Genomic DNA, 106,817 nt, shown 5'->3' with positions numbered 1-106,817 from the left:
GAAGTAGCGCGGGTCGATCTCCACGTAGTCGTGCCAGTCCAGGCCCACGTAGCCGAAGGCCGCCTCCACGAAGTCCCGCACGCTGTGGGTCTCGCCGGTGGCCACCACGTAGTCGTCGGGCTCGTCCTGCTGGAGCATGAGCCACATGGCCTCCACGTAATCCCCGGCATAGCCCCAGTCGCGCATGGCGTCCATGTTGCCCAGGTAGAGCTTCTTTTGCAGGCCCTTTTTGATGCGGGCCACCGCCCGGGAGATCTTGCGGGTCACGAAGGTCTCGCCCCGCTTGGGCGACTCGTGGTTGAACAGGATGCCGTTGGAAGCGTGGAAGCCGTAGGACTCGCGGTAGTTGATGGTCATCCAGTAGGCGAAGACCTTGCCCACCGAGTAGGGGCTGCGCGGGTGGAAGGGCGTCTCTTCGTTTTGCACCGCGTTTTCGGTGAGCCCGAACATCTCGCTGGAGCTGGCCTGATAGTAGCGCGCGTCGATATTCAGCTGGCGCATGCCCTCCAAGAGCCTGAGCGCGCCCATGGCCACGGTGTCGCAGGTGTACTCGGGCACGTCGAAGCTCACCTTGACGTGGCTCTGGGCGCCCAGATTGTATACCTCGGTGGGCTGCACTTTCATCAGTATCTGGTTGATGCTCGAGGCGTCGGTCAAATCGCCGTAGACCAGGCGCAGATGGGCGCCCTCGGCCTGGGGCGGCTGATACAGATGATCGATGCGGCCGGTATTGAAGGAGCTGGAGCGGCGGATAATGCCCCAGACCTCGTAGCCCTTTGACAGCAGTAGCTCGGCCAGGTAGGCCCCGTCCTGACCGGTGATGCCGGTCACCAGTGCGCGTTTGTCCATGATTCCTCTCGCCTAGGATGATCGTGGCCCCGCTGGAGCCGTGGACCTTCATTCTAGGGCATGACTCCCCGCCTGGCAACGCTGAACGGCCATAAGGGCTTGATGTGGGCAGCGAATGCGGCGCGCGGCTCAAACAATATCGGTGCGGAGATTGATGCCGTAGTCTTTAATCCGCTTCCACACCGTAACCCGGCTCACGCCCAGGACGCGGGCGGCCTGGGACTGGTTGCCCCCGCACTGGCGCAGCACCTCCACCAGGCGCGAGCGCTCCAGGGCCGGACGGCCCCGGCGGCCCGGCGCGGCGGGCTCGGACCCGGCGATGCGCGGGGGCAGGTGCTCGGCCCCGATCAGCCCGCCGGGGCAGAGCACGAAGGCGAACTCCAGGGCGTTGATCAGTTCGCGCACGTTGCCCGGCCAGGAGTAGGCCAACAGCCGCTCCATGGCCTTGGGGGTGAGGCCGGTGATAGGCTTGCCGCCCTTGAGGGCGATGCGCCGGATCACCTGGGTGGCGATGAGGGGGATGTCCTCCAGGCGGCGGCGCAGGGGCGGCACGGCCAGGGGCACCACGTTGATGCGGTAGAACAGGTCCTCGCGGAACTCGCCGGCCCCGATGAGCCCCTCCAGGTCCTGGTTGGTGGCGGTGATGATGCGCACGTCCACCTCGATGGGCTGGTGGTCGCCCACCCGCTCCACCTCGCGGTTCTCCAGCACGCGCAGGAGCTTCACCTGCGTGGCCAGGGGCACGTCGCCGATCTCGTCCAAAAAGATGTCGCCCCCGTGGGCCGCCTCGAAGCGCCCCACCCGGGTGCGCTCGGCCCCGGTGAAGGCGCCGCGCACGTGGCCGAAGAGCTCGCTCTCCAAAAGGCTCTGGTTCAGGGCCGCGCAGTTCACCTTGATGAAGGGCCGGTCGCGGCGGGGGCCCAGCTGGTGGATGGCCCGAGCCACCAGCTCCTTGCCGGTGCCGCTCTCGCCCTGGATGAGTACCGGGGCCTCGCTGGCGGCCACGTTTTCCACCAGGTCCAACAGGCGCTGCATGGGCTCGGAGCGGCCCAGGATGCCATAGCGGCCGTCGGGCTGGCCCTCCAGGCTGCGCCGGAGGTCGGTGAGCTCCTGCTCCTTCTTGGCCAGCTCGCTCACGTCGATGAGCGTCTCCACCGCGCCGATGACTTCGCCCACCTGATCCTTGAGCACCGAGGCCCGCTTGATCACCTGCACCCGGCTGCCGTCCTTGTGGGTGATGGTGCAGCGCTTGGCCCTCACCTCGCCGTCCAAGAATAGCTGACACCAGTCCGCGCCCGAGCCGGTGCCCACGATGTTGCAGCCGGTGCAGCCCAACATGCGGCAGCTCCGGCCCAGCATCTCACTCTGCCCGTAGCCGGTCAGATCCTCGGCGGCGGGGTTCACCGCCATGATGAAGCCGCGGTCGTCCACCACCAGCAGGCCGTCCTGCATGGTGTCCATCACCGTTTTCCAATGACTGGTCAGATCCATCTTAGCCGCCGCATGTTAACTGCCGGGGGTTAAACAATACCTTAACGCTTAACAGGTGCGCCGCGAAACCACCCGGAGTATTGCCCCGCCAAAACAATGTGTTAGCAGACCAAGCCCTTCGCGGCCCCTGGGCCCCAAAAACAATCTCCAGGTTTATTAAGCAAAGGCCCTGCCAACTTGCCGCCGGGCGGGGGCAACGAGTGTAAAACCCACTGCTCCCTTGGACTTAAACAGCCTCCCTTGCAAGCAACGCAAATAGCGCCTGTTTTCCAAACCCCACCGGGCATATGCCGTATAACCTTAACACCTGTAACTTAAATTAACATATTGCGCGTTCGTGAAGACTTTACAGGCGGGGGTTCATTGGGGCAACCGATTGAATTAAAATGAATATAGAGGAGCCGTCCATAGTGGCACAAGTGTTGCTCTTTAATTGAGGCACAAACCAGAAAGCCGGCGCCCGCCCATGCAGGGGCGCGCGCTGCGGATAAACAGGCCCGAGGCGGGAAGGTTCCGCCCGGCCGCGACCGGTTTGATTTATCAACGGAGGATATTAATGCGAAAGGCGATTATTAAGGCCACCGGCCTGCTGGGCCTGGCCCTGGCCGCCCTGGCGGTCATGGGCCTGAGCGCCCCGCCGGCCTCGGCCAAGGTCATTGCGGCCAAAAAGTGCCTTAAATGCCACGGCGAGCTCAAGGAGATGCCCAACGTGGTGGCCGGCGACTTCCAGAGCCGTTCCAACAAGGCCAAGTCCATCTCGGTCATGGTGGCCCCGGGCAAGAACGTCATCCTCAAGTTCACCCCCCAGACCACGGTAACCAACGTCCCCAGCATCAAGAAGCTCAAGAAGCCCATTCCGGTGCAGGTGAGCTACGTGAAGCAGGGCTCGGACCTGGTGGCCACGGCCATCGTGGCCAAGCCCAAGATCAAGGTGCCCGACAAGCAGATCATCGGGGTGAAGGAACTGGCCGCGCTGGTGGCCAAAGGCCCCAAGAAGGGCGGCTACACCCTGGTCGACTCGCGCCCGCCCATCCGCTACAACGAGGGCCACATCCCCGGCGCGGTCATGATGCCCTTCCCCAAGATGCCCGAGATGATGGGCAAGCTGCCCAAGGACAAGAACGCCCTGGTCATCTTCTATTGCCAAGGCTTCAGATGAGTGCTCTCTCCCATGGCCGCCAGGTTGGCGGAAAAGAAGGGCTACACCAACGTCAAGGTCTTCCACGCCGGGCTCCCCGCCTGGAAAAAGGCGGGCCTGCCGGTGGTGGCCACCAGTGATTTCGTGAAGAAGCGTTTGGGCTACATCGTGGTCATCGACACCCGTGGGGTCGAGGCCGCCAAGAAGGGTCACATCCAGGGCGCGGTGGCCATCCCCGCGAACCGGGTCATCGCCGAGCGCGAGCAGTTCCCCCTGGACCGCAAGGCCTACATCGTCCTGTATTCCGACGACACCAACATGGCCGAGCTGGGCAAGCTGGCCAAGGAGATCGGCTCCTGGGGCTACGGCAACGTGGCCATCCTGCAGGGCGGGTTCAAGGGCTGGCAAAAGGCCGGCGGGCCCACCCAGCGCGACATGGTGAGCACCAAGATCTTCTATCTCCCCCGCCCCCATCCGGGCGAGATCACCGGCGACGAGTTCATGAACATCGTGCGCAACAAGCCCAAGGGCAAGTTGATCCTGGACGTGCGCACCAAGGCCGAGGCCGCCAGCGGCATGTTGCCCGGCGCGGTGAACATCCCGGTGGACGAGCTGAGCGCGCGGGTGGGCGAGCTGCCCAAGGACAAGGAGATCGTCACCCATTGCCGCACCGGCCTGCGCGCGGAGATGGGCTACAACATCCTGCGCAACGCGGGCTACAACGCCCGGTTCCTCAACGACAAGGTGACCATCCTGCAACAGCAGGTGTTCTGCTGCTACAAGTAGCCTCTCACCCGGCTAGACGCGCGGCGGCCCTCCGGGGCCGCCGCTTTTTTTATTCCAGCTTGTCCAACACGCTGTAGCTCCGGATGAGCTTGCGCTCTCGGAGGAGTTCGGCCTCGTGGCGGGCGTCGGACTTTTTCTGGTAGGGACCCAGCATCACCCGCACCCAGTCGCCCCGCTTGGGCACGGTGCGCCACTCCATCCACACCGCCTGGTTCAGCCGCCGCCAGCGCTTCATCTCCTTGCTGGCCAGCTCCGGCGAACGGAAGGAGCCCACCAGGATGTAGTAGCCCGGGATGGCCGGGACCGGGGCGGGCAGCTTTTCGCGGACGGCCGGAGCCGGAGCCGGGGCTTCGGGCGCGGGGCGGGGCTTGCGCAAAACGGCGGTCACCGCCGGGCCCTGCCGGGCCGGGGCCGGGGCGGCGGCGAGCGGAAGGGGCTTGGGCCGGTCCGGAGGGGCGGCAGTGGGGGCGGCGGCTTCGGCCGGGGCCAGGGGCTCGTCCTCCTCCTGGTCCTCGGGGCTGGCGGTCTCCATGGCCTCCAGCTGGCCGAAGAGCAGCACGTCCTCGCCCACCGGCTCCAAACGGCCTTGGTACTCCTCGCTGTCCCACAGGGGCGGAGGCGGCCCATCGTCGTCCTGGGTAGCGGCCTGCTCCTGAGCCGGGGCCTGCTCCTGGGCCGGAGGCTGCTCCTGGGCCGGAGGCTGCTCTTGGCCGGGCTGGGCCTGCTCCCGCGCGGCCGGGGGCTGTTCAGGTTCCGGGGGCGCGGGAGCAGCGGCCTCGGGCCGTCCTTCCTCGGGGCCTACGGTTTGCTCCGGGGGCGCTGGCGGCGGGGCGGCTTCCGGGGCCGGGGCCGCGGATGGCGGCGGCGCGGTCCAGAGGGGCGTCAGGGGCTCGCTCAGGAGCGGCTCGGCCGGGGCCACGGCGGGCGCGGCGGCCTCCGGGGTCTTGGCTGGGGCGGGGGCCGGCGTGGCGGAGCGCCAGGTGCGCAGCAGGGGCTCCTGGCCCGGCGGGGCGCTGGGCGCGCCCAGGGGGTTGGGGGCCGGGGCCGGGAGGGCCGCCTTGGGCGCGGGCGCGGGGGCCGGGATTTTGAAGGGAGGCAGGCCGCCCTTGCGCCCGGCCAGGCGGGCCACCGCCTCGGGGGGAAGCTCCAAAAGGGCCTCGGCCAGGTCCTGGCGGTTGCCCTCCTGGCGCACCCCCAAATGGTTGGCCCGGTAGAGGCTCACCACCGCGTCGCCGTAATCTCCCCGCGCCTTTTGGATGCGCCCCAGGGTGTCCCAGAAGTGGCCGTTGTCCGGCTCCATCTTGAGCGCCTGGCCCATAAGCTCCATGGCCAGGTCCAGGTTTTCCTTCTCGTGCAGCAGGGCCCAGGCCAGGTTGTGCATGAGCAGGGGGCTGGCCGGGGCCAGCTCCAGGGCCTTGCGGTAGTCGGCCACCGCCTCCTGGCCGCGCCCCAGGCGGATGAGCAGGGTGGCGCGGCCGTTGAGCAGGGAGGGGCTTTCCGGCGATATGGCCAGGGCCTTGTCCAGGGCCTCCAGGGCGGCCTGGTCCTCGCCCTGGGCGCCCAGGCATTCGGACAGGGCCTGCCACACCGTGGCCGAGTCGGGGTGCAGCTCCAGGTGCTTCTTGAGCGCCGCCGCCGCCTCGGCGTATTTCTTCTGGGCGAACAGCTCCTTGCCTTCGCGCCAGTAGCGGTCCGTGGTGCGCATGGCCAGGGCCTGGCCCTGGGCGTAGTCAAAGGGCGGCGACACCTGGCCCACGCTCAGGCGATCCACCTGGGTCAGCAGCTCGGGGTCCAGCTCGGCCGGGGCCATGCAGGTGGCGTTGAGCCGCGAGGCGCCCTTGAGCCCTTCCTCGGACACCGCCTTGGCCGCCGGGGGGAAACGCTCGCCCCGGGCCACGCGGTCTTGCACCTCGCCGATGCGCGAGGGGTCGCGGGTCCAGAAAAGGTAGAGGCACACCGGCTCGGGCTGGGGGGCCTGGGCCACGGCCTCGGACGCGGCGGATTGGGCGGAGGCGGCGGGCTCCTCCACCGGCGCGGCCTTTTTGCCGCCGCAGCCCGCCGCCAGCAGCGCGGACAGGAGCATCAACAGGAGCGGTCCCGCCAGGTACTTGGGCATGAGCGTCTCTCCCGGAGGCATGGGGACAAGCGTCGTTTGATTATGCCATAAATGCCCGCCCTGCCCCAGACGGGGAAGCCCCCTCCGGCGGGACGCGGCCCCTGGGCTCTAAAAAAAATTCGCCCTTCCGGTCACAACCGCCGCTCCCCGCACTCTATATAATCAGAGGGGAGAAACGCCATGGCCCGAGCCAGAACGCCATCCATCGATCAACGGGAGCTCACTCGCATCGCAATGTGGTTGTGGAACCGCGACGCCCGCTGGCAACCTTGGCCGCCCCTGCGGGTGCTGTCCGGCGGCCGCGCCGCCTCCGGGCGGAAGCGGTCCGGGCCGGGCCGCGCCATGATCCTGGCCGGCATCCCCCGCTGGCGGGAGCTGGGCACCGAGGCCTGGCTGGCCGAGGAGCGCCGGCGCCATGCCTGCCCCCACTGCGGCGCCCAAGCCATGCGGGGAGCCACCCGCTGCGCCCAGTGTAGGCAGGAGCTGCCCGCCCCGGCAGGAGCCTGATCCCCAAGCGGTTGAGGACAAGCGCCTCCCGGTTGTGCCATAAATATATAGATGTGGCACCCAAGACGGAGGCGCTCCATGCACCGACCCGCCCGCCTGTTGATGGTGGCCGTTCTGCTCTTGCTGGCGGCGCTGCTCGCCTGCGCCCCGGCCTATGCCCCTCCCCCGCCCGGGGAACGGCCCGACCTGACCCCCGGCTCGGCCCTGTGGGACACCCCGGCCACCGCCGCCAGCCGCGCCTCGGGCGGCCTGACCCTGGAGCGCCCCTATCCCCGCGAGGGCAGGGCCTGGGTCTTCACCGGCAAGGCCCCGGCCGCCCTGGCCAGCAAGCCCCTGGCCCTCAAGCCCGGGAAGCGCTACGGCCTCAGCCTGTGGCTCAGGCGGCAGAGCTTCGTAAACGACCACTACCTTTGGCTGAACTTCCTGGGCCGGGAGCACCGCCTGGACGCGCACTGCGTGGTGGGCGGCTGGCAGAAGATCACGGTTACCGGCATCGCCCCGCCCGGCGGCCAAGGCAGCATCGTCATCCGCAACCACAGCGACAGCCGCCTGCTTTTGTCCCAGGCAGTGCTGGAGCCCCTGCCCCCGGCCCCGGCCCTTGCGCCCGCCCGGCCCCTGGCCAAGCCCGGCGCCTTCCCGGTGGGGGCCTATCTGAACCGGCAATCCCAACTGGCCCCGGCCAAGGCCTGCGGCCTGGACACCGTGGTGCTGGGGTCTTCCCTGGCCCAGCTTCCCGCCCTGCTGACCGAGGCCCGCGCCCTGGGTCTGGGGGTCATCCTCATCGTGCCGCCGGGCGGCACGGCCCTGGACAAGAAGATAAGCCTGCTGCGCGGCCTGGACCCAACCCTTTTGCCCGTGGCCTTCTATCCACAGGATGAGCCCGAGATCAGGTCCTTCCCGCTGAGCCGCCTGCTGGCCGCCCGCAAGGCGCTGGCCAAGGCCTTCCCCGCTATCCCGGTGGTCACGGCCCTGGTGCGGCCCGAGGCGGTGGCGCAGTACGCCCCGGCGTACGACGCGGTGTTCATGGACCAGTACCCCGTGCCCACCCAACCCCTGAACTGGCTGGCCGACAGCATCACCCAGGCGAGGGGCCTGGTGCGGCCCGGAGGACAGGTGTGGGGGGTGGTGCAGGCCTTCGGCGGCGGCGCCGAGGCCCCCAACGGCTGGAGCCGCCCTCCCCGTCCCGAGGAGATGAACGCCCTGGCCGCCTCGGCCCTCACCGCCGGGGCCGATGGCCTGCTGTTCTACAACTGGCGCCTGGGCGCGGCCGACCCCACCCTGGGCCCGGCCATCTGCCGCCTGGCCGGGCGGCTCCGGCGGCTGGGCCCCTGGCTGCCCCTGATCCCCGGCCTGCCCCCGGGCATGACCCTGAAGCATCTGGGCCGGGTGCGCTCCGACCCCGGCGGCGGCCCGGCGGTGCGCGCCGGATGGGGCCGCTGCTCCCGGGGGACCCTGATTCTGCTGGTCAACACCACCCCCCACACGGCCGAGGTGGCCCTGGGGCCGGTGGACGGACCGGCCCGCCGGCTCTGGCATAGCGGCGGGCTGGCTCCGGCCGGAGGCCAGCTCCGGGCCATGCTCCCCCCACGCGAGGCGCGGGCCTGGTTGCTGCCGGAAAATGGCAAGGATTAGCCCCGGCACGGGCCTGGTTTCCCGCCGGACGCATAGCCGGCGGCAATGCATCCCGTGCCTTTTCCCCGAAAAACCCCAATTCGCGGTTACTATTATATTCTTGTTAAACGCAACCATTAGAGCCTATAGTGGGGTGAGAGTTGTCAGTAAAATGCGCAGCTTATTGGCCGTGTCTCCCCGGAGCGGCGGCCAAGAAATAAAGCCGTTGCATTGAACGAAAGGCTTTGCGGCTCAGTGTTTCGCCAAACCTAACGCCCGACTAAATCCCTAGCCGAAAAGTGCCTTCGCTCTAAAGCATATGCATTAGCTCACAGGGAAAACAAACATGGGCCACATCCGGAAATGCCCCACCGGAATATCCGGTTTGGATGAAGTGTTACGAGGCGGTTTTCCCGCCGGCAAAACCACCCTGGCCATCGGAGGCCCCGGCTGCGGCAAGACCATCTTGGCCGCGAGGTTTTTGGGTCATGGCGCGGTGGACCACGATGAGCCAGGCGTCTTCGTATCCTTTGAAGAAACCAAAGAAGACCTGACCGGCAACCTCTCCGGACTCAGACTGGGACTCAACCGGGCCCTGGGCGAAAACAAGCTGAGCATAGAGCACGTACCCATTGCCGGATCGCGTATCACCCAGGCGGGCGATTACACCCTGGACGGTTTTTTGGCGATGTTGGAGAGGTGGCTTTCCGATATCAAGGCCAAGCGCCTGGTCCTGGACAACCTCAATTCTCTTCTGGCGCAATACAAGAATTCTCAAAACCTCCGTTACGAGCTCGCCCGGGTTATCGCGTGGACAAAGCAACAGGGCATCACCACGGTCATAACCAGCGAACTGCATGACATGTCCCACCACCGGTTCACCATGGAGGAGTTCGCCACCGACTGCGTGATCCTGCTGGACCACCGGGTGCAAGGCCAGGTGTCCAAACGCCGGATGCGGGTGGTCAAGTGCCGCGGCTCGGCGCACAGCGCGGACGAGTTCCCCTTCCTCATCAGCCCGGACGGCCTTTCCGTACTGCCCATAACCTCGATCAGCCTCGACTTCCCTTCCTCCAACGAGTTCGTCTCCACCGGGGTCGCGGGGCTGGACCAGATGCTCGACGGCAAGGGCTTCTACCGGGGGAGCACGGTGATGATCTCGGGCGTGGCCGGGACCGGCAAGTCCACCCTGGCCGCCCGCATAGCCGAAAAAACCTGCGCGGCAGGCGGCCGCTGCCTGTACCTGCCCTTCGAGGAAGCCAGCAGCCAGATCGTGCGCAACATGGCTTCGGTGGGCATCGACCTGGGCCGTTGGATTGAAAACGGCTCCTTGCTCACGGAGCCCATGCGCCCCACCAACTTCGGCCTCGAGGAGCATCTGCTCCGGATTCACCGCCTGGTGGACGAGTTCAAGCCCGACACCGTGGTCATGGACCCCATAACCAGCTTCCTGCCCATCGGCAGCGAGTGGGATATCCGCTCCATGCTCACCAGGCTCATCGACTTCTTCAAGATGCAGGGTATCAATACCCTGATGACCTGCCTCGTCCCGGGAGAGTACAGCCCCGAACAATCCATGACCGAGGTCTCTTCCATCGTGGACACCTGGGTGGTGATCAACTATCACCGCCAATCCGGCGAGCGCAAAAGATACATTTACGTGCACAAGGCCAGGGGGATAGCGCACTCTCAAGGGGTCTGGGAGCTCCTGCTTTCGGGCAAGGGCCCGGAGGTGAAACCCGCGAAGTTGGAGTTTGGCGGAGCAATATGACCCGACAAGCCAGCCCTTACCAAGGGAGCTCCTCGCCGGAGTGGCAATTCACCCTCTACACCGCGGGAGCCAACGAGATCGCGCAGAAGGCGGAAAACGTCCTGCGCAGGCTATGCGAGCACTACGTGCCGGGCCGCTACAACATAACCATCGTCGACATTTTGGCAAAGCCGGCGCCCCCCATCCCGGCCGACCTCCTGGCCATCCCCGCCGTGGTGCGCAACTCCCCCGCCCCCGAAAGGCGGGTCATCGGCGATCTTTCCGAAGCCGCCAAGGCTGCAAACGGCCTGGGGCTAACCGACGAACTGCCGCTAGAGCCCATCTAGCCCACGCCCGCATTCCCCCAACAAGGCTTTTGTTTTGAGCGACTCGCAAAAGACCAAAGCGGAACTTATCAGCGCGTTGAACACGCTGCGCGGGAAACTAGCCGCCTTGGCGGGCAAAGAGCTCGAGTATCAGCTGAGCCTCGAGAGTATGCTCGGGGTAATCCACGACAGCGCCGACGGCATCCTGGTGCTCGACCCCGAGGGGACCGTCCTGCTGGCCAACCCGGCCGCCGAGGAGATACTCCAGCGCAGGGGCGAGGAGCTGGTGGGCAAGCGGTTCGGGGTGCCGGTTCACGGCCAGGACCACCCCATAGAGATCGACATGCTCACCCCGGACGGCCTCACCGTCCCGGTGGAGCTTTGGTCCCGCAATACCTTGTGGGAAGGCAGACCGGCCTTCCGCGCCTCGCTCAGGGACCTGAGCGAGAGGCGGGCGGCGGAAAAGGCCTTGCGCCAAAGCGAGGCCGCCCTGATAGAGGCCCAGGGGCTGGCCCGGGTGGGCTCCTGGCACTACGACGTGGCCAACGACACCGCCTTCTGGTCGGCGGAGATGTACCGCATCTTCGACCGCGACCCGGAACGGGAGCCTCCCTCCTGGGCGGATCACGCGGAGCACATTCATCCCGACGACTGGGAGCGCATCGACCGGATCGTGCAGGCGGCGGCGGAGCAGGGGCGCCCCTACCGCGAGGAGTTCCGCATCAGGCGGCGGGACGGGTCCATCACCTGGGCCGAGACCATCGGCCGCCCCCAAAAGGACCAGCACGGCGTCGTAACCAAAGTCAGCGGCACGGTCCAGGACATCAGCGAACGCAAACAGGCCGAGAAGGCCTTGGCCGAGAGCGAGCGGAAATACCGCCTGCTCTACACCAGCATCCGCGACGCCATCCTGGTGGCCGACACCGAGCGCAAGATCATCGACTGCAACCCCGAGTTCTCCGCCGCCTTCGGCTACAGCCTGGAGGAGATCAAGGGGAAGAAAACTTCGGTGGTTTATGACAGCGAGGCGGAGTTCGCCCGCATGGGCCGGGAGATGAAAAACCACCCCGGCCAGCCCTTTGTCATTACCGTAACCTACCGGCGCAAGAACGGAGAAGCCTTCCCCGGCGAGACCGGGGTTTATCACCTGACCAACGAAGCCGGCCAGGCGGAAGGCTTCATCGGGGTGATCCGCGACGTATCGGAAAAAACGGCGGCCGAGCAGGCGCTGCGCAACAGCCTGGAATCCTTGCAGCAGGCCGAGGAGATCGCCAACCTGGGCTATTTCGAGCGCAACTGGCAAACCGGCGAGGGCTATTGGTCCGAGGGATTCTTCCGGCTCCTGGGCATCGGCGGCGTAGGGGGCGCCTTTACTCACCAGGAATTTATGCATTTTTTGCATCCCGAGGATCTGGAGCGGGTGCGCGAGCATATCCAGACCACCATCGCCCAGCACCTGCCCATGAACGTCGAGTTCCGCATCGTCCGGCAAGACGGCGCGGTCCTGCACATAAGAGGCATCGGCCGCAACTTCTACTCCGAGAGCGGAGCGCCCCTGCTCACCAGGGGAACCTTCCAGGACATCACCGCCCCAAAGCAGGCCCAGGAAGCGCTGCTGAGCGAGCGCAACCGCTCCCAAAAGTATCTGGACACCGCCGGGGTGATCCTGCTGGCCCTGGACCCCGAGGGCCGCATCGAAATGATCAACCGGCGGGGCGCCGAGCTGCTGGGCCTCCCGGCGGAGGAGCTGGCGGGCCGCAACTGGATCGACAATTTCATCCCCGGGGAAATGCGCCCCCAGGTGCGGCAAATCCACCAAGACATTTGCACCGGAAAGTTGCAACAGCACATGCACGCGGAGTCGCCGGTGCTTACGGCCTCCGGCGAACGGCGCGAGGTGCGCTGGTTCAACACCGTGCTCAAGGACTCCCAGGGCAACATAACCGGCACCCTCAGCTCGGGCGAGGACTTCACGGAGAGGAAGGCGGCCCAAGAGGCCGTCAACCGGCTGGCCGCCATCGTGGAGTCCTCTCAGGACGCCATCATCGGCGTGGACCTGGAGGGCATCGTCACTTCCTGGAACCGGGCGGCCCAGCAGATCTACGGATACAGCGCCGAGGAGATCTTCGGCCAACAGATAAGGGTGCTGGTGCCCGAGGACCGGATGGACGAGATGCGCCAGGAGGTCCGCCGGGTGCGGCAAGGCAAATCCACCCGGGTCCATGAGACGGTCCGCCGTTGCAAGGACGGGAGCCTGGTGGACGTTTCCCTCTCGGTCTCGCCGGTGTTCGACGGCCAGGGCGAGGTTACCGGCGCTTCGATCATCGCCCATTCAATTGCCAGCATGATCAAGGACCGGGAGGAGCGGGAAAAGCTCGAGTCGCAGCTGCGCCAGTCCCAAAAAATGGAGGCCATCGGCACCCTGGCCGGGGGCATCGCCCACGATTTCAACAACATCCTGGCGGCGATCATGGGCTACAGCGAGCTGGCCCTGACCGAATTGCAGCAAGGCACCGAAACCGCCCAATACGTGCAAACCGTGATCGAGGCGGCCAAGCGGGCCAAGGACCTCACCTACCAGATACTGTCCTTCAGCCGGCAGAGCGAGCACAAAAAAGTCCTCATGAACCTGAAGCCTCTGGCCAAGGAAGTGATCAAGATGCTCCGGGCCACCCTGCCCGCCACCATCGAAATCAGGCAAAGCCTGGCCGCGGGCGACAGCAAGATACTGGCCGACCCGGTGCAGATCCATCAGATATTGATGAACCTGTGCACCAACGCCGCCCATGCCATGGCCGAGACCGGCGGGGTCTTGGGGGTGGACCTGGGGCTGGTCGAAATAGAGGAAGCGGACGCCAGCGGGTACATGGACATCGTGCCGGGCAAGTATCAACGCCTGAGCGTCAGCGACACCGGCGTGGGCATGAACAAGGAGGTGATGGAGCGCATCTTCGAGCCCTTCTTCACCACCAAGGAAGTCGGCAAGGGCACGGGCATGGGGCTCTCGGTGGCCCACGGCATCGTGAGCGAATACGGGGGCACCATCAGGGTCTACAGCGAGCCGGGGGAGGGCTCCACCTTCCATGTCTACCTGCCGCTGGAGGTTCAGGGCCACCAGGCGGACCAAGACCGGGAGCCGCCGGAAGCACTGCGCGGCGATGAGCGCGTAATCCTGGTCGACGACGAGGCGCCCCTGGTGGATATCGGCCAAACCGCCCTGACCCGCCTGGGCTACCGGGTGTGGGGCTTCACCTCTCCCGAGAAGGCCCTGGAGGCCTTCCGGGAGGCTCCCCATGAGTACGACCTGCTGATGACCGACTACACCATGCCCGGGATGACCGGGGCCGAGTTGGCCCAGGAGTTCAAGAAGATCAGACCCGAAATGCCCATCGTCATGTGCACCGGTTTTTCCGAGCGCCTCACCTCGGCCACCTCCCAGGAGGCCGGCGTGTCCCACCTGGCCATGAAACCTCTCATGCCCAAGGAGATGGGCCGCATAATCAGGGAAGTCCTGAGTAAGGACTGAACCGGGCCGCTTCGCTTCGATTAGGCAAATCCTTTTTCAGGTCCCCGTGGTTTGCATCGCGGGCAGGGAGCCCGGCCTCCCCGCCCGGACGGAGGCTTGCGCCGGGCCGCGCCCCCGGCAACCCCAAGGCCCGAAACTTGACACCAAACCACCAGAATGATATGTGTACTAAAGTTTTGTGATCTAAACAATTTTCGGCTGACGCCCATGCCGGGCGCCCCGAAACGCGGACGGGACCGGAATGCAGAGATGGCCATCGACGAACACATCTTGCGCTCCATCCGCCGCATAATCCGGGCCACCGACCTGCACAGCCGCCGCCTGGCCAGCGAGCACCGTCTGACCACGCCGCAGCTGTTGTGTCTGCGCCTGTTGGCCCAGGAAGGCCCACACACTCCCGGGGCCCTGGCCAAGGAGATGTTCCTGAGCCAGGCCACCATCACCGGAGTGCTGGACCGGCTGGAAAAACGCAGCCTGGTGGAGAGGCGGCGCGACCAAAGCGACCGCCGCAAGGTGAGCATCCATCTGACCCCCGGCGGCCGCGAGGCCGTGGGCCACGCGCCCCGCTCCCTGCACGAGCGCTTCGCCTCCCGTCTGGAGTCCCTGGGCCCGGCCGAGTTGGACGAGATCGACCGGGTGCTCTGCAAGGTGGTGGACATGATGGAGGCTGGGGAGGTGAATGCCGCCCCGGTCATTGCCGCCGATAAGGATCTGGGTGCGCCCCATGCCGCGCCCCCGGCCAAAGCAAACAAATAAACGGACTGAACCCGCGCACCTGATCATGCTGTTGCAAACATTCCCATACTCGCTATGCGCGACTAGCCGCCCGGGGGACAAGGTTTTCTGCGGCTGCCACTCCTGGCGTCACACCTGGCTCTGCCGCACCTATCTGATCAACGACTGATCTGAACACCCGCTCCCATGCGGCCCGCCCCGATCGGACCGCGGCTCGTATTTTTAATTCCCAGAGCAGGTGCCGGGCGCCTTTCAACCCATATTGCAAGGGGAGCCATGACCGAGAAAATCAGAGTCGAAGGGCTGTACAAGATCTTCGGGCCCAACCCCAAAGAGGGGCTGCGCTTATGCCGCGAGGGCCTCAGCAAAGAGGAAATTTTCGACCAGACCGGCCTCACCGTGGGCGTGCAGGACGCCAGTTTCAGCATCAACGAAGGCGAAATATTCGTGATCATGGGCCTGTCCGGCTCGGGCAAGTCCACCATCGTGCGCATGTTCAACCGGCTCATCGACCCCAGCGCCGGCCGGGTCATCGCCGACGGGGCGGACGTGACCGCCATGCGCCAGGAAGAGCTGGTGCATTTCCGCCTGCACAACATGTCCATGGTCTTCCAGTCCTTCGCCCTCATGCCCCATATGAGCGTGCTGGACAACGCCGCCTTCGGCCTGGAGCTGGCCGGAGTGGCCAAGGACCAGCGCCGCGCCCGGGCCAAGGAGGCCCTGGCCCAGGTGGGCCTGGCGGGGTGGGAGGACTCCTACCCCAAACAGCTGAGCGGCGGGATGCAGCAGCGGGTGGGCCTGGCCCGGGGCCTGGCCGTGGACCCGGCCATCCTGCTCATGGACGAGGCCTTCAGCGCCCTGGACCCCCTGATCCGCACCGAGATGCAGGACGAGCTGTTGAAGCTCCAGGAGAAGGACCAGCGCACCATCGTGTTCATCAGCCACGACCTTGACGAGGCGTTCCGTATCGGGGACCGCATCGCTATAATGGAAGGCGGCAAGGTGATCCAGGTGGGCTCGCCCGAGGAGATTTTGCAGCACCCGGCCAACGACTACGTGCGGGCCTTCTTCCGGGGCGTGGACCCCACCAACGTCATCTCGGTGGGAGACATCGTGCGCGACTCCTACCCCACCATCATCGTGACCAAGAAGGGCAGCCTGCGCGCCAGCCACGAGTACCTGAGCCAGCAGGAGCGCGATTTCGGCTACGTGCTCAACTCCGACCGCAAGTACCTGGGCACCGTGTCCACCGAATCCCTGGCCCGGGCCATCGAAAAGGGCAGCCCGGACGCTCCCCTGGAGCAGGCCTTCCTCAAGGATGCCGAGCCGGTGCTGATGGACGCCACCATGCAGGACGTGCTGCCCCTGGTGGCCTCCCATGAGTGGCCGGTGCCGGTGGTGGACGAAAACCACAAGTACAAGGGCGTGGTAACCAAGTACCGCTTCCTCAAGACCCTGCACCGCTCCGAGCAAGCGGCGGCCTGATAAAAGGAGGCGATCAAGATGTTTCAAGAAGCCGTAATACCCCTGGACGCCTGGGTCTCCCAGTTCGTGGACTGGCTGGTAAACAATTTCCGGGACTTCTTCCAGACCATCAAATGGCCTGTGGAGCAGGTTCTGCTGGGCTTCGACCAGGGTCTCAACGCCATACCCCCCTGGGTGGTGATAATCGTCCTGGCCCTGGTGGCCTGGCGTTTCTCGGGCCTGTGGCTGGCCGTGTTCACCGCAGCCAGCATGGTGTTCATCGGCCTGCTGGGCCTCTGGGCCGACACCATGACCACCCTGGCCATGGTGGTGTCCTCGGTCATCTTCTGCGCCGCGGTGGGTTTACCCCTGGGCATCCTGGCCGCGCGCAGCGACCGCTTCGACTCCTACCTCAGGCCCGTGCTGGACGCCATGCAGACCACCCCGGCCTTCGTCTACCTGGTGCCCATCGTCATGCTCTTTTCGGTGGGCAACGTGGCCGGCGTGTTGGCCACCATCATCTTCTCCCTGCCGCCCATCATCCGCCTGACCAACCTGGGCATCCGCCAGGTTCCCCGGGAGCTGGTGGAGGCGGGCCAGGCCTTTGGCGGCACCCGCTGGCAGATTCTGCGCAAGGTGCAGATCCCCATCGCCCTGCCCACCATCCTGGCCGGGCTCAACCAGACCATCATGATGTCGCTGTCCATGGTGGTGATCGCCGCGCTCATCGGGGCCGGCGGCCTGGGCGCTCCGGTGATCCTGGGGCTGAACACCCTGGACATCGGCCAGGCGGTCATCGGCGGCATCGGCATCGTTTTCATGGCCATGGTCCTGGACCGCATCACCCAATCCATGGCAAAAAAGGATCAACCCTAGAAACCAAAGACCGCAACGGCTCAACCGGACCGGCCGCCGGGCGCTTCGACACCGGGCGGCGAACCCACGAGGAGGAAAAATGCGATTCAGCAGAATGCTCTTGTTTGTGATCTTGGCTCTTTGCCTGCTGGCCCCCACGGCGGCCTCGGCCGCGGACCTGCCCGGCAAGGGCGTGACCGTGAAGCCGGCCCGCGCCACCTGGAACACCGGCTTCTTCCAGGAGGCCCTGGTGCGCCGGGCCCTGACCGAGCTGGGCTATGACATGAAAAAGCCCAAGGACCTGGCCAACCCCATTTTCTACAAGTCCGTCTCCCTGGGCGACGTGGACTACTGGACCAACGGCTGGTTCCCCATGCATGACCCCCAGATGCCCAAGGACTGGCAGAAGACCGTGGCCAAGGTGGGCTACGTGGTCAAGGCCGGCGGCTTGCAGGGCTACCTGGTTTCCAAGAAGGCAGCCGAGAAATTCAACATCAAGTCCCTGGACGACTTCAAGCGCCCCGAGGTGATCAAGGCCTTTGACGCCAACGGCGACGGCAAGGCCGACCTGACCGCCTGTCCTCCGGGCTGGGGCTGCGAAAAAGCCATCCGCTTCCACCTGGACACCTACAAGCTCAGGAAGTACATCAAGCCCATCAAGGCTGCCTACGCCGCGGGCATGGCCGCCGCCATGGGCCGCTACAAGAACGGCAAGCCCATCTTCTTCTATACCTGGACCCCCAACTGGACCGTGCACCTGCTCAAGCCTGGCGAGGACGTGGTCTGGATCAACGTGCCCAAGATCGTGCCCAGCAAGACCCAGGAGGCCTTCAAGGACCGCATGACCGCCACGGGCATCAAGGGCGCGGTCAGCGATCCCATCAAGCTGGGCTTCGTGGTCAGCGACATCCGCATAGTGGCCAACAAGAAGTTCCTGGCGGCCAACCCGGCGGCGGCAAAGTTCTTTGAGGTCTTCACCCTGCCCCTGAGCGACATCAACGCCCAGAACACCAGGATGAACAATGGCCAGAAGGCCCCAAAGGACATCGAGCGCCACGTGGACGAGTGGATCGCCAAAAACAAGGACAAGTGGAACAGCTGGCTGAGCGCGGCCCGTAAGGCGGCCAAGTAGGCGGCTGGCTCCACCCCCAAGACAACGGCGCATGGCTAGACCCGGCCCCGCAAGTGCGGGGCCGGGCACGCGCCCCGACCCAAAACCAAACCGGAAAGGAGAAATCCCTTCATCATGCGAAAATTGATAATCCCGCTTTGCCTCCTGCTGAGCCTGGCCTTGATGGCCGGGCCCGCCCTGGCGGCTTCGGTGTCCGACGAGGACGTGAAGATGCTGATCCAGGAGGTGAAGTCCTTGAAGGCCAAGGTGGCCGAGCTGGAGCAAAAGCTTCAGAAAAGCGATGCCAAGCAAAACAAGCTGGAAAAGTCGGTGAATGTGGCCGCCCAAAAGGTGACCGAGGCCGGCAAGAACGAGCCCAAGATCAAGGTGGGCGGCGCGCTCAGGTTCAATTACCGCAACTCCAGCTTCAACAACACCCAGAAGGCCAAGGTCGGCGACGGACTGTTCGATATCTTCCGTCTGGACGTCAATGGCGAGTACAACGACCTGCTCATCAGCGCGCAGTATCGCTGGTACTCCTACATGAACGTCATCCACCACGGCTGGGTGGGCTACAACTTCTCCGAGGCCAGCCAGGGCCAGTTGGGCGTCACCCAGGTGCCCATCGGTCTGCTGCCCTACGCCAGCCACAACTACTGGTTCGGCGTGCCCTACTACGTGGGCCTGGCCGACGACTACGACATGGGCCTCAAGTGGCTCTACAAGCCGGGCAACTGGGACCTGCAATTGGGTTTCTTCAAGAACGGCGAGTGGGGCAACGCGGGCAAGCTGGAGCGCTACTCCTTTGACGTGGTCACCGTGGGCGACCAGCAGAACGAGGAGACCAACACGGTCAACGCGCGCCTGGCCTACACCTTCACGCCCTGGAAGAACTCCAGCATCGAGGTGGGCGTCAGCGGTATGTTCGGCCAGCTCTACAACAACACCAGCGACGGCTTCGGCACCCGCTGGGCCGCCGGTCCTCACGTGCGGGCCAAGTTCGGCAACTTCGGCGTCGAGGCCGAGGCTCTGCGCTACGCCTTCAACCCGGACAACCCCGCCGGCGTGAGCGACGACACGGTGCTTCTGGGCGCCTTCGCCTCGTCCTACCAGATCGCCAGCGAGGCCACCGTGCTGGTGGGCAACCTGAGCTACGACGTTCCGGTCGCCTGGGGCCCGGTCACCGGCCTCCAGTTCTACAACGACTTCAGCGTGAGCATGAAGGAAAAGAGCGGCTGGGAAGACTCCTACATCAACACCCTTGGCTGCCTGATCTCCTCGGGCCCGATCTACACCTACGTGGACCTGGTCATGGGCAAGAACATGGTGTGGCTGGGCGGCTCCAGCAACGCCTTGGCCGAGGGCGACCCCGATGCGGATTGGACCGCGATGTTCAACATCAACGTGGGCTACTACTTCTAGCAGCCGCCACCCGCAAAAGCGACACGGCCGGGGCCTTGGGGCCCCGGCCTTCTTTTTGGCGGCCCGCCGGAGCCTGTGCGGCCCAAGCCCCTAAACCAAGCGGCCGCTCAAGCCGCGCCGTAGGACCGGTCGGCTTCCACCAGATAGGAGATGAAGGCCTGGGCGGCCGGGGAGAGAGTGGCCCCGCTCTTGACCGCCACCCCGCCCTGGGAAGACAAGCGGTTTCCCTTGACCTTCAGCTCGCGCAAGGCGCCGCTCTCGAACTCCTCGCGCAGCACGTAGCCGGTGGTCAGGCCGATGGCGTTGCTGTGAGCCACCACCCGCTTGGTGATGAAAAAGTTCTCGCACTCGATGGGCGGCCGGGCCACGGTCATCCCATGGGAGGCCTTTTGCACCACCAGCAGTTCATCCAGGAACGCGGTTATCCTCTGGGGCAGTTGCACGGTGGCAAAGGGAAAGGCGGCCAGCTCGGCCAGCTCCACCGGGGCCCGCGCCAGCAAGGGATGGTCCGGCCGGCAAAAGAAAACCCCCGACTGGGTGCTCAGGGGAATAGTCCTCAGCTCCTCGTAGCTGCTCAGGACGCTGATCTCGCCCACGTAGAGTTCCATGCCGCCGGCCAGGAACTTTTGGGACAATCCGGCCCATCCCCCGGTGCTTATGCGCACCTTTACCCGGGGGTGGTCGGCCACGAAGCGCCCCACCGCCGGGCCGGCCAGGCTGGCCACGTACACCGGCCCGAAGCCCACCCGCAAGGTGCCATTTTCCAGGCCGCTCATCATGCGGATTTCCTGCTCGGCTTCGTCCAATTGCCCAATAATTTTGGAAGCCTTGCCGAGATAGGCCTCCCCGTGGGGAGTGGGGGCCACCTCCGGCCGGCTGCGGTCGAACAGGGGCACCCCCAGCTCGCTCTCCAGCTTTAGGATGGCCCGCGACAAGGCGGATTGGGAGATGCCCAGGCTGCGGGCGGCCGCGGTGAAACTGCGGTGCTCGTTGAGGGCCAGGGCGTAAGTAATGGCTTTCAAACTAGTCATGCAAAAATTACATCCATATGAGGATTTTTATGCATTATTAAACGGCCACTTGCTACAACACAACGGTTAAATTGACTTTTCCCGATATATCGCCGCTTGGCCCTTTTTAGGCCCTGTTGTTTCGCGAAGCGATCCGCCCCTAAACTGTATCAATAGACTAGGGACTCGCGGGGGGAATGCCCGGCCGGAACGGTGCGCGGGGTTCGCGCGCCAGGCCAGGCGGCTTCGATGATTTGCCGCAAAACCGCCAGGACACATACGGAGGTCAAAAAACCATGCGCATATTCACTAAGCATCTTCATCTATGGCTGGCCGTTTTGGCCTTGGCCCTGGTCATGGCCGCGGCGCCGGCTTTGGCCGCCGGCCAGAAACCCAACATCCTGCTCATCGTCTCCGACGACACCGGCTACGGCGACCTGGGCGTATACGGCGGCGGCGAGGGGCGGGGCATGCCCACTCCCAACCTGGACCGCATGGCCGACCAGGGCATGACCTTCTTCTCCTTCTACGCCCAGCCCAGCTGCACCCCGGGCCGCGCGGCCATGCAGACCGGCCGCATCCCCAACCGCAGCGGCATGACCACCGTGGCCTTCCAGGGCCAGGGCGGCGGCCTGCCCGCGGCGGAGTGGACTCTGGCCTCGGTGCTCAAAAAGGCCGGCTACCAGACCTACTTCACCGGCAAGTGGCACCTGGGCGAATCGGACTACGCCCTGCCCAACGCCCAGGGCTACGATGAGATGAAGTACTGCTTCCTTTATCACCTAAACGCCTACACCTATGCCGACCCCAACTGGTTCCCGGACATGGACCCCAAGCTCAGGAAGATGTTCGCCAAGGTGACCAAGGGCTCGCTCTCGGGCAAGGCCGGCGAAAAGGCCAAGCAGGACTGGAAGGTCAACGGCGAGTACGTCAACACCCCGGAAAAGGGCGTGGTGGGCATCCCCTTCCTGGACGACTACGTGGAAAAGGCCGGGATCGAGTTTTTGGAAAAGGCGGCCAAGTCGGGTAAGCCCTTCTTCATCAACGTGAACTTCATGAAGGTGCACCAGCCCAACCTGCCCGCACCCCAGTTCAAGCACAAGTCGCTGTCCAAGACCAAGTACGCCGACTCCATCGTGGAGTTGGACGCCCACATCGGCGCGCTGCTGAACAAGCTCAAGGCCCTGGGCCTGGACAAGAACACCCTGGTCTTCTGGACCACGGACAACGGCGCCTGGCAGGACGTGTATCCCGACGCGGGCTACACCCCCTTCCGGGGCACCAAGGGCACCGTGCGCGAGGGCGGCAACCGGGTTCCGGCCATCGCGCTGATGCCCGGCAAGATCAAGGCCGGGGTGCGCAACTACGACATCCTGGGCGGCCTGGACTTCATGGCCACCTTTGCCAGCATCGCGGGTATCGAGCTGCCCAAGAAGGACCGCGAAGGCCAGCCCATCTACTTCGACAGCTACGACATGACCCCGGTGCTCTTCGGCACCGGCAAGAGCAAGCGCACCAACTGGTTCTACTTCACCGAAGACGAGCTGAGCCCCGGCGCGGTGCGCGCGGGCCACTACAAGGCCGTGTTCAACCTGCGCGGCGACGACGGGCAGCCCACCGGCGGCCTGGCCGTGGACACCAACCTGGGCTGGAAGGGCGCCAAAAAGTACGTGGCCACCGTGCCCCAGGTCTTCGACCTGTGGCAGGACCCCCAGGAGCGATACGACCTCTTCATGACCAACTGGACCGAACGCACCTGGACCATGGTCACCTTCAACGAAGTCGTCACTCAGCTTATGAAGACCTACGTCAAGTATCCGCCTCGCAAGCTGCAAAGCGAGACTTACACAGGGCCCATAACCATCAGCAAGTACCAGCGCTACAAGTGGGTCCGCGATGCGCTGCGCAAGGAAGGCATCAGCCTGCCCATGCCCACGGGCAACTAAGCGGCTAGCCGCAGTCAAAGAAAACCGTAAGAGCGCCCCCCTTCGCGGGGGCGCTCTTATTAATGTCCAACGCGGTTACGGCCGGATGCCAGGCCGCAAAAAGTAGGTAAACGCATATGAGACGCTCCGCAATGATCCTGCTGGTCCTGGCTTGCGCCTGGCTGATCCCTCCCGCCGTTTTCGCCGACGAAACCGGCGCCGTGCATCCCGGCCTGGACGCCACCACTCAGGCCAACAACCCCCTGGCCAAGATGACCGCCGTGAACTTTCAGACCTATTACATGGGGCGGATGACCGGGACCAGCGAGAATGCCAACCAGTTCTGGCTGCGTGTGGCCAAGCCCTTCGAGGTGCTCAAGACCGACTGGATCATGCGGGCCTCCCTGCCGTTGAACACCTACCCCTCCCAGGACGGAGGGCACGACACCGGCCTGGGCGACTTCAACTTCCTGGCCGCCTATCTGTTCGACACCGGCAACCCGGCGATCAGCTTCGGCATCGGGCCCCAGCTCACCGCCCCCACCGCCACCCAGGACGATCTGGGCTCGGAGAAGTGGTCGGGCGGCTTCGCCAACGTGCTGTTCAACGCCAGCTCGCACCTCTTCCAGTACGGCTATTTGCTCACCTGGCAGGCCAGCTTCGCGGGCAACGACGACCAGCAGAACGTGAACAGCGCCGCGTTCCAACCCTTCGCTTTCTTGCAGCTCGGCGACGGGGTCTACCTGCGCGCCGCCCCCATCTGGGCCTATGACCTGGAAGACGGCGGCTACAGCGTGCCCCTGGGAGTGGGCGTGGGCAAGGTCATCAAGATGGGCAAGACGGTTTTCAATCTATTCGTGGAGCCTCAGGTCTCGGTGCTCGACCGGGGAGACGGTTGGGCCGACTGGCAGATTTACGCCGGTATCAACATGCAGTTCATAGAGTAGGGAACGCGCCGCTTCCCGCCCGAGGCATAAACACCCCCGCGAGATATTGGGGCCGGCCGCCTGGCCGGTCCCAATCATTTTTTGGGCTGAACAGCGCCCGGCGGACAAAACTGGCCTAACTGTCCGACCTTGGCTGGAGTTCGCGCTCAGCCGGCGATGCCGTACTTCTTCATCTTCCGGTAGAGCACGGTGCGGTCTATGCCCAGGAGGCGGGCGGTCAGGGCCTTGTTATTGTCGGTGGAGGCCAGGGCTTCGGTGATAACCTTCTTTTCGGTCTGCCTGACCAATGCCTTGAGGTCCCAATGGTCTTCCACCACCGGCAGATGCTGCTGCCTGCGCAGATACAGGGGCAGGCTGTCGGCCTTTATGTGCTCACCCTTCATCAGCGATAGGGCCCTTTCCAGCACGTTGTGCAACTCACGCACGTTTCCCGGCCAATCGTAGGCCGTGAGTATGGCCGCCGCCTCTTCGGCCAGGGTGTAGCGCACCTGGCCGAAATCCTGGGCTATCTGTTCCAGCAGGTGGCGCGCAATGGGCAGGATGTCATCCCTGCGTTCCCGCAGGGGGCTTAAACGGATGGGCACCACGTTGAGGCGGAAGAACAGGTCCTTGCGAAAGGAGCCCTCGTTCATCATGTTTTCCAGGTTGCGGTTGGTGGCGGCCATGATGCGGCACTGGGTGCGCATGGGTTTTACCCCGCCCACCCGCTCGTAGACCTTTTCCTCCAAAATCTGCAGAAGCTTGGGCTGCATCTCCAGGGGCATCTCGCCTATCTCGTCCAAAAACAAGGTGCCCGCCCCGGCCAGCTCGAACTTGCCCGGCTTGCCCTGCGACAGGGCCCCGGTGAAGGCGCCCTTGGCGTAGCCGAAAAGCTCGGACTCAAAAAGATCGTGGGGTATGGCCGCGCAGTTGATGCGCACAAAGGGATGCAGCCGCCGATGGCTGGCATTGTGAATGGCCTGGGCGAAGATCTCCTTGCCGGTCCCGGATTCCCCGGTGATCAGCACGGGCAGGCTATGGCCTCCGGCCTGCTCGGCTTCCGCGCGGAGGCGGCTCATGCTTTGGCTGGTCCCCTTGATGCTTTGCAGGGTGTAGCGGGCCCTCCGCAGGGCGGTCAGCTCCTCTTCATAAAGCCGCACCCGCGACTCCATGAGCTCCAAGGTCTTGGCCAGGGCGTGGATCTCCCTCAGGTCCTTGAACATGATCTGCCCGAAGACGGCCATGACCTGGCCGTTCTTCTTGATGGGGATGCGCTGCACCACCAGGTCCTTTTCCTTGATGCGCTGGATCAGCATGCTTTCGGGCTTGCCGGTCTGGGCCACGATATGCATGCGGGTGTTGTCTATGACCTCGGTGACCTGGCGGCCGATCAGGTCGCTGGGGTCCACCTCCATGAAATCGGCGTAGGGCCGGTTGAAGCGGATTATCTTCCCTTCGGGGTCGGTCACCAGGGCGCCGTTTTCAATATGTTCGAAAACCAGGTCCGACAGCTCCAGCTTCTCCTCCAGCTCGGCAATGCGTTTGCGAAAGGCCTGGTTTTCCCTCAACAGGTCGAATTCGTTCTCGTTGTAACTGTAAACCGGCTGGTGCATGACCCGACTCTCCCGGAAGTGATGCGAAACAGCCACATGTGGCTAAACGGCAACAGTATCCTATGCCGGGCAAAGCCCCTGAATCAAGCTCAGGTTTTCCGGTTTGTTTTCGTTTTAAAAATTAAAGACTTTGACGCTAAGGCCCAGGGTGGGAATTAATCCTTTTCACCAGGTGAACGTAAAAAAGGCTTGGTTGGCGGCATGCGCCAATGTGTAGCAATAAGCCACACGTTGTCATGGCTTGCTTTGCGGCCATCAAATGGCTCGCGTCGTATCTCATTGAGTTAACAGTTAAAATCCAAATCAAATTATCAGGCCCGTTTGCTGCGGAGCTGGCACGTCACTTGCTCATATCACTCGGCAAGCCTTTGCATACCCATACCGGCATGAACCATGCCGCGCGAACACTCTGCCCAAGAGGTGCACTTGATGGCCGCCGAGACCTGGAAAGATTACGTCAGAAACAAGGGACACAAACCAAAACCGCTAAAAGGTCTGAGAGTCTTGGAGGTCTGCACCATAGTCTTCGGCCCTTCCGGGCCCAGCTGGCTGGCCGAGATGGGAGCCGAGGCCATCAAGGTGGAGATTCCCCCCTTGGGAGACCTGGAACGCGACCTCAGTTGTTCGGGCTACCGCTTCAAGGAGCAGAGCCCGCTTTTTTTGCATGACAACGTGAACAAGTATTACCTGGGGCTGGACCTGCACAAGCCCGAAGGCCAGGAGGTGTTTCGCCAGCTGGCCGCCAAGGCGGACATAATCGAGAACAACTTGCGCCCCGGGGTGATGGAACGCTTCAACGTCGACTACCGCAAGATAAAGGAGATCAACCCCGGGCTCATCTATATAGAGAAGAACGGCTTCGGGCAGTGGGGCACCTACGCCGAGGAGAACCGCCCCTCCAACGACGGCGCCTCCCAGGCCTTCTCCGGCCTCGCCTGGATGTCCTCCTTCCCCGGTCAGACGCCGGTGAAGCAGATGAGCTACCTTTGCGACATGTACGGCGCTTTGATGGCCGAGGTGGCGGTGCTCAGCGCCCTGCACCACCGCGACCGCACCGGCAAGGGCCAATACATAGAGATATCCCAGACCGAAAGCATCATGCGCACCATGTCCTGGGTCTGGCCCTATATGGACCTCACCGGCCAGTGCCCCCCGCCGGCCGGCAACCGGGACGTCTCCATCTGCCCGGCCGACACCTTCCGTTGCGCCGATGGCGGCTTGCTGGCCCTGGCCGCCGCCGCGCCCCAGGAGTTCGTTGGCCTTTGCCGGGCCATGGGCCGCGAGGAGCTGGCCGAGGACCCCCGCTTCGCCGAGCACCTGGAGCGCCTGAAGGATGAAAACGCCACCGAGCTGCTGGCCATCATCGCCCAGTGGGCGGCGGAGCTGACCCCCGAGGAAATAGAAAGCTTGGCCCGGCAACATGGCTTCGCCGCCTCCCGGGTGCGCGACGCCCGCCAAGTGGTGGAAGACGAGCACTGCCGCGCCCGGGGCTTCATGACCCAGGTGGACGACGCCCTGTACGGCCAATACCTGGATCACGAGTTCCCGGTGATGATGTCCAAGACTCCGCCTCAGAAAAAATGGGCCGCGCGGCCGGTGGGCTTTGACAACGAATTCCTCCTGAAAAGCATCCTCGATAAAAGCGAGCAAGAGATAGAGGGGCTCTACGAAAAGGGCGCCCTGGGCAAATGGGCCGACCGCCCCGGCAGACGGCCGCCACCGGACTGGGACGGCGAGGCCGGACTGATAATGCGCAAGCGATGAACCAAACCGGGACGGGACAACCAAGAGGGAACAGATGAACACGGCAAGACCGAAATGGGCCGAGTGGGCCGACTGGATCCGCCAAGAGGACGACCCCGCCGCCGCCGGGCCCAAGCCCGAGGCTCTGGACGACCTGGTGGTGTTGGACCTGAGCAACAACAGCTATGCCGGAGCCTACTGCTCCTCCATGCTGGCCGAGTTCGGGGCCGAGGTGATAAGGGTCGAGCCGCCGGGTGGCGACTTCTTGCGCACCTGCACCCCTTACGGCATGCGCCACCAGGGGGAGGGCCTCAACTATCTCACCGAGGGGCGCAACAAATACCACATCACCCTGGACCTGGAGCAAACCCGCGGCCGCGAGCTGCTGCGCGGGCTGGCCGCCCAGGCGGACGTGCTCATCGAGACCTACGCTCCCGGCGTAATGGACGCCTGGGGACTGGGCTACGAGGACCTGGAGCAGGCCAACCCCGGCCTCATCTTCGCCTCCATCACCTCGCAAGGCCAGTTCGGGCCCCTGAGCGATCAGCCCAGCCCGGACTACGACAACGTGGCCCAGGCCCGTTCGGGCATCCAGTACGCCACCGGGGCGGTGCCTCCCCCCGGCCAGCCCCTGGACGAGTGCCCCTGGGCGGTGTCCACCAAGGCCAGCCCCTGGATCGCCTGGTGCACCGCGGGCACCTTCATGGCCACCGGCATCCTGGCCGCCCTGCATTGGCGCATGGCCAGCGGCCGGGGCCAGGCCCTGGACGTATCCACCACCGAGGCCTACATGCGCCTGGACGACTACTCCCACATCTGGTTCCAGGGCGGGGGCCACATAACCGAACGGCTGGGCGGCCTGGACAACGCCCTGTGGCTGTATTGCTTCGCCCCCACCAGCGACGGGGGGGTGTTCCTGGGCGGTCTGCGCCTGGAGATGTGGCAGGCCTTCTGCGACCTCATGGGCAAGTGGGACGAGTGGGAGGTGGGCTCCTGGCAATCCCTTTCGCCCTTTTTGAACCGCGAGTCCCAGCTCAAATACTTTCCTGAGGTGGCCGCGTTCACCGCGCGCCACACCAGCGAAGAGCTGGTGAGGATGTCGGTGGAATACGGCCGGAGCGGCCGCCTGGCCCCGATCACCCCGGTGATCGCCCCGATCATCTCGCCGCAAGAGGCCATGGCCGATCCCAACTGGAATCAGCGGGGCATATTCACCCCCACCGAAGACCCGCTCTTCGGGCGGGTGGTGGCGGCCCAGGCCCAGCACAAGATGACCGAGACCCCCATCAGGACCAAATGGGTCTGCCGGCCGGCCGGCTATGACAACGAGTTCGTTTTTCAAAAGTACATGGGCCTGGGGCCGGCCGGCCTGCATGGGCTCAGAGAAGCCGGGGTGGTGTAATAGCCGCGGAGGACAGAGGGGCGATTCCCCGGCGCCCACGGGTTTTATGGCATAGGAAGCAGTAAGTGACGATAAATCCTAAGGAGGGAAGATTATGAAACCGATCAAGGCCATCATGGCCGGCGCCCTGATAGCGGCCCTGACCCTGGGCGGCGCCCTGGCCGCCAGCGCGGCCACCCACAAGCTGACCCTGGCCTATCTGCCGGTCAAGGGAACCACCTATGTGGAATACACCGAGCTGTTCGCCAAGAAGGTCAAGGAGGCCACGGGCGGCCAGGTCCAGATCATCCTCAACGATTCCCTGGTCAAGGGCACTCAGCTCGCGCAGTCGGTCCGCGACGACCGGGTCCAGCTGTCGACCATTCTGGGTGGTTACTACTCGGCCACCAACCCCGAGTTCGGCCTCTCCCAGCTGCCCGGGCTCATGGACAACCTGGATGAATTCCAGAAGGTCTTCTACGGCTTTTGGCGGGCGGACCTGGACAAGATGCTGGCCAAGCACTACAACAGCAAGGCCTTGATGTGGGGCCTGTTCTGCCCCCAGAACCTCATCTCCATCAAGCCGGTCAAGACTCTGGCCGACTTCAAGGGCAAGAAGATCAGGGTGCACAACATCGAGACCGCGACCCTGGTGGCGGCTATCGGCGCCAAGCCCACTCCCATGCCCGCCTCCGAGGTGCTACCCGCCCTGCAGCGCGGCATCATCGACGGCGTGTTCACCTCCTCCTGCTGGGCCTATGGCCAAGCCTTCTACACCGTGGCCAAGAACGTTTCCCTTTGGCCCATCTCGACCATCCTGCCTTTCCCCATCGTGATCAACAACGACGAGTGGAACAAACTGCCTGCCGACCTGCAAAAGAAGATCGCGGCGGTGGGGCAGAAGCTGGAGCAGGATGCCTTTGCCAACTACGCCGGCATCATTAAAAACTTCCCCAAGAAGTGGACCAGCAAGGGCGTGGAGTATTACGTGGCGCCCCAGGACCAGGTGAAGATGCTGTTCCAGGCCAAAAACATCAAGCCGGTTTACCAGGCCTTTTTCAAGCGCGCCTCCAAGGCCGGCTTTGACGGCAAGGCGTTCGTGGAAAAGGCCCTCAAGCTTTTGAACAAGAAGTTGGACTACTAATCCCCCCGCCCGGACCCGGCGCCTTTGCCGGCCTCCCCTCACCTGCGCCGGCAGGGCCCGGGCTCCGGGCAGCCCTTGATACCAGAGGTGCCGCCAATGGCGGTGAGGCAAGCCGGGCTCGGCGGCCATGACCTGCCGCAACCGGGGGAGCCGTGGGGCGAAGGCGGAACGGGAAGACTCAATCCCAAAAGAACCATGCATCAGAATCAGGAATAACCGCGTGCAAAACAAAAGCTGGTTGGAAAAAGCCATAGACGGCCTGTCGCTGGGCACAGGATGGATCTGCGGCGCCGGCACCCTGCTCATGGTGTTGATCATCAGTTACGAGGTGGTCTCCAGGTACCTGTTCAACGAGCCCACTTCCTGGGTTTCGGAGTACTCGCTGTATCTGTTCGTGGGCACGGCTTTTTTGGCGGCCGGCTACGCCCAGCGCCAGGACGCCCACATCCGGGTGGAGATCCTGGTCAACAACCTCGGCGATGCCTCGCGGCAATGGCTGTTGCAAACCTCGGCCTGGGTGAGCGTGGTTTTTCTGATCGTCGCCGCCTGGCAAATGATCCTGTTCACCTACTCCGAGTATGTGGGCGGGGCCAAGGCCTGGGGCTTGCTGGTCACGCCCCTCTGGATTCCCGAGACCGCGGTGGCCCTGGGGCTCACGGTTTATGCCCTGGCCGCCCTGGGCGAGGCCCGGGGCCTCAGCCCGGCTTTGGAGCGCTGGCGCGAAACGGCCGGCCTGTTATTGCTGGCCGCCCTGGCGCCCCTTTTGTTTCACCTGGGCCTGAAGCCGCCCAGCGTGGCGGGCACGCCGCTTGATTGGGGCACCCTCGGCGTGGTGATCGCGGTGCTGGCGACCGCCCTGCTTTGGAACGGTCCCAAAGTCGCCTTGACCACGGCGCTGTTGGTTCTCGGGGGCGGGTTGGTGTTTTACTGGTCCCGCGACCTGTCCGTCCTTGCCCAGGGCGGGGTGATGGCCGCCTACCTGCTGCTGTTGATGGCCATGGGGGTGCGCATCGCCATCTCCCTGGGCATGGTGGGCGCCCTGGGGGTGCTGTTTCTGCTGCCGGTCCCACAGTTGCAGGTGATCGCCGAGAGGGCCTGGACCAACGTCAACTCTTTCGCCTTCACCGCGGTGCCCATGTTCATTCTGATGGGGGCCTTCCTGTTGCGCAGCGGCGTGACCAGCGACTTGTTCGGGGTCATGCTCAAATGGCTCGGCCGCTTCCCCGGCGGCATCGCCCACGCCACGGTGGGCGCCTGCGGCATCTTCGCGGCGGTCTCCGGCTCCAGCCTGGCCACCGCCGCCACCATGGGCATGACCGCCTGCCCCGAAATGACCGAGCGGGGCTACAGCCCCCGCCTTACTTATGGGGTGGTGGCCGCGGGCGGCACCCTGGGCATCCTGATTCCGCCCTCCATAGCCATGATCATTTACGGCTCTTTGGTGGGCCAGCCCATCAGCGCCCTGTTCATCGCGGGCATCGTGCCCGGCCTGTTGCTCATGGCCTCGTTCATGGGCGTGGTCCTGGTATGGTCCATCATCCGGCCCCAGGCCGCGCCCCGGGGCGTTTATTACAGCTGGGGAGAGAAGTTCAGGGCCCTGAAGGGCGTTCTCCCCTTCGTGGTTCTCATCGTGGGGGTGCTGGGCTCGCTATACCTGGGAGTGGCCACCCCCACCGAGGCCGGGGCCATCGGGGCGCTCATCGCCGGCGGGCTGTGCCTGATCAAGAAAAAGATGACCTTCCAGGTCCTGCTGGACTCGGTGATGGAGACCATCAAGGTCACCTCCTTCCTGATCATCATCGTGGCCTTTGCCTCGGTGATGGGTTACGCCTTTGATTACATCCGGCTCCCCCGCATCCTGGTGGAGGTTATCCAAGGGGCCGCCCTGGCCCCCGGCATGGTGATAGCCGTGCTGGTCGTCGTCTACATCATCCTGGGCATGTTCATCGACCCGGTCTCCATGATGCTCATGACCCTGCCCATTTCCTTCCCCATCGTGACCGCCCTGGGCCTGCATCCCATCTGGTTCGGGGTGGTGTTGGTCATGATGATCGAGATCGGGTTGATCACACCGCCGGTGGGGGTGATCCTGTTCATCCTCAAAGGCATGAGCGGCGACACCTCGCTCAAGGAGATCGTCTACGGGGTGCTGCCCTTTGTGGGGGTGTTTTTAGCCAACATAATGTTGTTCTACCTCCTGCCCCAGATCATCATGTGGCTGCCCAACCAGATGAGCAGCCTGCAATGAAAACTTGCCCATTAACATCAAGACGCGCAGGGAGCGAGGTATGCCCGAGATAAACGTCGGCGAGACTTCCTTGTATTACGAGATACACGGCGAGGGAAAGCCCCTGGTCATGATCAGGGGGCTGGGGAGCAACGCGGACCACTGGTACAGCCAGATGCCCGCCCTGGCCACCAAATACCGGGTGATCACCTTCGACAACCGAGGCATCGCCCGCTCCCCGGACCCCGGCGGCGAGTTCACCGTGGCCATGATGGCCAAGGACACCCTGGAGCTGTTGGACGCCCTGTCCCTGGAGAAGCCCCATGTCATGGGCCTGTCCATGGGCGGCATGATCGCCCAGGAGCTGGCCATCAACCACCCCGAGCGGGTCGACGGTCTTGTTTTGGCCTGCACCCACCCGGGCAGCGACCGCCAGGTGCGGGCCAGCGCCGAGGTGGAGGAGCTCTTCCTGGCGATGGTCTACGAGGCCAGCCCGGAGGCCAAGATCGCCGCGGCTCCGACTCTGTTCGACCCCGAAAACCTGGCCCAGCGTCCGGAGCTGGCCCAGGAATACGCCCAAGTGTCCCTACGGCATCCCGCCGGAGCCAAGATCCTCACCAAGCAGTGGATCGCGGTGTTGGGCCACGACACCCATGACCGCCTCGGCCAGATCAAGTCTCCCACCCTGGTGCTCACCGGCGACGCCGACGTGCTGATTCCGCCGGGCAACTCGGAGATCCTGGCTCAACGCATCCCAGGCGCCAAACTGGCGGTGGTGCCGGGCGGCGGCCACCAGATCCTGGTGGAGCAGGCCGAGGCGTGCAACCAAATCATTCTGGACTTCCTGGCGGGCCTCGATGGCTAGGACAAGCTCCGGCGCCCCGGGCCGCCAGACGGTGGCATGGCATTAGGTGGACATGACGCATAAGGCACCCAAGCGGCCAAAGGCCGAAGGCTCCCCGCCGGGCGGCGGAGAGCGGCCCCGCGGCAACAAGGTGGTCCCCCTGGAGACCGCCCTGGCCGCGGTGCGAGACGGGGCCACCCTGGCCACGGGCGGCTTTGTGGGCACCGGCTTTCCCGAGGGCCTGGCCGTGGGCCTGGAGCAGCGTTTCCTGCAACGGGGCCACCCCCAAGGCCTGACCCTGGTCTACGCCGCCGGCCAGGGCGACGGCATGGGCAGGGGGCTGAATCACTTCGGGCACCCCGGCATGGTGGCCAAGGTCATCGGCGGCCACTGGGGGCTGGCCCCGGCCCTGCAAAAGTTGGCCATCGCCAACCGCATCCAGGCCTACAACCTGCCCCAGGGGGTCATCTCCCATCTCTTCCGCGACATCGCCGCCCACAAGCCGCGCACCATAACCCGCGTGGGCCTGGACACCTTTGTGGACCCCCGCCACGAAGGGGGCAAGGTAAACCAGGCCACCAGCGGGGACTTGGTGGAGCTGGTGCACTTCGACGGCCAGGAGTATCTCGCCTACCGCACCTTCCCCATCCACGCGGCCCTGCTGCGCGGCACCACGGCGGACACCAAGGGCAACGTCACGGTGGAAAGGGAGGCCCTGTCCCTGGAGTCGCAGGCCATCGCCATGGCCGCCAAGAATTCGGGGGGCGTGGTCATCGTGCAGGTGGAGAGAGTGGCCCGGGAAGGGACCCTGCGGGCCAAGGACGTCAAGATTCCCGGCATCCTGGTCGACTACGTGGTGGTGAGCCGGCCCGAGCATCATTGGCAAACCTTCGGCGAGCCCTACAACCCGGCCCTGAGCGGCGAAATACGCATGCCCATGACCTCCTTGCCGCCCATGGAGATGGGCCCGCGCAAGATTATCGCGCGGCGGGCGGCCCGGGAACTGGAGCCGGGCATGGTGGTGAACCTGGGCATCGGCATGCCCGAGGGGGTGGCGGTGGTGGCCCATGAGATGGGCATCCTGGAAGAGCTCACCTTGACCACCGAGCCCGGGGTGATCGGCGGCCTGCCCGTGGGCGGGCTCAGCTTCGGGGCGGGGATCAACACCGAGGCCATAATCTCCCAGCCCAGCCAGTTCGACTATTATGACGGCGGCGGCTTGGACCTGGCTTTTCTGGGCATGGCCCAGGTAGACCGGCAGGGCAATGTGAACGTCAGCAAGTTCGGCTCCCGCTTGGCGGGAGCGGGGGGCTTCATCAACATAAGCCAGAACGCCGGCAAGGTAGTATTCATGGGCACCTTCAACGCCTGCGGGCTCCTGGTGGCGGCAAACAACGACTGCCTGTGCATATCCCAGGAAGGAACCCAGGCCAAGTTCATCCGCCAGGTGGAGCAGGTGACCTTCAGCGGCGCGCGCGCCGCCTCCCTGGGCCGCCAGGTGATCTACGTGACTGAGCGCTGCGTGTTCCGGCTGACCCCGGAAGGATTATTGCTCACCGAGGTGGCCCCGGGCCTGGACCTGGAAGAGCACATCCTGAGCAAAATGGAATTCGCGCCCCTGGTGGCCCCGGACCTGCGGCCAATGGACCCCATGCTCTTCGCGGACTAAAAAAGCTTTTCCCCAAGACAGCCCCGAAAATCCGGCACGGCCGGTCAGGCGGACAGGAAGCTCCCGATGGCTCGGCTCCGGCCCGCATGGGGCTGGATGATTATATAGAAGTGATCGAGCCCTTCCAGGCCCTCGCGGCGGGCCTGGGGCAGGCTGCGCGGCAAACTCTGCATGGCGTCCCTGGGGAGCACCAGCTGGTCCGGGGCGCGGAGCATTTGGGGTTGGGTCATCTCAGGCGTCCTTGGGGGGCGGCATGACCATGGCCTCGCCGCTGAGCACTTCCTGGCCTTCCTGGTTGAGGCAGGTGGTCGCCACCCGGATGCGGTTTTTCTCGGGCCACATCTCCAAGACCTCGAGGCGCACGGTGATGTCGTCGCCTATGAACACCGGGCGCTGGAAGCGCACCGACTGGGACATGTAGATGGTGCCCGAGCCGGGGAACTGGGTGCCGAACACCCCGGAGATGAACCCGGCGGTGAGCATGCCCTGGGCCACCCGGCGGCCGAAGATGCTTTTGGCCGCGGCCTCGTCGTCAAAGTGGATGGGGTTGTCGTCGCCGGTGGCCTCGGCAAAGGCGGCGATGCGCTTTTCATCCACGGTCAAGGTGGTCTCGTAGATCTGGCCCACGCTCAGGCGGTCGATGCTGTTGACTTGGCTCATGGCTGCATACCTTTCTGGTTATCTCAGACACCCCATTGTAGCGCGGCCGCCGCGCAGGTGAAACCTGTGCCGGCCGCGGCCAGGGCCACCACTCCTCCCTGGGGCGGCAGTCCTTGGCGGCGGGCCAGGGCGCTTTGGGCCGCCGCCGGGAGCCGCTCCTCAAAGGACTTCTCCAGAGGGAAGCTAAACAGCCTGTGTTTTGTATCGGATAAATTTGATAGTAGAAATCGTGATATTCAGGCTCAGGGCCTGCGCCTCTAGTTGGCTCGCCTTAAAGAACTATTGCAGGAATTCGGACATAGGGGCAACTTTCACTCCCTCGGCGGTCAGTTTCCCGCGGATGGACTTAACCAACTCCAGGGCGGTGGGCGTGTCGCCGTGCACGCAAAGGGTCTGCGCTTCCAGGTCGATCACGCTGCCGTCGGTAGTGACCATCTTTTGCTCCGTGGCCACCCGGTAGGCCCTCTCGGCGACCTCGGCCGGGTCCGTGACCACCGCGCCGGGCTCCCCCCTAAGGGTGAGGGTGCCTTGGGGAGTGTAGGCCCGGTCGGGAAAGGCCTCGAAGGCCACCTTGAGCCCCACTTGCTTGGCCACCTGTCGCATCACCTCGCCCCTGGCACCGGCAAAGGCCACATAGATGAGCCCGGGATTGTAATCGTAGACCGCCTGGGCGATGACCCTGGCCTGATCCTCCCGATCCAGGCAATCGAGGTAGAGCTTGCCGTGGGGCTTCACGTGGCTGAGGGCGATGCCGTGCAGGCGGCAAAATGCGTCCAGAGCACCCACTTGGTAAACAACGTAGTCGCGCAGCTCCGCAGGTGAGCATTCCATGTGCCGCCGGCCGAATCCCAGCAGGTCCGGATAGCCGGGGTGGGCGCCCACGCTTACGCCGTGTTCGGCCGCCATGGCCACGGTCTTGTTCATTACCACCGGGTCTCCGGCGTGCCAGCCGCAGGCGATGTTAGCCGAGGTGATGTGCTCCATCACCTGCTGGTCATAACCCATGCTGTAGGGCCCGAAGCTTTCGCCCATGTCGCAGTTGAGGTCTATCACGCTCATTTACATTGCCTCACTTGATTGGCGGAAGCCAGGCATCCAAGGCGAGCCACCTTTGGCGCTCGGCCTGGTGCGCCTGGTCCAATTCCACGGCTTGGAAGCTTATCTCGAACCCGGGCGGCGCTTGGCCCACCTTGTCGATGTCGGCGGATATGATGCAAGCGATCTTGGTGTAACCGCCGGTGGTGCCGCGCTCCCTGAGCAGCAGCACCGGGCGCCCCTGGCCCGGCACCTGGACCGCGCCCAAGGGCGTGGCCTCGCTCACCACGATAGGCCCGTCGGAGTGCTCTATACGCGGCCCGTCGAGGCGGTAGCCCATGCGGTTGGACTCGGTGGTCACCTTAAAAGTGGAGCTTAGAAAAGTCGCGATGCCCTGGCTGGTGAAGCGCTCCTCTTGCGGGCCGATTACGACCCTGAGCACCCGGGGGCCGTCCAGGGGCAGCAGCAAATCGGCGGGCACATCAGAGGTCGCCCGGACGCTTTCAGGGTCGGAAAGGCATTGCAGCAGATCGTCCTTTTGCAGGGATCGCCCCGCGGGGCCTCCGAAACCGGCATAGATGTAGGTGGAGCGGCTGCCCAGGACCAGGGGGGTGTCCATACCGCCCGGGACCGCCAGATAGGCCCGCATGCCGTTGCGCCGGGGACCGAACTTCAACACCTGCCCCGCTGCGGCGCGGTAGGCCCGCCCCGGCGCGAGGGGCTCGCCGCCCAGCCGGGCCGAAAGGTCGGCGCCGGCCAGAGCGAAGCTTCCGTCCCGCTGGAAGCGCAGCCTGGGGCCCACCAGGGTCATCTCCAGGGCGGCGGCGTTGTCCGGGTTACCCAACAGGCGGTTGGCCTGCACCAGGGAGTAGCAGTCCATGCCTCCGGCCTCGGCAATGCCCAGGCTCTGATATCCCGGCCTGCCCAAGTCTTGCACCGAGCTTTGGGCGCCGGGTTGCAAAACCCTTATGAAGGCAACGCCCTCAGTCATGGCCGAGGATCTCCACCCCGTCGTAAAGCTTTACGGCCCGCGCCTCTATGTCCCGATACTCGGCCAGGTCCACGGCGGCGAACCGCACCCGGTCCCCCGGTTTGAACAGGGTCAGGTCCGAATGCTCGAGCTGGAAAAGCTGCACCGGGGTGCTGCCCACTATGCGCATGCCCCCCGGGGTGGCCCGGGGGTAAATCACGGTTTGCCCCACGCTGATGGCCACCGCCCCCTTGGGGGTGTGGGTGCGCGGCGACTGCATCAGGGGCACGTGCAGCTGCTCCTGCAAAGGCCCGATGAAAGGGCAGCCGGGGGTGAAGCCGAGCTGAAACACGAAGTAGGCTTCTTGGGTGTGCAGGCTGATCACTTCCCGCGGGCTGAGTCCGGTGTAGTCGCAGATATATTCCATGTCCGGCGCATAGGGCCCCTGGTAGCAAACCGGTATGCGCAGCAGCCTTCCCGCGTTTTCCTCATCCTTGCGGCTCATGGCCGTCTCGGCCATCTCCTCCAGGCGCGACTTCAGCTCCTGGAAAGCGACGGCGTCGGGATCGTAGAGCACGGTCAAGGAGGCGTAGGTGGGCACCATCTCCCGCAGGCCGGGGATGGATTGGGACTCGAGCATACCGCTCAAGGCCCGCACCGGGCGGTTGACCTCCAGGCTGCGCTCGTCCCCAAAGGTTATGCGCAAGGCACGGTCCCCGGACGGCTTTAATTGAGGCTTCGGGAAAAGCATGCTCTATCGATTAACCCAGCACCTCGTTGATGGCCTCTTTAATGGCAACGGCCACCTGGGTGATTTGTTCCCGGTCCATGATAAAAGGCGGCGACACCACCAAGGCGTCCCCATCCACGCCGGCCAAACCTACCGCCTTATACACGAGGATGCCACGCTCGAAAAGATGCTGCCACAGGCGCTCGGTCACCTTTTCGCTCCGGGCAAAGGGCCGCAAAGTCTGTTTGTCGGCCACCAGCTCCACGCCCCAGAGCATGCCGACTCCCCTCACGCTGGCCACGAAAGGCGAGTCGAGCAAGTGCCGGCTAAGCTGCTCCCCCAAAAAAGGCTCCATGGCCCCGGCCCGCTCGACAAGTTTTTCCTTCTCCAGAATGCGCACCGCGGCCAAGCCGGCGGCGCAGCCCACCGGGTGGTGGCTGTAGGTGCCGCCGTGGTTGAAGGCGCCCAGGCCTTGCTCCACCGCCGCGTAATGCTCCTGGCTCACCGCCACGGCGGACAAGGCCAAATGACCGCCGGTGAGCCCCTTGCCCAGGGTCATCATGTCCGGGGTCACCCCATAGCGGCAACCGGCGAACCAGTCGCCCGTGCGCCCCATGCCGGTCATGACCTCGTCGAAGATCAAAAGCACCCCGTATCGGCTGCAGATATCACGCACCATCTCCAGGTAGCCTTCCGGAGGAGGCCACCCGGCCAGGGTGGCGCCGCTCACCGGCTCGATAAGAAAGGCCGAGACCACCTTGGGGCCCAGGTTCTGGATGGTCTCATCCAGGGCCAAGGCGCAGCGCAGCCCGCAGGAGGGGTGCTCCAAACCGTAGGAGCAGCGCAGGCAATAGGGCGGCGGTATGTGCACCGCGTCGTGAATCATAGGCATGTAGGCCGTGCGGAAGGCCGGGCGGCCGGCCGCGGCCAAGGCGCCCATGGTCAGGCCGTGGTAGGAGCGCCAGCGGGAGATCAGCACGGTCCTGTCGTGCTCCCCCCGGGCCTGGTGGATCTGCCGGGCCAGCTTTATGGCGGTCTCGTTGGCCTCCGAACCGGAGGTCATGAAGTAGAAGCGATTCAAATCGCCGGGGGTATGGGCGGACAGAGCCGTGGCCAAATCCTCCACCGGCACGCTGGTGAACATGGTGGGATGGGCGTAGGAAAGCTTGCCCATTTGCTCGGCCACCGCCCGGACTATCTCTTCCCTGGCATGGCCCAGGTTGACCACCACCGCGCCCCCCGAGGCGTCGAGATAGCGCTTGCCGTCCGCGTCGAAAAGCCAAACCCCCTCGCCGGAAACCGCCATGGGCAACGGCTCGCCCAGGCGGCGGGGAAACACCGAACTGCTGGTCCCGGACATGATTACTCCCTCGGCCGGACCCCGTCTCCCGGGGCCGGGACATCGAACAGCCTAGTCTTCGGCCAAATACACTTTGCGCACCAGCTCGCTCTGGGCCATCTCCCGGGCGGTGCCCGAGGCCACGATGTGCCCGGATTCCAGCAGGTGGCAGGTGTCGGCCACTTCCAGGGCCAGCTTGGCCTCCTGCTCCACCATCAAAAGGGTCACCCCCCACTCCTGGTTGATGCGCAACAGAGTGTCGTAGATGTCGCGCACCACCATGGGGGCCAGGCCCATGGATATCTCGTCGGAAAGGATCAGCCTGGGCCGGGACATCAGGGCGCGCCCCACGGCCAGCATCTGCTGCTCGCCCCCGCTCATGGTGCCGGCCAGCTGCTTGCGCCGCTCGGCCAAACGGGGAAAAAGCTCGTACACCTCGCGCAGCAGCTCGTTTTTCTGGGCCTGGTCGCCCAGGGCGGTGGCCCCCAGCTCCAGGTTCTCCCACACCGTCATCTTGGGGAAGACCAGGCGGCCTTCGGGTATCTGGGCGATGCCCAGGCCCACCACCCGGTGGGCGGGCACCTGGTCGATCCTCTGGCCCTGGAACCAAACCTCTCCCGCGCGGATGGGCAACAGCCCGCTGATCACGTTGACCGTGGAGCTCTTGCCGGCCCCGTTGGCCCCCAGGAGGGAGACGCGCTGCCCCGCCTCCAGGGTCAGGCTGACTTCGTGCAGGGCCACCGCCGGGCCATAGCCCGCCACGACCTGTTTCAACTCCAGCAAGGCCAAGCTTATTCCCCTAGATAGGATTTGATGACTTCGGGGTTCTTTTGTATCTCCGACGGGGCGCCCTCGGCGATCTTGTTGCCGAAGCTCAAGACCATCATGCGGCCGCAGTGATGCATCATGGCCCGCATGTTGTGCTCGATGATGAAGATGGTCATGCCCTGGCGGTTTAGCGCCGCGATATGGCCCATCACCTGGTCCACCTCCGCGGCCACCAGCCCGGTGAGGGGCTCGTCCAGGACCAGCACCTTGGGCCGAGGCGCGATGGCGATGCCGATGGCCACCACCTTTTGCAGGCCATAAGGCAGGTTGGCCGCCTTTTCCTCGGCCTGCCCGCTCAGATCCAGGGTCTCCATCACCTCCTGGGCCCGCGCCTCTATGTCCCGATCCTTGGCCCGGGCCCCCGCGGTGCGCATTATGGATTCCAAAAGGCCCACCCCGGCCAGTTCGCGCACCCCCATCATGATGTTCTGGCGCACCGTGAGGTCGAAGAACAGAGTGGAGTGCTGGAAGGTGCGGCTGAGGCCCATCTTGATGATGCGGTCCGGCCTGAGGCCGGTTATGAGTTGGCCGTCGAAGGTGATCTGTCCCCGGCTGGGGCGGTACATGCCGCTGATCAGGTTGACCATCACCGACTTGCCGGCGCCGTTGGGCCCGATGAGCCCAAAGAACTCGCCGGTCTCCACCGCGAAGCTCACCTCGGTCAGGGCCTCCAACCCGCCGAAGTTCTTGCCCACCTCGCTCACCCGCAGGATTTCCCTATCGTCCATGACCGGCCTCCCCCTCCTTGTTGCCGCGGCTCAACCGGGCGCGGATAACCGCGGGCAGGGAGATCATGCCGCCGGGCAACATGGTGATGAAGAAGATGATGATCAGGCCGTAGATCACCATGCGCCAGTAGCCCACCGCGAACAGGTACTCGTTCAGGCCCGTGAGGATCACCGCCCCCACGATGGGCCCGGCGATGCTGCCCATGCCTCCAATGAGGTTGAACATGATGATGTCCAGCGAGGTGAAGAAGGTGAAGGTCTCGGGCGAGATGGCCGTGAGGTAGCTGGCCAGGATGCCCCCGCCGATGCCGGTGATGAAGCAGCCCAGCACGAAGACCATGACCTTGTACTTGCGCACGTAGAGCCCGCAGAAGGTGACCAGTTCGTCGTTGAGCCCGATGGACTTGTTGATCAGCCCGATCTTGGAACCGGCCACCCGCCAGACCAGCCAGAGCACCGCGAAGCCGTATAGGAGGGCGATGTAGTAATAGCCGGTCCAGGACTCGCTGAACAGGGAAACGCCCTCCGGGCCGGGGATGTCGATGATGCCCATGGCCCCGCCGAAGGGATGCTCGAAGGAGGTGAGCACCGGGTGCAGCATCTCGGCGAAGGACCAGGTGACCAGCAAAAAGAAGATTCGCTTGAGGTGCACGATGAGGTAGCCCAGCATCAGGGCGAACAGCGCGGCCACCGCCGCCCCGGCCAGATAGCCCAGCCACACCACGCTGATCAGCTCGTACTTGGCCACCAGGATGCCGGTGGTGTAGGCCCCGATGGTGATGAAGCCGCCCTGGCCCAGGCTGAGTTCACCGGCCTGGAGCATCAGCCACAGGCACAGGCCGAAGCCCACGTTGAGCAGGATGCGGATGCCGATGTGGGCGCTGAGCTCCCACATCTCCGGCGCGGCCAGCTTGAACAGGGGCGGCAACAGGGCCAGGACGGCCATGACCGCCAGCCCCGCGATATAGGGGATCAGCTTCTTATTCATCGCCCATGATCCCGGCCGGTTTGAAGATGAGGATGAGGATCACCAGGCCGAATCCCATGAAGTGGCTGGCCTGGTGCCCCAGGAGGCTGCCTCCGAAAGAGTCGATGAACCCCAGGATGTAGGCCGCGATCACCGAGCCGGTGACGCTGCCCAGGCCGCCCAGGATGATGATGATGAAGGCCTTGAGCATGGGGGTGGAGCCGCAGGAGGGGTCCACCGAGTACAGGGTGCTCACCAGCCCGCCGGCCAGGGCGGCCAGGGTAACTCCCAGGGCGAAGCCCTTGGCCGCGGCCCGATCGGCGTTGATGCCCATCAGCTCGGCGGCGCGGGGGTTCTGCTCCACCGCCCTGAGCTGGCGGCCCAGGGTGGTGCGGCCCACCAGGTAGTAGACTCCCACCATGATGGCGATGGCGATGATGCCCACCCACATCTTGTTGGCCGGCAACACCGCCCCGCCCGGGAAACGGATCAGGCCGGTTATGGGGAAGCTCACCGCTTTCTGCTCGGTGCCGAACACCTGCCAGCCCAGGCCCTCCATGAGCATCCACACGCCCACGGTGGCCATGTAGCCGGCCAGCCAGATGTGGCGGATGTTGCGGAAGATGGATCGCTCGAACGCCGCCCCGATAAAAGGAAAGACCAGCACCAGGGAAAACAGGGAGACGAAATAGGGCAGGCCCAAAACCTCGGTGGCGTAATAGGTGGCCATGGCGCCCAGCATGAAGAACACGCCGTGGGCCATGTTCACCTGGTGCATGATGCCGTAGATCAGGGTGAGCCCCGAGGCCACCAACATATAGATGGAACCCAGCACCAGCCCGGTGACCACCATCTGCATGAACATCTGTGTCGTCACGGTGTCAACCGATTTCCCTTGGGGTCTTTGAGCAAGGCCGGCCGGCGCACCGGGCTTGGGGGCGCCGGCCGGCCGTTGGGGTTAGATGGCGCGCGGCCTTACTGCCAGATCACCGGCTTGCCGTCCTTGAGCTCGGTCAGGGGCAGCGGGGAGGTGTACTGGTTGTTGATGCCGTAGCCGGGCAGCAGGGGGTTGTCCTTGCCGATCAGCTTGAGGTCGCCCAACAGGCTCTTGATCTCCAGGTCGCGCATGACCGCCACGATCTTGTCCGGGTCCAGGCTCTGGGCCTTTTGCACTGCGGCCGACATGTGCATGAAGGCCATGTAGCTCTCCCAGCTGTTGGCCCCGGGGTCCTGGTCGTAGAGCTTGCGGTACTTAGCCCAGTAGTCCTTGAAGGCCTGGGTGGGAAGCTGGTCCGGCGGCCACAGGCGCAGCATGATCACGCCTTCCACGTTCTTCTTGCCGCCGATCTTGACCAGGGGGCCCACCTTGGGAGCGCCGGTGAGGTTGGTGAAGGTGCCCTTGTAGCCAAGCTCCCGGGCCTGCTTGATCAAAAGGGCCAGGCCCGCCGCGGGCCAGGCGCCGCCCTCGATATGGTCGGGATTCTTTGCCAGTATCCGGGTAAGCGCCGGGGAGAAGTCGCCGGTGTCGATGGGCACGAACTCCTCGGCCACCAGGATGTCACTCATGTTGTTGACCTTGAGCGCGTTCTTCAGGGTCTTGGCGTCGCTGTGCCCCAGAACGTTGTCGGCGGTGAGCAGCACCAGCCTTTTGACGCCGAGCTTCTTGTAAATCTTGATGCCCTCGATGGCCATGGTCAGGTCGGCCGAAGGCATGGTGCGGAACAGGTACTTGTTCTTGGCGTTGGTGAAGTCGGCCCCGCCGGCAATGGCGGCGATGGTGATTATTTTGTTCTTGTTGATCAGGGGAATTTGCGGCTTGGTCACCGCCCCGCCCAGGGTGCACATGAACTTGGCCCCTTGGGCCACGCCCCGTTTCAGGCAGGAAATCGCGTCAGCGGGAATGTAGCGGTTGTCGCACTGGATCTTTTCCCACATGTAGGTGGTGTCGCCGATCTTGATGCCACCGGCCTTGTTCACCGCTTCCACCGCCAGGCCCACGCCGCGGTCCTGGGAAAAGCCCCAAGAGGCGGCCTTGCCCGAGAAGGGGTTGTTGGAGAGGATCTTCAGGGTTTTGGTCTCGGCCAGGCCGGTCCCGGTCAAGGCAGGGGAAACCACCAGCAAACCGGCCAGGGCCATAAGGCCCAGCAGCCCGAGGGTCTTCGCCAAGGGTTTAATGGATACACACATTGCAATGCCTCCTTATTTTGCTATTTATCCTCTAGAGCCTTACCGGCAAAGTTCGGCAAAAGACCCGGTGTTCTCCGGCTGGTGCCTGGTGATGGCCCCACGAGGCCGCAAGGGGCGGATTTCCCCGGCCTCTTCGCTTGGGCAGGCGCAATTTCGCCTATAAAACGACAGCTATGGGGCGAATGGGCGAACCGGTGCCGCCCCTTATCTTCAGAGGTAGAGCGATAAACAAGAAATCGGCCGCCTTGTCGGCCGCCAGTTCCTCCAGGTTGAGCACTTCCATGATGTGTATTCCGTTTTCCACCAGCAGGATGCCGTGAACCGGTAATCCCGGCGAAGGCGTCTTTTCAAGCGCCGAAGTGTCGCTGCCTACAAACTTGACTCCCTTGTCGGCCAACCAGCGCGCTCCGCTTTCCACCAGGCCCGGAGCGCCGTGTTCATGACCGATGTATTTTTGCGGGTCGGAAAAGTGTTGTATCCATCCGGTGCGGATGAGCACGGCATCGCCGGGGCCCAACTCGGCCCCGCAGGCCCGGGAGGCGCCTTCAAGGGCCGGGGGGTCGATGGGGTAGCCGCTTTCCAGGCAATCCACTCCCAGGTGCCCCGCGATATCCAGCAGGTGACCCTTGCAGAAGATAGGGTCCACCTCCTCTATGCCGCCTTTTTTAAGGCCCTCATAACCCTGGAAGGGGGTGATGTCCCCCACCCCGTGCACTTGACGGTTCACGCTGATGTGGCCCAGGGCGTCGATGTGGGTGCCTGTGTGCCCGCCAGTGGAAAAGACGCAATTGGCGGCGGTCAGGCCCTCGTCCCCGTATGGCAGGTCCCCGTGAAGCCGGCCCAGCGAAAAGGTGAAAGGCGGATGGGTGGGAAAATGAGGCATGCCCACGAAATAGTCCATGCCTAGGTCGTAAACTTTGGCCTTTTGGGCCAAGGCGGCCAGCTCCTCGGGATTCAAGCCTCGTCCCCCATTTGAAGACGATCATGCCAAGAGAGCGAGTTGTGCTCGGTGGCCCTTACGTGAGCCTCCATGGCCTTGGCGGCCGCCTCGCCGTCGTTTTCAGCCAGCTTTTCGATTACCAGGGCGTGCTCCACATCCACCTCCGGCAACCGGCCGGGACGGGTCATGGCGCGAACCCCCATCCAATCGATGAGGTCGCGCACGTTCTCCAAGGCCACGACCATGTAGCTGTTGTTGGCCAGGGAGGCCATGTAGGAATGGTATATGCGGTCGTTTTTGATGTAGCCGACATGATCGTCGGCCTCGGTGGCCGCCACGCAAGCGTTGTGTATCTCCCACAGCCGCTCTATCTGGGAGGGGGTGATGTGCCCGGCCACTTTGCGCATTACCGCAACTTCCAGCACCAGGCGGAAATCGTAGAGATCCTTGATCTCATCGATGGAGAGAGACCTGATTACGATCCCCTTGCGCGGCACCAAGTTGACAAAGCCGCGCAGGGCAAGGTCCAGCAAGGCTTCGTGAACCGGGGTCTTGGACATGCCCAGTTGTTTGGCCAGGGAATGTTCGCTGTAGGTGTGGCCGGCCTTGAGCGTGTTGCTCATGATCCCTTCCTTGATGGCGTCGAAAGCCATCTCTCTTAGGGAAGGCGGCACCTTTACGGCGGATAGCGAGTTTTCCTTGTGGCGGTTCATAACTGACCAACTGAGATATCAGATATAATATCTCTGAATAACATCTTCACAAATTTACTGTCAACAGGAAACTTTTTATTCAACGAGCAGACTTATGTCGCGCAGGCGGTGGTTCTGGGCATTTGTCGCGTCTGCAACTTGGCCAACATGCTTAATTTAATCGCAAAAACCCACGACCCATTGAGCGGGCCGGCCGCCGGTTTTCCACCTTGAACACCGAATCGGGCGGGTGAACGCAATTCATGCCGGCACCAAAGGGCCAGGTATACAGCGACGCTGTGGATGCCATGCGAGAATGGCAACGGGCCGGCCTGCTCCTGTATATCTACTCTTCGGGCTCGGCGGAGGCGCGGAAGCTGCGGTTCGCCCACAGCGAACACGGCGACCTCTTTGGCTTGTTCTCCGGCTATTTTGATCTGGCGGTCGGTGGGAAAGAAGATGCCGGCATGCAAAGCGTGGGGATGGTGCGGCAAGGTCACTTGCCTACCGAAGTGCCTTACAAATTAGCCCGGGATTTTAGCTTTATTGACCGCACCATCTCCCAAAATCGCCTAAGTCGTCCCGGCCTATACACGGGGTAGGGTGCGGACCGTTCACGCCTTTCAGCGGCGTTTTTCGCCTGTCTGGTGGGGTTGAGTTCAGGTTTTTGTAGCTATGGATTTTTACTTGGCCGGCCCAACACAAGCCGGACCGACCAAGGCTAAATCCAAAACAAGATATGGCGACGAGCTCGGCGGCCACCTTGAAAGAAACCCGCCTAGCTGGCCTTTTGGGCCTGGCCCATGCCGCTGACCACCTGCGCGTCGTTGTTTTTCACGTTGAGCCAGCCGTGGTACAGGATCAGCTCGGGATGCGAGTCCAGGCTGGCGAAGTCGCGCACCGTCACGCCCCGCGCCCCGGCCGCCGCCGCGTCGTACACCCGGAAATCGCGCATGTGCTCGCCCTGGTCCGAGTGCTTCTGCACCTGCTTGAGCTTCCAGACCCAGTCCGGGTCCTCGCGGAACTTGACCACCAGGTCGCGGCCCACCGAGGCGTTAATGTCCCGGGGCCTTTCACCCTTGGGCTGGGCGGTCTGGGCCGCGCCCTCCTGCTTGCCTTCGCGCTTGAACAGCTTGCCGAACATCTTGATTCCTCCTGCTGGTTGCGGGGCCCTTCTGCCCCGGCCAGGTGATTAGCAAGAATGGTGCAAAACCGTAACTAGCCGTAATTACAGACCCTGAACTAAAGCGCCGCCAAAAAGCGGAAACCCGGTTTCCCCCTCAGCCCGCCTCTGGCCGCGCCAAGAGCGGGCTGCGGGATAATTTTTTATTAATTACAGCGAGTTAACCCGTTGAAACGCGGCTTCCTCCTGGGCCGGTGCCCCGACGGGCGCGTCGTGCTGGCGCAGACCCCGGGTCAGCCAGCCGTTCTTGTGGGGGGTGAGGATGGCCCATAGGCTGATCCAGGTAAGGCCCACCATCCAGAACAGGGCGTAGGGGAAGGCCCACAGGAAGTTGCTGTTGCGCTGGCGGATCACGTAGACCAGGGCGGGCAGGGAGCCGCCGATGGCCGCGCCCAGGAGCAGGTTCACCCCCATGACCCAGGGGCTGACCAGGATCACCCCCAGGGAGCCCAGCTTGAGCCACTCTCCGGCGGTCATGCGGAACAGGAAGATGAGCAGGTTCACCCGCGCGCCCAGGGCCGGGGTCTTGCGGAAGCGCCGGAAGATGAAGCCGGTCATCACCAGGGTTTCGCGCAGGTTGCTGCGCGCCCAGCGCAAAAACATGCGGCACAGGCCCTTGTAGCGCAGGGGCACCTTGGTCAACACCTCGGCCTTGCGGGCGAAAAGCACGTGATAGCCGTTCTTGAGCACGATGTTGGTCAGGGCGCGGTCCTCGCCGATGTTGGCCGGGCGGCCGAAGAACTGCTGGTTGAGCCAGCCCTCCAGATGGGGCCGCACCGCCTCCTCGCGGTAGGCCGAGAGGGCCCCGGGAGTGGTGATAACCGTGTTGATGCGGCTCTGGGCCGCGCGGATGAAGTCGAAGCTGAAAACGAAGCTCACCTCCATCATGCGCGGGATGATGCCTTCGCTCAGGTTGAGCACCCGCACGTTGCCCGCCACCGCGCCGCACACCGGGTCCTTGGCGATGGGGGTCACCAAGTGCCTGAGGGTGTCGGGCAGCACCTCGGAGTCGCTGTCCACCGTGACCAGCACGCTGCCCCGCGCCCGCTGGAAGCCCTGGTACAGGGCGTGGCGTTTGCCCCGGTTCTGGGGGCTCTTGATCAGCTCCACCAGCCCGCCCAGCTCCTGGCCGGCGGCCTGCATCCACTGCCAGGTGTCGTCCTGGGAGCCGTCGTCCACCGCGATGAGGTGCATCTTTTCCCTGGGGTAGTCGCTGGCCGCCAGGCTCCTGAGAGTGGCCAGCACCTGCTCTCCTTCGTTGTAGGCCGGCACCACCACGGTTATTTCGGGCAGCTCATGGTCCGCGCAGGGCTGGTGGTCCCGGTAGGTGAGGGCCAGGTAAATGCGCCACACCAGGGCGAATAGGGCGATGAGCAGGGAGAGGCGGGCCAGGCTGAGCCAGGGGGAGTCCTCCAGTTGGTGGCTTAGCATCTCCAGCTCGTCCAGAAAATCGTCGCCCATGAGCCAGGCGCCCACGCCCAGGGCGATCAGCGCGCCCAGGGTGGCCAGCTTGCCCAGCCCGGAGATTTTGCCGTTCAGAAAGCGCAGCAATTTAGTTATGACCGCGAAAAAGGTGACCATGAATCGATCCTGTGGTGTTGTTAAAGGGCCAAAAAGGCGGGCGCCCAGGCCCGCGCAGCCATGCCCTCACACAAGCAATCCCAGTGCCATCGCGTAAGGTGCTGATCCGACTCACAAACGGCGCAAGGCTTTTTCGCGGGGGAACCGGCGGTTCCCTGGCGGGGGCATGGTTTTACAGTGGGAAAAACGCCTTCCCGGCGCTACAATCCGCACTAAGAAGCCTGTATCCCTCAAGGGGTGGGAAATGAAATCATTGCTGGTGGCCACACCGGAGACCACGGTCAAGGCCAGCCTGCGCAAGGCCCTCAAGCACGGGGAACGGCTGGAAGACGCCGCCTCGGCCCAGGCCTGTCTGGACCTGCTGGGCCGCCGCCGTTTCGACCTAGCCCTGGTGGATATCGGCTTCATCACCTCCCTGCTTCCCGAGGGTGAGGAGCCCGACTACGCCGCGGCCCTGGAACGCTTCCGCCGCTCCGGGGGGCCTCCCCTCATCGTGCTCACCCCGCCGGAACGCATCCGCCAGACCGTGTCCGTGGTCAAGGCCGGGGCGGACAACTACCTCACCTACCCGGTGGACCCCCACGAGGTGGAGCTGGTCATGGCCGGGCTGGCCGACCGCAAGCGCATCGAGCAAGAGCTGGAGTATCTGCGCGAGAGCTTCTGGCGGGGCGAGGCCCAGGGCCTGGTGCGCACCCGCTCCCCGCTCATGCGCGAGGTCTACGAAAAGCTGGAGATGGTGGCCCCCACCCGAGCCACGGTGCTGATCACCGGCGAAACCGGCACGGGCAAGAGCATGCTGGCCCGGCTGATCCACATGCACTCCTCGCGCTCGGGCGGGCCCTTCGTGGCGGTGCACTGCGGCTCCATGCCCGACACCCTGGTGGAAAGCGAGCTCTTCGGCCACGAAAAGGGCTCCTTTACCGGGGCCGAGCGCCGCAAGCTGGGCAAGTTCCAGATCGCGGACAAGGGCACCATTTTCCTGGATGAGGTGGGCACCATCTCGCCCTCGGCCCAGATCAAGCTTTTGCAGGTATTGCAGGAAGGCTCCTTCTGCCGGGTGGGCGGGGAGTCGGACATCTCGGTGGACGTGCGGGTGGTGGCGGCCAGCAACGTGGACCTGGCCAAGAAGATCAGCGAGGGCGGCTTCCGCGACGACCTCTATTACCGGCTCAACGTCTTTGCCATCGAGCTGCCCCCCCTGCGGGCCCGCCGCGAGGACCTGCCCCTGCTGGTCAGCACTCCCCTGGAGCGGCTCAACCGCAACTACGGCAAAAACATCAGCGGGTTGGACGAGCAGGTTATGCAGGCGCTGGCCGCCTACGCCTGGCCGGGCAACATCCGCGAGCTGGAAAACCTCCTGGAGCGGGCCTACATCCTGGAGCGGGGCCGCCGCTTGTCCCCGGCCAGCTTCCCGGCCGACCTCATGGCCCTGGAGCACCCCGGCGAGGACTCCGAGCCCGGCGAAGGCCAGAGCCTGGCCGAGGCGCGCCGCCGGGCGGTGGAAGAGGTGGAGAGCCGCTATCTACGAGGCCTGTTGGCCGCCAAAAATGGCCGGATGGATCAGGCCGCCGCCCAGGCAGGCATCACCACCCGCCAGCTACGGAACCTGCTCACCAAGTACAGCCTCTCGGCCCGCGATTTCAAGTAGGCTTCCTCCAAGGGAAATTCTAGTTCCCCTTTGTTTTTTCCTGTCGGGCCCTACCGCTTAAATCCCCGCAAAAACAGACAGTTGCAATATGGCACATTGATTGCTCTTCCCCGGGCGAGACCTCGCTGCGTGGGAAAGGACACAAGGTGGGCGCCAAAGCCGCAATCCAAAAGATCACGGGGCTGGTCATCCCGGTGGAGTGGGACGACAAGGGCAAGGCGAAGGCCGTGGCCATCGCCGCCTTTGACGAGGCCACCTACCGGGTGGCGCCCGGCGGCCGGGGAGAGGAACTCCTGGGCCGCCTGAAGCGCGAGGTTACGGTCTGGGGCCGGGTGGAGTGCCTGGCTGAAGCAAAAACCATTTTGATCGAGAGGTTTGAGATGAGCAAAAGCAGCAAAGGCAAGATCACGGGCCTGGCCCTGGCGACGATGGTGAGCATGGCTCTGTGCGCCGCTCCGTTGGCCATGGCCGCCGAGCAGGCGGCTCCGGCCGCTCCCGCCGTGACCAAGGCGGCTCCGGCCAAGGCGGCCCCGGCCGCGAAGGCCAAGGGCATGAAGGCCGTGAAGGTCAACCCCAAGGTGCGCGTCCTGCAGGACGCCCTGAACGCCAACGGCGCCAAGCTGAAGGTGGACGGCGTATGGGGCAAAAAAACCAAGATGGCCTTGAAGCATTTCCAGAAGGCCAAGGGCCTGAAGGTCACCGGCAAGGTGGACAAGGCTACCAAGGCCGCCCTGGGCCTCAAGTAATCAAGGGAAACTCCCCGTCCGGGCCCTGCCCGGGCGGGGGGCCCGGCAAGACCAGCGCACCCGCTTGATAAACAGACATTTTTTGATCTCGACGAGGGTGACAGATGAAAAGCAGCGAAAACAGCGCCCACGCCCTGGAGCCTCCCCACCAAGGCTGGCCTGAAACCGGCCAGATCCCGCGGGCGATTCCGGCTATCGAGCCTTTTGCCCCGGACAAGGCCATCGTTTCCACGGGACGAAGCGCCGCGGCCTTCCGCCGCCGCCACTTCCCCGGCCTGCCCACCAGTCTTTGGAACGACTGGCACTGGCAGGTGCGCAACCGGGTCACCAGCCTGGCGGGCCTGTCCCGCTATCTGAAGCTGGCCCCGGCCGAGGAGCGGGCCTTCGCGACCTGCCCCGGCAAGCTGCCCCTGGGCATCACGCCCTATTATCTGTCCCTCATGGACCCGGTTGACCCGGCCGATCCCCTGCGCCGCACCATGGTGCCCACCTGGTTCGAGGCAGTGACCGGCCCCGGCGAGAGCTCCGACCCCCTGGGCGAGGACCACGACATGGCCGCCCCGGGTCTGGTGCACCGCTATCCCGACCGGGTGCTGTTTCTCTCCACCGGCTTTTGCGCGGCCTACTGCCGCTACTGCACCCGTTCGCGCATGGTGGGCCTGGTGGGCCATCAGAGCCACGGGCCGGTGCACAGCCGCGAGGCCATGGAACGGGCCATCGCCTATATCGAGGCCACGCCCTCGGTGCGCGACGTGCTCATTTCCGGCGGCGACCCGCTGACCATGGCCGACGACCGGCTGGAGTGGCTCTTGGGCCGCCTCAGGCGCATACCCCACGTGGAGGTGCTGCGCCTGGGCACCAAGACCCCGGCGGTGTTGCCCCAGCGCATAACCGCCGAGCTGGTGAAAAAGCTCAAACGCTATCACCCGCTGTTCATGAGCCTGCACTTCACCCACCCGGCGGAGCTGACCCCGGAGACGGCGCGGGCCTGCGCCCGTTTGGCCGACGCGGGCATCCCCCTGGGCAGCCAGACGGTGCTCCTGGCCGGGGTGAACGACTCGGTGGAGACCATGCGCAAGCTGATGCAGGGCCTTTTGAAGATGCGGGTGCGCCCCTACTATTTGTATCAGTGCGACCCCATCGTGGGCTCGTCCCACTTCCGCACCCCGGTGAGCAAGGGCCTGGAGATTATCAAGGGCCTTCGGGGCCACACCAGCGGCTATGCGGTGCCCACCTTTGTCATCGACGCCCCGGGCGGCGGCGGCAAGGTGGCCCTGTACCCCGAGGCAGTGGTGGGCAAAAACGGCAACGACCTGGTGTTGAAAAACTACGCGGGCGGGACCTACACCTATCCCGACTGCGGCGGCGACCTGGGCCCGGCGGCCTGCTGAAGGCGGCCAGGAAAGGAATAGGGCCATGCGCATTGGCCTTACCTACGATCTGCGCGCGGAATACCTGGAGCGCGGCTACAGCGAGGAGCAGGTGGCCGAGTTCGACAGCCCCCGCACCATCGAGGGCATCGAGCAGGCCCTGGCCTCGCTGGGCCATGACCCGGTGCGCATCGGCTCCCTGCCCTCGCTGGTGGCGAGCCTGTCTCAGGGCGAGCGCTGGGATCTGGTGTTCAACATCGCCGAGGGCCTGGGGCGCTACGGCCGCGAGGCCCTGGTGCCGGCCCTGCTGGAATACTACGGCCTGCCCTACACCTTCTCCGACCCCATGACCCTGAGCCTCACCCTGCACAAGGGCATGGCCAAGCGGGTGGTGCGCGACCTGGGCCTGGCCACGCCGGACTTCGCGGTGGTGGCCGAGCCCTCTCAGGCCGCGTCGGTCAACCTGGGCTGGCCCCTGTTCGCCAAGCCGGTGGCCGAGGGCACCGGGCGCGGGGTGGAGGCGGCCTCCAAGGTGACCGGCCGCGAGCAGCTCGCGGCGGTATGCGCCGAGCTCATCGCCCGCTACGGCCAGCCGGTATTGGTGGAGAGCTTCTTGCCCGGCCGGGAGTTCACGGTGGGCATCGTGGGCACCGGCCCCAAGGCGCGGATCATAGGGGTGATGGAGGTTCTCTTGCGCTCCGGGGCCGACGCGGAGGTCTATTCCTATCGCAACAAGGAAGAGTGCGAGAGCCTGGTGAGCTACCGCCGGGTGAAGGGCGCCATCGCCGGGGAGGCCGGCGAGCTGGCCCTGGCCTCTTGGCGCGGCCTGGAGTGCCGCGACGCCGGGCGGGTGGATCTGCGCTGCGACGCGGCGGGCAAGCCCTCCTTCCTGGAGGTGAACCCCCTGGCCGGGCTGCACCCCGAGCACTCGGACCTGCCCATCCTCTGCGGCCTGGTGGAGATGCCCTACGTGAAGCTCATCGAGCGCATCGTGGCCTCGGCCCTGGAGCGGCGGCTCATGGCGAGCCCCTGTCCGGCCCCGGGCCTGTACTGAGGCCAAAGCCGTGCGCGTGGCGGTTCTGCATGATGCGGTGGAAGCCGGGGCGCGGCCGGACCAGGAGGACAACCTGGTCCAGGCCCGCGAGGCGGCGGCCTGCCTCAAGGCCCTGGGCCATCTGCCCGAGCTGAGCGCCTGGGGCGGCTCGCCCGCCGAGAGCCTAGCGCGCCTGGCCGCCCTGCGCCCGGGTGCGGTGTTCAACCTGGTGGAGGAGCCCCTGGGCCGGGCCAGCCGCATCGCCTCGGTGCCCTATTTGCTTTCCAAGCGGGGCCTGAGCTTCACCGGGGCCGGAGGACGGGCCATGCTCCTCACCTCCCACAAGCTCCTGGCCAAGCGGGTCTTGCGCCGCGCGGGCCTGCCCACCCCGGCCTGGCGCAGCATCCGCGGCGAGGGCCGGGGCACGGCCAGCGGGCCCTGGCTCATCAAGTCGGTGTGGGAGCACGGTTCCCTGGGCATCGACCAAAGCTCCTTGGTGCGCCGGGGGGAGGCCCTGGCCAACGCCCTGGCCGCCAAGGCGGCCGAGCTGGGCGGCCCGGTGTTCGCCGAATCCTACGTGGAGGGCCGCGAGTTCAACCTGGCCCTGTTGGCCGGTCCCCGGGGTCCGCGCCTGCTGCCCCCGGCGGAGATCGTGTTCGACGGCTTCGCGGCCAACCAGCTCAAGGTGGTGGGTTACCGCGCCAAGTGGGAGGCGGGGTCTTTCGAGTATCACCACACCCCCCGCCGCTACGACTTCGGCCCGGACGACCAGTGGCTGCTCAGCGAGCTGGGCCGCCTGGCCAAGGCCTGCTGGTCCCTGTTCGGCCTGCGCGGCTGGGCCCGGGTGGACTTCCGGGTGGACCGCTTGGGCCGACCCTGGATTTTGGAAGTGAACGCCAATCCCTGTCTGGCCTCGGACGCGGGCTTCATGGCCGCGGCGGCCCAGGCGGGCATGGAGCAAAAGGCGGTGGTGGCGGCCATCCTGGACGATGCCCACCGCAAGTGAGTGTAAGCGAGTATGCAAGCGACCGCGCAAACCGGCGAGCTCTGGCGCGAGGAAGTTCTTCCCGGCGACTCCGAGATGGTGGAGCGCATAACCAGGGACAGCGGATTCTTCCGCCCCGACGAGGTGGCCGTGGCCGCCGAGCTGGCCAGCGAGCGCCTGGCCAGGGGCCTGGCCAGCGGCTACCATTTCATCTTCGCGCCCTCGGGCGCGGAGCTGGCGGGCTATGCCTGTTACGGGCCCATCGCCTGCACCACCGCCTCCTGGGATTTGTTTTGGATCGTGGTGGACAATGAGCGCCGGGGCGCGGGCCTGGGCAGCGCCTTGCTGGAGCTGGCCGAGCAACGCGCCGTGGGCATGGGCGGGGAGCGCATGTACGTGGAGACCTCCTCGCGGCCCCATTACCGCCCCACCCGCCATTTCTACCAGGCGCGGGGCTACGCCCCCCAGGCGGTGCTGGCCGATTTCTACGCCCCGGGCGACGACAAGGTGATTTACGTAAAAACGCTCACCCGGGGCTGGTACGGCCAGGACGGGCGCGAAGCCTACCGGGTCTAGAGGGGCCTGCGGGACGGCAGATTGGCAAGCCGGCGGCGACTTATTTAACGATACGTCACGGCAATATTGCCGTTTAAGTTAAGCTTTCGCAAAAAATTTGTAGGCAGACGCCTGTATAGTTATTTTCCGGCAACTTGTTGAGGTTTTTTGGATTATCGTGAATGTGAGAAAAGGACGGCTAGACGCCAAGGTAGGCAGCAGTTTGGGGTGATTCTGCCGCCCTGCCTGGCTTAGCAAGGATGCGCCTTTCCGGGTGGGCACCCGGAGGCTAAGGGCGCATCTGCATAAACTCATTTGTGGAGAACTGGTCAAATGAAAAAGTTGCTTATCATGGCTATGGCGGCCGTGATGGCGTTGGCGGTGGCGGTCCCGGCCCTGGCGGACGTGTCGCCCTCGACCTACACCTTCCAGATGGCCGCTCGTATGCTGACCGACATCGGCTGGCAGCAGAAAAGCGAAGAGCTCACCACCAACGGCTCCGACGCGGTGGGCTCCTGGTTCCTGAACATGCCTGGTCACAGCTACCTGCAGGCCCGCTTCTACAGCGTGGACAAAAACGTGGGTGGCCGTATCGAGCTCGGCCTTAAGAGCCTGCAGCCCGAAGCCAGCGTCAGCCTGCGTTATGCCTACGCCTATTGGCGTGTGGGCAACTGCCGTATCCTGGCTGGTCAGACCGACAACTGGTTCGGTTCCTTGGCCTACCACGTGCGTCAGTACGTCGGCCTGAACGAGAACGCTCACCTGTTGATGTTCGGCTGGGGCTTCCTGTGGCCTCACCGCGTGCCTCAGGTGCAGTTCACCTATAACACCGCCAAGTGGGGCGTCCAGTTCGCGCTGGAAGAGCCGCGCCAGAAGACCAACTACTTCGGCACCGGCACCGACAGCAGCTTCATGTTCCCCCGCGCCAGCGTGACCTTGATGTTCAAGTTCGGCGGCTTCATGGCTCACCCGGGCTTCAACTTCGTGAACCACAAGTATGAGTCCGGCAGCACCGGCGCCTTTGACGACAGCTACAACACCTGGGCCTTCGTGCTCCCGATCAAGTACACTGTCGGCGCCTTCACCCTAAAGTTCCAGGGCCACTACGGCGTGAACTTCGCGACTGAGTATCCCTTCTACCCCGTCGCCCTTACCCAGCCTTACCGCAACGGCATCACCACCGGCGGTATCGACGACACCACCATCTACGGTGGTATCCTGGCCGGCGAGTACAAGATCGGCAAGATCATGATCACCGGTGGCGTGGGCTACGAGAACTTCTCCAACGACGCCTGGTCCGGCAAGAACGGCTTCTCCAAGGACGAGAACGTCCGCATGGGCGCCTTCATCGCCGTGCCTTACCAGTTCACCAAGAACTTCGGTGTCCACCCCGAGTTCTCGTACTTCAACTACGGCGACAGCCCCCAGACCGGCAACGGCCAGGGCAACGAGTGGCTGCTGGGCGTGCAGTTCCGCTTCGTCTTCTAAGACAAGCTTAACCGCATAAATCACCCCGCAGGGGCCCGGCGCAGGCCGGGCCCCTTTTAACTCTTAGATGACATCAGGGCAGCATTAATAAACGGATCGTGCCGATGGCTTGGTCGTGGGGCCCTGAAACCGCGCCGCGTGCTTACCCAATGCTTACCCCATCAAAAAAGCGGCCACGGCCATTAGCCGTAACCGCCTAATATTCTTGGAGCCGGCGGGCGGATTCGAACCGTCGACCTGCTGATTACGAATCAGCTGCTCTACCCCTGAGCTACGCCGGCGTGGGAGGTATCTTACAAGGGCCCGGGCCGAAATGCGACCCGGGCCCTGGGCTGTTTTGGGTCGGGAGCCCTTTTTTCTTACGTACCCATGGTCCAGGAGTTGAGGTAGCGCTCCTGCTCCTCGGTGAGCTCGTCGATGTCCACGTTGAGCGCGGCCAGCTTGAGCTGGGCCACCTCGGCGTCGATGAACTCGGGCACCGGGTAGACCGTCTTTTCCAGGTCCGCCGCGTTGGCCTTCATGTAGGCGGCGCACAGGGCCTGGTTGGCGAAGCTCATGTCCATCACCGACGAGGGGTGCCCTTCGGCGGCGGCCAGGTTGATCAGGCGGCCTTCGCCGAGCACGTAGACCTGGTTGCCGTTGTTCATGGTGTGCTCCACCACGAAGTCGCGGATCTCGCGGGTCTGCTTGGTGATCTCGGCCAGGCCCTCCAGGTCCAGCTCCACGTTGAAGTGGCCGCTGTTGGCCACGATGGCCCCGTCCTTCATGGCCGCGAAGTGCTCCTGGCGGATCACGCCGATGTCGCCGGTGACGGTGCAGAAGAAGTCGCCGATCTTGGCCGCCTCGGCGATGGGCATCACCTGGTAGCCGTCCATCACCGCCTCCAGGGCCCTCAGCGGGTCCACCTCGGTGACGATGACCTTGGCCCCCAGGCCGTTGGCCCGCATGGCCACGCCGCGGCCGCACCAGCCGTAGCCGCAGACCACGAAGTAGCTCCCCGAGATCAGGCGGTTGGTGGCCCGGATGATGCCGTCTATGGTGCTCTGACCGGTGCCGTAGCGGTTGTCGAACAGGTGCTTGGTCATGGCGTCGTTGACCGCCACGATGGGATAGGCCAACACGCCGTCGGCGGCCATGGCCCGCAGGCGGATCACGCCGGTGGTGGTCTCCTCGGTGCCGCCGATGATGCCGCTGATCAGGTCCTTGCGCTCAGAGTGGATCTGGCTGACCAGGTCGGCCCCGTCGTCCATGGTGATGTTGGGCGCGGCGTCCAGCGTCGCATTGAGGTGCTGGTAGTAGGTCTCGGTGTCCTCGCCCTTGATGGCGTAGACGCTGATGCCCGAGTTCTCCACCAGGCTGGCGGCCACGTCGTCCTGGGTGGACAGGGGGTTGGAGGCGCAGATGACTACCTCGGCCCCGCCCGCCTTGAGGGTGTCGCAGAGGTTGGCGGTCTCGGTGGTCACGTGCAGGCAGGCGGCCAGGGTCACACCCTCCAGGGGCTTGTCCTTCTCGAAGCGCTCGCGAATCTGCTTGAGCACGGGCATGGAGCGGCCGGCCCACTCGATACGCAATTGACCTTTTTCGGCCAGGCCGCGATCGGCGATGTCACATTTCATTATTTAAGGCTCCGCCTCAGCAAGAGGTCTTGAGGTTGAAGAATTCCTTGATGGCCTCGGCCCGGTCGGCGACTTCCCAAGTGAAGCCCTCTTCCTCGCGGCCGAAGTGGCCGTAGGCCGCGGTGCGCTTGTACACCGGGCGCTTGAGGTTGAGCTGATGGATCATGGCCGCGGGCCTGAAGTCGAACAGCTTGGGCATGGCCGCCGAGAGCTTGTCCTCGTCCACCTTGCCGGTGCCGAAGGTGTTTACCAGGATGGAAACCGGCTCGGGCACGCCGATGGCGTAGGCCACCTGCACCTCGCACTTGTCGCACACCCCCGAGGCCACCAGGTTCTTGGCCGCGTAGCGGGCGTAGTAGGAGCCGGAGCGGTCCACCTTGGAGGGGTCCTTGCCGCTGAAGCAGCCGCCCCCGTGGCTGCCCTGGCCGCCGTAGGTGTCCACGATGATCTTGCGGCCGGTGAGCCCGCAGTCGCCGTGGGGGCCGCCGACCACGAAGCGGCCGGTGGTGTTGATGAACATCTTGGTGTCGCCGTCGAGCATCTCCAGGGGAAGCACCTTTTTGATCACCTCGTCGATGATGGCTTCCTTGAGCGTCTCGTATTTCACGTCCGGGCTGTGCTGGCTGGCGATGACCACCGCCTCCACCCGCTTGGGCATGCCGTTCTCGTACTGCAGGGTCACCTGACTCTTGCCGTCGGGCCGAAGGAAGCCCAGGGAGCCGTTCTTGCGGACCTTGGCCAGGCGGCGGGCCAGCAGATGGGCGAAGTGGATGGGCGCGGGCATCAGCTCCGGGGTCTCGGTGCAGGCAAAGCCGAACATGATTCCCTGGTCGCCGGCCCCCTGTTCGCCGAAGAGGCTGGTGTCGGCGGTGACGCCCTGGGAGATGTCGGGCGATTGCTTGTCGATGCTGGTGAGCACCGCGCAGGTCTCCCAGTCGAAGCCCATGGAGGAGTTGGTGTAGCCGATGCCCTTGATGGTGTTGCGCACCACCTCGGGGATGTCCACGTAGGTCTCGGTGGTTATCTCGCCGGCCACCATGGCCATGCCGGTGGTGACCAGGGTTTCGCAGGCAACGCGGCTCTCGGGGTCGTCCTTGAGCATGGCGTCCAAAATAGCGTCGGAGATCTGATCCGCGACCTTGTCCGGATGGCCCTCGGTCACCGATTCGCTGGAAAACAGGTAGTTGTCACCCATCCCGCAAGCCTCCTTCTGGATCGAATTATAGTAAGTACAAAAATTTATCCGCAGTACGGGGGGTTGTCAAGGAACGGAGCGCTTGCAAGGCGGCTAGAGGCCGGGGCAGATCGTACCGGGGGCGGCGGGGGCGGGGCGGGGCAAAGGCGAAGCCGCCCCCCAGCCGGGGAGCGGCGCCCGATATGTGGACGGCGGCCCGAAAGGGGCCGGCCGGAAAAGGCTTATTGAGCCACCCGGAGGCCGTGCTTTTCCTCGCGGGTGATCTTGGCGATCTTATTGTTGTCGTCCAACAGGATCGACAGGGGCTGGTGGGCGGCCAGCTCGGCCTCATCCAGCCAGCAGGAGGTGACGATGATGATCTTGTCGCCCACCTCGCCCTTGCGGGCGGCCGCGCCGTTGAGGCAGAACACGCCGCTGCCCCGGGGACCGGGGATGATGTAGGTCTCGAAGCGCTCCCCGTTGTTGATGTTGTAGACCGCGATCATCTCGTGGGGGATCATCTCGGCCGCGTCCATCAGGTCCTGGTCCACCGACAGGCTGCCCTCGTAGTGCAGCTCGGCTTCGGTTACCGTGGCGCGGTGCAATTTCGACTTGAACATATGACGTTGCATGATCGTCCTCAGTTAAGGGCGTCGTTATCGATCAAACGGGTGGAGCCCAGCCACACGGCCAGGGCCATGCGGGCCGGGCCGTCCAGGCGGCTCAGCGGGGACAACTGCTCGGCATCCACCACTTCCACATACTCCAGGCGCGCGCCCGGAGTCTGGTTTATCTCTTGGCTGGCGGCGGCGACAATGGCCGCCACGTCGGTTTCGCCCCCCACGGCCAGGGCGCGGGCCAGGTCCAGGGCCCGGCGCAGGCACAGGGCGTTCTCGCGCTCCTCGGGGCTCAGGTGCACGTTGCGGCTGCTCATGGCCAGGCCGTCGGCCTCGCGGTGAGTGGGCCGGCCGATGACCTCCAGGCCCATGTCCAGGTCGCGGGCCATGCGCTCAATCACCTTGAGCTGCTGGTAGTCCTTTTGGCCGAACACGGCCAGGTGGGGTTTCGCCGCGTTGAACAGCTTGGCCACCACGGTGGTCACGCCGTCGAAGTGGCCCGGCCGGTGGGCCCCGCAGAGGCCGCTGCTCAGGCCCTCCACGCTTATCTTGGTCGCGAAACCCTCGGGGTACATGGCCCCGGCGGTGGGGGCGTAGATTACGTCCACCCCGTGCTCCACGCACAGGGCGTAGTCCGCCTCCCAGGTGCGGGGGTAGGCGTCCAGGTCGTCGGCCCGGTCGAACTGCATGGGGTTGACGAAGATGCTCACCACCAATACGTCGCTGTGCTCGCGGGCGTAGTCCACCAGCGAGAGGTGGCCGGCATGCAGGGCGCCCATGGTGGGCACCAGGGACACACGTCTGCCCGCCGAGCGCGCCTGCTCGGAATAGGCCCGCATCTCATGGGGCGTACGTATTACGGTGATTTCGTTCGACAACGCTTTCCGTCCCGGTCGCTCCTGCGATCCAAGCGGTTGCAGCTTCGAGGCCTCCCCTATCCCGCGCCTTTGGTCCTGCCCGTAGCCTTATGGGCTCTCAAGCGGCCGCGCCGTCAAGGGATGGCCTGGGAATACGACGGCTTAATTGCTAACACAGGCCCGGGGGCCTGTCAAACGAAAGCTAACACCGAATTTGGGTGATGCAAGGGAATATGTTAGCCCCCCAGGTCTAGTCGAACGGCTTGAGCGCCACCTCCTGGCCGCCCTTGAGCTCCAAGGTGCGCTCCCGCTTCTGGTCCAGCAAATAGATGGCCTCGCTCTGGGGCACGAACTGGGGGTCGTAGACCTGATAGACCGAGCCGTCGGCGTTGCTGCGGGTGACGTAGGGGTCGCCCACCTGCTGCTGCCAGGAGCGGTTGATGTTGGCCTCCAGGCGGAAGCGCAACTCCTGGCGGCCGGGCGGGGCCAAAAACACCCGCCGGATGTCCACGCTGTAGCCGTCGGGCATATCGCCCTGGCCTTTTGCCAGGGGCAGGCGGAACCACTTGCCGTCCGGCTGCTTGATCTCCACCCTGAGGCCCCAGAAGGGCCCGGTGAAGCCATCGAAGCGCACCGCGCGGCCCGGGAAGGGCCCCTGGGCCTGCATGGCGCTCTGCACGCTCTGGGCGTCGAGGGTGCGCTTCACGCTCACCACCACCCGGGCCGGGTTGGGGCCGGGGTCGACGAAAGGCGGGGCGCAGGCCGCGATCAGGGCCAGGGCGGCCAGCAGCCAGATCAGGGACCAGGATTTAGGCGTCACGGGGAAACCTCCTCGCGCGATTGAAAACCCCCTACCCTTTAATTATGACACAGGTGTTCAGGCTGATGCGGCGGCCAGGGCGCGGGCCAGGGCCGCGAACTCGGCCAGGCTCAGGGTCTCGGCCCGGCGGGTGGGCTCGATGCCCGCCGCCTCCAGCAGGGCCAGGGCCCCCTCGCGGGGCATTTGCAGGCCCCCGGCCAGGCTGTTGGCCACGGTCTTGCGCCGCTGGCTGAAGGCGGCCTTGACCGCGCGGCTTAAGAACGCCTCGCCGCCGGGGCCGCCCAGGTCCGCCGCCGGGGCGGAGCGGGGGATGAGATGCACCACCGCGCTGGCCACCGCCGGACGGGGGAAAAACTGCCCCGGCCCCACCTCTTGGCCCGCGCGCACCTGGCACCACATCTGCACGAGCACCGACAGACGTCCCCAGTCCTTGCCGCCGGGGCCGCTGGCCAGGCGCACGGCCAGCTCCTTTTGCAGCATCAGGGTGGCGCCTTTCCACAGGGCGCGGTGTTCCAGCAGGTCGAACAAGAGCGGGCTGGAGATGCTGTAGGGCAAATTGCCCACCACCACCAGGGGGCCCTCCACCTCGGTGGCCAGGGCCTCCCAGTCCAAGCGCAAGGCGTCGGCCAGGCGGGCCTCCACGTTGCTGGCCCCGGCTTCGGTCAGCACTTCGCCCAGGGCCGCGAAGATGCCCCGGTCCACCTCCAGGGCGATGACCCGCTTGGCTTTGGCGGCCAGGGGCAGGGTCAGCGCACCCAGGCCCGCCCCGATCTCCAGCACGGTGTCCTCGGGCGCGATGCCCGCGCCCACCGCGATGGCCTCGGCGGTGGGGGGCTGGGTGAGGTAGTTCTGGCCGCGCTTCTTGCCCGCGCGCAGGCCGTGGGCCTTTAGTATGGCGGCGGGATGCATCAGGCGTCCGGCGGCAGGGCCCCGCCCCGGGGCAGGCGGCTGATGGCGTCGGCGGTGAGCGGCATGCGGCGGCCGGCCCGCAGGTGGTGGCAGCCCGCGGCCGCGATCATGGCCGCGTTGTCGGTGCAGAGGTTCAGGGGCGGCAGGGTGGCCCCCATGCCCGCCTCTTCGGCCGCCTGGGCCAGAGCGGCGCGCAGGCGCTGGTTGGCCGCCACCCCCCCGGCCAGGGCCAGGTGGTTCACCCCGTGCTGCTTGGCCGCGGCCAGGGTCTTCTTGACCAACACCTCCACCACCGCCTCCTGGAAGCCGGCGCAGAGGTCCTCGATGCGATAGTCCGCCCCCTGATTGGCCTCGCGGAAGCGCACCACCGCGCTCTTGAGCCCCGAGAAACTGAAGTCCAGGGTGCCGTCGTGCAGACGGGGACGGGGCAGCTGGATGGCCTTGGGGTCGCCTTGGGCGGCCATGCGGTCGATGATCACCCCGCCGGGATAGCCCAGGCCGTAGAGCTTGGCCACCTTGTCGAATGCCTCTCCCGCCGCGTCGTCCACCGTGCAGCCCAGCTCCTCTTGCCCCCCCGGCCCGCGCACCAGGAACAGGGAGGTGTGCCCCCCGCTCACCAAGAGCGCCAGGAAGGGATAGGGCGGGGGCTCCTCGCCCAGGGACAAGGCGGCCAGGTGGCCCTCCAGATGGCTGACCCCCACCAGGGGCAGCCCCCGGCTCCAGGCCAGGGCCTTGCCCAGGTTCAGGCCGATGAGTAGCGCGCCGATGAGCCCGGGCCCCTGGGTGACTGCCACGCCGGTTATGCCGTCCAGGGTGAGGCCCGCCTCGCTCAGCGCGGCGGAGACCACCGGGGCCAGATTTTCCAAATGGCGGCGGCTGGCCAGCTCGGGCACCACCCCGCCGAAGGGGGCGTGGTCCTTTACCTGGCTGGCCACCACGGAGGAAAGCACCCGGCGTCCGTCGGCCACCACGGCGGCGGCGGATTCGTCGCAGGAGCTTTCGATGCCCAGGACCAGACGGCCCGGGTCGTTGCTATTCGCTGCGTTGCCCACTAATGAATGCCACGGCCTCGGCCACGTCCTGGGCGCTGCCGCCGATAAAAGGCACCCGCTGGTGCAGGTCGGTGGGGTCCACCTCCAAGACCCGGCCCTCGCCGGTGGAGGCCGCGCCACCCGCCTGCTCCATGAGGTAGGCCATGGGGTTGCACTCGTAGAGCAGGCGCAGCTTGCCCCAGGGCTTCTTGGGGTCCTTGGAGTCGGCCGGATAGAGGAACACCCCGCCGTACAAGAGGGTGCGGTGGATGTCGGCCACCATGGAGCCGATGTAGCGCAGGGAGTAGACCGGCTTGTCGTCGGTCTTGGTGCGCAGGTAGCGGAAGTAGCTCTTGAGCCCCTCGCTCCAGTAGTCCCAATAGCCCATGTTGGCCGAGACTATCTTGCCGCGCGAAGGCACCTGGATGTCCGGGTGGCTGAGCAGGAACTCGCCCACCGAGGGGTCCAGGGTGAAGCCGGACACGCCGTTGCCCGTGGAGTAGACCAGCATGGTGGAGGAGCCGTAGAGCACGTAGCCCGCGGCCACCTGCTGGGTGCCGGGCTGCAAGAAGTCGGAAAGGTCGCACTCCGGGCCCTTGCTGCGCCGCTTGAGAATGCTGAAGATGGTGCCGATGGACACGTTGGCGTCGATGTTGGAGCTACCGTCCAGGGGATCGAAGGTGACGATGTAGTCGCCCAGGGTGCAGCCCCGGGGCGGCTCGATGGGGTCGGAGTCTTCCTCGGAGGCCAGCATGGCCACGTGGCCCGAGCGGTAGAGGCGGTCCACCATCAGGCTGTTGGCGAACTCGTCGAGCTTTTTCACCGTCTCGCCCTGCACGTTGCGCCGCCCGGTGCTGCCCAGGATGTCCACCAGCCCGGCCTTGTTCACCTCGCTGTTGATGATCTTGGCGGCCATGACGATCTCGTTGAGCAGGTGGGTGAAGGCGCCGGTGGCCCCGGCGTGGGCGCTCTGCTGGTCCAGGATGTGGTTGGTGATAGTTACGCCAGCGCTCGAATTCATGGCCGTCCTCCTTGCCCGGCGGCGCTCGCATCGCCGCTTGCCAATCAGGTGTGACCCTAATTTAACACAAAAGCCGCCCCTGGGCCGGTGGGCGAGTTCAGGGAGATACCACTAACAAAAAGGGCCGGGCCTCGCGCTGAGGCCCAGCCCCTTGGTCTCTATTTGATATAAGCCGCAGGCAGGAACCGGCCGCCGCAGCCTAGGCCATCTTACCCTGGAGGGTTTTAAACAATTTATAACGAATGCTGTCGCCCAGGGCCTGCCACGACGCCTCCAGCACGTCAAAGCTAACCCCCACGGTGCCCCAGCGGCTCTCGCCGTCGGAGGACTCCACCAGCACCCGCACCCGCGCCTCGGTGCCCGCGCTGCCCACCAGCACCCGCACCTTGTAGTCCACCAGCTTCATGGTGTTGAGCGCGGGGTAGAAGCGCGACAGGGCCTTTCTGATGGCGCGGTCCAGGGCGTTCACCGGGCCGTCGCCCATGGCCGCGGTGTGCTCCTCCACGCCCTCCACCTTCACCCGGACGGTGGCCTCGGAGGAAGGCGGCTTGGCCTCGGACTCCTTGTAGTCGGCCACGCGGAAGCCCAGGAGGTCGAAGAAGTGGCTGGGCCGCCCGCCCATGCGGCGGTTGACCAAGAGCTCCAGGGAGGCCTCGGCCGCCTCATAGGCGTAGCCCTCGTTCTCCCGCTCCTTGAGCTCGTCCAAGAGCTCCTTGATGCGGTGGTCGTCCGGGGACAGGTTGAAGCCCCAGTCGGCCAGCTTCTTGAGCAGCGCGGCGCGTCCGGCCAGGTCGCTGAGCAAATAGCGGCGGTTGTTGCCCACCAACTCGGGGGAGATGTGCTCGTACAGGGCCGGGTCCTTCTCCACCGCCGAGATGTGCAGGCCGCCCTTGTGGGAAAAGGCGCTGATACCCACGTAGGGAGCAAAAGCGGCGGGCGGCTGGTTGGCCTGCTCGCGGATGAAGCGGGCGGTGTCGGTTAGCCGCCGCAGATGGTCCTCGGGCAGGCACTGGTAGCCCATCTTGAGCTGCAAGGTGGGCACGATGGCGCAGAGGTCGGCGTTGCCGCAGCGCTCGCCCATGCCTCCGGTGGTGCCCTGTATCTGGCGCGCGCCCGCCTGCACGGCGGCCAGGGTGTTGGCCGTGGCCAGGTCGCCGTCGTTGTGGCAGTGGATGCCCAGGGTGACGCCGGGCAGGGCGGCGGCCACCTTGCCCACGCCTTCGGTGATCCAGGAAGGCAGGGAGCCGCCGTTGGTGTCGCAGAGCACCAGGGCCTCGGCCCCGGCTTCGGCGGCGGCGGTTAATACCGCCAAGGCGTAGGCCTCGTCCTGGGCCAGGCCGTCGAAGAAGTGCTCCGCGTCGAAGAACACCCGGCGTCCCGCCTCTTTCATATAGGCCACCGACGCCGCGATGATCTCCAGGTTGCGCTCCAGCTCGATACCCAGCTGGGCGGTGACGTGCTTGGACCAGGACTTGCCCACCAGGGCGCAGACCGGGGCCGGGGCCGCGATGAGGGCGGCCAGGTTGGGGTCGTTCTCCGGAGTGCGCTTGGCGTGATGGGTGGAACCGAAGGCCACCAGGACCGAGTTCTCGAGCTTTAGCTCGCCGGCCCGCTCGAAGAATTCCTGATCGCGGGGGTTGGAACCGGGCCAACCTCCCTCGATGTAGCTCACCCCCAGGCGGTCCAACTGGCGGGCCACCTTGAGCTTGTCCTCGGGGGTGAGGACGAATCCTTCGGCCTGGGTTCCGTCCCGGAGAGTGGTGTCGTAAAGTTCGATGACCGGGGCGTTACCAGACATAATTAGACCACGTCTTCTTTTTTAGGTGTGAGATCCTCGGCCAGGCCGAAAGTGTCATGCAGGGCGCGCACGGCCAGCTCGGTGTACTTCTCTTCGATGACGCAGGAAATCTTAATCTCGCTGGTGTTGATGGTGAGAATGTTGATGTTCTCCTCGGCCAGGGCCGCGAACATCCTGGTGGCCACGCCGGCGTGATTGCGCATGCCTATGCCGATGACGCTCACCTTGGCTATGCCGGTGTCGCCCAAAACCTCGGCCGCGCCGATCTCGTCGGCGGTCTTGCCCACTATGTCCATGGCCTGGTCGAAGTCGGTCTTGGGCACGGTGAAGGTAAGGTCGGTCTTGCCGTCGGCCGAGGTGTTCTGAATGATCACGTCCACCACGATGCCCGCCGCGCTAATGGGGATGAAGACCTTGCTGGCGATGCCGGGGGTGTCGGGCACGCCCTTGATGGTAATCCGGGCCTCGTTCTTGTTGTAGGCCACGCCGGAGATGATGAGCTTCTCGGTAATCTGGTCCTCGGGTACCACCATGGTGCCCTCCCGGTCGGTAAAGGTGGAACGTACGTGTATCTTGACTCCGAACTTGGCGGCGAACTCCACCGATCGGATGTCCAAAACCTTGGCCCCCAAAGAGGCCATCTCCAGCATCTCCTCGTAGGAGACGTAGCTGAGCTTGCGGGCCTCGGGCACCACGTTGGGATCGGTGGTGTAGACGCCCTCCACGTCGGTGTAGATCTCGCAGACGTCGGCCTTCAAGGCGGCGGCCAGGGCCACGGCGGTGGTGTCGCTGCCTCCGCGCCCCAGGGTGGTCACGTCGCCGCTGTCCCAGTCCAGGCCCTGGAAGCCGGCCACCACCACCACCTTGCCGTTGTTCAAAAACTCCTGGATGCGGGCGGTCTCCACGTCGGTGATGCGGGCCTTGCCGAACATGCGGTCGGTGAGGATGGCCGCCTGGAAGCCCAGAAGGGAGCGGGCCGGCAGGCCCATCTCGGTGGCGGCCATACAGAACAAGGCAACGGACTGCTGCTCGCCGGTGGCCATGAGCACGTCCAGCTCGCGGGCCCGGGGGCGGCTGCTGATCTCGTGGGCCAGTTTGATCAGGCCGTCGGTGACCCCGCTCATGGCCGAGAGCACCACCACCATCTGGTTGCCCGCCTCGGCCCGGGCCTTCACCTTGGCCGCCACGTTGCGTATCTTCTCGATGCTGCCCACCGAGGTGCCGCCGTACTTCTGCACTATCAAGGCCATGTGTTTATCCCGCGTTCAAACCCCGGCGCCTTCTAGCGCCCGTTGCAACGGTTCTATTATCTCCGCCGGCCCGCTGATGGCCGCGCGGCGCGTTTCGTCTTCCGCGGGCATCAGCTCCACCCGCACCGCCTCCGGCGGCCACAGGCCCGGCGCCCGCTCGGCCCATTCCACGGCCAGCACTCCGGCCGCCGCTTCCTCGAGCATCTCCAGCTCGGCCGCCTCGCCCGCCTCCAGGCGGTAGAGGTCGGCATGGAAAAAGTCCACCCGGCCGGGGTAGTGGTTCATCAGGGTGAAGGTGGGCGAGACGATGGCGTAGTCTTCGCTCACCCCCAGGCCCCGGGCCAGGCCGCGGGCCAACACCGTCTTGCCCGCCCCCAGGCGGCCTATCAAAAGAACCACGCCGCCCGGAGACAACAAGGCCCCCAGGCGCTGGCCCAGGGCCTCGGTGTCGGCCTCGTTTTTTAGTATCGTCTCCAGGCGGGCCAAGGGCCGCCCAATAACCAATGCCTTTACCACGGGTCTAGCCGCCTAGCAAGGGTCCGCGTCGTCGCCGTCTTCATCCAGGGGGTCCTCCAGGGCCGCGAAGGCCTCGGGCAGCCAGTCGGCCAGCTCGTCGGCGGCCAGGCCCCGCTGGCCGTACTCGGTGGAGGCCAGGTCGGCGGCCAGGCCATGCGCGTAGACCCCGGCCAGGGCCGCGGCCATGGCTTCCAGGCCCTGGGCCATGAGCCCGCCGATGATGCCCGAAAGCACGTCGCCGCTGCCCCCGCTGGCCAACAGCGGGTTGCCCGTGGGGTTGACCCAAGCCAGGCCGCCGGGCTCGGCCACGATGCTGCGCGCCCCCTTGAGCACCGCCACGCAGCTGCCCCGCGCGGCCAGGGCGCGGGCGGCGGCCAAGCGGTCGGCCTGCACCTGGGCGGTGGATATGCCCAGCAAACGGGCCGCCTCGCCGGGATGGGGGGTTATAACCACCTCGGACGCGCCGGGCCCCGCCTGGCCGAAGCCCTCGCTCAGGGCGTAGAGCCCGTCCGCATCCACCACCAGGGGAGTCTCGTTCTGGGCCCACAGGGCGCGGGCCAGCTCCAGGGAGCCTTCCTCGCGGCCCAGGCCCGGCCCCAGCACCACCGCGCTGCGCTCGGCGCACAGGGGGAGCACCGTGCCCAGGGCCTCGGGGCTCAGGCCGCCAGAGGCGCTCTCGGGCAGGGGCTGGCTCATGGGCGCGGTGAGCTTGGCCTCCACGATGGGGTTCAAGGAAGCGGGGATGCCCACCGTGACCAGGCCCGCCCCGGCGCGCAAGGCCCCCATGGCCGCCAAACAGGGCGCCCCGCTCTTGCCCGGGCTGCCGCCCAAGACCAACAGATGCCCGAAGGTGCCCTTGTGGCCGCCCACCGGGCGCAGGTTCAGCAGCGCGGCGGCCAGCTCGTCGCCCAGGAGGAAGCAGGCCGGGTCCAGCTCGTCGATCACCTTGGGCGGGATGGATATGTCGATGAGGTAAAGCTCGCCGCAGTGCTCCCCGCCGTCCAGGATCAGGCCCTGCTTGATCAGCCCGAAGGTGGCGGTGAGATCGGCCACCACCGCCTCGCCCAGGGGGGCCCCGGTGTCGGCCGAAAGGCCGGAGGGAATGTCCACCGCCATCACCGGCGCATCTAGAGAGTTAAGAAGCTCAATGGCCGCCCGGTAGCGCCCGGTCACTTCCTTGCTGAGCCCGGTGCCCAACAGCGCGTCGATGAACAGCTCGTGGGCCGCGATCTCCCCGGCCAGCTTGGCGAAGCTCTCCTCGTCCGGGCACTCCTTGACCGTGACCCCGCAGTTGAGCGCCACCTTGAGGTTCAGGGCCGCGTCGCCGGTGAGCTGGTCCTTCTTGGCCATGAGGTAGCAGTCGGCCTCGGCGCCCTGGTTGGCCAGGATGCGGGCCATGGCCAGGCCGTCGCCGCCGTTGTTGCCCCGGCCGCACAAGACGGCCACGCTCAGGCCCTCCACCTCGCCCAGCATGTCGCCGAGCACCTGCACCGCCCCCTGGGCGGCGTTTTCCATGAGCACCGCGCCCGGGAGGCCCACCTTGTCGATGGTCTCGCGGTCACAGGCCTGCATCTGCTCGGCGGTTACCAGAATCATGACTTCTCCAACACCACCACCGCCGCGGCATAGTCGCCCTCGTCGGTGAGGCTAACGAAACTGTTGCTTATGCCGGTCTCCTCGGCCCAGGCCTTGGCCCGGCCGTGCAAGACCAGCTCGGGCTTGCCCCGTGGGTCGTGGACCACCTCGATGTCGGTCCAGCCCAGACCCCGTTTGCCCAGACCATTCATGCCCAGGCCGGCGGCCTTGGAAAAGGCCTCCTTGGCCGCGAAGCGCAGGGCCAGGGCCGAAGCCTTGCCCGGGCGGCTCAGGCAGAGCTTCTGCTCATAGGCCGTGAAGCAGCGGGCCAAAAAGCGCTCGCCATGGCGCTCCAGGGCCCGGCCGATGCGCTCCACCTTGGCCAGGTCCAGCCCCAGGCCGTAGATCACGCCGCGCTCCTACAGCCGCCGCGAGGGAGGCTCGGGCGAGCGCAGCTTGGCCGCCGTGCGCACCAGGGCCAGCATCTCGCCCACCGCCTGCTCCAGGCCCACGAACACCGCGCGGGCGATGATGGAGTGGCCGATGGAGTACTCCTCGATCTCGGGCATGGCCAAGAGAGGATGCACGTTGCGCAGATTCAGGCCGTGGCCCGCGGCCACTTTGAGCCCCAGGCGCGAGGCCAGGCGGGCCGAGTCTTCCAACTGACCCAACAGCTTGAGGCGGCTCTCCTCGTCCGTGGCGTTGCAATAGGTGCCGGTGTGCAGCTCCACCACCTGGGCCTCCACCTGGTGGGCCGCCTTGATCTGCTCGCTGGTGGGGTCGATGAACAGGCTCACCACGATGCCGGATTGCCGGAGCGCGCTCACCGCCGCCCGGATGTTCTCCAGGTTGCCGGCCACGTCCAGGCCGCCCTCGGTGGTCAGCTCCTGGCGCTTCTCGGGCACCAGGGTGCACATGTCCGGCCCCACCCGCCCGGCGATGTCCACCATCTCCTCGGTGGCGGCCATCTCCATGTTGAGGGTGCCCTTGACCACCTGGCGCATCACCTCCAAGTCGCGGTCCTGGATGTGGCGGCGGTCCTCCCGAAGGTGCACGATGATGCCGTCGGCCCCGGCCTTTTCGGCCAGGATGGCCGCCCACACCGGGTCGGGCTCGTCGATGCCCCGGGCTTGGCGCAGGGTGGCCACGTGATCAACATTTACGCTTAAGCGAGCCATTTCGGCTCTCCTTTCATGCGACCGGCTTCGCCAGCCACCGCTATACTGCGTTGCTGGCGGCTGGCTGTGCCGAGTCGGCTGCAAAATTTTTTTCGCCGAGACCGCTAGACCGCGCTGGCCGTGAGCAGCTCCTCGGTTTTTTCTTCCATCAGGCGGGCGGGCTCGCCGCCCTGCTCGTGCTCATGTCCCAATAAATGCAATATGCCGTGAATTATCAGGCGGATCAAGTGCTCGTCCGGGTCCAGGCCGTTCTCGGCCGCCTCGCGGGCGGCATAAGGGGCGCTCACCACCACGTCACCCAACAGCTCCGGGGTCAGCTCGGCGCCCTCCCCTTCGCCCTGGGCAAAGGAGATCACGTTGGTGGGCCCCACCCGCCCCAGCCACTGCTCATTGATCGCCGCGATTTCCTCGTCGCCGCAGATGACCAGGGAAAGCTCAGCCGTGGGCTTCAGCTCCAAAGCAGACAAGACCCGCTCCACCCGGGCGCTCAGGGCCGCCTCGTCGATAGGCAGGCCCTCGTCGATATCGATAAGCACCGCCATGATCAGCTCCCGTTGCCCACCGCGTCGTAGGCCTTGATGATCTGCCTGACCAGGTGGTGGCGCACCACGTCGGCCTCGTCGAAGTCCACGAAGCCGATGCCCTGGATGCCCTGGAGTATCTGGCGGGCGCGCACCAGGCCGGAGACCACCCCGCCGGGCAGGTCCACCTGGGTCACGTCGCCGGTGATCACCGCCTTGGAGTCGAAGCCCAGGCGGGTGAGAAACATCTTCATCTGCTCGGAGGTGGAGTTCTGGGCCTCGTCCAGCACCACGAAGGCGCTGTTCAAGGTGCGGCCGCGCATGAAGGCCAGGGGGGCCACTTCGATGACCCCCTTGGACATGAGGCGGTTGGCCTTGTCGAACTCCATCATGTCGTGCAGGGCGTCGTAGAGCGGGCGCAGGTAAGGATTCACCTTGTCGGCCAAATCGCCGGGCAAAAAGCCCAGCTTCTCGCCGGCCTCCACCGCGGGCCGGGCCAGCACGATGCGGTCCACCAGGCCCTTGAGCAGGGCGTCCACGGCCATGGCCATGGCCAGGTAGGTCTTGCCGGTGCCCGCCGGGCCGATGCCGAACACGATGTCCTTGGAGCGGATCGCCTCCAGGTAGGCCTTCTGGTTCAGGGTCTTGGGGCTGATGATGCGGTTCTTGCCCGTGAGGTAGACCTGATCCAGGAAGATCTCCTTGAGCTGGGCCTTGGGGTCGCCTGCCAGGATGCGGTAGGCGAAGTCCACGTCCATCTCGTAGACCGGGTAGCCCTGCTGGATAAGGCCGTAGAGCTGCTCCAGCACCAGGGCGGCCAGCTCCACCGCCTCGGCCTGGCCCGAGAGGCTTATCTCGTTGCCCCGGGCGCGGGCCTTCACCCCGGCCGCCGTGGCCAGCAGGCGCAGATGGGCGTCGCGTGCGCCCAGAAGGGTGCGCAGCGCGTCGTGATCGCCGAAGCTGAGATTCTTTTGGCTCTCGGGGTCCATGCGGCCGCCTTTACTCGCCTTGCACGCTTATGACCACCCGCCGGTCGCGGGGGCGGTTGTCGAAATCCAGGACAACTATCCGTTGCCAGGTGCCCAGCCCCAGCCCGCCGCCCATGACCGGCACGGTGAGGGATGGCCCCAGCAGGGCGGCGCGCAGATGGCTGTAGCCGTTGCCGTCGCCCCAGCGCAGGTTGTGGGCGTATTCGCCGTCGGGCGGGGCCAACTGGTCCAGCAGGCGCTTGAGGTCGCTCAGGCAGCCGGACTCGTGCTCGATGGTGGTCACCGCCGCAGTGGAGCCGGGGGTGAAGACCAGCACCGTGCCCTCGCCGATCCCCGAGGCGGCCACCACGCGGGCCACCTCGCCGGTGACCTCGTGAACGTCGGTGCCCGCCGTCCCGGTCAGCGAGATGGTTTGCCTGTATATTTTCATGGGCTTATCTCCGCCTAACCTTTACCATAGGCCCCGGGGACCTGACAACAATCCCCCCGGCGGCCCCGGGGGGAGACCATGTTCCCAAGTTGCCGGTTTCATTACGCTATCGTAAAACGCTTTCGCTCCGGCTTCTTGACTTTTTTGCCCCGGCCGTGCTACTGCTGTGCATTAAGATGGATAACGCGCCAAACCTACTGGACCTCGGTTTCCTGATCATCCTGGTCTTCTTCTTCGTGAAGGCCTTGATGCGCGGCTTGGTGCGCGAGCTGGCCGGCCTGGTGGGCGCGGTCATCGCGGTGGTGGTCAGCGCCATGTTCTATCAGGAGCTGGGCGCCACCCTGGAGCAGCTGAGCAAGGTGCAGGCCACCTGGTGGCCGGCGGTGGCCTTTGCCCTGATTTTGCTGCTGGTGTTCGCGGTGTTCCTGTGGATGGGCGCCCTGATCCGCCGTCTGCTCATGGGCGGGGGGCTCTCGGGCCTGGACCGCCTTTTGGGCGGCCTGGTGGGCCTGGTCAAGGGCGTCTTGGTCTGCTACCTGCTGATCAACCTCCTCCTGTTGGCCAACCCCTTCTCCACCATGGCCCCCTTGCGCACCTCGGTTATCGCGCCCTATCTGGTGGCCGGGGGCCGCTACATGATGGACCTGGTGCCCGCCGACCTCACCCGCCGTTTGCAGGAAAAGGCCGGCCTGGTGAAGCCCGAGCCCGGCCAGAAGCAAGCCCCGGAAAAAACCAAGCAATGAGCGAACCCCACGGCGACGACCCCGGCGCGGCCCTGGCGCGCCTGGTGGAGCTGGTGGCCCGCCTCAGGGCCCCGGACGGCTGCCCCTGGGACCGGGAGCAGACCCCGGCCAGCGCGGCGGCCTATCTATTAGAAGAAGCTTACGAGGCGGTGGAGGCCATCGAGAGCGGCAGCCCGGCCGAGGCCATGGGCGAGCTGGGCGACCTGCTCTTCCAAGTGGTCTTCCAGGCCCAGCTCTTGGCCGAGGCCGGCCAGGGGAGCCTGGCCGAGATCATCGACCAGGTGCACGCCAAGATGACCCGGCGGCATCCCCACGTGTTCGGCGAGGCCTCGGCCAAGGACGCGGACGAGGTGCGTGAGCGCTGGAGCGAGATTAAAAAGCAGGAGCGCGGCGACAAGGCCGAGGGCCTGCTGGACAGCGTGCCGAGGGGCGCGCCCTCCTTGCTCAGGGCCCAGCGCCTGGGCTCGCGGGCGGCCAAGGCGGGTTTCGACTGGGACGACGCGGCCGGGGTTGAGGAAAAGATCGCCGAGGAGAGCGCCGAACTGGCCGCCGCGCAAGGCGAAACCGAGCGCGAGGCCGAGTTGGGCGACCTGCTCTTCGCCTGGACCCAATGGGCCCGCCACCAGGGCCTGGGGGCCGAGGCCGCCCTGCGCGCGGCCAACCGCCGTTTCACCGCGCGCTTTAAGGCCATGGAGGCCGCCGCCTGGGAGCAGGGGCGTTCCCTGGAGCAGATGAGCCCCGGGGAGCGCGAGGAGCTGTGGCAAACGGCCAAGGCCGCCGAAAATAGTGGGCGATCCCAATAGGGAATGCGCTTTTTCAAGGGGTTAGCCCTTGCCGCTTTTCCCGAAATTTCCTTGACAACCCCCCGGTTGCTGCCCTATAACGGGGACAAAGAGATCGTGAAGACTTTCGCTTATTCATAAGCTGCCGAATGACATGGGAGGAAGCAGGGACATGAAGAAGTGTTGCATCGCCGTGTTTGTGGTGCTGGCCTTTGCCATTACGGCCCTGGTGGGCACGGCAATCGCCCAGGACACCAAGTCGGGCAAGGTGCCGGACACCTTCGACATCAAGGACCCGGGTTTTAAGAAGTTCAAGAAGGCGCCGGTGAAGTTCACGCACCAGGAACACAGCGTGAAGTTCAAGCTGGCCTGCACCCAGTGCCACCACGTCTACAAGGACGGCAAGAACGTCTTTAAGGACGGTGATAAGGTCGAGAAGTGCTCCAAGTGTCACACCAGCCCCAAGAAGAACCAGGGCAAGATGCTGAGCCTTTACAACGCCTATCACAAGAACTGCCGCGATTGCCACAAGGAGGCCAAGAAGGGCCCCACCAAGTGCAATCAGTGCCACCCCAAGAAGTAACGGGGTGAGGCCGCGCACGCGGCAGTTTTCAGAGAGGGGAACAAAGGGCCGGTCCGATAAGGGCCGGCCCTCTTTCATTGCTTGGGCGGGAGGCCGATCCGGGAAGGAACGGCCTTTGGGGGTGGGCTAGCGCCAAACCATAGATGTCATGAGCCGGGGCCGGTCCGATAAGGGCCGGCCCTTTTTCATTGCTTGGGCGGGAGGCCGATCCGGGAAGGAACGGCCTTTTTTAGTGGGCTATCGCCAAACCATAGATGCCATGAGCCGGGGCCGGTCCGATAAGGGCCGGCCCTTTTCGCGCGCGGCCCAAAAGACAACCGCGCCGGACTGGGCCCGGCACGGTCTAAATTTCCGAGAAACCGATGGTCTTAGGGAACTAGACCTCGGTCACGGTAATGGCGTCCTGCTCGCACACCTCGATGCAGCTCTCACAGCCAAGGCACTCCTCGGCGTTGACCGGAACGGCCTTGCCGTCCTGCATCTCATACACGTCCACCGGGCAGACCTCCACACATTCCTCGTCGCCGATGCACTTGTCAGTGTCAACCACCACCTCGAACATAGCTTGTCCTCCTTGATTGGCAAAACAGCTCGGGGCGACCCCGAAGTAATAAATAGCTGGCTTACTACCGCCTCGCCGGCGGGCCTTGACTTGCCCGCCCCACCGAAAACCACCCGGCCTGGGCCGGGCATGGCATGCAATCTGGTTTACGGTCTGAAAGCACCCCTTGTCAATAACGGTCTGGGGCCGTTTGGTCAAGTGAATATTTTCCTGAATCCACACCTATTCAGTCGGAGGACAGCTCCAGGCGCTCGGCCAACTCGGGATGCACGCCGTAACCCAGCTCCCGGGCCCGGAGGGCATGGAAGCGGGCCTGCTCCAGATCGCCCTGCTCGGAGAGGATCACCGCCAGGTTGTTGTGGGCCATGGCGAAGTTGTCGTTGAGCTCGAGGGCCTCGCGGGCGGCCTGGGCGGCCTTGTCCAGATTGTCCTGCCTGAGGAAGATGGTGCTCAGGTTGGTCAGGGCGTCGGGCATGTTGGGCGCGGAGTTCAGCGCCATCTTGAGCTGCTCGGCCGCCTCGTCCAGGCGGTCCATCTGCAGATAGGCCACCCCGATGTTGGCCCGCACCAGCGGGATGTCCCACACCTTCAAGGCGTTGGTGAGCACCTTGAGCGCCTCTTCCGGCTGGCCTTTGCCCAGGTAAATGGCCGCGATGTTGATCATGCTCTCCATGTGCTTGGGAGAGTCGGCCATCACCTGGCGGAAGGCAACCAGGGCCTCGTCCACCTCGCCGGATTGCATCAGGGCCACGCCCAGGTTGTAGCGCACGTGCCAGGCCTTGGGCTCGGCCTCCAGGTATTGCCGGAGGCGGTCCACCAGGCCTTCCCGCAGAAACTCGTCCTCCGGGATGCCGCTGGGATCTTCGATTTTATTCATGGTCAGGCTGCCTTAGTCTTTTTTTCGCCCCAAAAATACACCTCCGCCAGGGAACAGAGCCCAGAGGCCCGGTCGATGGCGGAGGGTGATGATCGGCCCCCTGGGGGCCGGGACGATGGCTGGTCTAGTCCTCGCCCTCGGCGTGCTTGCCACCGGGAAGGGCGAAGTAGGTGGTGGAGCCGCTGGACCAGTACTGCAGGGACTGATCCTGGATCATGGAGGTGGTCACCTTTTTCAGGGGGCGCTTCTCCACGCTATCGTCCAGCTTCTGGACCTCTTTGAGCAGGTCCTTCATCATCATGCGCTTTTGCTTTTTTTCCATGACCTTGAGGACGAGGTCGCGGATTTCTTGATCGTTGGCCATTCTTCATTCCTCCCAGGAATTGAGGCTATTTTCACAACATTGGACACCATAGCCGTAGGCCATGGTTCTGTCAAGGATTTACTGTTTTAGGGCCGCCTGGACCAGGCCCGGAGCCCACCCCGGCGAGCCCAGGGCGTGCACGTGGTGATAGGTGCCCAGCACCCTTTGCCAAACCAAGCCGCCCCGGTCGCCGGTGACGCCCTTGCCCCGGAGAACCTTGTAGGCGAAGCTCAGCTCGGCCTCGGGCAGGGGCAAAGGCTCCGAATAGTGGAATTCGTGGGCCTTGAACTCGTAACCCATGGGCCAAAATGGGTTTTCGCCGTCAACCCGGCACAGGGTGTAGCCGTGGCCCTGGGGCCGGCGCTTCATGGCGAAATCCAGGGGCAAGATCCCGGCCATGGCGTGGGCCTCGCCATCCACGATGAGGCTGCGGCCCAGGTACATCAGCCCGCCGCACTCGGCGTAGACGGGCAGGCCGTCCCGGGCCGCCTCCAAGAGCGAGGCCCGGAAGGAGGCGTTGGCCGCCAGGGAGCGGGCGTGGGTCTCGGGGAAGCCGCCGCCCAGGTAGAGCGCGTCCACGGCGGGCAGCTTGCGGTCGCCCAGGGCGGAGCAAAACACCAGCTCGGCCCCGTAGTTGGCCAGGGCCTCCAGGTTTTCGGCGTAGTAGAAGCCAAAGGCCGCGTCCCGGATCACCGCGATGCGCGGGCCCTTGCCCCGGGGCGGCTCGGCGGGCATCAGCCCCTCGGGCGGGCCCTCGCCGCTCCAGGACGGGGCGCTGGTCATCAGCGACCACACCGCGTCCAGGTCCACGTGGCCGGCCACGCTGCGCGCCGCCTGGTGCAGGGCCTCGGCCACCCGGGCGTGCTCTTGGGGGGGCACCAGGCCCATGTGGCGCTCGGGCAGGTCCAGCTTCAGCCGGGGCACCGCGCCCAGCACCGGCAGGCCCGTGGCCGCCTCCACCGCCGCGCGCACCACCGACTCCTGGCGGGGGTTGCCCACCGGGTTGAGGATGAAGCCCGCCAGGTTGAGCTCCGGGTCGAAGCGCTGGCAGCCCAGGGCCACCGCGGCCACCGTCCGGCTGGCCATGGAGCAGTCCAGGGCCACGATGAGCGGCGCGGAGAGCATCTTGGCCAGCTCGGCGGTGGAGAAGGACCCCTCCGCGTCCATGCCGTCGTAGAGGCCCCGGTTGCCCTCGATCACCGCCGCGGCATAGCCCGCCGCGTGCCAGGTGAAGGAGCGGCGCACCTGCTCCCGGCCCATGAGATAGGGGTCCAGGTTGCGGCAGGGCGCGCCCGCCGCCTCGCTGAGCCAGAAGGGATCGATGTAGTCCGGGCCCTTCTTGAAGGGCGCCACGGCCAAACCACGGTCGGCCAGGGCCTGGATAAGGCCCAGGGTCAGAGTGGTCTTGCCGCTGCCGCCCCTAAGGGCGGCCATGACCACGCGGGGCGGGGCTGGGTTTTGCCGGGCTGGCGCCATGGCGAGTCTGCTTTCGGAAAAAAATCAGTTGCTCGATTTTTATACGCTATCGGCCTTGAAAGCAAGAGGCCGCTCCCCCGGCCCCGTAGGGCCGGAAGAGCGGCGGGAGGGAAAGGAGGGATGAGGAGCGTTGGGGAAAGGAGATTGTCTACCCGCTGGGCACGGGGGTGCTGTCCGAGGTGAACTGGCGGGCCACCCAGCCCATCTGGCCGCCCGGGGCCCGCACGTAGAGCCAGCCGTTGGAGCGACTTTGCAGCTCCAGCGCCGTGTTCTGGCTGAGCACCGCCACCACGTTGTAGCCCATGCCCGGCCCGGAGCGCAGGTTCAGGGCCTCGGAGAGCACCACCACCGTGCCGCTGGCCGGGGCCGAGGGCGCGGCCGGGGCCGGAGTCACCACCGTGCCGCCGACCACCGGGGCCGAGACCACCACGTAGCCGGTGCGATAGGGGCGGTAGTAGACCCCGCCGTATAAGAAATAGGGCAGCCCGCCCACGTAGACCGTGCCGAAGCCCACCGGCAGGGCGGCCACGAACATCCCCACCGGCGGGAGCACCCACCGGAAGCCGCCGCGATAGGGACGGTAGTAGCCGCCGCCATGGCGGTAGTAGGGCCGGCCGCGGTAGTTGAAGCGCTGGTAGCCCTTGGGCATGCGGTCGTAGCGCTTGGGACCTTGGTAATTGCCGGGCCCGCCGCCACGGCCGCCGCCGTAGCCGCCGCCATGGCCGTTCCCGCCGCGTTGGGCCAGGGCCGGGGGCGCGGCCAGGGGCACCAGCAGCGCGGCCAGCAACAGGGCCAGGGCGGTGCGCGAAATTGTCTTGGGGTTGATCATGGCTCGTCTCCCGGGCCGGCGGGGGTTGAGGGGAAGGCCGCCGGCTGCTCGTCTATATGAGCAAGGTCCGTGCCGTGGGAGACGTATTATTTTTTTGGCGTAATTACGGCTGCTTGCCGCACGGCCCCGAAACAGGCAGTGCGGCGGGTGGGTGCTTTTTATGCGGCATTTGGGAGGCCCGGGTAAAAATTGTGCGCCCCGGCCCGGCCTAGAAGCTTATGCGCCAGGTGCGGCGGCACCAGCCGTGTTGGTGCTTGAGGCAGCCCTCCAGCGGGGGCTCTGCCTCCCAGGACAGGCCCAGGGCGTCCAGCCAGCCCTCCACCCGGCGGTAGATGCCGCACTGGTACTCGTCGATCACCCCCAAGCGCTTGATGCCGTGGTAGGCGAAGCACTCGCCCATCTCCATGGAAAGCACCCCGTCCGGGCTCAGCTGGTAGGCGAAGTCCATGAAGTCGGCCTTGACCAGGACGAAGACCCCGGCCATGAAACGGGCCAGCTCCTCGGGGTTCGAGACGCCATCCATGCCCAGCGCCGCCAAGTAGCGCTTGGCCTCGATGCGCGACATGGAGTCGATGGCCGCCAGGTTGAGCTTGTTGGTGGTGGCCATGCCGCACTCTTGCAGGCAGTGGAAAAACCACATGGCGTCGTGGGTCATCCAATTTTTGCTAAGCAGTTCCCGGATCTGGGGCGCTTGCAGAGAATCCACGATCATCCTCCCCGGCGAGGGCGTGCGGGCGCGGGGGGCTCCGGGGGGCTCGGCCCAACCGGATGATTACATTCTAAAAAGTGAGTTCCATTCAGGCAAGCCTCTGTCGCGCGAGTGTAACTGGCCCCCCGGGGCCCGGGGCTGGCATAATGAGCTTAACCCGCCCCACGGACCGGAGGCCCCTTTTGCCCAAAACCCCGCCGCCCCAGAGCTGCCTGAACGAGGCCCCGGCCAAGACGGTGCAGGAGTACATAGACGAGACCCCCTGCTGGCCCGACGGCACCCAGGCCCCGGCCTCGCCCATGACCACCATGCAGTGGCGCATCTGGTGGCTGGCCACGGCGGGCAAGTTCTTCGAGGGCCTGGTGGTGTTCATGACCGGAGTGGCCCTGCCCCTGATGGTCCGGCAGTTCGACCTGAGTCCGGCCGAGAAGGGCCTGGTGGGCGCGGCCCCGCTCTTGGGCATCCTGGTGGGGGCCACCGCTCTGGGCGGCCTGGCCGACCGCCTGGGCCGCCGGGCCATGTTCATCGCCGAGATGTTCCTGTTCACCCTGTGCCTGGCCTGCCTGGTGTTCAGCCAGGGCTACGCCTGGGTGCTGGTGTTTCTCTTCGGCATGGGCCTGGCCCTGGGCTGCGACTACCCCACGGCCCACGTGATGATCTCCGAGAGCATCCCCACCAACGACCGGGGACGCCTGGTGCTGGGGGCCTTCGGCTTCCAGGCGGTGGGCGCCCTGGTGGGCACCCTGGTGGGCTACCTCATCCTGTTCAAGAACCCCTCCCTGGGGGCCTGGCGCTGGATGTACGCCACCGCCGTGGTACCGGCCCTGGCGGTTTGTGTGGGGCGCTTTTTCGTGACCCAGAGCCCCCAGTGGCTGGTGACCATGGGACGCATGGAAGAGGCGGTGGCGGCCACCCGCCGCCTGCTGCACCGCGACCCGCCCTACCCCAAGGAGATCGTCCTGGCCCCGGCGACCGGCCAAGAGGCGGGCGACAACGGCAAGGGGTACGGCGAGCTGTTCCAAAAGAAGCACCGGCGGGCCACCCTCTTAGCCTCGCTGCCCTGGTTCCTGCAAGACCTGAGCACCTACGGCATCGGCATCTTCACCCCCACCATCCTGGCCACGGCCATCGGGGCCAGGCCCCTGCACGAGCGCAACGTGGCCGACATCATCTACAACGACATCCTGGCCGCCAAGGGCGCGGCGCTCATCGACCTGCTGCTCATAGTGGGCATCGTGGGGGCGGTGCTTTTGGCCGACCGCCTGGGGCGCATCAAGCTACAGGTGGCCGGCTTCATCGGCTGCGCCCTGGGGCTCTTTCTGGCCTCCCAGTCCATGTCCGGCGAGGGCCCGGCCCAGATCGGCTTTTTGTTCATGGGCTTCATGATCTTCAGCCTGATGACCAACCTGGGGCCCAACTCCATGACCTACCTCATCGCGGGCGAGGTGTTCCCCACCCGGGTGCGGGCCAAGGGCGCGGGCCTGGCGGCCTCCTTCGCCAAGATCGGGGCGGTGCTCACCGCCTTCTGGTTCCCCATCGTGCTGGGCGATATCGGCGCGCCCACCCTGCTGGCCATCCTCATGGGCACCAGCATCGCCGGGGCGGCGATCACCTGGTTCCTGCGCATCGAGACCGCTGGGGTTAATTTGGAGACGGTGGGGGAGGAGACGAAGAATGGAGAATCGGGGCAAAAAGTCTTTTGAAATAAAAAAACTGGACTAGATCGTATCCTCTAACTTACCATTTTCAATATTCTCGGTTAATTTCCTTACGTCCTCTGGTTTCATAACAGAAAAAAACTTGCTCACCTTATAATATACTTTGCTTTTTCTAGCCTGATCTTTATTAAGATCTTCAAGAAAACGTTCCACTCCAATTTGCCACCTCTCATAGAGGTCGCCAACATGCACAGCCACCAATTTATCGGACCACTCTATCGCTTCAATACTTCTACGCAACTCCTCGACTTTGGCCGGAGCAAAAGCATAAGCAACACGTCTAACCTCACCGTGTTTACTAAGTTTGGAATCCGGTGAAAATGTATGGAGCAAGCCGCAGCGGGCACCATACAATTCTATATCAGTGCAATTCAATGAATTATCAATTAAAATATATTTGTTTGCCCAAGCCATAAAACTCTTTTTAGACGCCCACTCTTCACTGCTGTCAAGCCACCCCAAAATATCAATGGCAGAGTATAGAAGGACAAGGGACGGCTCAATTAATCCCTGTCCAATGCAGAGGCCGACAGCTTTTTCAATTTCATCAAGTTTTAGCTTTAAAACCAGTCCTGTCTTTTTTTCATTCAAAACCTAACCACTCCAGTCGAATGGTCCAACCACTCAGTGTTTGCATATGAATAATTTTCCTCTGTTACCGCTTAACAAACCCACCCAGGTTAAACACTCAACATTCACCCACATCAATACATATAAAGTTGGCCAATAAATACCTAGCTCTAGCTAACTCATTTATAATTCCCCCACAAAACCGCCGGGGAGATCTCTCCCCAGGCGGTAAATCATAGCGTAATTCGGGCTAGTAAGCCCCCTACCCCTCCTTGCCCGCGCCGATCAGGGGCAAGACCTTGTCGATTTTGAACACCACCAGATAGCGCGGCTCGCCCTCGCCGCCGTGGTGGCTGCGCCTGAGCTCGGCGATTTTGGCCTGGTCGGTCTCCTCGCGAAGCTTGGTTAGCATCAGGCGCTGGCCCTTGCGCTGGGAGCCCTCCTCGGCAAAGAGATAGGCCGCATGGGGGTTGGACTGCAAGTTGTGGTGGGTCAGGCGGTCGGGCATGATGAAGGCCACCGTATCCGGGCCCAGGAAATGGGGCCGCGAGTACACCGCCGCGTCCACCTTGCCCTCGCCGTCGGCCGTGGCCAACACGCCCATGCCCTTGGCGCTCTCGAAATACTGCTCCAGCTCCATAATCATGCCTCCCGGATGGCGGGCCTTTCGGCCCGGTTGAGATCGATTCCTTATTCGACCAGCTTAGCACGGGGAGCGGACGCAAAAAACCGCCCGGGGAGTAAATCCCCGGGCGGCATTGCTTTGCAGCGTTGGCGCTAATGCGCCGGACGGTCTACCACTTGAACTGGGTCGAGGTCCGCCAGGTGGTGGCGGCGAAGCGGTAGTCGTCGATGTGGTGGTGGCTGAACTCGATGCCGGTCTTCTCGAAGAACTTCTCCCAACCGATACGCTGAGCCCACTCACCAACGCGCTCGTACTTCATCGCGCTGCCCTCGTAGACCTCGACGATCTTCTTGATCGTCTCGACCGTGGTGGGCCAGCGGGGAGGCTCGTTGGGGATGTAGGGCACGGCCAGCTTGGAGAACATGGGCATGTGCTTGCTGTTGGAGACCTTGCCACCCACCCACAGGGCGATGCCGTCGCCCTCGGCGTCGGCCAAAGGCATGGCCGGGCACATGGTGTAGCAGTTGCCGCAGAACATGCAGCGGTCGGCATTGACCTGCACGCTCTTGAAGTCGTCCACCTTGGACGGCTTGATGGCGGCGGTGGGGCAAGCGGCGATGGTGGTCGGGATCTCGCACATCTTGTCCAGGTGGCTGTGCTCGATGACCGGAGGCTTGCGGTGCACGCCCAGGATCGAGATGTCCGAGCAGTGCACGGCGCCGCACATGTTCAGGCAGCAGGCCAGGGAGATACGCACCTGGGCCGGCAGCTTGTGGGAGTTGAAGTAATCGAACAGCTCGTCCATCACCGCCTTGACCACGCCCGAGGCGTCGATGGCCGGGGTGTGGCAATGCACCCAACCCTGGGTGTGCACGATGTTGGTGATGGAAGCGCCGGTGCCGCCCAGGGGCAGCTGACCGTTGTCGGCCAGGGCCTTCTTCAAGGGCTCCAGCTTGGACTCGTCGCTGATGATGAACTCCACGTTGTTACGCGTGGTGAACCGGAAGAAGCCGTCGCCGAACTCGTCGGCGATCTTGCAGATGGCTTCCAGGTGCATGGTGGTCATCAGGCGGGTGGCGGCGCAACGCAGCGACCAGACCTTGTCGCCGGTCTCGGACACGTGCACCATCACGCCGGGCTCCAGGATGTCGTGGTAGAGCCACTTGCCGTAGTTGTTTTTAATGACCTCGGGCCACATCTCGTCGTACTTAGGGGGCCCAATGTCGGTCAATTTGTTGGCTACTATTTCTGCCATGATATAAACCTCCTTTGAGCCGCCTAGCGAGCGTGCTTCTTGCGGTAGTCAGCGATATCGCGCTCGAAGCCGCCCGGCACCTCATCCTCTTTGTAGAAGATGTAGGGGTTGGAGCGGGGCTCCTTGACCATCTGCGGGATGGGATCGAGGTCACAGGCCTCGATGAACGCGGACAGGCCCAGGCGCTGAATGCACTCACCGATGCGCTCACGGTTCTTGCCGTTCTCATCCCACCAGTCCCACATCTTCTCGACGAACTCCTTGAAGTCGTCGTAGGGCTCTTCCATCTTGATGAAGGGGATGATCAGCGAACCCATCTGGGCGCCGTCGAGGATGGGGGCCTTGGCGCCGATCAGAATGCTGGCGCCCTTGTCCAGGCCCGGGCGCAGCGCCTGCGGCATCACGTTGATGCAGTGCATGCAGCGGGTGCACTCGGCGTTGTTGATTTCCAGCTTGCCGTCCACGTAGGCCATGCAGCCGGTGGGGCACAGGTCGATGACGTCGGCCTTGATGTCCAGCTTGTCGTCCTGGCCGTGAGCGCCGCCGTGGGCCGCGATCTCGCCGTTGACGTAAGCGGCGACCTTTTCCTGGTCGATGCGGATGTCATCGCGCCAGGTGCCGATGATGGCGCAGTCGGAGCGGGCCAGCGAGGCCACGCAGCAGTTGGGGCAACCGTCAACCTTGAACTTGAACTTGTAGGGCCAGGCCGGACGGTGCATCTCGTCCTGGAACTCCATGGTCAGGTTGTAGCAGATGTCCTGGGTGTCGATGCAGGCGAACTCACAACGAGCCTTGCCCACACAGCAGGAGGGGGTGCGCAGAGCCGAACCGGATCCGCCCAGGTCCCAACCCTTTTGGGTCAGCTCGGCGAAGATGGGCTCCAGCTCCTCGGTGAAGGCGCCCAGAAGCACCATGTCGCCGGTGGAGCCGTGCATGTTGAGCATGGAGGAACCGCGGCGGTCCCAAATCTCCATGACCTCGCGCAGGCGCTCGGTTTTGTAGAACTTGGATGCGGGCTGGTTCACACGCAGGGTGTGGAAGTGCTCCACGCCCGGGAACAGCTCGGGTACGTCGGAGTAACGGCCGATAACGCCGCCACCATAACCCAGAACGCCCACGATGCCGCCGTGCTTCCAGTGGCCCTCCTTATCCTTGTAGGAGAGCTCGAGCTGACCCAAAAGGTCGGCGCAAGGTTCATTACCGGCTTCAGCTAGTTTTTTGATGTCGGTAACGAAGCTTGGCCAAGGCCCTTTTTCCAGCTCGTCCAGCATCGGAGTGTCATGCAGTTTAGCCATGAGAAAAAACCTCCGTGGTTATTTGCTGAGAGTGGTTTTACCTTGGTTATACGTAAAACGCCCGCCAAGACCCTGCATGGACTTGGCACTAATATATGTAGACGACCCGCCACCGGGAGAACCGCTGGGCCCCCCTTGGGACGCGGGTTATTGCCAATTAGCCCAGTCGAGCTAACTTTTCGTTTTTCCAGAAGGGAACCTCAAGTCCCTATATTCACAATGGCGCGATTATAGGAAGGCGGCAAGTTCATGTCAACCAAAAAACAGCCAACTTGCCCCAACGAGACGGCTTAGCTACAATCTGCCACACTAGGCTACCCCAAGCACGGAAAAATTTCATGCGCGACCGGAACGACCCAGAAATTGCCAAGCATCACGAACAGTTGTCCCGTGCGATCAAGGCGCAGGGGGTGGAGGGCTGGCTGAGCGAAAAGGCCCAGCCCGTGAGTTTGGATTCGTTAATTTACCTGTGCAAGTTCGCCTTTTTCACCGGCATCCTCACCAAGTCCCAGATCGGCGAGATTTTGGGGGCGGACCGCACCGAGCTCAAGCACCTTGTGAAAGGTTGGTATGACGATCATAGGGCCAAAGGCTGCGGCACCTGCTGACTTAGGCGGCTTCGCCAGCCACCGCTGGGCGTTGTTGCCGGCCTCGCTCGGCCCTCGCCGTAGCTAAGGCTACGCCTCCGGCCCTCGCTCGCCGGACGCCTAGCCCAGCGGCGCCTGGCTGTGCCGCGGGGCGGGGCGATTTGCTTTAATTAAGCGCCAAGGAGGGCATGTTGCCCAGGATTGGTGCCTGAATGATCTTTTGTTCAAAAAAACGGCCCGCCCCGGTCAAGGGCGGGCCGTTGGATTTTGGGGGGCGCGGGGCCTAGTCGTACTTGTTCAGGGTGTCGATGAGCTGCTGGGCGCTGGGCGGGATGACCGGCTTATTTTTTTCGCCCTTGAAGATGGTGGCCACGTTGTAGGGCGCGCCGTAGTAGTCGGTGGTGAACTTGCGGTCGTACTCGATGCCCGCGCCGGAAAGCATGGCCCCGGCAAAGAGCCCCGCGCTGCGCGAGTAGGAGTACACGTCGGCTTTGAAGCTGCCCCCGGTCAGGGCGGCGGAGGTGTCGCGCCCCACCGGCCCGGCCGCGGCCGAGGCGTCCACCCCCAGCTTGACCTGGTTTTTAAGCAGGGCGTTCATGCCCACCTCGGTCATGATCACCATGAACACGTCGGTGCTGCTGGCCCCTATTTGCAGGCCCAGGGAGGCCCCGCCCATCTCGAAGAAGGCGGGCGCGCTCCAGGAGCCGTCGGGCTTGCGGCTGAGGATCACCCCGTTGCCGTAGTTGCCGCCCACGATGAACCCGGCCTTGATCATGCCTGGGAACAGGGCCACCCCCCGGCAGCGTTTGAGCAGCCAGCGCGGGGTGCCCGCGTCGGGCGACTCCATGAACTTGAGGAAGGCTATGCGGGCCTGCTGCACCTTGAGGTCGGCCTCCAGCTTGTCCGAGCCCGCCCAGGCCGGCGCCGCCAGAACCAGGCCCAGCATCGCCAGGATCATGAGCATCTTGCCCAATAACTTCATCTCGCCATCCTTGTCCTGGGGGCCGGCCCCAAAGGCGCGGCCCGTTTTGGTCTAGTCCGTGGCCTTGAGGCGCTCGCGCTCGGCGGCCACCTGCTTGGCCTGTTGGGGCAGGGCCATTCGGTGAAACAGCTCCTGGGCCCCGGCCAGGGCCTGGTCCGCCTCCTCCACATCGCCCCGCTGGGCCAAGAGGGCGCCCACGCCCACCAAGGCCAGGGCCTCCCGCTGGGGATCGTTGAGCGCCTGGCAGAGCACCCCCAGGCGGCGGTAGGCCTCCAGGGCGGTCTCGGCGTGGCCGGCCTTGCGGTACAGGGGGGCCAGGTATTGGTAGAGCAGAAGCTGGCTGAGCTCGTCGCCCGCTTCCTGGGCCAGGCGCAGGGCCTCTTCCAGGGCCCCGGCCGCTCCTTCCAGGTCGCCCTGGGCCTCCAGGAGGTTGCCCTTGCGCTCCAGGGCCGAGGCCAGCCCGGCCTGGTCGGGGATGCTCCGGAAGCTCTCCTCAGCCTGGCTCAGACGCTCCAGGGCCGCTTCGGGCTGGTTCGCCGCGGCGGCCAGCTCGGCCAGGCGCAAGAGCACCTGCCCCCGGCCCACGGGGTTTTCCAGCTTGGTGCACAGGTGCAGCGCCTCGTCCAGGGCCTCGGCGGCCGCGTCCAGGCTGCCCCTTTGCAGGTATCCCACTCCCACCTTGAACAAGGCGTTGGCCGTGCCTTCGTCCGACTCCAGCAGGCGGGCCTCATCCAGGCTCTCCAGGGCCTGGGTCAAGTCTACTTTCACGGGCACGCTCCTTTCATGGCGCTAATTGTGGCCCACGCGGCCTTTATTGTCCAGAATTGCCGCGCCGCGGCGGCCCGCCCCGCCTTGGGGCCCAGCAGGCAAAAACCCCACGGTTGACTGGGCAATTTGCCTTGGAATACTATGAGCGCTGACTCTATTTGCCTCCGCCAGGTTTTGCGCGAAAGCAAGGGGGCCGCAGACAAGCCTGGGCAATTGTTGGCGACAGGGCATTTTGCCGTCCCAAGGTCCGCGCCAGGCTCCCCGGGGTTCCATGGCGCCTTTACCGCCCAAACCGGCCAGAGAGTTGAGTCATGGAAGAAGCTCCCCAAAACATCGGCGTCCGGTTGCGGGACGAGTTCCACATCTCAGATCTGATCAACATCGAGCAGCTACAGTTGCTCATGGAGAAATTCACCGCCGCCACCGACACCGGCACCGCCCTATTAGACCTGGAAGGGAAGGTGCTGGTGGCCTCCGGCTGGCAGGACATCTGCACCCGCTTCCATCGGATTCACCCCGACACAGCCCGGCGCTGCCATGCCTCGGACGTGGGCCTGGCCAACCAGCTGGAACAGGGCCAGGACTACAACGTTTACCGTTGCCTCAACGGCATGGTCGACGCGGCCATTCCGGTGCGCATCCAGGGAGTCCATTTCGCCAACCTTTACATCGGACAATTCCTATCGGAAAAACCGGACCTGGATTTCTTTCGCCAACAGGCCCGTGAGTTCGGTTTCGAGGAAGATGAATATCTGTGGGCGCTTTCCAGAGTTCCCATCCTGTCCGACGAGGAGGTGGCGCTCAAGTTGGATTACCTGGCCGCCTTCGCCGCCTTCCTGGGGGAAGCGGGCCTGGACAGGCTAAACCTGAAAAAAATCATGCACGAGCTGGAAGATCGGGTGGAAGAGCGCACCCAGGCTCTGCAAGAGTCCCAAAGGCAGACTCAAGAGAAGATGCAAGAGGCGGTTGAAGCCCGCCGGCAGACCGAGCGGGTCAACCGAAGGCTTGTGAAGACCAAAACCGAGTTGGAGCGCTCCAACCGGGATTTGCAGCAATTCGCCTACGTGGCCAGCCACGATTTGCAGGAGCCCCTGCGCATGGTCAGCTCCTACGTGCAGCTGCTGCAACGGCGCTACCAGGACAAGCTGGACCAGGACGCCAACGACTTCATCGCCTTCGCGGTGGACGGCGCGGCGCGCATGAAGATCCTGATCCAGGACCTGCTGACCTACTCCCGGGTGACCACCCGGGGGGCGGACCCCAAGCCCACCGAAAGCGGGGAGGCGCTGGACCGCGCCCTGGGGAACCTGACCGCCCAGCTCCAGGAAAACCAGGCCGAAATTAGCCGGGGGGAGATGCCCCGCGTAACCGCCGACCCCAGCCAGTTGACCCAGGTCTTCCAGAATCTGGTGCACAACGCGGTGAAGTACCGGCGCGAGGAGCCCCCCCGCCTGCGGGCGGAGGCCCGGCGCGGCGAGAATGAGTGGATATTCAGCCTGAGCGACAACGGGGTGGGCATCGAGACCCAATACTTCGACCGCATCTTCGTCATCTACCAACGCCTGGCCTCCAAGGCCGCCCTGGGCGGCACCGGCATCGGCCTGGCCCTGGTCAAGAAAATCGTCGAGCGCCACGGAGGGCGGGTTTGGGTGGAGTCCACCCCCGGCCAGGGCTCCACCTTCTATTTCTCCATCCCCGACCGGGAGGAAAGTCACGATGCCTAACTACGCCGAGCCCATCAAGATACTGTTGGTGGAGGACAACCAGGGCGACGCCCGCCTGGCCCAGGAGGCCCTCAAGGAGGCCAAGGTGGCCAACGAGCTTTTCTGGGTGGACGACGGGGTCAAGGCCATGGAGTTCCTGCGGCGCCAGGGCGAATACACCGACGCCCCCCGACCGGATGTGGTGCTCCTGGATCTGAACCTGCCGCGCATGGACGGCCGCGAGGTGCTGGCCGCCATCAAGGAAGACGACGAGATCAAGAGCATCCCGGTGGTGGTGCTCACGGTGAGCGAGGCCGAGGAGGACATCCTTAAAAGTTACAACCTGCACGCCAACTGCTACATCACCAAACCGCTGGAGCTGGACCGCTTCATGGAGGTGGTACAGCGGATCGAGGATTTCTGGCTGACCATCGTGAAGCTGCCTTCCCAGGTGTGATGATGAGCGCCGAGCTGTGCCGAATCCTGCTGGTGGAGGACAACCCAGGCGACGCCCGCCTGGTGAGCGAGTACCTGGCTGAATCCGAGAGCATGGACTGCCGGTTGCAGGTGGCCGAAAGCCTGGCCGCCGCGCTGGAGCTTTTGGGCCGCGAGCCCTTTGACCTGATCCTGGCCGACCTGGGCCTGCCCGACAGCCAGGGCATCGACACCTTCCACCGCCTCACCCGGGCCGCCCAGGACACCCCGGCCATCATCCTCACCGGACATCACGATCCCCAATTGGCCATGGAGAGCCTGCGGGAGGGCAGCCAGGATTTCCTGCTCAAGAGCGAGATCGGCCCGCTCACCTTGAGGCTGGCGGTGCGCTACTCCCTCGAGCGCTGGCGCAACCAGCGGGCCCTGGCCGACAGCGAAGAGAAGTTCGCCAAGGCCTTCCAACACAGCCCGGTGTGGGTGGTGATCAGCGACATGGACACCGGCGAGTACCTGGAGGTGAACGAGGCCTTCCTGCAAGCCACCGGCTATAGGCGCGATGAGGTGCTGGGCAACACCAGCTTGGGGCTGGGCACCTGGGGCGACCTCCGGAAGCGGGCCGAGGCCATGCGCCAAATCAAGGCCGAGGGATCGGTGCACAACCTGGAGGTGACCCGCCGCACCAAGGACGGCCGCGAGATACCCACCCTCTACTCCGGAGAGCCCCTCACCCTCAAGGGCCGGGAATGCCTGGTCTCGGTAAGCCAGGACATCAGCCAGATCAAGCTGGCCGAAAATCAGCGCATGAAGATGGAGAAGCAGCTTCAGCAAGTGCAGAAGCTGGAGAGCCTGGGGGTGATGGCCGGAGGCATCGCCCACGACTTCAACAACATGCTCATGGGCATATTGGGCAACGCCGAGCTGGCCCGCCTGGATCTGCCGGCCGAATCGTCCCTGAACCATTACCTGGAACAGATCGAGACCGCGGCCAAGCGGTTGGCCGACCTGACCAACCAGCTTTTGGCCTACTCCGGGCGGGGCCGCTTCGTCATCAAGACGGTGAACCTGGCCCGGCTGGTGAAGGAGCTCAACGAGCTTTTGAGGACCGTGGTGAGCAAGCAGGCGCTCATGCGCCTGGATCTGGAAGAGGGGCTGCCCGCCGTGGAGGCCGACGTCACCCAGATGCGCCAGATCATCATGAACCTCATCACCAACGCCTCCGACGCCCTGGACGGCAAGCCCGGCACCATCACCATCTCCACCGGCACCACCGAGGTGGACGAGTCCTACCTGGCCGAGACCTACGTCGAGGAGGAGCTGCCCCCGGGGCACTACGTGCACCTGGAGGTCTCGGACACCGGGGTGGGCATGGACGCGGCCACCAAGGCCAAGATCTTCGACCCCTTCTACACCACCAAGTTCGCGGGGCGGGGCCTGGGCCTGGCCGCGGTGCTGGGCATCATCCGGGGGCACCAGGGAGCCATCAAGGTCTACAGCGAGCCGGGCAAGGGCACCTCGGTGAAGGTGCTCCTGCCCGCCAGCGACAAAAAGGCCCAGCAAGAGGCCCGCCACCCGGCCGAGTCGGAAAACCTGGCCCAGCCGGCCGTGGTGCTCTTGGTGGACGACGATGAGATGGTGCGCGCGGTGACCCGCCTGGCTCTGGAGAAGATGGGCTGCCGCGTTCTGGAGGCCCACGACGGGATGGAGGGGGTGGAGGCCTTCAAGGAAAACCAGGACGAGTTGGACCTGGTGCTTCTGGACCTGACCATGCCCCGCCTCTCCGGCGAGGAGGTCTTCGCCCAGCTCCGGCGCATGAAGCCCGGGGTGCGGGTGCTGTTGTCCAGCGGCTTCAACGAGGCCGAGACCACCAACCGCTTCGCGGGCAAGGGCCTGGCCGGGTTCATCCAAAAGCCCTACACGCCCTCCCAGCTCAGGCGGAAACTGCAAGAGATCATGCCGGAGAAGTTCTAGGGCCGCGAGAGCATGTCCCGGAGCACCCGGAGCAGGGCCTCGCGTTCCTCGAGCGAGTAGGGGGCCAGCATCTGCTGCACGTTGGCCTCCTGGGCCTCGGCGATGGCCAGAAGCACCTGGCGGCCCTTGGCGGTGAGCGCCACCAGGCGCAGGCGCTCGTCTTGGGGAGATTCCAGACGGCGCACGAAGCCCCCCGCCTCCAGGCGCTTGGCGATTCCCGAAAGGTTGTGCTTGGAAACCAGGATGCGGCGGCCCACTTCGCTGAGGCCCGCCCGGCCCCCGGGCAGGGACCACAGCACCCGGAGGGCGTTGTACTGCGAGAAGCTGAGGCCGTGCTCGCGGAACACCGCCGCCGAGCGCCGCTTGAACAGCTCGGCCACGCGCACCAAGGCCATCATGATGCGCTCGTCCCGGCTGGGCCGGGGGCCGGTTTTCGCCTTTGCCTGAGCCATGCCGCCTTCCCACATTGGGTTTGACACCCGGTGAAAAGTTAGCATAATATTTGGTTAACGTGTTAACTATTTCGCGGCCTCTCCCCCCGAGAGGCGGGGGTGAGGGCCATGGACCTGTGGAGCTTCCTGCTGGGCTGGTCCCCGGTGCTTCTGCTCACCGTGCTGGCGGTGTTTTTTCGCCGCCCGGCCCTGGACCTTTCCATCTACGGCACCGCCTTCACTCTTCTCCTGGTCGTCTGGGGCTACGACACCCCCCTGGGCGTGGCCCTGTTGGCCGGGGTGGACGGCCTGGTGACCACCCTGCCCCTGGTGCTGGTGATCTTCGCGGGCATATTGCTCTCCAGCCTGCTCATGGCCGCCGGGGCCCTGAAACGCATCGTGGACTGGTTCATGGGCGGGGTGCGCGACGGCTTTCACCGCAGCCTTCTAATTACCATGGGCGTGGGCAACTTCATGGAGGGCGCGGGGGTGATCGCCGAGCCGGTGGTGGCGCCCATGCTGGCCGCCGCCGGGGTGGCCCCGGCCGGGGCGGCGGCCCTGAGCATCGTGGGCTACGCGGGCCTGATGACCCTGGAGATGGCCGGCATCTTCATCACCGTCCTGGCCCTGATCACCGGCCTGCCGCTCAGCGAGTTGGGCCTGGCCTCGGGCTGGCTCTCCATCCCCGCCACCCTGGCCATGGCCGCGGTGGTGCCGCTGTTTTTGCCCCGGCCCCTGCCCGGCTTCGCGCGCTGGATGCTGGTGCTGGCCTGCGGCGCCTTGGTGGGCTTCGCGGCCCTGGCCGCCGTGGCCTGGCTGGCGGTGTCCATCTCGGGCATGGTGGGAGGCCTGGCCCTCATCGCGGGCCTGGTCTTGATCGGCACCCGCCGTTTGCCCCTGAACAAGAGCATCCTCCGGGACCTGGCCCCCTTCCTGTTCATCCTGGCGGTGCTGTTGGCCCTCAACGCCATCGGCCCGCTCAAGGAGCTGACCTTCTCTCGCCTCAGCCTCAAGGTCAGCGTCATCCCGGTGCACACCATCACCCTCCGGCCCCTGTTCTCGGCCTACCTCTACTTGTTCCTGGCCGCGGCCCTGGCCATCAAGCTCCTGGGCATCCGGGGGGCCGAGCTCAAGCAGGTGCTCGCCACCGGCTGCAAAAAGGCCATGGTGGCCTCGGCGGCCATGCTTCTCTTCGGGGCCATGGGCCAGATGATCGCCTACTCCGGCTATGCCCCGGACTTCGCCAAGCTCACCAACGCCAGCAACATCCCCTGGGTCATGGCCCAGGGGCTCATCACCTACGCCCAGAGCCTCTACCCCATCTTCGCGCCGCTTTTGGGCTGGGTGGGCACCTTCCTCACCGGCTACGGCGTGGCCTCGCTGATGCTCTTCGGCCAGCTCCAGGTGCAGGGAGCGGAGATGTTGGGCATCAGCCCGGTGTGGCTGGCCTCGGGCCTGGCCGTCGGGGCCTCGCTGGGCTCCATCTCCTCGCCCTTCAAGATTGCCATCGCCGCGCCCATGTGCGGGGCCCTGGGCCAGGAGGGCAACATCCTGCGCCTGACCATACCCATCGGGGTGGCCGCGTCGCTTCTGGTGGGGGTGGTTCTTTGGCTCTTTGTCTGAGTAGGGACCCCGGGCCGCCGCTTTGAACCCCTAATCCACCATGTTATAGTGGCCCCCGGGTTTATCCGGCCGGCACGGCCGGTGAAAAGGTTTCAGCCCGGGAAGGTCTCCTCTTGAAGCAGCTCATATTCGTGGCCGGCCTGCCCCGCAGCGGCGGGTCCCTGGTCAACCGGATCTTCGACGGCCATTCCCAGATAGCCGCTTATCCCAGCGAGGCCCGCTTCACCCCGGGGGACGGTTTTTGGGCCGCCTACGACGGGGTGCGCACCCTGGAGGAGCTGCTGAAAAAGAGCGGCCGCCTGCGCAAGTTCCGGGCGGTGGTGGCGGGCAAGAAGGGCAAGGCCCGGCACCTGCCCTTCGACGCCGCCAAGTTCGAGCGCGGCCTGCAACAAAAGGTGGACCCTCCCCTGCCCTGCGAGGAGGCTATCAACCGCGTCTCCGAGGTGTTTTTCAACTCCATCGCCGACCCCGCCTTCGCGGGCAGCTACGACCGGGCCCGCTTCATAAGCTGGCATGCATCCAACGGCCATTTCGGGGCCAAGCAGCTCTTGGACTTCACCGCCGATTCCAAGGTGGTGCACATCATCCGCTCGCCCTTTGACACCATCTCCAGCATGGTGGCCTACCGGCGGAGCTACGCCATAAACCCGGCCATGGAGGCCCTGCTCTGGAACGACTCGGTGGCCCGGGCCTTGCTGGGCCGTGGGCAATACCCCGGGCGCTATTACATCTTGCGCTACGAGGACCTGACCTCCGCCCCCCGGGAGAGCATCGCCAAGCTGACCGATTTTCTGGACCTACCCTTGGAGAAGGCCCTGTACGAGCCCTCGGCGGCGGGGAAAGCCTGGACGGGCAACAGCTCCTTTCAAAAGCTCTCGGGCATCAGCCCCAAGTCCATCGGCCGCTTTGCCCAGACCCTCTCCGCCCAAGACGTGGACCTCATAAGCCAGGTCTGCGCCGACCTCATGGCCAAGACCTGCTACAGCGCCGAGTCCCCCTATTTCGACCCCGCGGTGGACCCCAACCTGCTGGAGCCGGAGCCGGACGAGCTGCTGACCATCTGCGAGCAATATTTCCACGCCTATGATCACCTGCGCCGCATGCCGATCCGCCAAATGGACCGGGCCGGGTCCGGGCCCAAGCGGCTATACGCCCGGGTGGCCAACCGTATCTATACCGCCATGGTGAGAAAGTCGGCCTACTTCTGGCGTTGAATATCGCCGCCTCTGGGCGGGCCGCGTCGCTGTTTTGCCGGCTCTTAGCCTGAGGGCGGACCCAACCCTTCTGATATGATAAAATTTGTCAATTCGCGGCTGGGGGATGCGCGCCTCCCGGCCGCCGTATCGCTTTTGTTTGAAAGGAAGTCGACCTCATGGACGAGTTGAAACCACCGCAGAGACTGCTTCTGGGCCCCGGCCCCTGCAACGTGCCCTATCGGGTGCTTCGCGCCATGTCCACACCCCTGGTGGGCCACCTGGACCCCCTGTTCATGCAGATGATGGACGAGGTGTGCTCGATGCTCCGGGACACCTTCCAGACCACCAACCAGATGACCTTCCCGGTGAGCGGCACGGGCAGCGCGGGCATGGAAGCCTGCTTCGTGAATCTCTTGGAGCCGGGCGACACCGCGGTGGTGTGCATCAACGGCGTGTTCGGCACCCGCATGGCCGACGTGGCCGAGCGCTGCGGGGCCAAGGTGATCAAGGTGGAGGCCGAGTGGGGCGGGCCCCTGGACCAGGCCGCGATCATCGACACCCTCAAGGCCCATCCCGAGGCCAAGCTCTGCGCCATCGTCTACGCCGAGACCTCCACCGGCGTGCTCCAGCCCATCCAGGAGATCGGCGCCTACCTCAAGGACAAGGACACCCTGTTCCTGGTGGACGCGGTGACCGCCCTGGGCGGGGTTGAGCTCAAGCTCGACGAGTGGGGCATCGACGCCTGCTACAGCGGCACCCAGAAGTGCCTGGCCGTGCCTCCCGGGCTGGCCCCGGTGAGCTTCGGGCCCAAGGCCCTGGAGGTCTTGAAGTCTCGCAAGAGCAAGGTGCAGAGCTGGTATCTGGACCTGACCATGCTCATGAAGTACTGGGGCTCCGAGCGGCTCTACCATCACACCGCGCCCATCACCATGATCTACGGCCTGCGCGAGGGCCTCAGGATCATCCAGGAAGAGGGCCTGCAAAACCGCATCGAGCGCCACGCCGCCGCGGCCGAGCACCTGCGCAAGGGCCTGGCCGAGATGGGCTTCAGCTTCTGGGCGGCCGAGGGCTATCGCCTGCCGCCCCTGACCAGCGTGTTCCCGCCCGATGGCTGGGACGTTGAAGGCATCCGCAAGCAGCTGCTGGCGGACTACGACATCGAGCTGGGCGGCGGCCTGGGGCCGGTGGCCGGCAAGATCTGGCGTATCGGCCTGATGGGCGAGAACGCCTGTGTGCAAAAGGTCGCGGTGCTTCTCCGCGCCCTGGCCGACTTCGCCTAGGAGGTAATCGAGACATGGCCCCTCAGTTGCAAGGCATCATTCCCCCCATGGCCACGCCCTTCACCAAGGACGAGGAGCTGGACCTGGCCGCGCTCAAGGCCAACGTAAGCGCCTGGAACAGCACCGGCCTGGGCGGCTATCTGGCGGTGGGCTCTAACGGCGAGTCGGTGTTCATGAGCCAGGACGAGCAGGACCAGGTTGTGGCGGCCACGGCCGAAGCCGCCGCCGAGGACAAGCTGGTCATGGCGGGCACCGGCCGCGAGTCCACCCGCGAAACCATCAAGGCCACGGCGCGGGCGGCCGAGATGGGGGCCCACTGCGCCCTGGTGGTGACGCCCTGCTACTTCAAGGGCCAGATGAAGCCCGCCAACCTGAGCGCCCACTATCTGCGCGTGGCCGAAGCGGCGACCATCCCGGTGCTGCTCTATAACGTGCCTCAGGCCACGGGCGTGAACATGGAGCCCGAGACCGTGGCGGCCATGGCCGGCCACCCCAACATCGCGGGCATCAAGGACTCCTCGGGCAACATCGCCCAGCTCAGCGAGATCATCCGCCAGACCCAGGGCGAGGACTTCAAGATCTTCGTGGGCAACGCCGAGGTGGTCTACTCCGCGGCCAGCCTGGGGGCCGACGGCGCCATCCTGGCGGTGAGCAACGTGATGCCCGCGCGCTGCGTGGAGCTGTTCGAGGCGGCCAAGAAGGGCGACCACGCCCGGGCCAAGCATTTGCAATGGCGCATCGCCAAGCTGGCGGCCCTGGTGACGCGGGTCTACGGCGTGGGCGGGCTCAAGGTCACCATGGAGATGGCGGGCTACGCCGGCGGCGCGGTGCGCATGCCCCTGGCCCTGCCCGGCGAGTCGGTGATCGAGGAGCTACGGGCCGAGCTGGCCTTCGCCTCCGCCGACTAAAAAAAAGGAGGGCCCCATGCGCTTTCGCTACCCCGGCATGAGGCCCTGGGCCACCCCGGCCCAGCGCTCGGTGGTCATGGCCCCCCGGGGCATGGCCGCCTCCAGCCAGCCCCTGGCCACCCGGGCCGGGGTGCGGGTTTTGGAAAACGGGGGCAACGCGGTGGACGCCGCCGTGGCCATGGTGGCGGTGCTCAGCGTGGTGGAGCCCTACTCGGTGGGCATCGGGGGCGACTGCTTCGCCCTGTGCGCCCTGGACGGGGGCAGCCGCATCGTGGGGCTCAACGGCTCGGGCCGCTCGGCGGCCGGGGCCGATCCCGGCCAGATCCTCTCCCAAGGACACCATAAAATCCCCACCCGCCACGGCGCCGCGGTGACCACGCCCGGCGCCCTGGCCGGGTGGGCCGATCTGGTGGCCGCCCACGGCACCATGGGCCTGGACACCCTCTTGGCCCCGGCCATCGGCTACGCGGCGCAAGGCTTCCCGGTGAGCGAGGTCATCGCCGGAGAATGGGCCGCCTTCCGCGACCACCTGGCCGCCGATCCCGACTCGGCCGCCGCCTACCTGGTCGAGGGCCATCCGCCTCAGGCGGGGCAGATGTTCGTCAACCCCGGCCTGGCCCGCACCCTCAAGCTCATCGCCGAGCAAGGCCCCGAGGTCTTTTATCAAGGCGAGCTGGCCGAGGCCATGAGCGCCTGCGTGCAAAAGGCCGGAGGCTGGCTCGGCGTGGAGGACCTGGCCGCCCACCGCTCCGAGTGGGTGGAGCCGATCATGCTGGGCTACCGGGGCTGGACCGTCCTGGAGCTGCCGCCCAACGGGCAGGGGATCACCGCCCTGGAGATCCTGAGCATCCTGGAGGGATACGAGCTGGCCGCCCTGGAGCCCTCGGGCGCGGACAAGGCCCACCTCATGGCCGAGGCCATCAAGATCGCCTTTGAGGACCGCAACCGCTACGTCACCGACCCGGCCTTCGCGCGCGCGCCGGTGGAGCAGCTACTCTCCCCGCAATACGCCGAGCAGTGCCGGGCGCGCATCGACCCGGAGCGAGCCCTGCCCCTGGAGGGCGCGGCCCCTCCCCTGGGCAGCGACACGGTCTACCTCTGCGCCGGGGACGAGGCGGGCAACGCGGTCAGCTTCATCAGCAGCATCTTCACGCCCTTCGGCAGCGGCCTGGTGCCGGTTGACACCGGCATCCTCCTGCACTGCCGGGGCATCTCCTTTGCCCTGGACCAGGCCCACGCCAATTGCCTGGAACCGGGCAAGCGGCCTCTGCACACCATCATCCCGGGCATGCTCCTGGACCAGGGCCGTTTGGCCGCCGCCTTCGGGGTCATGGGCGGAGACATGCAGCCCCAGGGCCACGCCCAGCTTTTGGTGAATCTCATCGACCACGGCCTGAATTTGCAGCAGGCCCTGGACGCGCCCCGCCTGCGCTGCATGGACCGCAAAGGGGTGTATCTGGAGGAGGGCTTCGCGCCCGAGGTGGCCGCCGAGCTGGAGCGCCGGGGGCATCTGCTGGACTGGACCGACTACACCATCAACCAGGTGGGCGGCGGCCAGATCGTGTGGCGCGACCAGGAGCAGGGTGTTTGGCTGGGGGCCAGTGACCGCCGCAAGGACGGCATGGCTCTGGGTTATTAGCGCCGGCTTCGCCAGACAATTCAACCGCCGGCTTCGCCAGGCAGTGCTATACGGCGTCGCGGCCCGCGCTCGTTTCCTCGGCGTATTGACATATACGCCTGCGGAACTCGCTTGGCCGCGCCTGGTCTAACCCTCCCTGGCTGTGCCGGTGACGACCTAGATTAATCGCAAAACAAAAAGCAGGCTTCCCGCGCATGGGTAGCCTGCTTTCTTTTTCTCTAAAGGCCAAGGGCACAGTCAGCCGCTGGAAGACAAGGCGTCTGGCGAGCAGCAGCCGAGGCGTATTGATTAATACGTCGAGGCTGAAGCGCAGCCAATAACGCAGTATTCCAGTGGCTGACGAAGCCCGCTCGCTACCACCTACTTTTGTTTGGTGGCCAGGTAATACTCCCGCTGCAAATAAGTTTCGTCCTTGGGCTGTAGCTTGGCCGCCTTCTTGGCGTCGGCCAGGGCGGCCTTCAGCTTGCCCATCTTCTCGTAGGCAAAGGAGCGGTTGTAGTAGGCCTCGGCGTAGTCGGGCTTGAGCTTCAGGGCCGAGGCAAAGTCGGCCAGGGCGGCCTTGCGGCGTCCCAGGTCGTCGTTGGCGCTGCCCCGGTTGTTGTAGGCCACGGCCAGGTTGGCCGGGCTCAGGTCGCCGGCCTTGATGGCCTTGCCATAGTGCTTTACCGCGGTCTTGAACTGGCCCTTGGACGCGGCGCGGTTGCCGGCCACGATCTCTTCCTTGCCGCCGGCCAATGAGGGCGCGGCCAGGCACAGGCCCAGGAGCAACAGCGGGATCAACAGGGAGCTCAGGCGGCGAAAGGCGGTCATGGGGCCTCCTTGCGGGGTGGGTGTAAGCGTTTGGCTTTCAATTATAATAGGTCGGCCCGGGCTTGTCTTCCGGGTCCCTCGCCGCGCAAACGAAAACCACCTGTCCCGCCCGGGTCATGGGGCGGGAAGCAGGTGGAGGCGATGCGGATACGGAGTTGCGGAAGCTTAGTCTACCGGCACCAGTCTCCAAGCGTTGGAGCGGCCGCGCGGTTTTTCCAGGCTGAACTTGCTGCCGGCCTTGGCGCCGGTTTTGTCGCTGAAGTCGGTCACGGTGAGGCGGCCGGTGGAGGTGACCTTGTACACCTCGGGCTTGGCGGCCTGCTTGGCGGGGGCGGTTTCCTGCTTGATCTTGCCGGATTCCACCATGGCCATCTTCAGTTGCTGGGCGAACTCCACCGAAGTCATGGCTTTATTTTTATAAGCCAGCTTTTCGCGGATCTCCTGCTCGGAGACGCCGTCGCCCACCATCTTCAGCAGCTTTTTTCTATCCTCCGGACTCCATTTCGATTTCCTGGCCAATTTTCTCTCCTTTATTGAAGGGGCAGGTTTAAATTGCGAACCGACAAATATATTTGCAGTATATTCAAAACCAGGCTTATAGGCAATAGAGCAACAAGAAAAATCCTAGATATTAACTTTTACCCCGGCAGATTTTTGAGGGTATCAATTGTTTTATTTTGGCGATATGTGTGTTTAGTTGTTTTTTTACAACCCATCCCGCCCAAGCCACTGCCCCAGTGGAAAAGACTATCATTTATATGTATTTCGGCGCATTTTTGCCGCCGCCCGGCGTTCCATTTTTGCAACAAAACCACGGCGTTTACGATATTTGCAGGCGTATCATATTGATTTTAATTATAAACCATTCGCACTCGATAATGATCCCTACAATTACCAGATGATTTGGTGAATAACAGCTCATAAAGGCGAGGCCGGGCCAAGGGGGCATTTCGCGTTACCCCGCGAGACGAAGCGACCCGTTCAAGCCACGTCCACCCACGCCTTGCGGGTGCGCGGGCCGTCGAACTCCATGAAGAAAATGCCCTGCCAGGTGCCCAGGGACAGGCGGCCATCTTCCACCGGCAGGCGCACCGTGGCCCCCAGCAACACGCTCTTCAGATGCGCCGCCGAGTTGCCTTCCATGTGGCGGTAATCGCCGCGCCAGGGAATTAGCTTGTCCAGGGTGGCTATGATGTCGCTAAGCACCGCCGGGTCCGCCGCCTCGTTTACCATCACCGCGGCGGTGGTGTGGGGCACGAAAACCTCGCACCATCCCCGGCGCACTCCGGAGGCGGCCACGATCTTTTGCACCTGGCGGGTGATGTCCACGCCCTCGGCATGGTCCTGGGTCTTTACGCTAATGCGCTCCATGTTTCTCTCCCGGGTTGAATTGATTCATTGTAGCCAATGGGCGCGCTCTCCGGCCAGGCGGGCCGCTCGCCAAAAAAATCGGCCCTTGCCTCCGCGGCCGCATACGTGGCAGCCTGGGTTCTCAAGCAGGCACGGTTCCCTTCGGGGGGCCGTGCCGCCGCATTTATCCCCCACGGCCAAGGAAGTGTCTTTTGCTTTCGGGAATCAAGACCTACAGCGACCGCTGGTACGGCGGCTACGCCTTCCAGGGGGCGGCCGTGCTGGGTGTGGCCCCCATTCTCATCCCGCTCATCGTGGCCAAGCTGGGCAGCAACTCCGCCGCCGGCGAGGTGGTGGCCGCCTTCTATCTGGGCCAGCTCACCGCCCCCCTGTGGGGTTGGATCACCGACCGCGGCGGCTGGCACCGTCTGGTCTACTCCCTGGGCTACGTGCTTTTGGCCCTGGGGCTGGGGGCCTTCGCCCTCACCCACAACCTGGCCTTCTGGCTGGTGCTGGCCTTTGTGCAGGGGGCCGGCGCGGCGGCCACCAACACCGTGGCCGCCATGTTCATCGTGGAGTTCAAGCCCAAGGAGCAATGGGACCCGCGCATCGGATGGTTGCAGACCTTCTACGGCACCGGGCAGGCCCTGGGCCTGGGCCTGGCCGCCGCCTTGCAGGCCGCGCCCCTGTGGGGCATGGGCCTGGCCGCCGCCCTGATGGTGCCGGGCTACATCCTGGGGCGCATGGGCCTTCCTCCGGAGAAGGATCGCCGCAAGGTCGCCACCGCCTCTTTCCAGACCCACGTCCTGCGCACCCCCCGCCATGCCTACAACCCACTGCACCACAGCCTGGGTCTGTCCCTGCGGGGCATCAAGGGCCTGGTCCGGGAATGGGACGGCCCCTTCGGTCTGTTCATCCTGAGCTGGGTGCTGACCATGCTAGGCACCTGGATGGTCTACAACCTCTATCCCCTGCTGATGAAGGACCTCTACGGGGTGGACGCGGGCATGAGCTCCCTGTCCTACGCCATCGCCGCCACCCTGGGCATCTTCGCCTACGCCCCTTCCGGAATCCTGGCCGAAAAGATCGGCGACGGGCCGGTGCTGGTCATCGGCATCCTCATGACCCTGGTCTCCATGCTGGGCATGTCTTTCCTGGCCTACGTGCACACCGGGGACAACTGGCTGCTGAGCCAGGCGGCGTTTGTGTTCATGCCCGTGGCCTGGTCGCCCTTGATCGTGGCCGGCACCGCCTACGCCGCCCAGCTGGCCACCATGCCCGAGGGCAACGCCCTGGGGGTGTACAACTCCTCCACCGCGGTGGGCTCGGTGCTGGGGGCCCTGGCCGCGGGCTGGCTCTCGGACGCCTGGGGCTATGGGGTGGTGATGATCGGGGCCAGCGCCCTGACCATCGCCGGGCTGGCCCTGTTGGCGGGCTTGCTCTGGAAGCAGCGGGGCCAAGGCGGGAAGCAAGCAGCCAAGGCGCAAGCCTGAAAGGCCCCCAAGCCGCGTTGCGCCTCGTAGGTGGGGCTTATTCCGCTGGTTTAGGCTTGTTGTCCAGGGCCCGGCGCACCGCCTCGGCCAGCTCGCGGACCACCAGGGGCTTGTTCAGCACCGCGCTCACCCCCAGGCGCTCCAGCCACTGGTCGTCGATCCGGCGGTTGAAGCCGCTGCAGATGATCACCGGGGTGCCGGGGCTCAGGTTGGCGATCTTGCCGGCCAGGTCCTGGCCGGTCATCTTGGGCATGGTGTAGTCGCTCACTACCAGGTCGAATCCCTCCGGCGTGGCGGCAAAGGCCTCCCAGGCCGCCTTGGGCGAGGTGAAGGACTCCACCCGGTAGCCGATATGGCCCAGCACCCGGGCCCCCAGATCGGCCAGGGCCGGCTCGTCGTCCACGAACAGAATCCGTTCGTCGCCGCCCAACTCCATGGGCAGGGCCTCCGGCACCTTCTCCTGTTCCACCCCGCCGTACACCGGCAGATACACGTGGAAGGTGGTGCCCTGGCCGAGCTCGCTGTACACCGTCACCGCCCCGCCGTGGGCGGCCACGATGCCGTGCACCACGGCCAGGCCCATGCCGGTGCCCTGGTGGGGCTCCTTGGTGGTGAAGAAGGGCTCGAAGATGCGGCCCTTGATCTCGGGGGGGATGCCCGGGCCGTCGTCGTTCACGCACAGGCGCAAATATGACCCCGCCTCCAGATCCGCGTAGCCCGCCGCGCTTTCCCGGTCCAGCTCCACCCGGTCCAGGGACAGCTCCAGCTGCCCGCCCTCGTCTTCCATGGCCTGGGCCGCGTTGGTGCACAGGTTCATGATGAGCTGGTGCATCTGGGTGGGATCGGCGTCCACCTGCTCCTTGGCCAGGGGCTCGTGGAGCACCATCTCCACCGTGGCGGGCACCGTGGCCCGGAGCAGCCGGAAGGTCTCCTGGATCACCGGGGTGAGGCCCATGGGCGAGCGCGGCTCCTGGCTGCGCCGCGCGAAGGACAGTATCTGGCGCACCAGCACCCGGGCCCGTTCGCTGGCCGCGAGCACCTGGTCCAGGTCCGGCAGGGCCCGGCTGCGCGGAGACACCTCGCTCCTGGCCAGTTCGGTGTAGCCCATGATAGCGGCCAGAATGTTGTTGAAGTCGTGGGCGATGCCCCCGGCCAGGGTGCCCAGGGCCTCCAGCTTTTGGGACTGCAAGAGCTGGCCCTCCAGGCGCGCCCGCTCCTGCTCCTCTTTTCTTATCTGGGTCAGGTCGTCGTAAATGGCCACCACCTCGCCGCTGGGCAGCTTGCACACGTAGTTTTCCACCCACAGCGAAAGGTTCTCGTCCTCGTAGAGCGTGGCGGGGTGGTGCTCCGGCCGGCCGCTGGCCCACACCCGCTGAAACACCTGCAACAGGCCCAGGTCGTTGATCCTGGGGAAGACCTCACGCACCTCGGCCCCGATGACCTGCTCCAGCGCGTGCCCGGCCATGCGCAGGCCGGCGGGGTTGATGTCCTGGAAGAAGAACTCGCGCCCGTCGGGAGACACGCGGTAGATGGCCACCCCGGAGCTCATGTTGTTGAACAGCTCCCGGAAGCGCACCTCGCGCTCGCGGCGCTCCTTCTCGGCCTGCTTGCGCCCGCTTATGTCGCGGTCCATGGCCAGGATGAAGCGCTCGCCCTCCAGGGCCACGATCCCGGCGCTGATCTCCAGGGGGAAGGTGCTGCCGTCCTTGCGGCGGTGCTCCACCTCGTCGAGCACCCACTCGCCGGACAGGATGCGCTCCATGCGGCCCGGCTTGTGCTCCACCACCAGGTCGCTGACCTTCATGCCGATCAGCTCGGAGACCTCGTAGCCATGCAGGACGGCGGCCGCCTGGTTGGCCGCGAGGATGGTGCCCGCCTCCTCGCCGTCGGCGGCCATGAGCAGGATGGCGTCCCCCGCCCGGTCGAACATGGCGGCGTAGAGCGCCTCGGAGCGCAGCCGGGCCTGCTCGGCCCGCTTCTGCTCGGTGATGTCGATGAGCACCCCGTCCAGGCAAAAAAACGCACCCTGCTCGCCGCGCACCTCGGAGCCCTTTTCGAAGATCCAGCGCTGCCCGCCCCCGGCATGATTCACCCGGTACTCGAGGGTAAAGGGGCGCCCCGCTTCCAGGGCCGCCTCCACCTCGGCCCGCACCCGGGCCTGGTCCTCGGGGACGATCAGCGATTCGTAGGAGCGCACCCGGTTGCCGATGAAGTCTTCGGCCGGGTAGCCGGTGACCTCCTCTATGCTCTCGGAAACGTAGATCATGGTCCAGTCGGCGTCGTGGAAGCAGCGGTACACCGCGCCGGGCACGTTTTGCACCAGGGTGCGGAAGCGCTCCTCGGCCTCGCGGATGGCGGCCTCGTCGCGCTTGCGCCGGGTCACGTCGGTGGCCATGGACAGGACCAGGCGGCGGCCGTCGGGCAGGTTGCCCAAGGGGGCGGAGGAGAAGTCCCAGACGACCTGCTGGCCGTCGGCGGTGCGGATGGTGAACTCTCCCTGGCGCTGGGGTCCGGTGAGGTTATGGTGCAAATCGCTGACCACCTGGTCCACCTTGGCCCAGTCCTCGCCGTAGGCCAGCCGTAGCCAGTGCTCCAGCGTGTCCAATTGCTCGGCGCTGTAGCCGGTAAGGCGGGTCCAGGCCTGGTTCACCTGGACCACCTCGCCGCCCTCGGCGTGGAGCATGATGGGCAGCGGGGCGCTCATGATGGCCCGGCGGAACTGGGACTCGCTCTCGGCCAGGGCCCGCTCCATGCGGCGGCGGTCGCTGATGTCCAGCCCAACCCCCATCACCCCGGTGAGGCGGCCGTCCAGGTCGTGCATCGGCGCGATCACCTGTTGCAGGTGCAGGGACTTGCCGTTGTGGGTGAAGTCCACCTCCGCGGCGCGTTCCACTTCTCGCGCCAGCACGTCCGCGGCCAGCAGGGGGGTCAGGCCCTCTTGGTCGGCGAACACCTGTTCCACCGTGAGCTGGAGCAGGATCTGGTCCAGGGGGCGGCCGGCCAGGGCTTCGGCCAGGGGGGCGGCAGCGGGATTGACAAAGGTGAGCATCAGGTTCAGGTCGGCCATCCACAGCACCGCGGGGATGTGGTCCTTGAGCGAGGTGGCCTCGCCCACCAGGCCGCTGAGCATGGCCCTGAGGTTGGCCGCCAGGCGTCCCAGGTCGTCATCGGCCTGGTAGGAGACCGGCTCGGCCGGGCGGCCCGAGGCCATGGCCTCGGACAGGGCGGCCACCTGGGACAGGGGGCGCGTGATGGAGCGGCCCAGCCAAAAGGCCAGCAACCCTGCCATGAGCACCGCCACCACCACCGCAGCGGCCAGCATCCATTTGGCCTGGCGCAGACTCTCCTGAGACTTGTCTATGTAAAAGTCGGCCTTTTGGAAGGCGAATTGCCTGATCACCTGGGTGGCGGCCTGGCATGCCTTGGACATGGGCCGGTTTTTCAGCCGGAGAAGCTCCAGCGCCTGGCTGCTCTCGCCGTCCAGCACCAGGCGCGACACCCGGTCGTGCAGGCCCATCCAGCGGGCGTACAACTCCCGGGCCTGGGCCACGTCCTTGCGCGGGCCCAGGTAGCGCTCCGCGATGAGCGCCAGGTCCTGCTCCACCTTGCGGTGCACCGCATTCAGACGGTTGACCACATTCCGCTGGGAGACCGGGTTCTCCACGGCCATCATCTGGTCCAGGAAAACCTGCATGCGCACCGAGTTGGTTTCCAGGCGCTGGGTGGCGTTGCTGACCGTGAAGGGATGCTTGTACATGGAGCGGTTGATGCGGCTGACCCGGTTCACCGCGTACAGGCCCAAAAGGCCCACGATGAACAGCAGGGTCAACAGGACGACGAATCCCCAGCGCAGGCGGGATGAAATTTTGAAACGCGAATACAAGCCTGGACGGTCCTCTCGGCCGCGCGACGATGGATTAGCGCGGGCAGCAGGCATCGCGTGGCGGCGCGCGTCCCAGGCGCGGACCACGGCCATAAGCCCAAATCGGACTTATATTACTTAATTTTGGCACAAGGCCCGCAAGCAAACAACGGCCATTATTTTAACCTGGCGATTTAAACCATTCTAATTACCCAACAGTTTGGTTCTCCCCTACAGGGAGACCAGGGGCAGGTCCTGGCCGCAGGACGCGCAGCTCTCTTGGGGAGCCTGGTGCTGGTGGCCGCAGCCGGCGCAGGCCAGGGTCACCGGCGAGGTAGCGACCTCCATCTTGATGGCGGTGCGCTCCCCCACCTGGATGGCCCCCTTGGGCTTGGTGCCCTTCACCTCCAGGAGCATCCCCCGGAAGGCCACCCGGTCGTCGGGGCTGATGGTGCGCCCCTTGATGGCGCTCCAAAACTCCTGTCCCTGGCTTTGCAGGGCCGGGGCGTCGTCCTGGTGAATCTGCAACTTCAGCTTCTTGCCCGGTTGGGCCTGGGTGTCCCGCATGATCGCACCTCCTTGGCGGGTTGGCGGCCGCCGGCGGCGGGCCCGGAGACGCAAAGGGGGCGTAAAACTGGGAAGCTTGGGAGGCTGGCGGGGCCTCCCGCCGCGGCGGGTGGGGGCGGTGTCGTTCAACGGAGGATGCGGACAAGAAAGGCGGACAGCAAGCGGCGCGCGATCAGCCCAGGGAACGGCAACAGGCGAATACCGCGTCCCCGGCGGGCAGGACGGTTCCCGGCCCGCCGGATGACCGTATTTGGTTGTTAATTAAATTAGTAGCATACGAACCGTGGGAAAATAAAGAGGGCCTTACCCGGCCGGGCCCAGGCCGCCCCTATTCCTTTATCTCCATGCGCGCCTTGACCACCCGGTCCCCGCCGTCCTTCTTGGCCTCATACATGGCCACGTCGGCCCGCCGCACCAGCTGGTCGCCCTTTTCGCCCGGGGCCAACTGGGCCAGGCCGATGCTCATGGTCACCGGGGGCAGCTCATCGCCCAGGTAGGCCATTTTGGCGGCCCACTGCTCCCGGAAGGAGCGGGTGAAGCGCTCCATGGCCAACCGGCCCTGGTCGACGTTGGTCTCCACCATGATGAAGGCGAACTCGTCGCCTCCCAGGCGAAAAGCCTGGTCCAGGTTGCGCAGCGCCTGTTTCATGACCTGCCCCACCAGGCGCAGGATGTGGTCGCCCTCCTGATG

98 protein-coding genes and 1 tRNA gene (1 of these 99 cut by a window edge) are annotated in these 106,817 nt (G+C 65.2%); 42 read left to right on the top strand and 57 right to left on the bottom strand.

All coding sequences use genetic code 11. The features are described 5' to 3' along the window. Both gmd and KQH53_18755 read right to left on the bottom strand, forming a co-directional pair. On the bottom strand, positions 1-849 hold an 849-nt coding region (gene gmd / locus KQH53_18760), incomplete at its 3' end, for a GDP-mannose 4,6-dehydratase (GenBank protein ID MCB2228725.1). Positions 850-978: 129 nt separating this feature from the next. Continuing rightward, complete coding sequence (locus tag KQH53_18755) at positions 979-2,340, bottom strand: sigma 54-interacting transcriptional regulator (protein ID MCB2228724.1); 1,362 nt, start codon at positions 2,338-2,340, stop codon at positions 979-981. A gap of 556 nt (positions 2,341-2,896) precedes the next feature. Between KQH53_18755 and KQH53_18750 the strand changes: the two genes are divergently transcribed. Then, positions 2,897-3,499 carry a rhodanese-like domain-containing protein gene (locus KQH53_18750; GenBank protein MCB2228723.1) on the top strand — a complete coding sequence of 201 codons (603 nt, stop codon included), beginning with the start codon at positions 2,897-2,899 and terminating at the stop codon, positions 3,497-3,499. A 12-nt stretch (positions 3,500-3,511) separates the two neighbouring features. Further along, the gene (locus KQH53_18745; GenBank protein ID MCB2228722.1) at positions 3,512-4,264 is read left to right on the top strand and encodes a hypothetical protein; all 753 of its coding nucleotides are present in this window, start codon (positions 3,512-3,514) and stop codon (positions 4,262-4,264) included. 49 nt (positions 4,265-4,313) lie between these two features. Here KQH53_18745 and KQH53_18740 read toward each other — a convergent pair whose 3' ends face one another. Further along, complete coding sequence (locus tag KQH53_18740; protein MCB2228721.1) at positions 4,314-6,380, bottom strand: tetratricopeptide repeat protein; 2,067 nt, start codon at positions 6,378-6,380, stop codon at positions 4,314-4,316. Positions 6,381-6,560: 180 nt separating this feature from the next. Here KQH53_18740 and KQH53_18735 point away from each other — a divergent pair, with 180 nt between their 5' ends. The 10 genes from KQH53_18735 (at position 6,561) to KQH53_18690 (ending at position 19,687) form a co-directional block, all read left to right on the top strand. Further along, the gene (locus KQH53_18735; protein ID MCB2228720.1) at positions 6,561-6,887 is read left to right on the top strand and encodes a hypothetical protein; all 327 of its coding nucleotides are present in this window, start codon (positions 6,561-6,563) and stop codon (positions 6,885-6,887) included. Between the two features lie 78 nt (positions 6,888-6,965). Then, complete coding sequence (locus KQH53_18730) at positions 6,966-8,519, top strand: hypothetical protein (GenBank protein MCB2228719.1); 1,554 nt, start codon at positions 6,966-6,968, stop codon at positions 8,517-8,519. A gap of 364 nt (positions 8,520-8,883) precedes the next feature. Further along, complete coding sequence (gene kaiC / locus KQH53_18725) at positions 8,884-10,269, top strand: circadian clock protein KaiC (GenBank protein ID MCB2228718.1); 1,386 nt, start codon at positions 8,884-8,886, stop codon at positions 10,267-10,269. Continuing rightward, positions 10,266-10,595 (top strand): hypothetical protein, encoded by a 330-nt coding sequence (locus tag KQH53_18720; protein ID MCB2228717.1) that lies wholly within the window; start codon positions 10,266-10,268, stop codon positions 10,593-10,595. The genes kaiC and KQH53_18720 overlap by 4 nt, the downstream gene beginning before the upstream one ends. Before the next feature lie 106 nt (positions 10,596-10,701). Continuing rightward, entirely contained in the window at positions 10,702-14,100 is a 3,399-nt protein-coding gene (locus KQH53_18715; protein MCB2228716.1) for a PAS domain S-box protein, read from the top strand. A 249-nt stretch (positions 14,101-14,349) separates the two neighbouring features. Continuing rightward, positions 14,350-14,856, top strand: a complete 507-nt coding sequence (locus KQH53_18710; GenBank protein ID MCB2228715.1) for a MarR family transcriptional regulator — start codon at positions 14,350-14,352, stop codon at positions 14,854-14,856. Positions 14,857-15,111: 255 nt separating this feature from the next. Then, positions 15,112-16,320 (top strand): glycine betaine/L-proline ABC transporter ATP-binding protein ProV, encoded by a 1,209-nt coding sequence (gene proV / locus KQH53_18705; GenBank protein MCB2228714.1) that lies wholly within the window; start codon positions 15,112-15,114, stop codon positions 16,318-16,320. Between the two features lie 18 nt (positions 16,321-16,338). After that, positions 16,339-17,175 (top strand): proline/glycine betaine ABC transporter permease, encoded by an 837-nt coding sequence (locus KQH53_18700; protein ID MCB2228713.1) that lies wholly within the window; start codon positions 16,339-16,341, stop codon positions 17,173-17,175. A 79-nt stretch (positions 17,176-17,254) separates the two neighbouring features. Further along, the gene (gene proX / locus KQH53_18695) at positions 17,255-18,286 is read left to right on the top strand and encodes a glycine betaine/L-proline ABC transporter substrate-binding protein ProX (GenBank protein MCB2228712.1); all 1,032 of its coding nucleotides are present in this window, start codon (positions 17,255-17,257) and stop codon (positions 18,284-18,286) included. Positions 18,287-18,400: 114 nt separating this feature from the next. Next, positions 18,401-19,687 carry a hypothetical protein gene (locus tag KQH53_18690; GenBank protein MCB2228711.1) on the top strand — a complete coding sequence of 429 codons (1,287 nt, stop codon included), beginning with the start codon at positions 18,401-18,403 and terminating at the stop codon, positions 19,685-19,687. A 107-nt stretch (positions 19,688-19,794) separates the two neighbouring features. Here the strand turns inward: KQH53_18690 and KQH53_18685 are convergent, their stop codons facing one another. Further along, on the bottom strand, positions 19,795-20,718 hold the full coding sequence (locus KQH53_18685) for a LysR family transcriptional regulator (GenBank protein ID MCB2228710.1): 924 nt from the start codon (positions 20,716-20,718) through the stop codon (positions 19,795-19,797). Positions 20,719-20,993: 275 nt separating this feature from the next. Between KQH53_18685 and KQH53_18680 the strand changes: the two genes are divergently transcribed. Both KQH53_18680 and KQH53_18675 read left to right on the top strand, forming a co-directional pair. Beyond that, the gene (locus KQH53_18680; protein ID MCB2228709.1) at positions 20,994-22,643 is read left to right on the top strand and encodes an arylsulfatase; all 1,650 of its coding nucleotides are present in this window, start codon (positions 20,994-20,996) and stop codon (positions 22,641-22,643) included. A 116-nt stretch (positions 22,644-22,759) separates the two neighbouring features. Next, a complete protein-coding gene (locus KQH53_18675) occupies positions 22,760-23,569 on the top strand; it encodes a hypothetical protein (protein MCB2228708.1) in 810 nt (269 codons plus the stop codon). Between the two features lie 146 nt (positions 23,570-23,715). Here the strand turns inward: KQH53_18675 and KQH53_18670 are convergent, their stop codons facing one another. Next, entirely contained in the window at positions 23,716-25,161 is a 1,446-nt protein-coding gene (locus KQH53_18670) for a sigma 54-interacting transcriptional regulator (protein MCB2228707.1), read from the bottom strand. A 393-nt stretch (positions 25,162-25,554) separates the two neighbouring features. Between KQH53_18670 and KQH53_18665 the strand changes: the two genes are divergently transcribed. The 6 genes from KQH53_18665 to KQH53_18640 all read left to right on the top strand — a co-directional run bounded on the left by KQH53_18665 (position 25,555) and on the right by KQH53_18640 (position 34,169). Continuing rightward, positions 25,555-26,925 (top strand): CoA transferase, encoded by a 1,371-nt coding sequence (locus tag KQH53_18665; protein MCB2228706.1) that lies wholly within the window; start codon positions 25,555-25,557, stop codon positions 26,923-26,925. 34 nt (positions 26,926-26,959) lie between these two features. Further along, the gene (locus KQH53_18660; protein ID MCB2228705.1) at positions 26,960-28,306 is read left to right on the top strand and encodes a CoA transferase; all 1,347 of its coding nucleotides are present in this window, start codon (positions 26,960-26,962) and stop codon (positions 28,304-28,306) included. Between the two features lie 94 nt (positions 28,307-28,400). After that, positions 28,401-29,429, top strand: coding sequence for a TRAP transporter substrate-binding protein DctP (gene dctP / locus KQH53_18655; GenBank protein MCB2228704.1), 1,029 nt, complete (start codon positions 28,401-28,403; stop codon positions 29,427-29,429). Between the two features lie 220 nt (positions 29,430-29,649). Further along, the gene (locus tag KQH53_18650) at positions 29,650-31,677 is read left to right on the top strand and encodes a TRAP transporter large permease subunit (GenBank protein ID MCB2228703.1); all 2,028 of its coding nucleotides are present in this window, start codon (positions 29,650-29,652) and stop codon (positions 31,675-31,677) included. 40 nt (positions 31,678-31,717) lie between these two features. Then, entirely contained in the window at positions 31,718-32,521 is an 804-nt protein-coding gene (locus tag KQH53_18645; GenBank protein ID MCB2228702.1) for an alpha/beta hydrolase, read from the top strand. A gap of 52 nt (positions 32,522-32,573) precedes the next feature. After that, on the top strand, positions 32,574-34,169 hold the full coding sequence (locus tag KQH53_18640; protein MCB2228701.1) for an acyl CoA:acetate/3-ketoacid CoA transferase: 1,596 nt from the start codon (positions 32,574-32,576) through the stop codon (positions 34,167-34,169). Between the two features lie 44 nt (positions 34,170-34,213). Here KQH53_18640 and KQH53_18635 read toward each other — a convergent pair whose 3' ends face one another. The 13 genes from KQH53_18635 to KQH53_18575 all read right to left on the bottom strand — a co-directional run bounded on the left by KQH53_18635 (position 34,214) and on the right by KQH53_18575 (position 45,206). After that, on the bottom strand, positions 34,214-34,399 hold the full coding sequence (locus KQH53_18635; protein MCB2228700.1) for a hypothetical protein: 186 nt from the start codon (positions 34,397-34,399) through the stop codon (positions 34,214-34,216). 1 nt (position 34,400) lies between these two features. After that, positions 34,401-34,829, bottom strand: coding sequence for a MaoC family dehydratase (locus KQH53_18630; GenBank protein ID MCB2228699.1), 429 nt, complete (start codon positions 34,827-34,829; stop codon positions 34,401-34,403). Between the two features lie 279 nt (positions 34,830-35,108). Then, positions 35,109-35,888, bottom strand: coding sequence for a 5-oxoprolinase subunit PxpA (locus KQH53_18625; GenBank protein MCB2228698.1), 780 nt, complete (start codon positions 35,886-35,888; stop codon positions 35,109-35,111). Between the two features lie 10 nt (positions 35,889-35,898). Beyond that, on the bottom strand, positions 35,899-36,855 hold the full coding sequence (locus KQH53_18620) for a biotin-dependent carboxyltransferase family protein (GenBank protein ID MCB2228697.1): 957 nt from the start codon (positions 36,853-36,855) through the stop codon (positions 35,899-35,901). Then, the gene (pxpB, locus tag KQH53_18615; protein MCB2228696.1) at positions 36,848-37,540 is read right to left on the bottom strand and encodes a 5-oxoprolinase subunit PxpB; all 693 of its coding nucleotides are present in this window, start codon (positions 37,538-37,540) and stop codon (positions 36,848-36,850) included. The genes KQH53_18620 and pxpB overlap by 8 nt, the downstream gene beginning before the upstream one ends. A gap of 55 nt (positions 37,541-37,595) precedes the next feature. Beyond that, complete coding sequence (locus KQH53_18610; protein ID MCB2228695.1) at positions 37,596-38,924, bottom strand: aspartate aminotransferase family protein; 1,329 nt, start codon at positions 38,922-38,924, stop codon at positions 37,596-37,598. A 51-nt stretch (positions 38,925-38,975) separates the two neighbouring features. Continuing rightward, a complete protein-coding gene (locus tag KQH53_18605) occupies positions 38,976-39,692 on the bottom strand; it encodes an ABC transporter ATP-binding protein (protein MCB2228694.1) in 717 nt (238 codons plus the stop codon). A 2-nt stretch (positions 39,693-39,694) separates the two neighbouring features. Further along, positions 39,695-40,459, bottom strand: coding sequence for an ABC transporter ATP-binding protein (locus KQH53_18600; protein ID MCB2228693.1), 765 nt, complete (start codon positions 40,457-40,459; stop codon positions 39,695-39,697). Further along, the gene (locus KQH53_18595) at positions 40,449-41,447 is read right to left on the bottom strand and encodes a branched-chain amino acid ABC transporter permease (GenBank protein ID MCB2228692.1); all 999 of its coding nucleotides are present in this window, start codon (positions 41,445-41,447) and stop codon (positions 40,449-40,451) included. The genes KQH53_18600 and KQH53_18595 overlap by 11 nt, the downstream gene beginning before the upstream one ends. Further along, positions 41,440-42,303, bottom strand: coding sequence for a branched-chain amino acid ABC transporter permease (locus KQH53_18590; GenBank protein MCB2228691.1), 864 nt, complete (start codon positions 42,301-42,303; stop codon positions 41,440-41,442). The genes KQH53_18595 and KQH53_18590 overlap by 8 nt, the downstream gene beginning before the upstream one ends. Positions 42,304-42,401: 98 nt before the next feature. Continuing rightward, positions 42,402-43,592 (bottom strand): ABC transporter substrate-binding protein, encoded by a 1,191-nt coding sequence (locus KQH53_18585; protein ID MCB2228690.1) that lies wholly within the window; start codon positions 43,590-43,592, stop codon positions 42,402-42,404. Between the two features lie 178 nt (positions 43,593-43,770). Further along, positions 43,771-44,571 (bottom strand): cyclase family protein, encoded by an 801-nt coding sequence (locus tag KQH53_18580; GenBank protein ID MCB2228689.1) that lies wholly within the window; start codon positions 44,569-44,571, stop codon positions 43,771-43,773. Continuing rightward, positions 44,568-45,206, bottom strand: coding sequence for a GntR family transcriptional regulator (locus KQH53_18575; protein ID MCB2228688.1), 639 nt, complete (start codon positions 45,204-45,206; stop codon positions 44,568-44,570). The genes KQH53_18580 and KQH53_18575 overlap by 4 nt, the downstream gene beginning before the upstream one ends. Before the next feature lie 302 nt (positions 45,207-45,508). Between KQH53_18575 and KQH53_18570 the strand changes: the two genes are divergently transcribed. After that, positions 45,509-45,847: a hypothetical protein gene (locus tag KQH53_18570; GenBank protein MCB2228687.1), complete on the top strand. Its 339-nt coding sequence runs from the start codon at positions 45,509-45,511 to the stop codon at positions 45,845-45,847. 176 nt (positions 45,848-46,023) lie between these two features. Here KQH53_18570 and KQH53_18565 read toward each other — a convergent pair whose 3' ends face one another. Continuing rightward, on the bottom strand, positions 46,024-46,389 hold the full coding sequence (locus tag KQH53_18565; GenBank protein ID MCB2228686.1) for a hypothetical protein: 366 nt from the start codon (positions 46,387-46,389) through the stop codon (positions 46,024-46,026). A 189-nt stretch (positions 46,390-46,578) separates the two neighbouring features. Continuing rightward, the gene (locus KQH53_18560) at positions 46,579-48,009 is read right to left on the bottom strand and encodes a glycosyltransferase (GenBank protein ID MCB2228685.1); all 1,431 of its coding nucleotides are present in this window, start codon (positions 48,007-48,009) and stop codon (positions 46,579-46,581) included. A gap of 244 nt (positions 48,010-48,253) precedes the next feature. Between KQH53_18560 and KQH53_18555 the strand changes: the two genes are divergently transcribed. The 7 genes from KQH53_18555 (at position 48,254) to KQH53_18525 (ending at position 55,834) form a co-directional block, all read left to right on the top strand. Then, positions 48,254-49,657: a sigma-54 dependent transcriptional regulator gene (locus KQH53_18555; protein MCB2228684.1), complete on the top strand. Its 1,404-nt coding sequence runs from the start codon at positions 48,254-48,256 to the stop codon at positions 49,655-49,657. A 146-nt stretch (positions 49,658-49,803) separates the two neighbouring features. Beyond that, positions 49,804-50,403: a peptidoglycan-binding protein gene (locus KQH53_18550; GenBank protein MCB2228683.1), complete on the top strand. Its 600-nt coding sequence runs from the start codon at positions 49,804-49,806 to the stop codon at positions 50,401-50,403. A 104-nt stretch (positions 50,404-50,507) separates the two neighbouring features. Then, on the top strand, positions 50,508-51,794 hold the full coding sequence (locus tag KQH53_18545) for a KamA family radical SAM protein (GenBank protein MCB2228682.1): 1,287 nt from the start codon (positions 50,508-50,510) through the stop codon (positions 51,792-51,794). Positions 51,795-51,819: 25 nt separating this feature from the next. Then, positions 51,820-52,827 (top strand): D-alanine--D-alanine ligase, encoded by a 1,008-nt coding sequence (locus KQH53_18540; protein MCB2228681.1) that lies wholly within the window; start codon positions 51,820-51,822, stop codon positions 52,825-52,827. Positions 52,828-52,837: 10 nt separating this feature from the next. Then, complete coding sequence (locus KQH53_18535; GenBank protein ID MCB2228680.1) at positions 52,838-53,812, top strand: hypothetical protein; 975 nt, start codon at positions 52,838-52,840, stop codon at positions 53,810-53,812. Positions 53,813-53,824: 12 nt separating this feature from the next. Next, positions 53,825-54,367 (top strand): GNAT family N-acetyltransferase, encoded by a 543-nt coding sequence (locus KQH53_18530; GenBank protein ID MCB2228679.1) that lies wholly within the window; start codon positions 53,825-53,827, stop codon positions 54,365-54,367. A gap of 312 nt (positions 54,368-54,679) precedes the next feature. Beyond that, on the top strand, positions 54,680-55,834 hold the full coding sequence (locus KQH53_18525) for a hypothetical protein (protein ID MCB2228678.1): 1,155 nt from the start codon (positions 54,680-54,682) through the stop codon (positions 55,832-55,834). Between the two features lie 206 nt (positions 55,835-56,040). Here the strand turns inward: KQH53_18525 and KQH53_18520 are convergent. From KQH53_18520 to KQH53_18435, 18 genes are all read right to left on the bottom strand, one after another. Next, positions 56,041-56,115, bottom strand: a tRNA-Thr gene (locus KQH53_18520). A 78-nt stretch (positions 56,116-56,193) separates the two neighbouring features. After that, complete coding sequence (gene ahcY / locus KQH53_18515; protein ID MCB2228677.1) at positions 56,194-57,450, bottom strand: adenosylhomocysteinase; 1,257 nt, start codon at positions 57,448-57,450, stop codon at positions 56,194-56,196. Positions 57,451-57,466: 16 nt separating this feature from the next. Continuing rightward, positions 57,467-58,645, bottom strand: a complete 1,179-nt coding sequence (gene metK / locus KQH53_18510) for a methionine adenosyltransferase (GenBank protein MCB2228676.1) — start codon at positions 58,643-58,645, stop codon at positions 57,467-57,469. 221 nt (positions 58,646-58,866) lie between these two features. Beyond that, positions 58,867-59,256 carry an aspartate 1-decarboxylase gene (locus tag KQH53_18505; protein MCB2228675.1) on the bottom strand — a complete coding sequence of 130 codons (390 nt, stop codon included), beginning with the start codon at positions 59,254-59,256 and terminating at the stop codon, positions 58,867-58,869. Between the two features lie 8 nt (positions 59,257-59,264). Continuing rightward, positions 59,265-60,119 (bottom strand): pantoate--beta-alanine ligase, encoded by an 855-nt coding sequence (panC, locus tag KQH53_18500; GenBank protein MCB2228674.1) that lies wholly within the window; start codon positions 60,117-60,119, stop codon positions 59,265-59,267. Between the two features lie 229 nt (positions 60,120-60,348). After that, complete coding sequence (locus tag KQH53_18495; GenBank protein ID MCB2228673.1) at positions 60,349-60,918, bottom strand: hypothetical protein; 570 nt, start codon at positions 60,916-60,918, stop codon at positions 60,349-60,351. A 57-nt stretch (positions 60,919-60,975) separates the two neighbouring features. After that, the gene (gene rsmA, locus KQH53_18490; protein ID MCB2228672.1) at positions 60,976-61,827 is read right to left on the bottom strand and encodes a 16S rRNA (adenine(1518)-N(6)/adenine(1519)-N(6))-dimethyltransferase RsmA; all 852 of its coding nucleotides are present in this window, start codon (positions 61,825-61,827) and stop codon (positions 60,976-60,978) included. Next, on the bottom strand, positions 61,827-62,879 hold the full coding sequence (gene tsaD, locus KQH53_18485; GenBank protein MCB2228671.1) for a tRNA (adenosine(37)-N6)-threonylcarbamoyltransferase complex transferase subunit TsaD: 1,053 nt from the start codon (positions 62,877-62,879) through the stop codon (positions 61,827-61,829). The genes rsmA and tsaD overlap by 1 nt, the downstream gene beginning before the upstream one ends. Then, positions 62,860-63,879: a class 1 fructose-bisphosphatase gene (gene fbp, locus KQH53_18480; protein MCB2228670.1), complete on the bottom strand. Its 1,020-nt coding sequence runs from the start codon at positions 63,877-63,879 to the stop codon at positions 62,860-62,862. Before fbp ends, tsaD begins: the two co-directional genes overlap by 20 nt. Before the next feature lie 199 nt (positions 63,880-64,078). After that, a complete protein-coding gene (cimA, locus tag KQH53_18475) occupies positions 64,079-65,677 on the bottom strand; it encodes a citramalate synthase (protein ID MCB2228669.1) in 1,599 nt (532 codons plus the stop codon). 2 nt (positions 65,678-65,679) lie between these two features. Further along, positions 65,680-66,927, bottom strand: a complete 1,248-nt coding sequence (locus KQH53_18470; protein ID MCB2228668.1) for an aspartate kinase — start codon at positions 66,925-66,927, stop codon at positions 65,680-65,682. 15 nt (positions 66,928-66,942) lie between these two features. Further along, positions 66,943-67,443 carry a tRNA (adenosine(37)-N6)-threonylcarbamoyltransferase complex ATPase subunit type 1 TsaE gene (gene tsaE / locus KQH53_18465; GenBank protein MCB2228667.1) on the bottom strand — a complete coding sequence of 167 codons (501 nt, stop codon included), beginning with the start codon at positions 67,441-67,443 and terminating at the stop codon, positions 66,943-66,945. A 12-nt stretch (positions 67,444-67,455) separates the two neighbouring features. Continuing rightward, positions 67,456-69,039, bottom strand: coding sequence for an NAD(P)H-hydrate dehydratase (locus tag KQH53_18460; GenBank protein MCB2228666.1), 1,584 nt, complete (start codon positions 69,037-69,039; stop codon positions 67,456-67,458). Then, the gene (gene acpS, locus KQH53_18455; GenBank protein MCB2228665.1) at positions 69,036-69,428 is read right to left on the bottom strand and encodes a holo-ACP synthase; all 393 of its coding nucleotides are present in this window, start codon (positions 69,426-69,428) and stop codon (positions 69,036-69,038) included. The genes KQH53_18460 and acpS overlap by 4 nt, the downstream gene beginning before the upstream one ends. A gap of 9 nt (positions 69,429-69,437) precedes the next feature. Beyond that, positions 69,438-70,196, bottom strand: coding sequence for a pyridoxine 5'-phosphate synthase (locus tag KQH53_18450; GenBank protein MCB2228664.1), 759 nt, complete (start codon positions 70,194-70,196; stop codon positions 69,438-69,440). Positions 70,197-70,300: 104 nt separating this feature from the next. Further along, the gene (ybeY, locus tag KQH53_18445; GenBank protein ID MCB2228663.1) at positions 70,301-70,738 is read right to left on the bottom strand and encodes an rRNA maturation RNase YbeY; all 438 of its coding nucleotides are present in this window, start codon (positions 70,736-70,738) and stop codon (positions 70,301-70,303) included. A 2-nt stretch (positions 70,739-70,740) separates the two neighbouring features. Continuing rightward, on the bottom strand, positions 70,741-71,706 hold the full coding sequence (locus tag KQH53_18440) for a PhoH family protein (GenBank protein ID MCB2228662.1): 966 nt from the start codon (positions 71,704-71,706) through the stop codon (positions 70,741-70,743). A 10-nt stretch (positions 71,707-71,716) separates the two neighbouring features. Beyond that, the gene (locus tag KQH53_18435; GenBank protein MCB2228661.1) at positions 71,717-72,136 is read right to left on the bottom strand and encodes a secondary thiamine-phosphate synthase enzyme YjbQ; all 420 of its coding nucleotides are present in this window, start codon (positions 72,134-72,136) and stop codon (positions 71,717-71,719) included. 176 nt (positions 72,137-72,312) lie between these two features. Here KQH53_18435 and KQH53_18430 point away from each other — a divergent pair, with 176 nt between their 5' ends. The 3 genes from KQH53_18430 to KQH53_18420 all read left to right on the top strand — a co-directional run bounded on the left by KQH53_18430 (position 72,313) and on the right by KQH53_18420 (position 74,244). After that, positions 72,313-72,879, top strand: coding sequence for a CvpA family protein (locus tag KQH53_18430; protein ID MCB2228660.1), 567 nt, complete (start codon positions 72,313-72,315; stop codon positions 72,877-72,879). Then, positions 72,876-73,682, top strand: coding sequence for a nucleoside triphosphate pyrophosphohydrolase (mazG, locus tag KQH53_18425; GenBank protein ID MCB2228659.1), 807 nt, complete (start codon positions 72,876-72,878; stop codon positions 73,680-73,682). The genes KQH53_18430 and mazG overlap by 4 nt, the downstream gene beginning before the upstream one ends. Before the next feature lie 151 nt (positions 73,683-73,833). Further along, positions 73,834-74,244 (top strand): cytochrome c family protein, encoded by a 411-nt coding sequence (locus tag KQH53_18420; GenBank protein ID MCB2228658.1) that lies wholly within the window; start codon positions 73,834-73,836, stop codon positions 74,242-74,244. Positions 74,245-74,620: 376 nt separating this feature from the next. Here KQH53_18420 and KQH53_18415 read toward each other — a convergent pair whose 3' ends face one another. From KQH53_18415 to KQH53_18390, 6 genes are all read right to left on the bottom strand, one after another. After that, the gene (locus KQH53_18415; GenBank protein MCB2228657.1) at positions 74,621-74,806 is read right to left on the bottom strand and encodes a ferredoxin family protein; all 186 of its coding nucleotides are present in this window, start codon (positions 74,804-74,806) and stop codon (positions 74,621-74,623) included. A 226-nt stretch (positions 74,807-75,032) separates the two neighbouring features. Beyond that, positions 75,033-75,683, bottom strand: a complete 651-nt coding sequence (locus KQH53_18410) for a tetratricopeptide repeat protein (protein MCB2228656.1) — start codon at positions 75,681-75,683, stop codon at positions 75,033-75,035. 124 nt (positions 75,684-75,807) lie between these two features. Continuing rightward, on the bottom strand, positions 75,808-76,047 hold the full coding sequence (locus KQH53_18405; protein MCB2228655.1) for a dissimilatory sulfite reductase D family protein: 240 nt from the start codon (positions 76,045-76,047) through the stop codon (positions 75,808-75,810). Between the two features lie 78 nt (positions 76,048-76,125). Then, complete coding sequence (locus KQH53_18400) at positions 76,126-77,523, bottom strand: cobyrinate a,c-diamide synthase (protein ID MCB2228654.1); 1,398 nt, start codon at positions 77,521-77,523, stop codon at positions 76,126-76,128. A 148-nt stretch (positions 77,524-77,671) separates the two neighbouring features. After that, positions 77,672-78,352 (bottom strand): SH3 domain-containing protein, encoded by a 681-nt coding sequence (locus KQH53_18395; GenBank protein ID MCB2228653.1) that lies wholly within the window; start codon positions 78,350-78,352, stop codon positions 77,672-77,674. A gap of 208 nt (positions 78,353-78,560) precedes the next feature. Continuing rightward, the gene (locus KQH53_18390) at positions 78,561-79,058 is read right to left on the bottom strand and encodes a hypothetical protein (protein MCB2228652.1); all 498 of its coding nucleotides are present in this window, start codon (positions 79,056-79,058) and stop codon (positions 78,561-78,563) included. A 185-nt stretch (positions 79,059-79,243) separates the two neighbouring features. Between KQH53_18390 and KQH53_18385 the strand changes: the two genes are divergently transcribed. Further along, the gene (locus KQH53_18385) at positions 79,244-80,764 is read left to right on the top strand and encodes an MFS transporter (GenBank protein ID MCB2228651.1); all 1,521 of its coding nucleotides are present in this window, start codon (positions 79,244-79,246) and stop codon (positions 80,762-80,764) included. A gap of 15 nt (positions 80,765-80,779) precedes the next feature. Here KQH53_18385 and KQH53_18380 read toward each other — a convergent pair whose 3' ends face one another. From KQH53_18380 to dsrA, 4 genes are all read right to left on the bottom strand, one after another. Then, complete coding sequence (locus KQH53_18380; protein MCB2228650.1) at positions 80,780-81,370, bottom strand: hypothetical protein; 591 nt, start codon at positions 81,368-81,370, stop codon at positions 80,780-80,782. 241 nt (positions 81,371-81,611) lie between these two features. Then, positions 81,612-81,995 (bottom strand): pyridoxamine 5'-phosphate oxidase family protein, encoded by a 384-nt coding sequence (locus tag KQH53_18375; protein ID MCB2228649.1) that lies wholly within the window; start codon positions 81,993-81,995, stop codon positions 81,612-81,614. Between the two features lie 148 nt (positions 81,996-82,143). Continuing rightward, positions 82,144-83,229, bottom strand: a complete 1,086-nt coding sequence (gene dsrB, locus KQH53_18370; GenBank protein ID MCB2228648.1) for a dissimilatory-type sulfite reductase subunit beta — start codon at positions 83,227-83,229, stop codon at positions 82,144-82,146. 23 nt (positions 83,230-83,252) lie between these two features. Then, positions 83,253-84,524 (bottom strand): dissimilatory-type sulfite reductase subunit alpha, encoded by a 1,272-nt coding sequence (gene dsrA, locus KQH53_18365; GenBank protein ID MCB2228647.1) that lies wholly within the window; start codon positions 84,522-84,524, stop codon positions 83,253-83,255. A 338-nt stretch (positions 84,525-84,862) separates the two neighbouring features. Between dsrA and KQH53_18360 the strand changes: the two genes are divergently transcribed. Further along, the gene (locus tag KQH53_18360) at positions 84,863-85,132 is read left to right on the top strand and encodes a hypothetical protein (GenBank protein MCB2228646.1); all 270 of its coding nucleotides are present in this window, start codon (positions 84,863-84,865) and stop codon (positions 85,130-85,132) included. A gap of 262 nt (positions 85,133-85,394) precedes the next feature. On the opposite strand, the gene KQH53_18355 is transcribed toward KQH53_18360, so the two are convergent. Continuing rightward, positions 85,395-86,093, bottom strand: coding sequence for a lipid-binding SYLF domain-containing protein (locus KQH53_18355; protein ID MCB2228645.1), 699 nt, complete (start codon positions 86,091-86,093; stop codon positions 85,395-85,397). 51 nt (positions 86,094-86,144) lie between these two features. Further along, entirely contained in the window at positions 86,145-86,861 is a 717-nt protein-coding gene (locus tag KQH53_18350) for a tetratricopeptide repeat protein (protein MCB2228644.1), read from the bottom strand. Positions 86,862-87,172: 311 nt separating this feature from the next. On the opposite strand from KQH53_18350, the gene KQH53_18345 reads away from it, so the two are divergent. Genes KQH53_18345 through KQH53_18335 form a run of 3 tightly spaced genes read left to right on the top strand, consistent with a single transcriptional unit; the run spans position 87,173 to position 90,967 of the window. Beyond that, entirely contained in the window at positions 87,173-88,585 is a 1,413-nt protein-coding gene (locus KQH53_18345; GenBank protein MCB2228643.1) for a PocR ligand-binding domain-containing protein, read from the top strand. Beyond that, positions 88,578-89,021, top strand: coding sequence for a response regulator (locus tag KQH53_18340; protein ID MCB2228642.1), 444 nt, complete (start codon positions 88,578-88,580; stop codon positions 89,019-89,021). The genes KQH53_18345 and KQH53_18340 overlap by 8 nt, the downstream gene beginning before the upstream one ends. Positions 89,022-89,023: 2 nt before the next feature. Continuing rightward, entirely contained in the window at positions 89,024-90,967 is a 1,944-nt protein-coding gene (locus KQH53_18335) for a response regulator (protein MCB2228641.1), read from the top strand. Here KQH53_18335 and KQH53_18330 read toward each other — a convergent pair. Further along, on the bottom strand, positions 90,964-91,419 hold the full coding sequence (locus KQH53_18330; protein ID MCB2228640.1) for a MarR family transcriptional regulator: 456 nt from the start codon (positions 91,417-91,419) through the stop codon (positions 90,964-90,966). The two genes, KQH53_18335 and KQH53_18330, sit on opposite strands and share 4 nt — an antisense overlap. Positions 91,420-91,527: 108 nt before the next feature. Between KQH53_18330 and KQH53_18325 the strand changes: the two genes are divergently transcribed. The 5 genes from KQH53_18325 (at position 91,528) to ggt (ending at position 98,044) form a co-directional block, all read left to right on the top strand. Then, complete coding sequence (locus KQH53_18325) at positions 91,528-93,021, top strand: L-lactate permease (protein MCB2228639.1); 1,494 nt, start codon at positions 91,528-91,530, stop codon at positions 93,019-93,021. Between the two features lie 113 nt (positions 93,022-93,134). Then, the gene (locus tag KQH53_18320; GenBank protein ID MCB2228638.1) at positions 93,135-94,235 is read left to right on the top strand and encodes a sulfotransferase; all 1,101 of its coding nucleotides are present in this window, start codon (positions 93,135-93,137) and stop codon (positions 94,233-94,235) included. Positions 94,236-94,393: 158 nt separating this feature from the next. Next, entirely contained in the window at positions 94,394-95,497 is a 1,104-nt protein-coding gene (locus KQH53_18315) for an alanine--glyoxylate aminotransferase family protein (GenBank protein MCB2228637.1), read from the top strand. A gap of 14 nt (positions 95,498-95,511) precedes the next feature. Continuing rightward, a complete protein-coding gene (gene dapA, locus KQH53_18310; GenBank protein ID MCB2228636.1) occupies positions 95,512-96,405 on the top strand; it encodes a 4-hydroxy-tetrahydrodipicolinate synthase in 894 nt (297 codons plus the stop codon). Positions 96,406-96,421: 16 nt separating this feature from the next. Further along, positions 96,422-98,044: a gamma-glutamyltransferase gene (gene ggt / locus KQH53_18305; protein MCB2228635.1), complete on the top strand. Its 1,623-nt coding sequence runs from the start codon at positions 96,422-96,424 to the stop codon at positions 98,042-98,044. Between the two features lie 360 nt (positions 98,045-98,404). Here the strand turns inward: ggt and KQH53_18300 are convergent, their stop codons facing one another. From KQH53_18300 to KQH53_18290, 3 genes are all read right to left on the bottom strand, one after another. Then, positions 98,405-98,854 carry a tetratricopeptide repeat protein gene (locus KQH53_18300; protein MCB2228634.1) on the bottom strand — a complete coding sequence of 150 codons (450 nt, stop codon included), beginning with the start codon at positions 98,852-98,854 and terminating at the stop codon, positions 98,405-98,407. 165 nt (positions 98,855-99,019) lie between these two features. Continuing rightward, positions 99,020-99,373 carry a hypothetical protein gene (locus KQH53_18295; protein MCB2228633.1) on the bottom strand — a complete coding sequence of 118 codons (354 nt, stop codon included), beginning with the start codon at positions 99,371-99,373 and terminating at the stop codon, positions 99,020-99,022. Between the two features lie 462 nt (positions 99,374-99,835). Continuing rightward, on the bottom strand, positions 99,836-100,225 hold the full coding sequence (locus KQH53_18290; GenBank protein ID MCB2228632.1) for a secondary thiamine-phosphate synthase enzyme YjbQ: 390 nt from the start codon (positions 100,223-100,225) through the stop codon (positions 99,836-99,838). A gap of 191 nt (positions 100,226-100,416) precedes the next feature. Here KQH53_18290 and KQH53_18285 point away from each other — a divergent pair, with 191 nt between their 5' ends. Beyond that, positions 100,417-101,697 carry an MFS transporter gene (locus tag KQH53_18285; protein MCB2228631.1) on the top strand — a complete coding sequence of 427 codons (1,281 nt, stop codon included), beginning with the start codon at positions 100,417-100,419 and terminating at the stop codon, positions 101,695-101,697. Positions 101,698-101,734: 37 nt separating this feature from the next. Here the strand turns inward: KQH53_18285 and KQH53_18280 are convergent, their stop codons facing one another. The 3 genes from KQH53_18280 to KQH53_18270 form a co-directional block, all read right to left on the bottom strand. Beyond that, complete coding sequence (locus tag KQH53_18280) at positions 101,735-105,580, bottom strand: PAS domain S-box protein (protein MCB2228630.1); 3,846 nt, start codon at positions 105,578-105,580, stop codon at positions 101,735-101,737. Between the two features lie 210 nt (positions 105,581-105,790). Beyond that, positions 105,791-106,126, bottom strand: a complete 336-nt coding sequence (locus tag KQH53_18275; GenBank protein MCB2228629.1) for a hypothetical protein — start codon at positions 106,124-106,126, stop codon at positions 105,791-105,793. A 328-nt stretch (positions 106,127-106,454) separates the two neighbouring features. Further along, on the bottom strand, positions 106,455-106,817 hold the 3' end of the coding sequence (locus tag KQH53_18270) for a sensor domain-containing diguanylate cyclase (GenBank protein MCB2228628.1). The gene runs 552 nt beyond the window's last position; the window shows 363 of its 915 coding nt (coding positions 553-915); its start codon lies off the right edge, out of view — the gene reads right to left on this strand; the stop codon is at positions 106,455-106,457.

The organism is Desulfarculaceae bacterium (assembly GCA_020444545.1).
Taxonomy (GTDB): Bacteria; Desulfobacterota; Desulfarculia; order Desulfarculales; family Desulfarculaceae; genus Desulfoferula.
This window is presented reverse-complemented; position numbering and strand designations above follow the sequence as displayed.

What these genes read in the sequence shown, in the direction of transcription:
- KQH53_18755 (MCB2228724.1), bottom strand. Translation starts at nt 2,340, where the DNA reads ATGGATCTGACCAGTCATTGGAAAACGGTGATGGACACCATGCAGGAC.
- KQH53_18750 (MCB2228723.1), top strand. Translation starts at nt 2,897, where the DNA reads ATGCGAAAGGCGATTATTAAGGCCACCGGCCTGCTGGGCCTGGCCCTG.
- KQH53_18745 (MCB2228722.1), top strand. Translation starts at nt 3,512, where the DNA reads ATGGCCGCCAGGTTGGCGGAAAAGAAGGGCTACACCAACGTCAAGGTC.
- KQH53_18740 (MCB2228721.1), bottom strand. Translation starts at nt 6,380, where the DNA reads ATGCCCAAGTACCTGGCGGGACCGCTCCTGTTGATGCTCCTGTCCGCG.
- KQH53_18735 (MCB2228720.1), top strand. Translation starts at nt 6,561, where the DNA reads ATGGCCCGAGCCAGAACGCCATCCATCGATCAACGGGAGCTCACTCGC.
- KQH53_18730 (MCB2228719.1), top strand. Translation starts at nt 6,966, where the DNA reads ATGCACCGACCCGCCCGCCTGTTGATGGTGGCCGTTCTGCTCTTGCTG.
- KQH53_18720 (MCB2228717.1), top strand. Translation starts at nt 10,266, where the DNA reads ATGACCCGACAAGCCAGCCCTTACCAAGGGAGCTCCTCGCCGGAGTGG.
- KQH53_18710 (MCB2228715.1), top strand. Translation starts at nt 14,350, where the DNA reads ATGGCCATCGACGAACACATCTTGCGCTCCATCCGCCGCATAATCCGG.
- proV (MCB2228714.1), top strand. Translation starts at nt 15,112, where the DNA reads ATGACCGAGAAAATCAGAGTCGAAGGGCTGTACAAGATCTTCGGGCCC.
- KQH53_18700 (MCB2228713.1), top strand. Translation starts at nt 16,339, where the DNA reads ATGTTTCAAGAAGCCGTAATACCCCTGGACGCCTGGGTCTCCCAGTTC.
- proX (MCB2228712.1), top strand. Translation starts at nt 17,255, where the DNA reads ATGCGATTCAGCAGAATGCTCTTGTTTGTGATCTTGGCTCTTTGCCTG.
- KQH53_18690 (MCB2228711.1), top strand. Translation starts at nt 18,401, where the DNA reads ATGCGAAAATTGATAATCCCGCTTTGCCTCCTGCTGAGCCTGGCCTTG.
- KQH53_18685 (MCB2228710.1), bottom strand. Translation starts at nt 20,718, where the DNA reads ATGACTAGTTTGAAAGCCATTACTTACGCCCTGGCCCTCAACGAGCAC.
- KQH53_18680 (MCB2228709.1), top strand. Translation starts at nt 20,994, where the DNA reads ATGCGCATATTCACTAAGCATCTTCATCTATGGCTGGCCGTTTTGGCC.
- KQH53_18675 (MCB2228708.1), top strand. Translation starts at nt 22,760, where the DNA reads ATGAGACGCTCCGCAATGATCCTGCTGGTCCTGGCTTGCGCCTGGCTG.
- KQH53_18670 (MCB2228707.1), bottom strand. Translation starts at nt 25,161, where the DNA reads ATGCACCAGCCGGTTTACAGTTACAACGAGAACGAATTCGACCTGTTG.
- KQH53_18665 (MCB2228706.1), top strand. Translation starts at nt 25,555, where the DNA reads ATGCCGCGCGAACACTCTGCCCAAGAGGTGCACTTGATGGCCGCCGAG.
- KQH53_18660 (MCB2228705.1), top strand. Translation starts at nt 26,960, where the DNA reads ATGAACACGGCAAGACCGAAATGGGCCGAGTGGGCCGACTGGATCCGC.
- dctP (MCB2228704.1), top strand. Translation starts at nt 28,401, where the DNA reads ATGAAACCGATCAAGGCCATCATGGCCGGCGCCCTGATAGCGGCCCTG.
- KQH53_18645 (MCB2228702.1), top strand. Translation starts at nt 31,718, where the DNA reads ATGCCCGAGATAAACGTCGGCGAGACTTCCTTGTATTACGAGATACAC.
- KQH53_18640 (MCB2228701.1), top strand. Translation starts at nt 32,574, where the DNA reads ATGACGCATAAGGCACCCAAGCGGCCAAAGGCCGAAGGCTCCCCGCCG.
- KQH53_18635 (MCB2228700.1), bottom strand. Translation starts at nt 34,399, where the DNA reads ATGACCCAACCCCAAATGCTCCGCGCCCCGGACCAGCTGGTGCTCCCC.
- KQH53_18630 (MCB2228699.1), bottom strand. Translation starts at nt 34,829, where the DNA reads ATGAGCCAAGTCAACAGCATCGACCGCCTGAGCGTGGGCCAGATCTAC.
- KQH53_18625 (MCB2228698.1), bottom strand. Translation starts at nt 35,888, where the DNA reads ATGAGCGTGATAGACCTCAACTGCGACATGGGCGAAAGCTTCGGGCCC.
- KQH53_18620 (MCB2228697.1), bottom strand. Translation starts at nt 36,855, where the DNA reads ATGACTGAGGGCGTTGCCTTCATAAGGGTTTTGCAACCCGGCGCCCAA.
- KQH53_18610 (MCB2228695.1), bottom strand. Translation starts at nt 38,924, where the DNA reads ATGTCCGGGACCAGCAGTTCGGTGTTTCCCCGCCGCCTGGGCGAGCCG.
- KQH53_18600 (MCB2228693.1), bottom strand. Translation starts at nt 40,459, where the DNA reads ATGGACGATAGGGAAATCCTGCGGGTGAGCGAGGTGGGCAAGAACTTC.
- KQH53_18595 (MCB2228692.1), bottom strand. Translation starts at nt 41,447, where the DNA reads ATGAATAAGAAGCTGATCCCCTATATCGCGGGGCTGGCGGTCATGGCC.
- KQH53_18575 (MCB2228688.1), bottom strand. Translation starts at nt 45,206, where the DNA reads ATGGCTTTCGACGCCATCAAGGAAGGGATCATGAGCAACACGCTCAAG.
- KQH53_18570 (MCB2228687.1), top strand. Translation starts at nt 45,509, where the DNA reads ATGCCGGCACCAAAGGGCCAGGTATACAGCGACGCTGTGGATGCCATG.
- KQH53_18565 (MCB2228686.1), bottom strand. Translation starts at nt 46,389, where the DNA reads ATGTTCGGCAAGCTGTTCAAGCGCGAAGGCAAGCAGGAGGGCGCGGCC.
- KQH53_18560 (MCB2228685.1), bottom strand. Translation starts at nt 48,009, where the DNA reads ATGGTCACCTTTTTCGCGGTCATAACTAAATTGCTGCGCTTTCTGAAC.
- KQH53_18555 (MCB2228684.1), top strand. Translation starts at nt 48,254, where the DNA reads ATGAAATCATTGCTGGTGGCCACACCGGAGACCACGGTCAAGGCCAGC.
- KQH53_18545 (MCB2228682.1), top strand. Translation starts at nt 50,508, where the DNA reads ATGAAAAGCAGCGAAAACAGCGCCCACGCCCTGGAGCCTCCCCACCAA.
- KQH53_18540 (MCB2228681.1), top strand. Translation starts at nt 51,820, where the DNA reads ATGCGCATTGGCCTTACCTACGATCTGCGCGCGGAATACCTGGAGCGC.
- KQH53_18530 (MCB2228679.1), top strand. Translation starts at nt 53,825, where the DNA reads ATGCAAGCGACCGCGCAAACCGGCGAGCTCTGGCGCGAGGAAGTTCTT.
- KQH53_18525 (MCB2228678.1), top strand. Translation starts at nt 54,680, where the DNA reads ATGAAAAAGTTGCTTATCATGGCTATGGCGGCCGTGATGGCGTTGGCG.
- ahcY (MCB2228677.1), bottom strand. Translation starts at nt 57,450, where the DNA reads ATGAAATGTGACATCGCCGATCGCGGCCTGGCCGAAAAAGGTCAATTG.
- metK (MCB2228676.1), bottom strand. Translation starts at nt 58,645, where the DNA reads ATGGGTGACAACTACCTGTTTTCCAGCGAATCGGTGACCGAGGGCCAT.
- KQH53_18505 (MCB2228675.1), bottom strand. Translation starts at nt 59,256, where the DNA reads ATGCAACGTCATATGTTCAAGTCGAAATTGCACCGCGCCACGGTAACC.
- rsmA (MCB2228672.1), bottom strand. Translation starts at nt 61,827, where the DNA reads ATGCATCCCGCCGCCATACTAAAGGCCCACGGCCTGCGCGCGGGCAAG.
- fbp (MCB2228670.1), bottom strand. Translation starts at nt 63,879, where the DNA reads ATGAATTCGAGCGCTGGCGTAACTATCACCAACCACATCCTGGACCAG.
- cimA (MCB2228669.1), bottom strand. Translation starts at nt 65,677, where the DNA reads ATGTCTGGTAACGCCCCGGTCATCGAACTTTACGACACCACTCTCCGG.
- KQH53_18470 (MCB2228668.1), bottom strand. Translation starts at nt 66,927, where the DNA reads ATGGCCTTGATAGTGCAGAAGTACGGCGGCACCTCGGTGGGCAGCATC.
- KQH53_18460 (MCB2228666.1), bottom strand. Translation starts at nt 69,039, where the DNA reads ATGATTCTGGTAACCGCCGAGCAGATGCAGGCCTGTGACCGCGAGACC.
- KQH53_18450 (MCB2228664.1), bottom strand. Translation starts at nt 70,196, where the DNA reads ATGGCTCGCTTAAGCGTAAATGTTGATCACGTGGCCACCCTGCGCCAA.
- ybeY (MCB2228663.1), bottom strand. Translation starts at nt 70,738, where the DNA reads ATGGCGGTGCTTATCGATATCGACGAGGGCCTGCCTATCGACGAGGCG.
- KQH53_18440 (MCB2228662.1), bottom strand. Translation starts at nt 71,706, where the DNA reads ATGGACCCCGAGAGCCAAAAGAATCTCAGCTTCGGCGATCACGACGCG.
- KQH53_18435 (MCB2228661.1), bottom strand. Translation starts at nt 72,136, where the DNA reads ATGAAAATATACAGGCAAACCATCTCGCTGACCGGGACGGCGGGCACC.
- KQH53_18430 (MCB2228660.1), top strand. Translation starts at nt 72,313, where the DNA reads ATGGATAACGCGCCAAACCTACTGGACCTCGGTTTCCTGATCATCCTG.
- mazG (MCB2228659.1), top strand. Translation starts at nt 72,876, where the DNA reads ATGAGCGAACCCCACGGCGACGACCCCGGCGCGGCCCTGGCGCGCCTG.
- KQH53_18420 (MCB2228658.1), top strand. Translation starts at nt 73,834, where the DNA reads ATGAAGAAGTGTTGCATCGCCGTGTTTGTGGTGCTGGCCTTTGCCATT.
- KQH53_18415 (MCB2228657.1), bottom strand. Translation starts at nt 74,806, where the DNA reads ATGTTCGAGGTGGTGGTTGACACTGACAAGTGCATCGGCGACGAGGAA.
- KQH53_18410 (MCB2228656.1), bottom strand. Translation starts at nt 75,683, where the DNA reads ATGAATAAAATCGAAGATCCCAGCGGCATCCCGGAGGACGAGTTTCTG.
- KQH53_18405 (MCB2228655.1), bottom strand. Translation starts at nt 76,047, where the DNA reads ATGGCCAACGATCAAGAAATCCGCGACCTCGTCCTCAAGGTCATGGAA.
- KQH53_18400 (MCB2228654.1), bottom strand. Translation starts at nt 77,523, where the DNA reads ATGGCGCCAGCCCGGCAAAACCCAGCCCCGCCCCGCGTGGTCATGGCC.
- KQH53_18395 (MCB2228653.1), bottom strand. Translation starts at nt 78,352, where the DNA reads ATGATCAACCCCAAGACAATTTCGCGCACCGCCCTGGCCCTGTTGCTG.
- KQH53_18375 (MCB2228649.1), bottom strand. Translation starts at nt 81,995, where the DNA reads ATGATTATGGAGCTGGAGCAGTATTTCGAGAGCGCCAAGGGCATGGGC.
- dsrB (MCB2228648.1), bottom strand. Translation starts at nt 83,229, where the DNA reads ATGGCAGAAATAGTAGCCAACAAATTGACCGACATTGGGCCCCCTAAG.
- dsrA (MCB2228647.1), bottom strand. Translation starts at nt 84,524, where the DNA reads ATGGCTAAACTGCATGACACTCCGATGCTGGACGAGCTGGAAAAAGGG.
- KQH53_18360 (MCB2228646.1), top strand. Translation starts at nt 84,863, where the DNA reads ATGCGCGACCGGAACGACCCAGAAATTGCCAAGCATCACGAACAGTTG.
- KQH53_18355 (MCB2228645.1), bottom strand. Translation starts at nt 86,093, where the DNA reads ATGAAGTTATTGGGCAAGATGCTCATGATCCTGGCGATGCTGGGCCTG.
- KQH53_18345 (MCB2228643.1), top strand. Translation starts at nt 87,173, where the DNA reads ATGGAAGAAGCTCCCCAAAACATCGGCGTCCGGTTGCGGGACGAGTTC.
- KQH53_18340 (MCB2228642.1), top strand. Translation starts at nt 88,578, where the DNA reads ATGCCTAACTACGCCGAGCCCATCAAGATACTGTTGGTGGAGGACAAC.
- KQH53_18335 (MCB2228641.1), top strand. Translation starts at nt 89,024, where the DNA reads ATGAGCGCCGAGCTGTGCCGAATCCTGCTGGTGGAGGACAACCCAGGC.
- KQH53_18330 (MCB2228640.1), bottom strand. Translation starts at nt 91,419, where the DNA reads ATGGCTCAGGCAAAGGCGAAAACCGGCCCCCGGCCCAGCCGGGACGAG.
- KQH53_18325 (MCB2228639.1), top strand. Translation starts at nt 91,528, where the DNA reads ATGGACCTGTGGAGCTTCCTGCTGGGCTGGTCCCCGGTGCTTCTGCTC.
- KQH53_18315 (MCB2228637.1), top strand. Translation starts at nt 94,394, where the DNA reads ATGGACGAGTTGAAACCACCGCAGAGACTGCTTCTGGGCCCCGGCCCC.
- dapA (MCB2228636.1), top strand. Translation starts at nt 95,512, where the DNA reads ATGGCCCCTCAGTTGCAAGGCATCATTCCCCCCATGGCCACGCCCTTC.
- ggt (MCB2228635.1), top strand. Translation starts at nt 96,422, where the DNA reads ATGCGCTTTCGCTACCCCGGCATGAGGCCCTGGGCCACCCCGGCCCAG.
- KQH53_18300 (MCB2228634.1), bottom strand. Translation starts at nt 98,854, where the DNA reads ATGACCGCCTTTCGCCGCCTGAGCTCCCTGTTGATCCCGCTGTTGCTC.
- KQH53_18290 (MCB2228632.1), bottom strand. Translation starts at nt 100,225, where the DNA reads ATGGAGCGCATTAGCGTAAAGACCCAGGACCATGCCGAGGGCGTGGAC.
- KQH53_18275 (MCB2228629.1), bottom strand. Translation starts at nt 106,126, where the DNA reads ATGCGGGACACCCAGGCCCAACCGGGCAAGAAGCTGAAGTTGCAGATT.